This window comes from Paenibacillus sp. Mc5Re-14 (genome assembly GCF_001049835.1).
GTDB lineage: Bacteria > Bacillota > Bacilli > Paenibacillales > Paenibacillaceae > Paenibacillus > Paenibacillus polymyxa_C.
Genome location: NZ_CVPD01000001.1, coordinates 3,691,091 through 3,806,433 on the forward strand (window position 1 = coordinate 3,691,091; position 115,343 = coordinate 3,806,433).

General features: G+C 46.5%; 103 protein-coding genes, 1 tRNA gene, 1 pseudogene and 2 riboswitches (2 of these 107 running past the window's edge). Of the genes and pseudogenes, 59 read left to right on the forward strand and 46 right to left on the reverse strand.

Annotation, left to right across the window (positions count from 1 at the left end; translation table 11 throughout):
• Positions 1–518, reverse strand: partial view of a glycosyltransferase family 4 protein gene (locus tag BN1546_RS16770; protein ID WP_176702336.1) — the 5' portion only. 685 nt of this gene lie to the left of the window's left edge; 518 of the gene's 1,203 nt are visible here — the first part of the coding sequence; the start codon lies at positions 516–518; its stop codon lies beyond the left edge, outside the window.
• A gap of 362 nt (positions 519–880) precedes the next feature.
• Between BN1546_RS16770 and BN1546_RS16775 the strand changes: the two genes are divergently transcribed.
• A complete protein-coding gene (locus BN1546_RS16775) occupies positions 881–1,810 on the forward strand; it encodes an NAD-dependent epimerase/dehydratase family protein (protein WP_090738372.1) in 930 nt (309 codons plus the stop codon).
• Between the two features lie 70 nt (positions 1,811–1,880).
• On the opposite strand, the gene BN1546_RS16780 is transcribed toward BN1546_RS16775, so the two are convergent.
• From BN1546_RS16780 to BN1546_RS16800, 5 genes are all read right to left on the reverse strand, one after another.
• The gene (locus BN1546_RS16780) at positions 1,881–2,207 is read right to left on the reverse strand and encodes a PTS sugar transporter subunit IIB (RefSeq protein WP_090738373.1); all 327 of its coding nucleotides are present in this window, start codon (positions 2,205–2,207) and stop codon (positions 1,881–1,883) included.
• A gap of 30 nt (positions 2,208–2,237) precedes the next feature.
• Positions 2,238–3,674 carry a glycoside hydrolase family 1 protein gene (locus BN1546_RS16785; RefSeq protein WP_090738374.1) on the reverse strand — a complete coding sequence of 479 codons (1,437 nt, stop codon included), beginning with the start codon at positions 3,672–3,674 and terminating at the stop codon, positions 2,238–2,240.
• 72 nt (positions 3,675–3,746) lie between these two features.
• A complete protein-coding gene (locus tag BN1546_RS16790; RefSeq protein WP_025675311.1) occupies positions 3,747–5,042 on the reverse strand; it encodes a PTS sugar transporter subunit IIC in 1,296 nt (431 codons plus the stop codon).
• A 16-nt stretch (positions 5,043–5,058) separates the two neighbouring features.
• Positions 5,059–5,427 carry a PTS lactose/cellobiose transporter subunit IIA gene (locus BN1546_RS16795; RefSeq protein WP_090738375.1) on the reverse strand — a complete coding sequence of 123 codons (369 nt, stop codon included), beginning with the start codon at positions 5,425–5,427 and terminating at the stop codon, positions 5,059–5,061.
• Positions 5,428–5,627: 200 nt separating this feature from the next.
• Positions 5,628–7,553, reverse strand: coding sequence for a BglG family transcription antiterminator (locus tag BN1546_RS16800; RefSeq protein ID WP_090738376.1), 1,926 nt, complete (start codon positions 7,551–7,553; stop codon positions 5,628–5,630).
• A gap of 158 nt (positions 7,554–7,711) precedes the next feature.
• Here BN1546_RS16800 and BN1546_RS16805 point away from each other — a divergent pair, with 158 nt between their 5' ends.
• Together BN1546_RS16805 and BN1546_RS16810 are read left to right on the forward strand one after the other, a co-directional pair.
• Positions 7,712–8,110, forward strand: a complete 399-nt coding sequence (locus tag BN1546_RS16805) for an Rrf2 family transcriptional regulator (protein WP_013372810.1) — start codon at positions 7,712–7,714, stop codon at positions 8,108–8,110.
• Positions 8,111–8,220: 110 nt separating this feature from the next.
• Complete coding sequence (locus BN1546_RS16810; RefSeq protein ID WP_090738377.1) at positions 8,221–9,129, forward strand: NAD(P)/FAD-dependent oxidoreductase; 909 nt, start codon at positions 8,221–8,223, stop codon at positions 9,127–9,129.
• Positions 9,130–9,203: 74 nt separating this feature from the next.
• On the opposite strand, the gene BN1546_RS16815 is transcribed toward BN1546_RS16810, so the two are convergent.
• The gene (locus tag BN1546_RS16815) at positions 9,204–10,235 is read right to left on the reverse strand and encodes a LacI family DNA-binding transcriptional regulator (RefSeq protein WP_090739159.1); all 1,032 of its coding nucleotides are present in this window, start codon (positions 10,233–10,235) and stop codon (positions 9,204–9,206) included.
• Positions 10,236–10,450: 215 nt separating this feature from the next.
• On the opposite strand from BN1546_RS16815, the gene BN1546_RS16820 reads away from it, so the two are divergent.
• Both BN1546_RS16820 and BN1546_RS16825 read left to right on the forward strand, forming a co-directional pair.
• Positions 10,451–11,731 carry a glycoside hydrolase family 140 protein gene (locus BN1546_RS16820; protein ID WP_090738378.1) on the forward strand — a complete coding sequence of 427 codons (1,281 nt, stop codon included), beginning with the start codon at positions 10,451–10,453 and terminating at the stop codon, positions 11,729–11,731.
• 75 nt (positions 11,732–11,806) lie between these two features.
• Positions 11,807–13,659 (forward strand): annotated as a pseudogene (locus BN1546_RS16825) (beta-glucoside-specific PTS transporter subunit IIABC).
• A 123-nt stretch (positions 13,660–13,782) separates the two neighbouring features.
• Here BN1546_RS16825 and BN1546_RS16835 read toward each other — a convergent pair.
• Positions 13,783–14,877, reverse strand: a complete 1,095-nt coding sequence (locus BN1546_RS16835) for a glycosyltransferase family 4 protein (protein WP_040102980.1) — start codon at positions 14,875–14,877, stop codon at positions 13,783–13,785.
• Between the two features lie 916 nt (positions 14,878–15,793).
• Between BN1546_RS16835 and BN1546_RS16845 the strand changes: the two genes are divergently transcribed.
• The 4 genes from BN1546_RS16845 to BN1546_RS16860 are packed head-to-tail and all read left to right on the forward strand — an operon-like array spanning position 15,794 to position 19,957.
• Positions 15,794–16,906, forward strand: coding sequence for an ABC transporter ATP-binding protein (locus tag BN1546_RS16845; protein WP_090739161.1), 1,113 nt, complete (start codon positions 15,794–15,796; stop codon positions 16,904–16,906).
• Entirely contained in the window at positions 16,903–17,625 is a 723-nt protein-coding gene (locus BN1546_RS16850; RefSeq protein WP_013372800.1) for an ABC transporter permease, read from the forward strand. The genes BN1546_RS16845 and BN1546_RS16850 overlap by 4 nt, the downstream gene beginning before the upstream one ends.
• Positions 17,626–17,630: 5 nt before the next feature.
• Entirely contained in the window at positions 17,631–19,022 is a 1,392-nt protein-coding gene (locus tag BN1546_RS16855; RefSeq protein WP_090738379.1) for a GldG family protein, read from the forward strand.
• The gene (locus tag BN1546_RS16860) at positions 19,019–19,957 is read left to right on the forward strand and encodes a DUF4340 domain-containing protein (protein ID WP_090738380.1); all 939 of its coding nucleotides are present in this window, start codon (positions 19,019–19,021) and stop codon (positions 19,955–19,957) included. The genes BN1546_RS16855 and BN1546_RS16860 overlap by 4 nt, the downstream gene beginning before the upstream one ends.
• 74 nt (positions 19,958–20,031) lie before the next feature.
• On the opposite strand, the gene BN1546_RS16865 is transcribed toward BN1546_RS16860, so the two are convergent.
• Positions 20,032–20,235, reverse strand: coding sequence for a hypothetical protein (locus BN1546_RS16865; RefSeq protein ID WP_013372797.1), 204 nt, complete (start codon positions 20,233–20,235; stop codon positions 20,032–20,034).
• 187 nt (positions 20,236–20,422) lie between these two features.
• On the opposite strand from BN1546_RS16865, the gene BN1546_RS16870 reads away from it, so the two are divergent.
• The 3 genes from BN1546_RS16870 (at position 20,423) to BN1546_RS16880 (ending at position 21,686) form a co-directional block, all read left to right on the forward strand.
• On the forward strand, positions 20,423–20,785 hold the full coding sequence (locus BN1546_RS16870; protein WP_040102982.1) for a hypothetical protein: 363 nt from the start codon (positions 20,423–20,425) through the stop codon (positions 20,783–20,785).
• Between the two features lie 23 nt (positions 20,786–20,808).
• A complete protein-coding gene (locus BN1546_RS27905; protein WP_230493740.1) occupies positions 20,809–20,949 on the forward strand; it encodes a hypothetical protein in 141 nt (46 codons plus the stop codon).
• A gap of 71 nt (positions 20,950–21,020) precedes the next feature.
• Positions 21,021–21,686 carry a hypothetical protein gene (locus tag BN1546_RS16880; protein WP_090738381.1) on the forward strand — a complete coding sequence of 222 codons (666 nt, stop codon included), beginning with the start codon at positions 21,021–21,023 and terminating at the stop codon, positions 21,684–21,686.
• A 117-nt stretch (positions 21,687–21,803) separates the two neighbouring features.
• Here the strand turns inward: BN1546_RS16880 and BN1546_RS16885 are convergent, their stop codons facing one another.
• A complete protein-coding gene (locus BN1546_RS16885; protein WP_090738382.1) occupies positions 21,804–23,384 on the reverse strand; it encodes an esterase/lipase family protein in 1,581 nt (526 codons plus the stop codon).
• Between the two features lie 194 nt (positions 23,385–23,578).
• Between BN1546_RS16885 and BN1546_RS16890 the strand changes: the two genes are divergently transcribed.
• Positions 23,579–24,562 carry a YhcN/YlaJ family sporulation lipoprotein gene (locus tag BN1546_RS16890; protein WP_090738383.1) on the forward strand — a complete coding sequence of 328 codons (984 nt, stop codon included), beginning with the start codon at positions 23,579–23,581 and terminating at the stop codon, positions 24,560–24,562.
• Between the two features lie 95 nt (positions 24,563–24,657).
• Here BN1546_RS16890 and nagA read toward each other — a convergent pair whose 3' ends face one another.
• Genes nagA through BN1546_RS16905 form a run of 3 tightly spaced genes read right to left on the reverse strand, consistent with a single transcriptional unit; the run spans position 24,658 to position 27,478 of the window.
• Positions 24,658–25,884 (reverse strand): N-acetylglucosamine-6-phosphate deacetylase, encoded by a 1,227-nt coding sequence (nagA, locus tag BN1546_RS16895; RefSeq protein WP_090738384.1) that lies wholly within the window; start codon positions 25,882–25,884, stop codon positions 24,658–24,660.
• Positions 25,881–26,609: a glucosamine-6-phosphate deaminase gene (gene nagB / locus BN1546_RS16900; protein ID WP_090738385.1), complete on the reverse strand. Its 729-nt coding sequence runs from the start codon at positions 26,607–26,609 to the stop codon at positions 25,881–25,883. Before nagB ends, nagA begins: the two co-directional genes overlap by 4 nt.
• A 2-nt stretch (positions 26,610–26,611) precedes the next feature.
• Complete coding sequence (locus tag BN1546_RS16905; RefSeq protein ID WP_058712477.1) at positions 26,612–27,478, reverse strand: MurR/RpiR family transcriptional regulator; 867 nt, start codon at positions 27,476–27,478, stop codon at positions 26,612–26,614.
• A gap of 363 nt (positions 27,479–27,841) precedes the next feature.
• Between BN1546_RS16905 and BN1546_RS16910 the strand changes: the two genes are divergently transcribed.
• The 12 genes from BN1546_RS16910 (at position 27,842) to BN1546_RS16965 (ending at position 40,011) form a co-directional block, all read left to right on the forward strand.
• Positions 27,842–28,120 (forward strand): acyl carrier protein, encoded by a 279-nt coding sequence (locus BN1546_RS16910; protein ID WP_013372788.1) that lies wholly within the window; start codon positions 27,842–27,844, stop codon positions 28,118–28,120.
• A gap of 46 nt (positions 28,121–28,166) precedes the next feature.
• The gene (locus tag BN1546_RS16915) at positions 28,167–29,360 is read left to right on the forward strand and encodes a radical SAM/SPASM domain-containing protein (protein WP_013372787.1); all 1,194 of its coding nucleotides are present in this window, start codon (positions 28,167–28,169) and stop codon (positions 29,358–29,360) included.
• Between the two features lie 68 nt (positions 29,361–29,428).
• Entirely contained in the window at positions 29,429–30,805 is a 1,377-nt protein-coding gene (locus BN1546_RS16920) for a preATP grasp domain-containing protein (protein WP_090738386.1), read from the forward strand.
• Positions 30,806–30,822: 17 nt separating this feature from the next.
• Positions 30,823–31,068: an acyl carrier protein gene (locus BN1546_RS16925; RefSeq protein ID WP_090738387.1), complete on the forward strand. Its 246-nt coding sequence runs from the start codon at positions 30,823–30,825 to the stop codon at positions 31,066–31,068.
• Entirely contained in the window at positions 31,061–32,137 is a 1,077-nt protein-coding gene (locus BN1546_RS16930; protein WP_176702337.1) for a hypothetical protein, read from the forward strand. The genes BN1546_RS16925 and BN1546_RS16930 overlap by 8 nt, the downstream gene beginning before the upstream one ends.
• A 71-nt stretch (positions 32,138–32,208) precedes the next feature.
• Entirely contained in the window at positions 32,209–33,201 is a 993-nt protein-coding gene (locus tag BN1546_RS16935) for an ABC transporter ATP-binding protein (RefSeq protein WP_090738388.1), read from the forward strand.
• A complete protein-coding gene (locus tag BN1546_RS16940) occupies positions 33,191–33,997 on the forward strand; it encodes an ABC transporter permease (protein WP_025678798.1) in 807 nt (268 codons plus the stop codon). Before BN1546_RS16935 ends, BN1546_RS16940 begins: the two co-directional genes overlap by 11 nt.
• Before the next feature lies 1 nt (position 33,998).
• Positions 33,999–34,811, forward strand: a complete 813-nt coding sequence (locus tag BN1546_RS16945) for an ABC transporter permease (RefSeq protein WP_058830473.1) — start codon at positions 33,999–34,001, stop codon at positions 34,809–34,811.
• Between the two features lie 52 nt (positions 34,812–34,863).
• The gene (locus BN1546_RS16950) at positions 34,864–36,396 is read left to right on the forward strand and encodes a hypothetical protein (protein WP_090738389.1); all 1,533 of its coding nucleotides are present in this window, start codon (positions 34,864–34,866) and stop codon (positions 36,394–36,396) included.
• A 17-nt stretch (positions 36,397–36,413) separates the two neighbouring features.
• Positions 36,414–37,565, forward strand: a complete 1,152-nt coding sequence (locus tag BN1546_RS16955) for a UDP-glucuronosyltransferase (RefSeq protein ID WP_090738390.1) — start codon at positions 36,414–36,416, stop codon at positions 37,563–37,565.
• The gene (locus tag BN1546_RS16960; RefSeq protein WP_090738391.1) at positions 37,562–38,650 is read left to right on the forward strand and encodes a Gfo/Idh/MocA family protein; all 1,089 of its coding nucleotides are present in this window, start codon (positions 37,562–37,564) and stop codon (positions 38,648–38,650) included. Before BN1546_RS16955 ends, BN1546_RS16960 begins: the two co-directional genes overlap by 4 nt.
• Before the next feature lie 83 nt (positions 38,651–38,733).
• Entirely contained in the window at positions 38,734–40,011 is a 1,278-nt protein-coding gene (locus tag BN1546_RS16965) for a type III PLP-dependent enzyme (RefSeq protein ID WP_090738392.1), read from the forward strand.
• Between the two features lie 88 nt (positions 40,012–40,099).
• Here the strand turns inward: BN1546_RS16965 and BN1546_RS16970 are convergent, their stop codons facing one another.
• From BN1546_RS16970 to efeO, 3 genes are read right to left on the reverse strand one after another with little or no spacing between them, the layout of a single operon-like run.
• Positions 40,100–41,929, reverse strand: a complete 1,830-nt coding sequence (locus BN1546_RS16970; RefSeq protein WP_090738393.1) for an FTR1 family iron permease — start codon at positions 41,927–41,929, stop codon at positions 40,100–40,102.
• 24 nt (positions 41,930–41,953) lie between these two features.
• Positions 41,954–43,318: an iron uptake transporter deferrochelatase/peroxidase subunit gene (gene efeB, locus BN1546_RS16975; RefSeq protein ID WP_090738394.1), complete on the reverse strand. Its 1,365-nt coding sequence runs from the start codon at positions 43,316–43,318 to the stop codon at positions 41,954–41,956.
• A 4-nt stretch (positions 43,319–43,322) separates the two neighbouring features.
• Positions 43,323–44,201 carry an iron uptake system protein EfeO gene (efeO, locus tag BN1546_RS16980; RefSeq protein WP_090738395.1) on the reverse strand — a complete coding sequence of 293 codons (879 nt, stop codon included), beginning with the start codon at positions 44,199–44,201 and terminating at the stop codon, positions 43,323–43,325.
• A gap of 301 nt (positions 44,202–44,502) precedes the next feature.
• On the opposite strand from efeO, the gene BN1546_RS16985 reads away from it, so the two are divergent.
• The 4 genes from BN1546_RS16985 to BN1546_RS17000 all read left to right on the forward strand — a co-directional run bounded on the left by BN1546_RS16985 (position 44,503) and on the right by BN1546_RS17000 (position 46,809).
• Positions 44,503–44,736 carry a helix-turn-helix domain-containing protein gene (locus tag BN1546_RS16985; protein WP_026065448.1) on the forward strand — a complete coding sequence of 78 codons (234 nt, stop codon included), beginning with the start codon at positions 44,503–44,505 and terminating at the stop codon, positions 44,734–44,736.
• Positions 44,737–45,154: 418 nt separating this feature from the next.
• Positions 45,155–45,637: a hypothetical protein gene (locus BN1546_RS16990; protein WP_090738396.1), complete on the forward strand. Its 483-nt coding sequence runs from the start codon at positions 45,155–45,157 to the stop codon at positions 45,635–45,637.
• Positions 45,638–45,802: 165 nt separating this feature from the next.
• A complete protein-coding gene (locus BN1546_RS16995; RefSeq protein WP_013372771.1) occupies positions 45,803–46,294 on the forward strand; it encodes a hypothetical protein in 492 nt (163 codons plus the stop codon).
• A gap of 80 nt (positions 46,295–46,374) precedes the next feature.
• Positions 46,375–46,809, forward strand: a complete 435-nt coding sequence (locus BN1546_RS17000) for a hypothetical protein (RefSeq protein ID WP_176702338.1) — start codon at positions 46,375–46,377, stop codon at positions 46,807–46,809.
• A 71-nt stretch (positions 46,810–46,880) separates the two neighbouring features.
• On the opposite strand, the gene BN1546_RS17005 is transcribed toward BN1546_RS17000, so the two are convergent.
• From BN1546_RS17005 to BN1546_RS17020, 4 genes are all read right to left on the reverse strand, one after another.
• Positions 46,881–47,768 (reverse strand): putative RNA methyltransferase, encoded by an 888-nt coding sequence (locus tag BN1546_RS17005; protein ID WP_040103000.1) that lies wholly within the window; start codon positions 47,766–47,768, stop codon positions 46,881–46,883.
• A gap of 222 nt (positions 47,769–47,990) precedes the next feature.
• Positions 47,991–49,346 carry a dipeptidase gene (locus BN1546_RS17010; protein ID WP_090738397.1) on the reverse strand — a complete coding sequence of 452 codons (1,356 nt, stop codon included), beginning with the start codon at positions 49,344–49,346 and terminating at the stop codon, positions 47,991–47,993.
• 188 nt (positions 49,347–49,534) lie between these two features.
• Positions 49,535–49,711 (reverse strand): YjfB family protein, encoded by a 177-nt coding sequence (locus BN1546_RS17015; protein WP_090738398.1) that lies wholly within the window; start codon positions 49,709–49,711, stop codon positions 49,535–49,537.
• A gap of 57 nt (positions 49,712–49,768) precedes the next feature.
• Positions 49,769–51,748 carry a methyl-accepting chemotaxis protein gene (locus BN1546_RS17020; protein ID WP_013372766.1) on the reverse strand — a complete coding sequence of 660 codons (1,980 nt, stop codon included), beginning with the start codon at positions 51,746–51,748 and terminating at the stop codon, positions 49,769–49,771.
• Positions 51,749–51,912: 164 nt separating this feature from the next.
• Here BN1546_RS17020 and BN1546_RS17025 point away from each other — a divergent pair, with 164 nt between their 5' ends.
• Complete coding sequence (locus BN1546_RS17025; protein WP_090738399.1) at positions 51,913–52,329, forward strand: hypothetical protein; 417 nt, start codon at positions 51,913–51,915, stop codon at positions 52,327–52,329.
• A 222-nt stretch (positions 52,330–52,551) separates the two neighbouring features.
• Here the strand turns inward: BN1546_RS17025 and BN1546_RS17030 are convergent, their stop codons facing one another.
• Both BN1546_RS17030 and BN1546_RS17035 read right to left on the reverse strand, forming a co-directional pair.
• Positions 52,552–53,679 (reverse strand): SGNH/GDSL hydrolase family protein, encoded by a 1,128-nt coding sequence (locus BN1546_RS17030; protein ID WP_040103002.1) that lies wholly within the window; start codon positions 53,677–53,679, stop codon positions 52,552–52,554.
• Positions 53,680–53,932: 253 nt separating this feature from the next.
• The gene (locus tag BN1546_RS17035; RefSeq protein WP_090738400.1) at positions 53,933–54,646 is read right to left on the reverse strand and encodes a GT-D fold domain-containing glycosyltransferase; all 714 of its coding nucleotides are present in this window, start codon (positions 54,644–54,646) and stop codon (positions 53,933–53,935) included.
• A 215-nt stretch (positions 54,647–54,861) separates the two neighbouring features.
• On the opposite strand from BN1546_RS17035, the gene BN1546_RS17040 reads away from it, so the two are divergent.
• From BN1546_RS17040 to BN1546_RS17060, 5 genes are read left to right on the forward strand one after another with little or no spacing between them, the layout of a single operon-like run.
• Positions 54,862–55,569: a glycosyltransferase family A protein gene (locus BN1546_RS17040; RefSeq protein ID WP_090738401.1), complete on the forward strand. Its 708-nt coding sequence runs from the start codon at positions 54,862–54,864 to the stop codon at positions 55,567–55,569.
• A 19-nt stretch (positions 55,570–55,588) separates the two neighbouring features.
• Positions 55,589–56,569 carry a polysaccharide biosynthesis protein gene (locus BN1546_RS17045; RefSeq protein WP_090738402.1) on the forward strand — a complete coding sequence of 327 codons (981 nt, stop codon included), beginning with the start codon at positions 55,589–55,591 and terminating at the stop codon, positions 56,567–56,569.
• Between the two features lie 2 nt (positions 56,570–56,571).
• Positions 56,572–57,921 carry a nucleotide sugar dehydrogenase gene (locus BN1546_RS17050; RefSeq protein ID WP_090738403.1) on the forward strand — a complete coding sequence of 450 codons (1,350 nt, stop codon included), beginning with the start codon at positions 56,572–56,574 and terminating at the stop codon, positions 57,919–57,921.
• Positions 57,914–58,789, forward strand: coding sequence for a class I SAM-dependent methyltransferase (locus BN1546_RS17055; RefSeq protein ID WP_090738404.1), 876 nt, complete (start codon positions 57,914–57,916; stop codon positions 58,787–58,789). The genes BN1546_RS17050 and BN1546_RS17055 overlap by 8 nt, the downstream gene beginning before the upstream one ends.
• The gene (locus BN1546_RS17060; RefSeq protein WP_090738405.1) at positions 58,786–59,901 is read left to right on the forward strand and encodes a glycosyltransferase family 2 protein; all 1,116 of its coding nucleotides are present in this window, start codon (positions 58,786–58,788) and stop codon (positions 59,899–59,901) included. The genes BN1546_RS17055 and BN1546_RS17060 overlap by 4 nt, the downstream gene beginning before the upstream one ends.
• Here the strand turns inward: BN1546_RS17060 and BN1546_RS17065 are convergent.
• Positions 59,893–60,771 carry a DUF72 domain-containing protein gene (locus tag BN1546_RS17065; protein ID WP_090738406.1) on the reverse strand — a complete coding sequence of 293 codons (879 nt, stop codon included), beginning with the start codon at positions 60,769–60,771 and terminating at the stop codon, positions 59,893–59,895. The genes BN1546_RS17060 and BN1546_RS17065 overlap by 9 nt on opposite strands.
• 264 nt (positions 60,772–61,035) lie before the next feature.
• Between BN1546_RS17065 and BN1546_RS17070 the strand changes: the two genes are divergently transcribed.
• The 5 genes from BN1546_RS17070 to BN1546_RS17090 all read left to right on the forward strand — a co-directional run bounded on the left by BN1546_RS17070 (position 61,036) and on the right by BN1546_RS17090 (position 65,276).
• Positions 61,036–61,821: a class I SAM-dependent methyltransferase gene (locus BN1546_RS17070; protein WP_058710318.1), complete on the forward strand. Its 786-nt coding sequence runs from the start codon at positions 61,036–61,038 to the stop codon at positions 61,819–61,821.
• Positions 61,822–61,844: 23 nt separating this feature from the next.
• Positions 61,845–62,855: an MBL fold metallo-hydrolase gene (locus BN1546_RS17075; protein ID WP_090739164.1), complete on the forward strand. Its 1,011-nt coding sequence runs from the start codon at positions 61,845–61,847 to the stop codon at positions 62,853–62,855.
• A gap of 90 nt (positions 62,856–62,945) precedes the next feature.
• The gene (locus BN1546_RS17080; protein ID WP_025678762.1) at positions 62,946–63,581 is read left to right on the forward strand and encodes an NAD(P)-dependent oxidoreductase; all 636 of its coding nucleotides are present in this window, start codon (positions 62,946–62,948) and stop codon (positions 63,579–63,581) included.
• A gap of 167 nt (positions 63,582–63,748) precedes the next feature.
• Positions 63,749–64,387, forward strand: a complete 639-nt coding sequence (locus tag BN1546_RS17085) for a TetR/AcrR family transcriptional regulator (RefSeq protein ID WP_090739165.1) — start codon at positions 63,749–63,751, stop codon at positions 64,385–64,387.
• A 103-nt stretch (positions 64,388–64,490) separates the two neighbouring features.
• Positions 64,491–65,276, forward strand: coding sequence for an SDR family NAD(P)-dependent oxidoreductase (locus tag BN1546_RS17090; protein WP_013372751.1), 786 nt, complete (start codon positions 64,491–64,493; stop codon positions 65,274–65,276).
• A 156-nt stretch (positions 65,277–65,432) separates the two neighbouring features.
• Here BN1546_RS17090 and BN1546_RS17095 read toward each other — a convergent pair whose 3' ends face one another.
• Both BN1546_RS17095 and BN1546_RS17100 read right to left on the reverse strand, forming a co-directional pair.
• The gene (locus BN1546_RS17095; protein ID WP_058830485.1) at positions 65,433–65,870 is read right to left on the reverse strand and encodes a GNAT family N-acetyltransferase; all 438 of its coding nucleotides are present in this window, start codon (positions 65,868–65,870) and stop codon (positions 65,433–65,435) included.
• A gap of 75 nt (positions 65,871–65,945) precedes the next feature.
• Positions 65,946–66,503 (reverse strand): phosphatidylglycerophosphatase A family protein, encoded by a 558-nt coding sequence (locus BN1546_RS17100; RefSeq protein ID WP_013372749.1) that lies wholly within the window; start codon positions 66,501–66,503, stop codon positions 65,946–65,948.
• Positions 66,504–66,656: 153 nt separating this feature from the next.
• On the opposite strand from BN1546_RS17100, the gene BN1546_RS17105 reads away from it, so the two are divergent.
• The 3 genes from BN1546_RS17105 to BN1546_RS17115 all read left to right on the forward strand — a co-directional run bounded on the left by BN1546_RS17105 (position 66,657) and on the right by BN1546_RS17115 (position 69,202).
• A complete protein-coding gene (locus BN1546_RS17105) occupies positions 66,657–67,715 on the forward strand; it encodes a GerMN domain-containing protein (protein WP_090738407.1) in 1,059 nt (352 codons plus the stop codon).
• 93 nt (positions 67,716–67,808) lie between these two features.
• On the forward strand, positions 67,809–68,570 hold the full coding sequence (gene rph, locus BN1546_RS17110) for a ribonuclease PH (RefSeq protein WP_013372747.1): 762 nt from the start codon (positions 67,809–67,811) through the stop codon (positions 68,568–68,570).
• Positions 68,570–69,202, forward strand: coding sequence for an XTP/dITP diphosphatase (locus BN1546_RS17115; RefSeq protein ID WP_013372746.1), 633 nt, complete (start codon positions 68,570–68,572; stop codon positions 69,200–69,202). The genes rph and BN1546_RS17115 overlap by 1 nt, the downstream gene beginning before the upstream one ends.
• Positions 69,203–69,369: 167 nt before the next feature.
• Here the strand turns inward: BN1546_RS17115 and asnB are convergent, their stop codons facing one another.
• Positions 69,370–71,214 (reverse strand): asparagine synthase (glutamine-hydrolyzing), encoded by a 1,845-nt coding sequence (gene asnB / locus BN1546_RS17120; protein WP_058830487.1) that lies wholly within the window; start codon positions 71,212–71,214, stop codon positions 69,370–69,372.
• 163 nt (positions 71,215–71,377) lie between these two features.
• Here asnB and BN1546_RS17125 point away from each other — a divergent pair, with 163 nt between their 5' ends.
• A complete protein-coding gene (locus BN1546_RS17125) occupies positions 71,378–71,737 on the forward strand; it encodes a hypothetical protein (protein ID WP_058830488.1) in 360 nt (119 codons plus the stop codon).
• Positions 71,738–72,045: 308 nt separating this feature from the next.
• Here BN1546_RS17125 and BN1546_RS17130 read toward each other — a convergent pair whose 3' ends face one another.
• Entirely contained in the window at positions 72,046–72,339 is a 294-nt protein-coding gene (locus BN1546_RS17130) for a magnetosome magnetite crystal formation protein family (protein ID WP_025678745.1), read from the reverse strand.
• Positions 72,340–72,513: 174 nt separating this feature from the next.
• Between BN1546_RS17130 and BN1546_RS17135 the strand changes: the two genes are divergently transcribed.
• Positions 72,514–72,587 (forward strand) — tRNA-Arg (locus BN1546_RS17135).
• A gap of 207 nt (positions 72,588–72,794) precedes the next feature.
• Here BN1546_RS17135 and BN1546_RS17140 read toward each other — a convergent pair.
• Positions 72,795–74,138 carry a 6-phospho-beta-glucosidase gene (locus tag BN1546_RS17140; RefSeq protein WP_058830489.1) on the reverse strand — a complete coding sequence of 448 codons (1,344 nt, stop codon included), beginning with the start codon at positions 74,136–74,138 and terminating at the stop codon, positions 72,795–72,797.
• A gap of 187 nt (positions 74,139–74,325) precedes the next feature.
• Here BN1546_RS17140 and BN1546_RS17145 point away from each other — a divergent pair, with 187 nt between their 5' ends.
• Positions 74,326–75,294, forward strand: a complete 969-nt coding sequence (locus BN1546_RS17145; protein ID WP_058830490.1) for a LacI family DNA-binding transcriptional regulator — start codon at positions 74,326–74,328, stop codon at positions 75,292–75,294.
• 180 nt (positions 75,295–75,474) lie between these two features.
• Here the strand turns inward: BN1546_RS17145 and BN1546_RS17150 are convergent, their stop codons facing one another.
• Positions 75,475–76,386: an arginase family protein gene (locus BN1546_RS17150; RefSeq protein ID WP_058830491.1), complete on the reverse strand. Its 912-nt coding sequence runs from the start codon at positions 76,384–76,386 to the stop codon at positions 75,475–75,477.
• A gap of 104 nt (positions 76,387–76,490) precedes the next feature.
• Between BN1546_RS17150 and BN1546_RS17155 the strand changes: the two genes are divergently transcribed.
• Entirely contained in the window at positions 76,491–76,832 is a 342-nt protein-coding gene (locus BN1546_RS17155; RefSeq protein ID WP_013372737.1) for a winged helix-turn-helix transcriptional regulator, read from the forward strand.
• Positions 76,833–77,246: 414 nt separating this feature from the next.
• Here the strand turns inward: BN1546_RS17155 and thiE are convergent, their stop codons facing one another.
• The 5 genes from thiE to BN1546_RS17180 form a co-directional block, all read right to left on the reverse strand.
• Positions 77,247–77,936 carry a thiamine phosphate synthase gene (thiE, locus tag BN1546_RS17160; RefSeq protein ID WP_058830492.1) on the reverse strand — a complete coding sequence of 230 codons (690 nt, stop codon included), beginning with the start codon at positions 77,934–77,936 and terminating at the stop codon, positions 77,247–77,249.
• A complete protein-coding gene (gene thiD / locus BN1546_RS17165; protein WP_058830493.1) occupies positions 77,933–78,763 on the reverse strand; it encodes a bifunctional hydroxymethylpyrimidine kinase/phosphomethylpyrimidine kinase in 831 nt (276 codons plus the stop codon). The genes thiE and thiD overlap by 4 nt, the downstream gene beginning before the upstream one ends.
• On the reverse strand, positions 78,760–79,605 hold the full coding sequence (thiM, locus tag BN1546_RS17170; RefSeq protein ID WP_058712323.1) for a hydroxyethylthiazole kinase: 846 nt from the start codon (positions 79,603–79,605) through the stop codon (positions 78,760–78,762). Before thiM ends, thiD begins: the two co-directional genes overlap by 4 nt.
• Positions 79,606–79,630: 25 nt before the next feature.
• Positions 79,631–80,320 (reverse strand): thiaminase II, encoded by a 690-nt coding sequence (gene tenA, locus BN1546_RS17175; protein ID WP_058830494.1) that lies wholly within the window; start codon positions 80,318–80,320, stop codon positions 79,631–79,633.
• Positions 80,321–80,454: 134 nt separating this feature from the next.
• Positions 80,455–80,557, reverse strand: a riboswitch (TPP riboswitch).
• Positions 80,558–80,627: 70 nt separating this feature from the next.
• Complete coding sequence (locus BN1546_RS17180; protein ID WP_058830495.1) at positions 80,628–82,349, reverse strand: NAD-dependent malic enzyme; 1,722 nt, start codon at positions 82,347–82,349, stop codon at positions 80,628–80,630.
• Positions 82,350–82,746: 397 nt separating this feature from the next.
• Between BN1546_RS17180 and BN1546_RS17185 the strand changes: the two genes are divergently transcribed.
• Genes BN1546_RS17185 through BN1546_RS17200 form a run of 4 tightly spaced genes read left to right on the forward strand, consistent with a single transcriptional unit; the run spans position 82,747 to position 87,219 of the window.
• Positions 82,747–83,868 (forward strand): glycosyltransferase, encoded by a 1,122-nt coding sequence (locus BN1546_RS17185; protein ID WP_013372731.1) that lies wholly within the window; start codon positions 82,747–82,749, stop codon positions 83,866–83,868.
• A 4-nt stretch (positions 83,869–83,872) separates the two neighbouring features.
• Positions 83,873–85,138, forward strand: a complete 1,266-nt coding sequence (locus BN1546_RS17190) for a polysaccharide biosynthesis protein (protein ID WP_058830496.1) — start codon at positions 83,873–83,875, stop codon at positions 85,136–85,138.
• The gene (locus BN1546_RS17195; RefSeq protein WP_013372729.1) at positions 85,122–86,348 is read left to right on the forward strand and encodes a glycosyltransferase family 4 protein; all 1,227 of its coding nucleotides are present in this window, start codon (positions 85,122–85,124) and stop codon (positions 86,346–86,348) included. The genes BN1546_RS17190 and BN1546_RS17195 overlap by 17 nt, the downstream gene beginning before the upstream one ends.
• Entirely contained in the window at positions 86,308–87,219 is a 912-nt protein-coding gene (locus BN1546_RS17200) for a glycosyltransferase family A protein (RefSeq protein WP_013372728.1), read from the forward strand. Before BN1546_RS17195 ends, BN1546_RS17200 begins: the two co-directional genes overlap by 41 nt.
• On the opposite strand, the gene BN1546_RS17205 is transcribed toward BN1546_RS17200, so the two are convergent.
• Positions 87,187–87,891: a response regulator gene (locus BN1546_RS17205; RefSeq protein ID WP_013372727.1), complete on the reverse strand. Its 705-nt coding sequence runs from the start codon at positions 87,889–87,891 to the stop codon at positions 87,187–87,189. The two genes, BN1546_RS17200 and BN1546_RS17205, sit on opposite strands and share 33 nt — an antisense overlap.
• 45 nt (positions 87,892–87,936) lie before the next feature.
• Between BN1546_RS17205 and BN1546_RS17210 the strand changes: the two genes are divergently transcribed.
• The 3 genes from BN1546_RS17210 to BN1546_RS17220 are packed head-to-tail and all read left to right on the forward strand — an operon-like array spanning position 87,937 to position 94,591.
• Complete coding sequence (locus BN1546_RS17210) at positions 87,937–88,383, forward strand: hypothetical protein (RefSeq protein WP_013372726.1); 447 nt, start codon at positions 87,937–87,939, stop codon at positions 88,381–88,383.
• The gene (locus BN1546_RS17215; protein ID WP_090738408.1) at positions 88,380–90,113 is read left to right on the forward strand and encodes an ATP-binding protein; all 1,734 of its coding nucleotides are present in this window, start codon (positions 88,380–88,382) and stop codon (positions 90,111–90,113) included. The genes BN1546_RS17210 and BN1546_RS17215 overlap by 4 nt, the downstream gene beginning before the upstream one ends.
• Positions 90,114–90,163: 50 nt before the next feature.
• The gene (locus BN1546_RS17220; RefSeq protein ID WP_090738409.1) at positions 90,164–94,591 is read left to right on the forward strand and encodes a hypothetical protein; all 4,428 of its coding nucleotides are present in this window, start codon (positions 90,164–90,166) and stop codon (positions 94,589–94,591) included.
• Positions 94,592–94,632: 41 nt separating this feature from the next.
• Here the strand turns inward: BN1546_RS17220 and BN1546_RS17225 are convergent, their stop codons facing one another.
• Entirely contained in the window at positions 94,633–95,328 is a 696-nt protein-coding gene (locus BN1546_RS17225) for a response regulator transcription factor (RefSeq protein ID WP_013372723.1), read from the reverse strand.
• A 161-nt stretch (positions 95,329–95,489) separates the two neighbouring features.
• On the opposite strand from BN1546_RS17225, the gene BN1546_RS17230 reads away from it, so the two are divergent.
• Positions 95,490–96,845: a sugar phosphate nucleotidyltransferase gene (locus tag BN1546_RS17230; protein ID WP_013372722.1), complete on the forward strand. Its 1,356-nt coding sequence runs from the start codon at positions 95,490–95,492 to the stop codon at positions 96,843–96,845.
• Between the two features lie 196 nt (positions 96,846–97,041).
• Here BN1546_RS17230 and BN1546_RS17235 read toward each other — a convergent pair whose 3' ends face one another.
• From BN1546_RS17235 to BN1546_RS17255, 5 genes are all read right to left on the reverse strand, one after another.
• Entirely contained in the window at positions 97,042–97,557 is a 516-nt protein-coding gene (locus BN1546_RS17235) for a thioredoxin family protein (protein ID WP_090738410.1), read from the reverse strand.
• A 201-nt stretch (positions 97,558–97,758) separates the two neighbouring features.
• Positions 97,759–99,119, reverse strand: a protein-coding gene (locus tag BN1546_RS17240; protein ID WP_090737972.1) for an IS1182 family transposase whose coding sequence is annotated in 2 segments (ribosomal slippage) — positions 97,759–98,552 and positions 98,552–99,119 — 1,362 coding nt in all. Because the reading frame shifts where the segments join, the coding sequence is not laid out codon by codon here.
• 156 nt (positions 99,120–99,275) lie between these two features.
• A complete protein-coding gene (locus BN1546_RS17245) occupies positions 99,276–101,132 on the reverse strand; it encodes a beta-glucoside-specific PTS transporter subunit IIABC (protein ID WP_090738411.1) in 1,857 nt (618 codons plus the stop codon).
• Positions 101,133–101,357: 225 nt separating this feature from the next.
• On the reverse strand, positions 101,358–102,206 hold the full coding sequence (licT, locus tag BN1546_RS17250) for a BglG family transcription antiterminator LicT (RefSeq protein WP_016818607.1): 849 nt from the start codon (positions 102,204–102,206) through the stop codon (positions 101,358–101,360).
• A gap of 233 nt (positions 102,207–102,439) precedes the next feature.
• A complete protein-coding gene (locus tag BN1546_RS17255) occupies positions 102,440–103,411 on the reverse strand; it encodes a LacI family DNA-binding transcriptional regulator (RefSeq protein WP_090738412.1) in 972 nt (323 codons plus the stop codon).
• A 209-nt stretch (positions 103,412–103,620) separates the two neighbouring features.
• Here BN1546_RS17255 and BN1546_RS17260 point away from each other — a divergent pair, with 209 nt between their 5' ends.
• Both BN1546_RS17260 and BN1546_RS17265 read left to right on the forward strand, forming a co-directional pair.
• Entirely contained in the window at positions 103,621–105,078 is a 1,458-nt protein-coding gene (locus BN1546_RS17260; RefSeq protein ID WP_013372717.1) for a glycoside hydrolase family 1 protein, read from the forward strand.
• 263 nt (positions 105,079–105,341) lie between these two features.
• A riboswitch (glycine riboswitch) is annotated at positions 105,342–105,437 on the forward strand.
• A 146-nt stretch (positions 105,438–105,583) separates the two neighbouring features.
• Positions 105,584–107,002 (forward strand): alanine/glycine:cation symporter family protein, encoded by a 1,419-nt coding sequence (locus tag BN1546_RS17265; protein WP_016324662.1) that lies wholly within the window; start codon positions 105,584–105,586, stop codon positions 107,000–107,002.
• Positions 107,003–107,059: 57 nt separating this feature from the next.
• Here the strand turns inward: BN1546_RS17265 and BN1546_RS17270 are convergent, their stop codons facing one another.
• From BN1546_RS17270 to BN1546_RS17290, 5 genes are all read right to left on the reverse strand, one after another.
• Positions 107,060–108,232 (reverse strand): iron-containing alcohol dehydrogenase, encoded by a 1,173-nt coding sequence (locus BN1546_RS17270; protein ID WP_090738413.1) that lies wholly within the window; start codon positions 108,230–108,232, stop codon positions 107,060–107,062.
• A gap of 147 nt (positions 108,233–108,379) precedes the next feature.
• Entirely contained in the window at positions 108,380–109,207 is an 828-nt protein-coding gene (locus BN1546_RS17275) for a carbohydrate ABC transporter permease (protein WP_040103042.1), read from the reverse strand.
• 21 nt (positions 109,208–109,228) lie between these two features.
• Complete coding sequence (locus tag BN1546_RS17280) at positions 109,229–110,104, reverse strand: carbohydrate ABC transporter permease (RefSeq protein WP_025678484.1); 876 nt, start codon at positions 110,102–110,104, stop codon at positions 109,229–109,231.
• A gap of 32 nt (positions 110,105–110,136) precedes the next feature.
• A complete protein-coding gene (locus tag BN1546_RS17285; RefSeq protein ID WP_090738414.1) occupies positions 110,137–111,420 on the reverse strand; it encodes an ABC transporter substrate-binding protein in 1,284 nt (427 codons plus the stop codon).
• Positions 111,421–111,617: 197 nt separating this feature from the next.
• Entirely contained in the window at positions 111,618–113,099 is a 1,482-nt protein-coding gene (locus BN1546_RS17290) for a PTS transporter subunit EIIC (protein ID WP_090738415.1), read from the reverse strand.
• 316 nt (positions 113,100–113,415) lie between these two features.
• On the opposite strand from BN1546_RS17290, the gene BN1546_RS17295 reads away from it, so the two are divergent.
• Positions 113,416–114,240, forward strand: a complete 825-nt coding sequence (locus BN1546_RS17295) for an MIP/aquaporin family protein (RefSeq protein ID WP_058830506.1) — start codon at positions 113,416–113,418, stop codon at positions 114,238–114,240.
• Between the two features lie 31 nt (positions 114,241–114,271).
• Positions 114,272–115,343, forward strand: the 5' portion of a protein-coding gene (gene glpK, locus BN1546_RS17300) for a glycerol kinase GlpK (RefSeq protein ID WP_090738416.1). The gene runs 422 nt beyond the window's last position; only the first 1,072 of its 1,494 coding nucleotides appear in the window; the start codon lies at positions 114,272–114,274; its stop codon lies off the right edge, out of view.

The following is a 115,343-nucleotide window of genomic DNA, read 5'->3' on the forward strand; positions in this document are numbered from 1 at the left end:
TTATTAACTATTGAACCCTTAAAAGGTGCAAGTACTGCTTCTGATATACCGATAATCCAATCTGCATAATGATTTACCATCCGTACTGCATCAATCTGATGTGCACCTGGATACAAGATTTCGTCTATTATCCAAACAACGGGAATGCCTGCTTTTTTTGCCGCAGCCGCAGGCAATGCATTAACCGATGTGTTAACCATCACCCAATCCGGCCTGTGAACGTGCAGAAGTGTTAATAGGGATTGGTAGTAATTAGAAGATTCTTGTTTTGCAAATTCCTGATGCATAGCTGGCGATGATTCATACAAAGACCATAGCAGTGGAGAATCTTGAATGGCTATACGTATCCCCTTAGTTTCTGCTTCTATTGACAGCATGCCGCAACAGGGAACAACCAGCACAACCTCATACTGCTCGCTAAGGGTTTTAGCTAAAAAAAGTAGCCATTTCTCGGCACCCGACATTCGAGCCGGATGGCAAATATGTGAGAATAACATAACCTTAGACTTTACGCTCACGGGCTACATACCCTATGCACTTCTCGGGTATGATTGTCACCTCCTTTGGATAGGTAATTTACTATATGAGCAATGTCTATCTGTCGACACGACCATTCACCCATGTATTATTCATTGCAAGGTAGTCATATATAATAGTTTGAATTTTTATGTGAGCACTCATGCGTGTGAAATGATCGTTTTCGGTGCCTGTGTGTGCTTGCGCCTGCGCCAAGCTATGGAGCAACGCATAAAATAATGCGAAGAGGGGAGCACATATGGGCCTGTCATGCTGTCATAACAACGTGAGGGATGCATCTGTCTCCGTAGTTGCTGGTAAGGCCCAAGCGCCGACCCGTTCAGGTTTGAAAGGAGGGGCACTAGTGAAGGCTTTGGTCACCGGGGGAGCAGGGTTTATTGGTTCCCAGCTGGTACGTGCGCTTGCTGACTCGGGCATCAGAGTACATGTGCTGGATAATCTGACGACCGGGAATGCTGCAAATGTAGATCCGCGCGCGGTCATGCATATTGCAGATATTCGCAGCTCTGAAGCCAGGACGCTGCTGATTCGGGAAAGCCCGGACATTGTGTTTCATTTGGCTGCACAGGCTGATGTGCAGCATTCCATTCATCATCCTGATGAGGATGCGGATGTGAATGTGCTGGGGACGATTCATTTGTTGCAGGCTTGTCGTGAAGCGGGTGTATCGAAAATCATATTTGCCTCCACATCCGGCGTATACGGAGAGCTGCAAAAGCAATGTATTCAGGAAGACGATCCCGTGAAGCCTATTTCAGGCTACGGGCTGTCCAAGCTGACCGCAGAATCGTATATTCGGCTTTTTTATCGCTTGTATGGCTTGAACTACACGATTTTGCGTTACGGAAATGTGTATGGCCCCGGCCAGGCCGCGAAGGGAGAGGGCGGTGTAGTCGCTATTTTTATAGACCGGCTGAAAAAAGGCAGCCCCTTGCTCATTCACGGCGACGGGACGCAAACCCGTGACTTTGTGTACGTCAAGGATGTAGTCCGAGCCAATATGGCGGCTATACATGCAGCGGATCAACGCACAGTGCATGTAAGTACGGGACGAACGACGTCCATCAATCGGCTGGCCTATGATTTACTAAAGCTGCACGGTTCGTCTGTGCGGCCTGTGTATTCACCGGCGCGGACGGGAGACATTCACCATAGCTGTCTGAGCAACGCAGTCGCCAGACATTGGCTTCATTGGGAACCGCTATACGGAATCTCTGCCGGTCTAAAGGAAACGTACGTGAGCAGTATGGGCACAGACAAAGAAGGCATCTAGGGCTAACGAGCGCGAGGATCAAAAAAAGAGACTGAGGGAACTCTCAGCCTCTTTTCAGTTTGAACAGAAATTATAGGTTCTCGCCAGCCAGCTTGAAGGCTTGATCGAGGACAGCCGCACCGTTTCCTCTACCGTAAGCCAACGTGTCAATAACATCTACAGGGATGCCATAGGGATCTGCAATTTCAGTTACTGGCTTTTTACGCATTCGCACCTGAGGTCCGAGTAAAATAGCAATCACTGGCTCTGTCATGCCTTCCAGCTCTTCCTTAATAGTGCTTTCGGGGATCGCTTCGATGTTCAATTCTATGGATCTTGCTGCGGCTTCTTTTTTCATCTTGGAAACCAGAATGGATGTCGACATCCCCGCAGAGCATGCCAGAATAATTTTTTTCATATCAAAAGCGCCTCCAGAAATTTATTTTAACTACTTATACTCTTCATCCAGATTAGCAACAAACAAGCGTTCCTTGATAACACTTTGATACCAGTAGCCGGATTTCTTCAAATGGCGGCTTCGATCATTTTCCAGGTTAATTTCCACCAGTCCATAGCGATTTTTAAAAGCATTCATAGGAGAAACATTGTCTGTGAAGGCCCACAGCATATAACCTATACAGTTGGAGCCTGCTGCTACGGCTTGTAACGTGTAGTATAAATGCTCAGTTATAAAGTCAATGCGATAGTCGTCCTGAATGATGTGTTCCTCATTTTTAAAAGCAGTTTCATTTTCAATCCCCATACCATTTTCCGCAACAAACCACTCGATATTGTTATATTCGTTCTTGATACGCATTCCCATATCGCAAATAATTTTAGGATAAATTTCCCAGCCCCGTGACTTGTTCATTCTTTTACCCGGAAGTTCGAAATGCTCGTAGTAGTAAGAGGGGTGAAAAGGAATGTTTTCATTCCACGCTTTACTCTGCGCTTTGACCCGGTGGGGATAATAGAGATTGATTCCAACGTAGTCAACGGTATTTTCCTTAATCAAGGCCAGTTCCTCCGCCGTAGCTTCAAAGGCAATATCATGCTTGCTCATGAGCTCGAACAATTCTTGCGGGTATTCGCCTTTAATAAGCGGGTCCAGAAATACTCGATTGTAAAATAGATCATACACATGTGCTGCATACTGGTCATGAGGGGCGCTGGAGCGGGCATAAGTCACTTCGGGATTTAGAATTACCCCTATTTTAGCCCCGTTCTCACTATAATTTTTGACTTTGAAAAGCTGTACACACTTCGCGGTAGCCAGCGTTTTGTTATAGTTCCATTGCATCCACTTCCGCGTATTTTGTTCATAGGGATAGCGAAGGGCATCCAGATAGACGCGAGTCTGTACAACAATGGGCTCATTAAACGTAAACCAGTGTTTGACTCGATCCCCGTACCGTTCAAACACCTTTTCCGCATATTTCACAAACAGCTCTACCACATGCTTGGAAGACCAGCCCTCATATTTGTCGAGCAAATAAGCAGGTAATTCATAGTGTTCCAGACAAATCATCGGCTCGACTCCGCTTGCAATCAACTCGTCAATGACCCTGCCCATATAATCCGCATAGGTTTCATCCACCACAATATTCTCATAATCCGTTAAGAAGCGGGACCAATTAATAGAAGTGCGATAATGAGTTAGCCCAATCTGCTTCATCAGGGCAATATCCTCGGCATAACGATTATAAAAATCGGTTGCACCTGCGGGTCCATATCCATTGTGCCAGACATAGCGGTCATTTTTGTACCATAAGTCCAGATACGAGTCTTGATCTTCCTGTTTACCGCTCCAGCCCTCTGTCTGCCAGGCGGAAGCCGCTGCCCCCATAATAAAATTCGGCGGAATTTGTATTGTGTGTTTAGCCATGACATGCTTCTCCTTTTCATTCTATAAATTCCCCAAGGCGATCCTCTACGGGTGTATCTCTACAGTAGCGCATTATTCAGTCGTTCGCTTGTTGGCAATTTTGACGAACGGAAAATAGATGATAATGGCTACCATAATACAAATAATCTGCGTTACAACGGCGCCAATGCTTCCACCTGTAGACAGGTAGGCATTAATAATAGGCGGTGTAGTCCACGGAACCATAACGACAGCTTTACCTGCGAATCCAAGCAACGTCGAGAAGTAACCAATTGTTCCTGTGATGAGTGGAGTTATAATGAAAGGAATCGCCATCAATGGATTCAGCATAATCGGAAGTCCGAAAATGACAGGCTCATTAATATTAAACAGACCTGGCCCAAGTGAAAGCTTGGTAATTTCCTTCATATCCTCACGCTTGGAAGCGATCATAATACTGATCAAAAGGGCCAGCGTAACTCCTGAACCTCCAATACTCATATATACATCCCAGAAAGGCATCGTAATAATGTTCGGAATGGGGAGCCCTTGATCATATGCAGTCATGTTGACCGTAATCGCTCCAAGCAGCAGAGGTTCACGGATGGGCTTTACCATTTGGTTTCCGTGAATACCGATCACCCAGAAGGTTTGCGCAACCAGCATGAGTACCAGTATACCTGGCAGCCCTTGGACTATGGTCTCCAGAGGTTGTTGCACCACATTATAGACAGCATCGTACAGGTAGAGCCCCGTAAATTTATGGAAAAAGAATCCAAGCATCGAGAAAACAGTTACCGTAATAATGGAAGGGATGAGTGCGGAGAAAGAAACGGCTACATTGCTGGGAACACTTTCAGGCATTTTAATCTTTAGCTTATCGGACTTGCCCAGTTTGTTGTATAGCTCAACGGATAGGATACTTATGAAAATACCCAAAAATAAGCTTTTGGTGTCTGTGAATTGACGGGCGATGACGTCCGTTACTTTTTGCATTTCTCCGTTAACCATCAGCTCGATTGTGGTTGGGGTCACAGAGATAAAACAGATGAGGGCAAGTAAACCAGGAAAAAGATTTTTCTCTCCATTAATTTTTCCTAGCTCCAGGCCAATCATAAAAATAGCTAGAATGGTGAGGATATTCAAGCTGGCATAGTTAATGCTTGAGAAAATCGGTTTGTACTCTGCCAGGAATGAGAATGGCTTAAAATGGGCCAGACCATTGACTGGGTCCATGACCATATTGGAGATCAGTACAGCAAAAGCACCCACAATAATAACAGGCATTAAGGTGATAAAAGCTGATTTGATTGCTATTATATATTTAAAATTGTTAATTGCATTTGCCACCGAGGTGAGACCATCGATCAGTTTGTCTTTGAAAGCCATGGCTAGCGCCCTCCCTCTACGATTTTAATCCGAGCTGATCAATGCGTTCATACAGGTCTATAAATTCTGAGGCCATATCGTGAATGGTGATGGCATTCATCAAATGATCTTGGGCATGCACCATCATGACCGACATCTCTGTTTTTGCACCGGCTGCTTCCTTACGAATGATTCTGGTTTGAATTTTGTGGGAAGACACCAGTTCTTTTTTAGCAGAGGCCAATTCTTCTTTGGATTCCCGAAATTTGCCCGCCTTTGCAAGCTCAATCGCTTCCATCGCCGAGCTGCGCGCATTCCCAGCGTATAATATAATTTGGAATACGATCTCTGTATCATCCATGTCCTCCATGTTCACAGCGTGTTCTACTGATTCATCATTATTCATATGTTCTTGACTCCTTTCATTCATTTGCTCGTATCGCCATTATAATTTGGAATCGCTTTCAACATAACGCATATTATTTCCTCTTCTTAACGGAAATCAATCGGTCTTTCTAGTTGATATCTCTATTACTAAACATAAAAAGAGAGAAATCCCTGCCATATAGGCTTCTGATTTCTCCTTTACTTGCATCCTGCTAATTTTCAACTATTTTTATGCAGCACCTCTACGAATTCCGTGTATGTTTTGCAGCGAATAAGCTGCTGGACTAGCTTTTCATGATTTAAAATGTTAAGCAAAATATGATACATACTTTGTAAATCTTCTGATTTGGTGCGCTGTATGCAGAGCATGCAAATAAACTGTACGGGCTTGCCATCCCAGTCGATAGCTTTTTGTAATGTACAAATGGCCCAAAACGTGGAATCAGCAAAAGGTTCCAGCGGATGCGGAATCGCGACAAAGTTGCCAAATGAAGTGGGGGAAACAGCTTCACGCTCTATCACAGATTGCAACAAAGGACCTTTTACAAGACCTGCTTCTTGTATCTTTTCGGCTATGAATTCAAGTGCCTGCCGTTTGTTATCAAACTTCTGCTGAAGAAAGATCAATTTTTTTCGAATATACTGTACAGCAGGAAGTTTTGACTCTGAGATGGCTTGTTCAATTTTAGTAATATCCGAACTGCCCAAAAATGTATTCACATGGATCATGGGGATAGAAAGCGGTTCTGATATGGGGATCGTACTAATAATAAAGTCCAATGCATCCAACGGCATTTGCCTCAGCTTATAAAATTCAGTAGTTCCTACGATCTCCAGCCTGGAACCGAAAACGGATTGAAGCTTGTAGTACAGCAGCTTTGCGCTGCCGAGTCCGGAAGCACATACGATCATACATCTTTTGGGTGTGCCCTCCATTTTCTTTCTCTCCATTGCGACTCCGATATGAATGGCTAAATACCCAATTTCATTGTCCTCGATGTGTATATGAAGTCGCTGTTTGATAACTTCCGCAGCAATGATGCCTGCTTCAAAAGCAAGCGGGTAATGGGCTTTGATTTCATCCAGCATGGGGTTGCGCAAATTCATTCCGTATTGATAACGATTCAGGACTGGTTTGAGATGAAGGCAAAATGCAATCAGCAATTCTTGATCGTTTTGAATATTCATGTTCAATTGCTGATCGATTCGGTCTAATATTTCGATCGTCAGTTCGTAAATATTTTTATCAATAATTTTTTTAATCTCTACTTCATCCATATGGACCCTGACAACGGTCCTTACACCCAGCAAGTGCACAGCAATGTACGCAATTTCAACAAGTGGAAAGGAGTGTTTCATGTTCTGTTCCAGAGCAGATACGATCTCAGTCGCGACCCTAAACTCTTTTTGCGCTTCGATTTTTTTCATCTCTTGTGGATAATACGAGACATACTTCTCTTCGCGAATACGCTTACATGCTATAGCGATATGGATGACCAGATTATTCAGGGCAATGTCTGACAACTGAATATCATGATACTCAATCCGCTCCAGAATCACTTCTCTTATGAGTTCCAGCTCTTCGTTAGAGATCAAAGAAGGGTGGGGCATCTGTTGCCCGCCTATTTCATCTGTCCTGTTAAATATATAGTCGGAAATGCAATAACGCAGCTTGGCCTCATTACCCTTAATTCGAATACCATGATACGGTCTGTTCTCCAGAGATAGTCCATAAGTTGACAGTAATTTCCGCACTTCTTTGAGGTCATTCTGTAAAGTAGATCGGCTAACATACAGCATCTCAGCTAAATCATCAAGTTTGACGTATGCATGAGTAAGCAGCAGTTTTTTTATTAAAAAACGATGTCTGGCTTCAGAAGAACTCGCTAATAGATGGGGCACATTGTTTTCATAGTCCTTTAATTGCTTTAGCAGATGATGAAATGCTTGTTCGTCCTGAATCTCTAGCCTGTAGCCTGTTCCTTTAAGGGGTTTGACAGCCGCTCCATGCCGTGACAACAGTGCATTCAATTCCTTTACATCTGTTCGTATGGTTCGAGAAGATACCTTCAATGCATTCGCCAAATGTTCACCCTTGATCATCTGTTCAGCAACCAATATACGTAGAATATCAAAAATACGCAAAACGAACCCCCTTTCTGAGCTGTTCTGATGAACAGTATACAATGCTTAGAGCGTAACCAAAAGAAGAACTAACCACAGCACAAATCACCTATGATCTTGACACCCCAGTATATTCAAAGATATTATAGATACAATAAGTCTGTGATTGAGGTGTAGTTATGAAATTTACCAAAGCAACCAATTATGCTCTGCATACCATGCTTATGCTTGTTACGGATTCGTCGGTGAAGCCTATAGGTGTTCAGCAATTGGCCGAAGCGCAACAAGTCTCACCTACGTATCTTTCAAAAATTTTGACGAGGCTTGTGAAGGCGGGGATGATCGAATCGGTCTCTGGAGCCAATGGAGGCTATCGCTTATCCCGCAATAAAGACGATATTACCTTTTTGGATATCATTCATGCGATTGAAGGGACGAATTCTTTGTTTGAATGTGACTTTGTCCATGGATCAGAATGTCTGATTCAAGCTGTAATGAGGGAAGCGGAGGAGAAAATGGAGAGCCATCTTAAAAATACAAAATTGGTCGATTTGGCGCAAAAGCAAGCGCAAATATAAAGGTAACGGCTAGATATAGAAAGAGGGTGGTTGTCAGTGATATGAAGTGTTTTTTTGTTTTTATTATAGATATAAAGAGTCTTTAATATCCTTGAAAAGGAGCTGAATGTATGTTGTACGATTGCGCTATTATTGGCGGAGGGCCCGCCGGATTGAATGCAGCCCTTGTGCTTGGCAGGGCAAGGAGAAGTGTGGCTTTGATCGATAATAACCGACCCAGAAATGCGGTTACGCATGCGTCGCACGGTTTCATTACGAGAGACGGCGTAACGCCGGCCGAGTTCCGCCGTGTAGCTTATGAGGAAGTACTACGTTATCCGTCTGTCCATCATCTGCCAACCGAGGTTATTTCGGTTACGAAAAAAGAATCCATATTCGAGGTGTTTGATTCTTCAGGCCTTCGTATTCAAACGCGAAAATTGATACTGGCGACGGGCGTAAAGGAGGTATTCCCTGAGATCGAAGGTTTTTATACGTTTTACGGGAAAAGTTTGTTTAATTGCCCTTATTGCGATGGCTGGGAGCTACGGGATCAACCGCTTGTCCTCGTCTCTGAGTCGCCAGCTATATATCATACAGCCAAACTGCTCCTGAACTGGAGTAAGGATTTGCTTGTCTGCACGAACGGTCAGGCATTCTTGTCGGACGAGCAAAAAGAACGACTTCAATCTAAAGGAGTCGTGGTCATGGAGCAGCCTGTTGCAGCGTTCATCGGTCACCACGGGCAGCTGGAGTATGCGTCCTTTACGGACGGCACTCAAGTCCCGAGAGTCGGCGGCTTTGTGACCCCCCGATTTGTACAAAGTACACCGTTTGGAGGAGATTTGGGCTGTGAAAGGACAGAGTCGGGCGGGATCCAAACGGATGGAGCGGGGAGAACCTCCATACCTGGTGTATATGCTGCCGGGGATTCTTCGTACTTCATGCCTTCTCAGTTGATTTTTGCTGCGGCCGACGGCAGTCGAACTGCTGCGAGCGTAAATCTGGATTTGACAGAGGAAGATTTCAACGAGTGTTGAGCATTTGAAATGTTCGATGTGAATCGGATGCTGGAAAAGGCCGCCATATAGGCGGCCTTTTTCTATTCACTTGATTATAATTCTGCGTCTATACAAGACCTTCTTTCAATAACCTCTGTATTCACGAGAACCTGAGTATGATGCTCCTGATTGTGATTAAGTCTTTCCATCAGCAAATTTACAGCCGTTCGGGCCAAAATATCCTTTTTCACATGAATGGTTGTGAGTTCCGGGCTAATGACCTTGGCTTCATGAATATTATCAAACCCCATGACAGAAATTTGTTCAGGCACTCGAATGTTCATTTCCTGAAACGTTTTAATAGCACTGATTGCCATATAATCATTCTCACAAAATAGGGCTGAAGGCAGCTCATTCAGGTCATGAATAGCTGTTTTAAATGATTCCTGTGACATTACAAGCATCGGATGCATATCAAAGGTAAGCCCGTGACCTATGGCAAGATTGTGCTCCTCTAAAGCAGCCATGAACCCCTCTTTTCGTTTTGTAAAGTTAAGAATTCTGGTACTGGATTGTACGTATCCTATATTTCTGTGACCGGACTGGATTAAATATTGGCCTGCCTGGTACCCTCCAAGATAGTTATTAATAGATACAAAACTGGCATCAACGTGTTCAAAGCAGGTATCCAAAACTACGATATTGGAATGAATAGATTGTAAGGAATGAATAATCTCGGCAGTTAGATTGGTGCCCAGCAGAAGTATACCTGAAGAAGGCTGGTCCTTTTCCAGAGCAGACAACTCTGCCTCCAGGCTATGGCTATCAAATGATGAAAAAATCAAAGTATTTCCATGTTCTCTCACTTGATTGGTAATATGATGGATCAATTCATTGAAAAATGGAAGTGATTCATATTGCTCGGTCACGATGCCTGTATTTTTGCATGCAACAAAACGAATGACATGGTGACTCTTCGTAAATTCCTTATTTGACTTCATGGTACGTGGTCTATATCCATGCTCGTGGGCAATTCTTAAAATATGCTCTTTGGTTTCTTCGCTAACACCGGGTTTGTTATTAAATGCTAAAGAGACGGCTGATTTTGAAACACCGGCAAGCTTTGCAATATCATCTATTTTCAACATGGAACCTCCCATTGGACTAAACTATATAAATTATATCATGATTATATAATAAAGTTTAGTTTATAAATTAAACTAAACAAATGATATATAAAATGAGTTGACCTTTTCAGATACATAGTGTTAATATTCAATTGTGAACGCTTTATTTAGTTTATTTTATTCTATATCGTATAAAATTATACATTAGTTTAGTTTTGTTTATGAGCGAAAGGGTGATTTATTTGAGTTTAAGTATTGCTAAAAATCAAAGAAGTTTTGTGGAAAAGGACAAGCCTTTCTTTTACTTGGCAGATACCGTCTGGAGCGTATTTACCAACGCCACGATTGAAGAGTGGAGCGATTACCTGGACTATCGAAAGATGCAGGGATTCAACGTTTTGCAAATCAACATGCTCCGGCAATGGGATGCCAGCGAATCAGGCCTGAATCTACAACCGTTTGCATTACTGGAAAATGGAGATTTCGACTATCACACATTAAGCGTAGCCTATTTTGACCGGGCAGAAGTCATGATCCAGATGGCTGTAGAACGCGGCTTTATTCCAGCCTTGGTACTTCTGTGGTGTAATTATGTACCGGATACATGGGCTGAAATGTTCCAGAAGGGCAATAAAATGCCGCTGGATTGCGTTGAAAGCTATGTAACTTATGTTGTAAACCGCTATTCCCGCTTCGAGCCTGTTTATTTGATCAGCGGGGATACTGATTTTCCTACAGAACGTGCTAATGCATACTATTTGAAGGCGCTGGAAACGGTACAGCAATTAAGCCCGGCAAGCCTAACTGCACTGCATATCCAAGGAAGATTGAGGGAAATTCCTGAAGCTTTTGAGCAACACAAGGGTCTTGGATTTTATATGTATCAATCAGGACATAATTCTCAGTTTCAGCATGTCGCCCACGAGATTGCCCAGCATTTTTACCACAAGCCGGAGATCCGTCCCGTCATCAATGGAGAACCTTGCTATGAACAGATCAGTTACAGCCGCAATGTGTATGGTAGATACACCGCACTGGATGCTAGAAAAGCAGCATGGCAAAGTCTACTCGCAGGCGGGGGAGCGGGAATTACCTATGGAGCGCATGGCATTTGGAGCTGGCATAAAAAAGGCAAGAAGTTCGGAATTGTAGAAGGAGAGGGCTTTGATAGTCCCTATGATTGGAGAACGGCACTGCGTTTTGAGGGCGCATGGGATTATTCCTTTATTAAATATTTATTTGAAATGTACAATCTGATCGGCATAAAGCCGCTGGATATTGTTTTAAACAAGACAGAGGAGATCAGAGCTGCGGGGAACGAGAATACCATCGTCTTGTATATCCCGGTTAACACGAAGGTGCGGCTAAGTATGAATTTACAGGACTACAAGTTTATAACCATTGATTTAGCGGAGAGACGATTTGCCCAAACGGAGGTAGATGCCCAGGCTGATCAATCTGTCATTGATATGCATGGTTTTAAAAGTGATGTTGTGATCATCGGAACGAAATAAAACAGGAGAAGAATAGGAGTAAGGCAACAGGTGGAGTAGAAAAGTAGATAACGCATCCAAGTAGGAGTGATCATGATGGATTACCAAAAGACAGCCAAAGAAGTGCTTAGATCGGTGGGGGGAAACGAAAATGTGAACAGTGTCATTCACTGTGTCACTCGTTTGAGATTCAAACTGAAGGATAATCAATTGCCAGATAAAGAAAAAATCAAACAGATTGACGGTGTTATTACCGTCGTGGAAAGTGGCGGCCAATTCCAGGTGGTGATCGGGAATGAGGTTCCCAAAGTATACGAGGCTCTTTTGGATACGATGGGAGTAAAGCCTGGAGACCAGGCTGCTGAAGACGATCAAAAGAATGAAACAGCGAGCCTGTTCAGTCGATTTGTCGATGTAATCTCAGGTGTGTTTATGCCTGTTGTTGGCGTGCTCGCCGCTGTCGGGATTTTAAAAGGACTGTTGGCCTTATGCACATCTCTGGGCTGGATGACTGATCAGATGGGTACGTATAAAATTTTATATGCAACAGCAGACGCTATGTTTTATTTCTTTCCGGTTATTCTAGGGTTTTCAGCAGGTAAAAAATTCGGAGGAAACCCGTATCTGTCTGCTGTTTTAGGGGCCGCCTTGGTGTACCCAACCATGACTTCCGCCTTTACGGATAAAACGGCACTGTCGTTTTTGACCATACCTGTCGTTCTGATTAATTATACTTCTTCTGTTATACCTATCATTATTGGGGCGTTCTTGGCAGCTAAGGTTGAAAAATTTATAAGTAAGTATGCACCTGCTTCCATTAAAATGTTCATTGTGCCTTTTCTGACCTTGGTCATTATATCACCGATTGTTTTTCTGATTGTCGGGCCGATAGCAACTATAATCAGCGATGGGTTAGCCAAAGGCTCCATGTGGATTTACGAGTTAAGTCCGGCTATAGCTGGTCTCATTCTAGCCGGGTCCTGGCAGGGCATTATTATCTTCGGCTTGCATTGGGCGTTCATTCCGATTCTCCTGAATAATGTAGTTACGAACGGTTTTGATCCGATTAACGGTATGCTGTTCTGTACTACGTTTGCGCAAACAGGTGCGGCTTTTGCCATTGCTTTGAAATCACGGGACCCCAAATTAAAACCCATTGCCACTTCTGCCACAATCGCGGGTTTGATGGGGGTTACGGAACCAGCTATTTACGGAGTTACGCTACCTACCAAAAAACCGTTTATTTTAGCCTCGATCGCTGGGGGTATAGGAGGAGCTGTAGCGGGCTTACTCGGCTCAACAGCATATGGATTTGCTTCAGGCGGGATTTTGGTATACCTTTATTCATTAATCCAAAGGGGATAGATACAGGCTTCATAGGCTTTATCATATCTTTGGTTGTAGCTTTTGTAGTCGGATTTATACTGACCTATCTTTTCGGCTATAAAAATGCAAAACCTTCGCCTGATATTAAAATTGCAAATGAAAGCAAAGAGGAAGAAAAAACGGTATTCAGTCCTTTAAACGGTGAATTGATTCGTTTGACCGCAGTGAAAGATGAGGCTTTCTCCAGTGGTTCGATGGGTCAGGGAGTCGCGATTATCCCCCTAGAAGGAGTAGCTTACGCACCTTTTAACGGAACTGTTGTTACCGTTTTCAAAACAAAACATGCGATTGGACTGATCTCTGAGGATGGAGTTGAACTGCTCATTCACTTTGGAATTAATACGGTCAGCTTGAAAGGAAAACATTTCACTTCTTTTGTGTCTGAAGGAGATACGATTCAAAAAGGGGACAAGCTGGTTGAATTTGATCCAAAAGCTATAGTGAATGAAGGATATGATCTCACCACCTCTGTTATTGTAACCAATACTGCGGTGTACACAGATATCTTAGCTGAAGAATCTAAGGATATTCATGTAGGAGATCGCTTATTGAGGATCAGATAGAATCCCAATACAATAATAGAGAGATAACTCATCAAGCTGACGATAACCCTGTGTAAAAATAGGGTTGTCGTCAGCTTTTTTGAATATGGAAACAGATTTTGCAGCATGTACTACAATAACAGGTTACCATACCCCCAACGAGTTCATCATCTGTCGGAAGGAGCGCACATATTTATCCGGCGCCAACAGGTTAACGATCCGTGTACGCCCCTTCTGGCGGATAGATTCGCGATGAGGTACGTTGTTCATCAGTTCCAGTCCTTGCAGTACCGCCTGTAAAATGTCTCCCTGCTGATAAAATTTACCGGTTTCATTGTGATCAATGAATGCTCGTACCCCGTCTGAATCAGAGCTTAACACCGGACAACGACAGGCCATCGCCTCAGCTACCGCATAGCCGAATCCTTCCACCAGCGAAGTCGAGAGCAGATACCCGCCTGAGTCGCCAATCATGGAATAATACAAAGGCATTTTAGCATGAGGTACGCTTTTAAGACGCTCGATAATCGAGGACATACCAAGCTGAGCAAGCATGTCCTCGAATTGTATTTTATCCTCTGGCTGAGACAAGGTGTCATCATAGAACATCCAAATCCGAAGATCGGCACGATTTTTTAGCATCCAGTAAGAGATGTCGACAAAATGCCTCCAATTTTTATTGGGCTCCAATCGCCCAACCCATGCAATGACCGGATTAGCCGGGGGAGTGTTAGGTACATAATTAAATACGTTAGTATCCAGAACATTTGGGAATACAAAACGATTAAGCCATGGACATATGCTGGAAAATAGCTGTACGAGGTGAGTTGTTTCCGGTAGAAGTACCGCATTGGCATGGTTATGAAGATACGGAACGGCATCTGCGACAATCCTTGCTGCTTCTTCGTGAGTGCCAAAGCCCTGTGATTCATAGATTAGTATCCCTTGGTAGCCCAACATTCGCAGTCTGGGGAGCATAGGATAGTCCGAAGAGACAATAATTGCATCGTACCGATGAGATTCCACCAGATTTCGAATTTCTTCTTCAGAGGAAGTCATGAACACCGGAATATCGCCGTGCAGGTTTTGCATCCCTGTACCCTGCCGATAATAGAGAAGATGACATTCAATCCCGTCCTGAATGAGCGCTCTACAGCGTTGACGGTTCAAGGTTTCCACGCCACCGCTCGGTATATAAAAAGTAAATAGAACTTTGATATCAAAAACCTCCTTTGCCAACCACAAGCTCTTATACCAAGTTATTCAACCTACAGGACGGGGTGTGGGTTTCTACGGAAGCCTGGCTCGAATCAGCGCATAATTATGGCTGAGGCGAGAATCTTCCGGGGAGCGCTCTGTTGCTTCTTTCGCAAACTCACATGCTTTGTGCATTAGACCCAACTCGTAGCAAGCGAGGGCTCCAAGATCATATAGTGCACTGCGTTTATCGGCCCAGCGCGCCTGCGGCATGGCAAGATGCTGTTAAGCGTAGCGATGCACTCGTCCCAACGGGCATGATACAAGCGGAGCTGGTCTAATCGGATGCTGTGTTCTTCACCTTCCACAATATATTCAAGCACCTCATTAACTGGGCGTATCCAACGGTAGACGTAATGATAGTAGATGTGGCATTTTATGTTCACATTTTAGACACATTATTTTAAGCTTCTATTTAAGTGATGTTAAGCTGGAGCTATATGTGGGGGATTATCATTAGAAATTAAAAGTGTAGCATGAAGTGCGAGGAGACCGCTTCGCGAAGGGTTTGAGCTTCCGATCGCTGTTGCTGTAGGATTCTTTTTGGATTAGATGAGATATTTATAGGTAAGAATCCTACAGCAAAGGCGAACGCTATCGCTTCTCTAGCTTCAAATCCTCCGCTTCGCTACTGCCTGCTTCCCATGCAACATTTTGGGGGAGGGGAGCAGCGGGAATGAGACCGCTTCGCGAAGGGTTTGAGCTTCCGATCGCTGTTGCTGTAGGATTCTTCTTGGATTAGATGAGATATTTAAAGGTAAGAATCCTACAGCAAAGGCGAACGCTGGCGCTTCTCCAGCTTCAAATCTCTCGCTTCGCTACTGACTGCTTCTCATGCAACATTTTGGGGGAGAGGAACAGCAGGGAGAAGATTACGAACAAAGAAAGGGTGAAACATGTGCTCAAAGTGCAGCAGGTGAGCAAGTGGTATGAGGGCAACCGGGGCGTACATAAGTTGGATTTTGAAATGCAGCGCGGTGAAATTGTTGGTTTCTTGGGGCCAAATGGTGCGGGTAAAACGACCACGATGCGCATGATTACAGGATATCTTCAGCCAAACGAGGGAGTAATTACGATTGATGGTATCCCGATTCAGGATAAAGGCAGACAGGCTCGTTCCAAAATCGGTTATCTGCCGGAGACGCCCCCTTTGTATGGGGATATGTCTGTAAGATCCTACTTAAAGTTTGTAGCTAGTATTCGGGACGTGCCTGTGAGAGAGCAGAAGCTGCGTATTTCGGAGATGATTTCCCGGCTGGGTCTGAATGGACGTGAAAAACAATTGGTCCGTAGCTTGTCCAAAGGGTACAAACAGCGTCTGGGGCTGGCAGGTGCAATTATTCATAATCCGGATTTATTAGTGTTGGATGAACCGACCTCGGGTTTAGACCCCAATCAGATTTTAGAGATTCGTCAGCTCATTCAGGAGATTGGTGAAAATCATACAGTATTGCTCAGCACGCATATTTTGCCCGAGGTGGATGCTTTGTGCAATCGGGTGCTGATCATTCACGAAGGGAAACTGGTCATGGACGGGCGTCCTGACGCGCTCGGCGGTTCGATGGAAGACGGATTCAAGGTGAAACTGGAGGTCAAAGGCAAGCGTGAGCAGGTAATGGATGTTATACGAGCTTGGGGAAAAGTACAAGTTGAATCTTTGGCGCCTACTCTGCCATCAGTGAATACGAAGCTGACTGCCACAGAGCAGGATTTGACCGGATTGTTGCTTACAGGAGCTTCCGATGAGGATTTTCGCGAAGAGCTGTTTTTTGTGCTGTCGGATGCGAAGCTTCCGATTTTGGAAATGAAAAAAGAAAACCTAAGCTTGGAAAATATCTTCCAGCAGTTAACGACTCGCGAGACGGAAGAAGGTCAGGGCGGCGATCCAGCGGTTCATGATCTACATACCTCTAAGAATGAAGCAACGGTCATCACGGCGGATCATGGAGAAGCCTCGGCCAGCGATAACAAGGTTGAAGAAGACAAGGATACAGGAGGTAATCGGTCATGAGGCGTTTGTTCGCAGTCTGTCAAAAGGAGCTGCAAGCCTATCTATGGACCCCAACGACGTATTTTGCGCTTGCGGTGTACATGCTGCTGACGGGGTTACTATTTTACACGAACTTTGTGATGTATCAGCCTAGTATTTTGGACTATCGGCTGGTACTCGGTGATACATTGTCCATGCTGGTGTTTGTTGTCCCATTACTCACGATGCGGCTGGTTGCAGAGGAATTCAGGCAGGGTACGGATGAGCTGCTGCTTACCTCACCTGTGAGTGTAACGGAAATCATGATGGGTAAATTTTTGGCATCGCTAGGCATGTTGCTCATACTGGTACTGTGCAGCCTGGCGTATCCGGTCGTGATGTCCTTTTATGGGACGCTGGATTGGACGCTGGTATTTACATCCGTGATCGGCCTGTTTATGCTTGGCGCAGCCATGATGGCAATCGGCTTATTCGCATCAACGCTTTCACAGCATCAGATGATGTCAGCGGTCGTCAGTTTTATTCTTTTACTCGTGTTCTGGATGCTGGATTCGTTTGGTGGACAAACGGGCGCATCTGCGGCGCTGCAGCAGTGGCTGGAACCTTTTTCACTAACTGCACGGTTTGATAGTTTCACCAAAGGATTGCTGAATGGAGCCGATGTATTGTACTACGTGACGGTGGCTGCGCTCTTTTTGCTTTTTAGCATCCAAGTGGTTGAACGGAAACGGTGGAGGTAATGAATATGAAAAAATGGCTGGGTCATACCAATAGTATGGTACTATCAATTGCTGCTGTAGGTATTTTTATTCTATTGACGTTATTTCTGCGCTCGCTGGGAGGCTTTCAACTGGATCTGACGGCAGGCAAGCAGTATACGCTGTCTGATCAGACGTTGACGACCATTCAGGGTGTAAAGGAAGACGTACGATTAATTGCCTTTACCGTATCTACTTCGCAGAATCAGAAGCTGAACCGGGATGTTACGGATATGCTGAATGAATATGCCAAGCGTAACAAGAAGCTCAAAGTCGAGCAATACGATTTGAATCAGGAACCGATACTGGCTAAGCAGTATAGTGTTACTGCAGCCTCCATTGTGCTGGTGCAGGGAGAGAAAAAGCGGGTTATAGATATTGGAAGCCTATTTACGCAAGCCCAGGGGAGTGGTAAAGGGGCATACCAATTTACAGGGGAAGAAAAGCTGACTAGTGGACTGCTGGCATTGTCATCTACCCGTCAAGGAAAAGTGGTTTTTCTGACAGGGCATGAGGAAATTCCTTTGTCCCAAATGACCGAATTAAGCAGCTCATTGGCGCAAGATAATGTGAAAACAGAGGAAGTTCAGCTTAATCAAGCGGGTAGTGTGCCCAAAGATGCGTCTGTACTGGCTATTGTTGGACCAGAGCGGGATATTAGCGCGACGGAATTGAAAAGTATTCGTACGTATCTGAATGATGGTGGAAAGCTTTTTATGGCGTTAGGATTTCACCCGAACATGGGGGCCAACTGGAAAAATCTTGACGCATTAGCGGCTGATTATGGAGTGAAAGATACTCATGCTATCGTGGTGGATCAGGAACAGACGAATACGCTGGGCCCTCTATGGACGGTTCCTACCTTTGGCAGTCATGCGATTACTGATAAACTGGCGGCTTCTAATCTATATCCTGTTCTTTCGCTGTCTATTGCTTTGCAGGCAGGAGAGCAGAAGGATTGGAAGACGACGCTATTGATGAAATCTTCTGCAGCTAGCTATGGCGAAACGAATATCCAGGGACTGCTGAACAATGAAACGCAGAAGGACGACAAGGACCCACAGGGTCCGCTTGATCTCGGTTACGCGGTAGAAGGGAAAGACGGCAAGCCCAAAGCGGTTATTCTCGGAACGTCAGCCCTTCTAAGCGACACGGAGATCAGCACAGGAGGGAATCGAGACTTTGTGCTGAATAGCTTGAATTATGTGCAGGAACACTCGGATGGACTCACTATTCGTCCTCGTCAGGAGCAGGATTTTAAGGTAGCTTATTTAACTGCTGCACAAGCGAAAACGGTATTGGCCATATCTGTCGTCGGATTGCCACTGCTGTTCGCGGTGATCGGAATCTTATTATGGTGGAGGCGAAAAAGTGCATGAGAAAATGGATACCCACAGTGCTGCTGCTAGTTGTATTGGGAGCGGGTATAATCTATGCCAAGAGCCAAAACTTCTTTCGTGAACAAGCCCCGGCGGCTCGCCAGCTCGTTCAGCTTACGCAAGGAGATATTACGTCTTTTGCGATCACTGGAAAGGACGGCAAGTCAGTGGAACTTAATCAACGTGATGGCAAATGGAGCATGAGTAAGCCACGATCTTACCCGTTAAATCAATATACAATAGACAATTGGCTAGCTGCGATTCAAAATGTAAAGTTGGGTGATGTCGTGGAATCATCCCCCACAGACGTAGCCAAATATGGAATTAGTGCTACCAATGACCAGATTGAGATTAAGACCAAGAAGGGTGACGTTCGTACCTTTGCCTTCGGTGAAACGCTGCCTTCCGGAGATGCTGTCTATGTACTATCAGACCAAAAAGAGATAGCTTCCGTACCTATAGATACACTTTCGGGTTTGCTGTTGGGTGCTGATGATTTTACAGATACAACGCCGTTTGATTGGGATGATCCCAAGCTGAGCGGAATAGAGTGGGAAGGCCAGAATGCCTCATGGATGCTCCGATCCTCCGGTAGCAGTGGAACTGGAGATAGTGCTTCCGCATCTTGGACGCTAAACGGCAAGTCAGTAGCCGGTGATACGGCAACTTCCCTCTCACAGCAAATCAAAAACCTGGCTAGCAGTCAGGCCTTGCGCAAAGCCTCTGAGCTGATCAAGCCTGTTCACCGCTTTACGCTGAGCATATCGCTGGGCAAGGAAGATTCCCAGCTGGTCTATCAGGGCTGGACACTTAACGATGATCCAGATACCGTGTGGGTTGTACCGCCACAAAGCAACTGGGCTTATGGCCTGTCCGCTTCTGATGTGAACCGTGCTGAACAGAGTGGTCATGACCAGGCTAAGGCTAGCCAATAATCATTACATTTATAATAGCTGAACAAAGAGGCTCCAACGGCGAATAATCGTCGTGTGGAGCTTCTTTGTGTTCGTTATTCATCAGGCTTGCTGCTTTTGGAAGAAGGGCTGTTATTGTCGTTTAAATCTTGGATGACCTGAATCAGCTCATGAAGTGAGAGATCCAGCTTATCCAACTTTTCCTCCATCGTGTGCAGGATGTGCCGCAATAAAATAAAACAAAGTCCAGCCGGAAAGCCTACGTTGGTAACCAGAGAAAGAGCATCATCCATCTGCAATGTATTTCCCTCCTTTTTAGCCATATATAAAGGAAGGTAAATTAAAAGAACCATATACAACTGATTGTAAAAATAGTATAATAAATAAGAACAAGTGTTCTGTTTTGGTTGTAAAATAGGATTGCAAATTACCCTATAATATGAGGATTTAGAAAAAGTCAAATCCAAAGAGAAAGGGTGATTTATATTGGAAAAATCTCAGCTAACATTGGTCGAACAATATCGAAAGAAGTTGTACCGCATTGCTTGGAGAATCCAGTATCGTGCTCGGGTACAAACCAATCATGAATTTGTAATGGAAAAGAACGAAACTGTCATCGCTCCATCTTTTACAGAATCTGCAAACTCTAATATGTACACACTACAGCTTATCAACTCTCTATCTTCTGAGATCGGAAAAATGATCATCTTTGACCTTTACATACTAGACAAAACCGAAGCACAGATTGCAAAAGAGTTAAAGCTATCCCAACAGGCGGTGAATAAATGGAAAAAGAAAATGCTCAAAGAGTTATTTCGGATGCTGAGTTCGTCCAATGGCTCAAATTAGCACAAAGTGGGGATCAGGAGGCCATGAGCAGGATACTTTATTTGTTCGAGGAAGACATTCAGAGGACGAGTCGGTATATACGTATGTCTCGTGAAGATGCTGTTCAAAGTATCGTGGTTGATTTTATTGAAGAACTACGTCAAGAGCTGAAGACAGAGATATAGAAAAAGTGGACAATGGATGTAGCCTTGTCTATCCTTATCGGTAGGTTTAACTTATGTGACGGAGGGCTTATATGTTTATGAGTGATAGCAGGGCTTTATTCGAAAAAAATATGAAGTTGTATCCAGTTAACCGTATTCGCTCCAATGTTATCATTCTTGTTTTATTGCTGTTAGATCTGTTTTTGACTATTCCCTTAATAGGAAATCCCTACATTGCAGTTTATGTTTATGTGCTGATGCCACCGATTGTTCTGATTAATATTTGGGCGCTTGTACTGGTCATAATGCCACGCAAATTGCAGTTGAATTATGTTTTATTCCGTGGTGTATTTGGTTTGGTATGCTCTATTGGCTTCATGATTATGACACAAAAGTTTGCTTATGGTATGTTGGGTCTGGATACTCCATGGTATTTTATAAGTTCTTTTGCCGCTTATGGAATCGCTTTGTACTGCTATATCAAATATCATCTGGCGAAATTCAAAAATCCTTCAAATTATAAGGAAGAACCAAAAGTGAAGAAAAAACACAAGCGAGAAGCTGTAGTAACAATGACCACATTTACCGGGGCTGGTTATTTGATAGCCAATCTTTCCCTCGGATTTGCTACACAACAATTCGTTGCTACAGTATTGATGTGTGTATACTCCATGCTTGCATTTGTTCTTTTTCATTTTATTATGGAGCTGCACCGCTATTATTGGCTTCATAAACTGAGGAATCAGACAACGGGTTGAACACAATACATGGATTACACTGTAATTTCTCTATAAAAGATGTTTGGAATAATAAATAAGCCTGCGAACGCCTACACTATGATAGGTGTTTGCAGGCTTTTTAGGTTGTAGATTTATTTAGTCAACATACTTGTTGCCGTCAGCGTCAATATAAATGGATTGAACTGCTGTACGGCGGTAAGGATATCCTGCTGCTGTGGTGCCGTTAATTTCATAGGTTACGGAATAGATGCCTGGCTTGTCCGCTTTGGAAAGCTCAATTTGCCCAGTAGGAGTAACGGTTTTTTGCTGCAATGTCAGACCTTTGGACGCTGTAGTCATTCCTTGTTGCGGATCACCATAGTATTGAACTTGGTAAGTGACTTGTGTAACGCTGGTTGGGGAATCCTGGGACTTCAGATTTAGTCTCGGGCCCACTGCATTTAGATTGTATTTGAGCTCAGGGACCTGAGCGGCATGATAGCGTGCAATCAGTAGATATGCACCATGATCAGGAATTACGGCGTTCAACTTATAAATGCCTGGTTGGGGATTGGTAACTACTGCACTATGATGCCAGGCACCAGCAAAGATTTCTTCATCACGACCTGCTTTCACATTAAGCAATTCGCTAGTACCGTCAGGTTTGGTCAGCTCAAGCTGACTTACACGTTTATCGCTGATCCAGTCCAGATCAATGGATTGGACACCATTTTCAACCGTGAGGGTTTCGGAGGCTTTTCCATTATAATCGCCGCCTCGAATAAAATATGAATTATCGATCTCGTTATAGGTGGATTGTACAGCAGAAGCAGTCAGGGAAGACGCTGCTGAAAATGCCTCAGTTTCCTGATTCAATGCTGGAGTGTTCGCTTGGAGGTAAGGTAGGATCAGGGAGAAGACGTAAGAACCGGTACGAACCTTGGCATGATCCCAGGAACCGATTTTAACTACACGTCCGCCGGGAAGCTTAGCATTGTCGACTGTGACCACTCCATCATTTTTGCCGAAGGATGAGAGATACATTCCACCCAGTATGTAGGAAGCAGTGCCGCCAGACCAGTTATCACCAGCAAACGTGAAGAATGGAATTGTAGTCGCGTTACTGAGTGCATCAGTTTTGGTTCGGAAATACTTCATATAAGATGTTTGTAACGTAGAGGTGCCGGGATTTTGTGAGCCGACGATATCTGCCAGCCATCCGGCCCAGCTGCTGTAGGCGAGATCTGCAAGTTGTGAACCATGATGGGGACTGCTGAGGGTGATGACACGTTGTACATAAGGAGCTGCTCCGTTATACACGAGAGCGGTTTGAGTATCCACTCCACCTTTGCTGTGGGCGATGATGATGAGTTTTTTTCCGAAATGATTACTAATGACTTTGATTTTGTCGGCTAGAAGCTTGCCATTGTCCCACATATCCTGGGATGTGCCATTCGCATCGTACAAATTAATGGTGGCCGTCTGGTATCCAGCGTCACGTGCTTGCTGAAGCATATCATTATTATTCTTGGTCCACACTTCGGCGCTACTGTTCAAACCATGTACAAACAATAGTGCGGGTTTGGTAGGATCAACGCGATTAGGTGGTGGGCCTTCTGTCCAGCTTCCGGCGGGAGCTTTCGGTGCTTCAGGTGTAGTGGAGCCTGCAAAAGCACCGGCGGGGATAAGAGTGACGGATAACAAAAAAATGAGCATCAAAACGGTGAGCTTCTTCAAACTGTAAATCCTCCTTTTTGTAAAATTAAGTATTTCAAACTTATTATACATGCCATCTTGTGGTAAATCATCAATTGTATTTCATATTTACATTAAAATTTTATTTTTTCAGTCATTTTTTAGTCAGGATATCCCTAAGATTGATGGCGCATGCTAATCTCGTCACACATTTTATATGTATGGAGGATGAGTTCATGCCAGGAACTAAAAAAGTCATCAGTTTTACGATTTCAGCTGCTTTACTTGCCAGCATGGCTGCTTTAACCGGGTGTGGAAATGCTGATCATAACGTTCGTACGAACAGTACACGCTATAACGCGCAAAGCACACAGCATATGGATGGTGTGAATCGTTATGGTTTAGATGGTGTAAACCGTATGGATGGTGTGAATCGTTATGGGGTTAAATCCAACGGTATGGACGGGATGTCATTGAATGAAAATGGCAACAGAACCGGACATCCAATCCGTAATCTGCAAGTCGATCGCAACTTGTCCAAACGTATATCCGAGATGCCGGATGTAAAGTCTGCGACAGTATTGGTTGGTGAACGAAATGCCTATGTAGCCGTTTCCTTGAAAGACCAAGCTAACGGAACGGGTGTTGGTGCTCCAAGCATTGACGGTACTCCGAGTGCTAATAATACAGGGCGCAACGGGAATGTACCGAGTGTGAATGGCGTTAATGGCACCAGAGGAAATCGAACTACAGGTACTACAACGCCTGGAATGACAGACAATGGAGTTACCGGGAATGGAACACCTGCACGTCGTGATGACGGTTTGTTCGGTACGATGGGTACAGGCTCGTACGGTATGTTGCGTGGCTTGACGGACAACAACAATCGCACAGATAACGGCAATAACACCATCGAGGGAGCAAGAACTGCATATGAACCAACTGATGCAGTCAAGAGCCGTATTGCTAACAAGATTAAGCAATTTGCACCTTCCATTGAACAGGTGCATGTATCGGCTAACCCGGACTTTGTTAGACAAACCTCTGACTTTACACGCAGTGTACAAAATGGTCATCCGATCAGAGGCTTGAGCAATGAAATGGTGGATGTGATTGAACGTGTATTCCCGACTTCGGCGGCTGATACAAACCGTCCAATGGAAAATACAACACCAACACGTCCACAAAATAATACGCCCGCACCGATGAATCATCGCTAATTCAAACCCTTAATTGTGAATATCCCAAAAAGAGCTATCCCATCTCGGCGAGTTACGCTGATGGAATAGCTCTTTCTTTTGCGGGGATTATATAACTATGACGATTTGCGCACTCCTTTAATCCATACACCTTGCAGATTTAAGTCGGCATCCAGCAATAAGACGTCTGCTTGTTTACCTGCTTCAAGTGAACCTGTTCGATCAGCTATGTTCAGGGATCTAGCCGGATTCAGGCTAGCCATTTGTGATGCCTCGGGGATACTCAAGCCTACATGTTGAACTAGATAACGGAAGCCCTCAATCATCGTTAGTGTGCTTCCTGCCAAAGTGACGCCATCCTCCAGTCGTGCGACACCATCCTGTACAATCACTGGCAAATCACCGAGTTTATAATGACCATCTTCCAGCCCGGTGGCTGACATGGCATCGGTGATGAGGATGAGATTATGGTCCTGCTTTAACTTGGCAAGCAGGGAAATAGCAGCAGGATGCACATGAATGCCATCTGCGATGATTTCTGCTTCAATGCGCGGATCAGCGAGTACGGCTCCCGCAGCTCCTGGCTTGCGGTGATGCAGTGGAGTCATGGCATTAAAGGTGTGCACGGCATGGTTCAGGCCCGACGATGCTGCCTGTTCAACCTCTTCATACGTAGCATCCGTATGACCGAGTGCCGCAGTAATGCCGTGGCTACGCAGCCATGCGATGAGTTCAAGGGCACCATTTTGTTCAGGCGCAAGTGTGACCTGGCGAACAAGGCCCGGATAGCGCTGCTCCCATTCTGCCACCCAAGCGAGGTTCGGAGGCACGATATGTTTCGGGTTTTGTGCTCCTGCCCAGTTCGGACTAATGAAAGGTCCTTCCAGATGCACCCCCTCCAACTGCGCATGGGGCATGGGATATGCCATGTATGTGTGAACTTCTTTTAATACCCGTTCAATTCGTTCCTTGGGCGCGGTCATAGTAGTAGCCAGCATAGCCGTCGTTCCTTGCGAACTGTGAAAAGAGGTGATTGCATCCAGCACCCTCCGATCAGAGTCCATAAAGTCCTCACCGTTACCGCCGTGAACATGAATATCAATAAAGCCTGGCAGCAGGTACCCCTCCTCCTGACGAACAACATTCGCCGCTTGTGTGGCAACTTCTTCAGGATTGCCTAAGACCAATGAGGTCCAGTCCACGGGCATATCCTCCTCTGAACCAGCGTATACAATGGATTGCCCCTCAATGATGACAACTCCGTTGGGAATGATGTCATTCCCAACGACGACTTGACCATACAATAGCTGCGGTATGTTACTGTTCATTTCATCTGACTTCATTTAAACCATCCTCCTGCTTCCTGATCCAGTAAAATAAGCACGTTGGGGTGGCATTGCAGCAGGGAAGCCGGACACTCCGTTGTGACGGGTCCAGTTAAAGCCTGCCTTATAATGTCGGCCTTCTCTGCGCCAAAGGCCACCAGCATAATTTGCTTCGCCTTAAGAATGGTGCCAACGCCCATCGTCACTGCTTGTCTGGGCACTGCATTGATATCGTCAAAAAATCGGGCGTTCGCTGAGCGCGTTCTTTCCTTCAAATCTACAACATGTGTGGCTCCGGTCAAGATGTGACCGGGTTCGTTAAAGCCGATATGGCCGTTATGACCAATGCCAAGCAATTGGAGATCCACAGGTCCATGATCCAGAATGGCCTGCTCGTGCGCTGCACATTCTGCTGTGAGATTTAGGGCATTCCCGTTAGGGACGCGTGTATGAGATATGGGAATGTCGATATGCTGAAACAAGTGCTCATTCATAAAGCTTCGGTAGCTCTGCGGATGTTCTGGGGAGAGACCAACATATTCATCAAGATTCACGGAGTAGGCGCGAGCAAAGCTCACCTGTCCCTTGCAGTACATATCCGCAAGATGTCGGTAAATGCCAATCGGCGTACTACCGGTGGCCAAGCCCAGCATAGCTTGTGGTTTGGACAGCAGCAAGCTGGCGATCACAGTGGCAGCAGTAGCGTTCAGGTTTTCACGGCTGTTCAAAATGCGAATGTTCATCTTTAGTGCCCCCCTGGTTGTTTTTTAAGCTTACTCACTTGTTGATATGAACCTTCCAATCTCGGAATATATTTGTCAAAATTCGCGCTCACCATACCTGTAAACAGGATATCTATAATATGAAGCTGGGCGATGCGGGATGCCATGTCTCCACGTCGCATTCCTTCCTCCAATGAGGAGGAAAATAGCGCAATATCCGCAAGGCTTGCCAGCGTATTGTTTCCGAAGGAGGTCAGGGATAATGTTTTGGCACCCTGTTCCTTTGCACAGCGTAGAGCCGCAATGGTCTCCTGGGTTTCTCCTGAATAAGAGACGGCAAAGGCCACATCCTCCGCTCCGAGCGAGGAGGCAGAGGTAATCTGCATGTGAGAATCTGCGAAGGCAGTGCTATTCTTGCCAATACGGATCAGCTTCTGGTAAAAATCCTGTGCCACAATCGAGGATGTTGCCATCCCATAGAGATCAATACGGCTTGTGGCTGACAGCCATGCAATGGCCTGCTCTAGCTTGCCCAAATCCAGCAACCGGGTCGTGTCTGCAATGGAGGCCGTATGGTTTGCCTGAATAGCCTGCACGATACGGGAAAGTGAATTTCCAGCCACAATGTCCTGATAGGATTCTTCACCTGTAAGGTTGGAGTGGGACAACTCGGCGGCCAGCTTCATTTTAAAATCGGGATACCCTTTAAAATGTAGTGATTTGCAAAACCGTGTAACGGTTGCGGCACTCACACCGCAACGCTCTGACAGTTCCCGAATACCCAGATGCAGCACATCCTCCGGGGCTTGCAGGATAGATTCCGCCAGCTTACGCTCTTGTACAGGCAACTGCTCCAGTCGATGGGATAATGTATGAAGAATGGGGGACATGAGCTGTGCTCCTTTAGCTATATAATGCTTTTGTGAAAAAAAGTATCATTTAATTAAATGAAATTAAGAAAAATATTTTCGTGTATATTGTAAAATAATTACGCACTTCATACAAGAGGGGAGAGGCTGATCACTTTCAAGTGTAGCTTCTATAAATGAATAATAAATGCAGAAAAATTTGTAGAAGTTATCATACATTAATTTACATTTTGCGACTTTTACTTACAAAACAACCTATTGACTTGTCTCTTCAATGGAGGAGTATAATTGAATATAGTTCCAATCAAGGAATTTTACTAGGAGCTTTTCAAAGGGCATCGTTGGACGGAAGAGTAGGATCTCATTCACAAGGAGGAGTTTGCTATGCAAAGCCAAGTGATTGAAATGATCAGCGCGGTCAAGGAAGATCCTGAATTGGTCGCTAAGCTGAATGGACATTCGGACATTATTCATGATGCGGGACTGGATTCATTGCAGTTGGTTCATTTCATGCTGCAAGTGGAGGATGCATTTGATGTGGAGATTGATTTTGATTCCTTTGAGTTGGAACATCTCCGTTCAGTAGATGCGTTTTGCAGTTACATTCAAGGAATTAGCGATGCGGAGCAAGTGTCGCACCCGGAAGGTATGGAGACAGTCTGAACGCAGGGTAGACTTTGCCTGAAAATCCATTAAACGAGGTGTTAGCATGCAGCCCAAAAGCAATGTGCTGATTGATGAGAAGGCTTTCAAGCTCATCAAGCGTAACCTGAAAAACGCTTCCGTGTCTTATCGTAACGCAACACAGGATCCGGCTTTCAAAACGGACATGCCCCAGACGATCGGTATTAAGCTGACCAACCGTTGTAATTTAAGATGTACGCACTGCTTTGAATGGAACGAGGAAGGCTATCATCACCAAATGGATAAAGAAGAACAGAATATGGATCTTGCCCCGGATATGCTTCGGCAGATTTTGAGCGAAACGAAGGAAGTGAAGTCCAGACTGTACATGTGGGGTGGTGAACCGATGTTTCACCGGCGCTTTGATGAAATTTTGGACGTGCTGGCGGAAGATCGGCGTGAAATGACCTTTTGTACAAATGGACTACTCATTGATAAATATTTGGACCGGATTTTGGATTTGTCCGAAAATCTGGAGTTGTTAATAGCGATTGAGGGTTTTGAAAAAGAACACGATTTAATACGCGGTAAAGGCACCTTTCAGAAAACAATGCGGCAGATGGATAAGCTGATTGAACTTCGCGATCAGGGATTGTACAAGGGACGGGTAACTGTCCATGCGGTCATTAACGATAACATGATCGGACGGATGTACGAATTTCTGCAAATGCTGGAGGATAAGAGGCTGGATCTGGTGCTGCTAACGTTCCCCTGGTACATTTCCAAAGAAACCTCCTTTAAAATGGATGAATATTTTACACGTAATTTCTCCTGGCTCCGACAACTTGAAGAAAAAAATATTAGTAGCTGGCATGCTTTCAAATATAAAATCAACCCGGCTAACATCGACCCTCTGATGCAGGAATTACAGCGGATCAATGAGCGGGTATGGAACATTCGCGTGCGTTATCAGCCCGGCTTGGATTATGAGGAAATTGATAAATTTATACATGGCGAGGAAATGGTCAGCCGTTGTTCCAATCATTGTTTGGCGCTCACCTCCAGAACAGATATTTTACCAGACGGAAAGGTTATGCCTTGCAAATTTTTCAGTGAGTTCACGATTGGAAGTTTGCGTGAGCACAGTCTGAAGGAAATATGGAATTCGGATGCGTATGAAAAAACCCGTCAAAAGATTAATCATGAAGGATTGACGCCGGTGTGCTCCAAATGCAGTGTGCTGTATCTGCATGGGGCAGGCTCTCTGAAATACATTTAGTTTCCTAATGAATCTCCTATGGAATATTGTTTGCTACTAGATGGAAGAGAGAGGGATGATGACAAGACGTGACGACTAAAACGATTAACCTTGTGGAAGCACTTGCTCATGAACGGGATCATGGGGTCCTGATTTGGCTGTTTAATATCGGCGCAGAGCAAGTGTGGCATCCATCCCCCCGGAAGGGGGGCATGGTAGACCGGGATGAGCAGCAGGTCGTAAACCGGATGGAGGAAATGAATCTCCTGCTATGCCGAAGTCAGGATGTCATTGTACTCCGTGAACAGCCGGATGAGGCATTTCTGGACATGCTTCAGCGGTTAGGTTTCAGCCTGCCGCGTATTGAGGTGCCAGAGCCTTCTGATCCGCTAACGCCGATTTCAGAGTTAGTACTGGCGGATGACGCACTTTTGGCACGACTACGTGCGGTTGCGGATGCAGGCCATAGCAGCGGCGGAGCCAAAGCGTGGCTCGTACCCTATGCGGTCACACCGCAGGAGGAAGCGATTGCGGAGCGTTGTGGGCTGGAGTTGATCGGTGCTCCATCTAGGGTATGCGCCCAGGTGAATGATAAAATATTTAGCCGTCTGACCGCACAAAAGCTTGGTTTTGCTGTCAGCGAGGGCGCTGTATGTGCAGACGAAGCGGCAATTCGCAGAGAATGTGAGAGACTGGCTGGCTTATCGGACGAGCCTGTGAAGCTGATTATCAAGCAGCCACACGGGGCCTCGGGACAAGGCATGTATATGCTGGACGAGCTGTCCAAGCTGGACACACTGCTGAGTGTGATGAGACGCTTCGGCGGCTCGTCATCGTCTTCTGGCGGCTGGCTGGTGGAGCGCTGGCACAATAAGCAAATGGATCTGAACTACCAGCTCTGCATTGACGAGGGCGGTGGGGTGACGATGTTTTCGCTAAAAAGGCAAAACGTAGACGGTACAGTCTATATCGGCTCCCAGGTTCCCGCTGATATTGGCGAGACGCTGGAGGAAGAAGTGAGACGGTGTGCTTATCAGTTGGGAACGTATCTCTATTCCATCGGGTATACGGGAATGGCTTCCATTGACGGTTTTGTTGACGAAGATGGTTTGCTGATTCCGGTGATCGAGATTAATGGCAGATTTACCCTGTCTACTTACATCTCGTTCCTGTCCTCTGTCTTGGGAGAACGGCATAAGACCTTGTCCCGTTATTACCGCAACGTGACCGCTACACCTCTCACCTACAGCCGTTTGTGCGGGTTGCTGGCGGAGGAAGGCTTGCTCTATACACCCGAACGGCCTGAAGGGGTGTTTGTTTATACGGCGGGTACCTTGTCTGGCATTCCTGTAAAGCGGGGCTATGTGAACCGGATTTTCACACTTATTTTGGCAGACAGTTGGCAGGAAGCGGATGCTTATGCACACAAATTGGAAGGTATCATTGCTGGATTAGGATGCTCATAAATAGGAGGGAATCGAGAATGAAAACAGACGTATACCATGCAGTACCTTTGCTGGAAAAGGTTTTGAAGCTGGCTCCCGGCGAGTTGGAACAGTTGACTCCGGATCAGGACCTGCGAACCTTGGGCCTGAATTCCTTATCCGCTGTTGAATTAATTGTAGAATTGGAAAATGAGCTTGATATTACGATGGAGGACGACGATTTGGTGCTGGAGCATCTATCTACACTGCAAGGCATTGAGCGTCTGCTGGGCAAATATGCATAAGGGCGCTGAACAGACAAGACCTATGCTGCAGTCCGATATGGGGGCACGTCATAATTCCATTGTTGATCATAGTGCAGAGGAAATCGCAAATGCTCTCCCAGGGAAGCATTGTGTATATTCTTCCCTGCGTACTTCATTGCAGAGGTATGGGGTGAACATGGCCGAAGCCGAGCTGTTCATGCTGTGTGGGAGTATGTGCGCGGAGTATGGTGGAGATTTGAAGCGCTTCGGACCGGAGAAATATCCGGAGCAGCTTCAAGAAATGGCCGCCAGTGGCGGACCGGTTATTCGAGTAGAACCGTGGGTCGAAGGAGTCAGCAATGAAACCGATCTGTTGCGGGTGCTCACATATGGTTATGGTACGATGCTGCACACATCGAGCACCGCTTTAACCTATCACGATGTATATGTGAAAAATTACCCAAGGGGTCATGTGATTGAGTTGTACGGACTGGACTTGCAAGAACGGATGGCACAGGTGAATGATAGCTTCCTGCTCGATTCCTCGGGACATGCGATGACTTATGTGGGCTCAGCCCGGCTCGACGACCTCATGCAGGGCATTATTGAGTATGCATGGCTGGTGGAGCAGCCTGTCCCGCTTTCGCCAAGGGAAATGCATGCTGCGTGTGCTTATCATATTCGTCAGTATGTGACGGGTGAAAAAGTTACAACAGACCAGCATGTCAAGCGGGGAGATGCGGGTTACCGGGCATTTGTCGGTGACTTCCATCTGTTAGAAGACATGGAGGATCAGGAGTTTCGGGCGTACTGTCATGAAATCTATTACAATCTGCGCTTGGGTAGCGCTCTTCATTTGGCGGATTATACAGCTGATTATTGCCTGCTGCATCAAGCTACGCTGGGGCCGCAAGCACAGCATATCATTGAATTGGCACAGGCGTTGTACGCGGATTGGCACAAGCTTAATCTGCATATTTACAAAACAGGACTCCAATTGCGCAAGCATCGGATGCCTGAGATTACAGAACGGGCTCTGCATTTGATTGAAAGACAGCGGCATATGCTGGAAGAACTGATGATTTTGACAGAGCAAGCAGCCGAGTAGTCCAAAGCCTTCAGTTGTATCAGGCGCGTTCATCCAGGTGTCACGCACAGAGGAAAGAGGAGGGGGATTCATTGCCGTCCATTACATTAAACCAATTGTCGAAAACGTTTACGTACTACAAAAAAGAGCCGGGCGTGCGCAAATCGTTGCAAAATTTGTTTAAGCGTGAACAGCTGACCAAGAAGGCTGTGCAAAACGTTAGCTTTAGCATTGAGGAAGGAGAAATTGTCGGATTTCTTGGTCCCAACGGGGCGGGCAAAACAACGACGCTCAAAATGCTGTCCGGTATTCTCCATCCCACGGACGGGGAGGCATCGGTACTCGGCTTTACCCCGTGGAAGCGACAAAAGGAGTTTAAACGTCAGTTTTCCATCGTGTTGGGACAGAAAAATCAGCTCTGGTGGGATTTGCCTGCAAGCGAGTCGTTCGAGCTGAACAAGCTGATTTACGAAATCGATAATACCCGTTATAAAGAGGCGCTGGATGAGCTGGTCACGCTGCTTGGGGTGGAGGAGCAGCTTCATGTGCAGGTTCGGCGGCTATCGCTCGGCGAGCGTATGAAAATGGAACTGATCGCCGCGCTGCTGCATCGCCCACGGGTCATTTTACTGGATGAGCCGACTATTGGACTGGACCTTGTTTCTCAGCGGCGAATTCGGGAGTTTTTCAAAGCCTATAACCGCACACACCGGACGACCATTTTGCTGACAAGCCACTACATGAAGGATATTGAGGATTTATGCACCAGATCCATCATTATCAGTGGAGGCAGATTGGTGTATGACGGAGACTTGCACAAGGTGAACGAGGTCATCGGTGCTCGTAAATTGCTCAAGGTTCGATTGGAGACACCTGTATCCAGTCTGGCGTTGGCGGGGCTCGGCAAGCTTCGCTCCAACTCGGAGCTGGAGGCGGTATTTGAGCTGGATGCAGACGATACGTTAACTTGGTCCAAAAAGATTTTAGATGCACTGCCTGTCGTTGATTTTACGATTGAGGACGTCCCGCTGGAAGAGGGGATAGCCAATTTGTACGATGGGGGCAGGCTGGCCGATGCGAAATAACAAATATGTAAAGGTACTCCAGCTTGGCATGCAAAACGAAATGGAGTATCGGGCCAATTATTGGCTTCAAATGGCTGGATTTATGTTGCCGATCATGACACAAATATTTCTCTGGCTTGCGGTATTCGGTTCTTCGGGACAAGCAAGTGTCCTGGGTTACTCTCTGTCTGAAATGCTGGTGTATGTAGTTATGGCAGGTGTAACTGGAAAACTGATTGCCACGGGCTTTGAATACGAAATTGCTACAGATATCAAGGAAGGCGGACTGGCAAAATTCATGGTACAGCCTGTGCATTATTTTGCTTACCGTTTTTGCCGGTTTATTGGAGGTAAAGTCATACAGTCCGCAGTTGTGCTGCTGGCGGCTGCTATTTTGCTGTTATGTCTTAGTCTGGAAGGACAAATCAGCTTCGGGCTGTCGCATATCCTGCTTTACATATTGGCGTTGCCGGGAGCGCTTGTGCTTAATTTTGTGGTCTATTACGCGCTCAGCGGCATAGCCTTTTGGGTGACGGAATCGGCAGGACTATTTTACACGCTGTCGCTGGTCATTTATGTAGCTAGCGGTACCGTGTTTCCGCTGACGATTTTTGGAGATGCTTTGGCCCGTCTGTTCAGTTTGCTGCCGTTCAGCTACACCGTATTTTTTCCGGTGAATGCGTTGACGGGCAAACTGACTGTACTGGAAGCCGCCGAAGGCATTGGCGTGCAATGGATCTGGATTGCAGTGCTGGCGGCCGTATCACGCTGGGTGTGGCAAGCCGGAGTCAAACGCTTTGTCTCGGTGGGAGGTTAACATGAAAAATGTTTTTCGAAACGTTGGACGTTACCTCAGATTGTACTGGAAGTTCGTCCAGTTTTCCGTCATGTCGCAGATGGAATATCGCATTAATTTTATAACAGCCTTTCTAGTTGAAACGGCTTATTTGCTGATCAAACTGTTGTACGCCTCGGTTCCATACCGGGCAGGGACGGACATTAACGGCTGGTCTCCTGACGCCATACTCTTATATATTGGCGTGTTTACGATGATGAGCGGATTTTACAGTGGATTATTTTACAGTAATTTTACAAGCCTGCCTGACAAAATCCGAACTGGCTCACTGGACGTGCTCATGACTAAGCCGGTATCGCTGCAATTTATGGTGACACTGCGTCAATTTGAGCTGGGCTATACTGTACCAAATGTCGTGGGCGGTGGAATCATGACAGGCATTGGCTGGTATCGTCTTGGACTGCCATTTGATGTGGAAACTGTAGGAGGATTCGCTGTGCTGCTCGGATGCGGAGTGCTTACGGCATACTCCGTATTTTTGCTCCCCCAACTGCTGGCCTTCTGGATTATCCGCACGAATGGTGTTACAGAGCTATCCAACAGCATTTTCGAGACGAACTATGTGCCAATGGCCGTGTACAGTAGCCTGATTCAGCGTATTGGCTTGTTTGTGCTTCCGGTGTTTGTCATCTGTAATTTTCCGCCCATGTTCATTCTCGGCAAAATGGAACCCGGCTTGATGCTATGGGCATTTCTCGCACCTCTCTGGCTGCTGGCGATTATTCGCCTGATATGGCAGTTTGCTCTACGTGATTATACGAGCGCGAGCCAGTAGCGCTACCGTGTAGTAGTAGGTTCATAATGAAGCAGGAAAGGAAGCGAATCATATGAATGCGATACCGAACCAGCGTCATTTATATATGGGAACGTTCGAAGCGGAGGCTTACTGGCGAGATACCGAGCTAGCTTCCCTGCCCGCCCTGCCTGATCGGGCTTCTTCTGCCATTGTAGCGGCTATGGATGAATTGCTGTTTAGCTTTTGTCAGCCGGGAGACGCCTTGTTGACACGTTTTGCCATTTCGCCCGTACATCGTCAGTATATCGCGCAGTTGGGCTTTCATCCGGCTGTAAACGAACGGGATTTGACTGACGGAATGGAACAGGCGGGCAATGTGGCGGCCGCTTCTGTTTTTGAGCTGCTGAGCAGTCGCAAGACGGATGCCGGGGGAGGTTTTCCTCAACTGGAAGGCTGCGTGCTCAGTCCGTTTGCGGGGTTGCCGCATGTGGAGGAGGCTGCACGTGCTTGGGGAATTACATTGCATCAGCCGCCGCTGGAAACGATTCGCAAGGTAAATGCCAAAACTTATTCCTCTGAGTTGAAACGCAGTCTTGGTCTGCGCAACCCTGGTCATATTGTGACTTCGTTTGCGGATGTCGCTGAAGCAGGGCGTAAACTGCTGCGGGATGGAAGCTTTTTAATCAAGGATGATTTTGGCGTATCGGGCAAAGGCAATCTGCACATCACTTCGACACAAATGCTGGACCGGGTCGTATCGTATTTGCGTGGACAGGAGCGCAAAGGCAAACGGGTACTGTTCTTGCTGGAGCCTTTTCTGGAGAAAGAGCAGGATTTTTCATGCCAATTTACGATTGGCGATGATGGGCGTGTCGACATCGTATCTGTGCAATGGCTGGCTAATACTCAATTCGCCTATCGGGAATCCCTATCGCCGGACAGGGCTTTTATGGAGCGTCTGGAGCGTGACGGCTATTTTAGCTTAATGCAGGATGTGGGACAGCAATTGTATCGGGATGGATATTACGGCGATGTATGCATAGACTCCATGACACTTCGTGGTGGAAAGCTGGAGCCCATTATCGAAATTAATGCCAGAAAGTCGATGAGTTTGATTAAGCATCAGCTCGATACCTATCTGGCCGGGAAAAATATGCGTGGCACGTTGACGAATTATTCGCTTTCCCATGATGGCAGTCTATCTTATGAAGAACTGCTGTTAGGGCTAGAAGGCGAGGGATTGCTGTTTACAGGTGAATGTGAAGAAGGTGTCATGCCTTTGGGAGCCAATACGTTATATGTAAACACAGGTGGACGTGACGGTGAGAACAGGATTGTAGGCCATACCCCTGTGCCAAGCAGAAATGCAACCGGGCGCGGAGGCAGATCATCTGCCAAGCAGGTTCGTATAAGTGGGATTGGAGCCGGCGATGGCGGATCAGAAGGGAACGGCATGGGTCAGCCTGACTTGAGTGGTACAAAAGAAGCTGATGGAAATGAACGGGCACGAGGCAAAGGCCGGCTTTATTTGGAACTGGTTGCTGCGAGTGATGAGGAAAAAATGCGATTGACTACAAAGCTGGAGCGTTTTTTGGCAGAGCGACATTTTACAGTGCTGAATTAAACGGGAGGCGTATAAGCATGCGTAAGAGTACGGAGAAGCTTATGAAGGTAACGATTTTGTGTTCCGGTTTCGGATTGGGCTTTTATACCCCTGGCTTGCTGCTGCAAGCGGGTCTTCGCAGGCTGGGCATGGATACGGCGATCCATGTATTTGAAAATGTACTGCCGGAATCGGCCCGACTCAAGGTCGACAAAAGCCGGAAAGCTTACCATGACAATTTTGCAGTGGCCTTAATGTCGCAGAAGGTTCCGCAGGATATGCGTAATTCACTGGACCCCGCAGCGATGGAAGTACTGCTGAACCAATGGATAGAGGAGGATCGGCGGTATTTTATATGCTTATCCGGTCATTGGATGTATGTACTGGAGGAGTATCGCAAGCGCAGAGAGTCGGAGTCGGTGCATGTGGACATTGTGTATATGGATTCGACACCTTCTCCTTCCTGGAAAAATCTAGCCAAGCATAACCCGCATTTTGCTGATGGCTGTGGAGAAACGACCCTGTTTGAAAATGATAAAAATAGAGTCAGCCACTATATTGATATCCCGGCAGTGGAGCATATCCCTTTTGAAGCACGGCAAGCCCGTTTATTCGTACATGGCGGCGGTTGGGGGATGGGCACCTACCGTGAGAAGGTTGGACGGTTAGAAGAAGCGGGCTGGGAACTGGATCTGTTGTTGTATGATCAGGATCAACCAGATGAAGAGCGGGACAGTATACACTATTTTCGGATGGACCCGCAGTGGAGAACATGGCAGCGAAATGAAGCCGGGGAGCATACATTTCCACCTTTCGGAGAGGTGAAAATAGGTGATGAAACGGTGTATCAGGTCGGACCGGATTACCATTGCATGCTGGACCGAGCATGTCATGCCCAGGCCATTGTCAGCAAGCCCGGTGGCGGCAGCCTGACCGATTCGTTCGCTACAGCTACTCCGCTGATTATGCTGGAGCCGTTTGGCGTGCATGAGAAGCATAATGCGGATCTATGGGAACGTCTGGGGTTAGGCATGCGCTACGAGACATGGATAGAAACCTATGGCGGCAGTGCCCAAATCCTGGAGGAAATGCATCGGAGAATCGTAGAGCTGCGCAGTCGGACGCCACGTTATATAGAATCCTATATGAAGAGCATTCAAGTGCCATCAGGAATGGAGCAGGGATCATGAACGCTGCCGCGGCTGCGCAAGAACCTGCGATGCAAGATATTCGCTTCGGGATCATTGGTTGTTCTGCCATTGCCCCTCGTGCGTTGCTGGAACCGATCCGACATGTTGCAGGAGCACGCGTGACCGCGCTTGCGAATCGTACGGTTGCCAAGGCCCAAGAAATGGCAGAACGTTATGAAGTCAATGTCGTTTATGGTCATGCTGAGGATATGCTTAAAGACCCGGACATCGACGCTGTATATATTGCGCTCAGCAACGATTTACATGCTGAGTGGATCGGCAGAGCCTTACAAGCTCACAAGCACGTGCTGGTGGAAAAACCGTTATGCCTGAATACAGCTGATCTGGCTCCCTTGGCGGCTATCGTCGAACAGAGCAACGCTTATCTGCTGGAGGGAGTCATGGTGCAGCATCACCCTTGGCAGCGTGAACTGCGAAGAATCATAGAATCAGGTCGTTATGGTCGCTTATGCTCCATAGAAACGAGTCTATGCATTCCGGCAAAAGAAGGGCATGCGGACAATTACCGATCCAGTCCGGAGCAGGGTGGGGGATGCTTTTGGGATTTGGGTGTGTACTGGCTCCAGTTTCTTCAGGCCGTTGTTGGATTGGAGCAGGCGGAATTCCACAGTCAATCGGATTTCGCTGGCCCTCATGGTTGTGACTGGACATTTCATGCGCAAGCCCGTTACCCGAGCGGACTAGAGGCATCTGCCCTCTTCTCATTTGAGCGTCCTTATCGCTGTGCTCATGTACTGACCTTTGATTCGGCAGTAGTCACCTTAAAGGATTGCTTTCGAGCGAATTTGGGTTTCTATAAAATGACACTCAAGACGGAAATAAAGAAGGATATCGCGTTGAATATATCGGATGTGGAAGCACGGTCTGCGTTATCACAGTCATCCTTGCCTACTAAAACAGTTTTTGAGCCTATGAACTATTATGTCAATCAGTTGGATGCCTTCTGCAGCATCATCCGGGGTGAAACGGAGCCTATTCCATTTCATGAGGCTGCTGAACGCGTCAGACTGCTGGCAGCTATTCATAAAGCAGCGCGCTCAGGCGAGGCGATCTATGCAGTATAAGTATGGTCGTGGTTTTCAATCGGTGAGATTTGAATAATGCAAAATACGGAATATCCAAGCAAAGAGAGGAGGGGATTCAGCAGATGGATCAAAAGGACGAAGTTTTACTGGAGCGATTCGGCGAGCATCCGACACCCTTTTATTATTATGATGGAGACGCACTGCATGCTCACGTCAGCTCGTTGCTGGCCCGGCTACACCCGGCCGTGCGTGTACATTACGCGCTCAAGGCTAATGGTAACGTGGCCTTGGCTGGGTTGCTGCGCTCGTTAGGTTGCGGTGTCGAGATTGCTTCGGCTGGAGAAATGTTCGTCGCCATGGAGGCCGGGTATGCTGCGGAGGACGTACTGTACGCTGGACCGGGGAAAACAATAGCTGAGCTGCGTGAGGCGATAACCTGTGGGATCGGCTGCATTCATGTCGAATCGGTGAGAGAGCTGCGTCTACTGGAGGACATTGCCGCCCAAACGGGCGTGTTTGTCAGGGCTGCGGTTCGAATCAATCCCGATAATGACCTGTCAGGCGCAACCATTAAAATGGGCGGTGCTCCGCGCCCTTTTGGAGTCGATGAAGGGCAGCTGGATCACTTTTTTAAGGTGCTGGAAGATTGCCCGCACGTATATTTTCAAGGCATTCAAGTATATACAGGTACGCAAATGCTGAAAGCGGATCAGATTTTAGCTTCATTTGCGAATACCTTGCAGTTGGCAGAACGGGTACAGGCTCAGTATGGCGTGGCGATGCATACGGTCAATTTGGGCGGCGGGTTTGGTGTACCTTATTTTGCCCATGAGCAGCCGCTCGATATGGATCACGTCATTGATGGACTTAATGCACTCGCTGAGCAGATCCGTTCCCGCATGCCGGGGGTTAGGCTGATCATCGAAAGCGGTAGGTATCTGGTCGCTCAATCAGGCATGTATGTCTGCCGGGCGTTGTATACCAAGGAATCCAAGGGAGAGAAGTTTGTCGTAGCTGATGGCGGCATGAACCACTACGTCGCAGCTACCTTTCGAGGACGCCGTTTAAGGGACAATTACCCTGTGCGAATTATGCGCAGACAATCAGCAGAGGTTTCTACGGAGCTGGAGACGGTAAGCATTGTTGGTCCGCTGTGTACACCCGAGGATTGTATAGTGAAAAAAGCGGAGCTGCCCCCGATTCACGAAGGCGATTATATTGCTTTTCCGAACGCAGGAGCTTATGGATTGAGCTACAGCCCATTATATTTTTTGGGACATGCTACTCCGGCAGAATTGCTCGATTATCGCGGGAAAGTGCATATCATTCGTGAACACGGTGATCGCACGGACCTTCTGCATCATCAGCGCATGATTGCGTTGCCTGAGGATGTAATGTAAGTATGTAAAAACGCCAAAATCATGGGAGTCGATATCAATCGAACTTGTGATTTGGCGTTTTTTACATTTTGAGTATTATAGTATCGATTTAACGTGATTTGGAACTGCGTATTTCCTGACGGACAAGCTGCCATACCATAAAGGTCAGCACAAGGGCTTGTGGGATAAATGTTTCCCAGGTTGGATACATTCCCAACCAGCTAATGGATGGAAGCGAGGACGCGGTGTGTCCCGGAAGCTTGCCAGCCACCTGAAGCGAATGAATACTTTCACCCAGAAAACGAAATACGAGATAGTAAATCAGTACAGTGGCGGTCAGGAAAAAGGCGCGAATTGGTAACCGTACACTGAACTTGATGATTGCAAATGCAAGAATGACCAGTATAACCGTTGCCGAGCCAATGCCGATCAGCAATTGCGAGGTTTCGATGGCTGGAGCCATACCGATATAAAAGATAGCTGTCTCGGCCCCTTCACGTAGAATCGCGAGCGCAGAAACCGCAAAGAGCGACCATAGGCTACCCCGTGCCAGCGCATTACCTACGCTGTTTTCCACAAAGCGGTTCCACGCAGCAGCATTGGATTTGCTATGCAGCCAGTTACCGACAGTTAGCATCAGCACAACAGCCACCAGCCCGGTGACACCTTCCAGCAGCTCACGCATGCTGCCCGATGCAGCAGCTGCCACCAGCGAGGTGAACAGCACCGCCAGTATTCCGCTTAGCACCAGTCCTGTACCAGCTCCTGCCCATATCCAGCGTCCAGCCACGGCTTCGCCGCTTTTTTTGGCATACGCCAGCAGAGCTGCGAGCACGAGAATGGCCTCCAGGCCCTCACGCAGCAAAATCAGTGCGGCATCCCATGCAGTATAAGAACGTTCTTCTGTCAACGGACGGAGCCTGTCCAGCATCTGATCAAGAGTCTGCAGGGCTTTATCCGTATTCGGTGGAGAAGACAGCAGATATCCGGAAGTCTCTGTCATTTGATTTTCAATTGCAGTGTAAGACGCCGGATCGGAAATTTGTACATGCCCTTCAACGGAAGGCCATAGAGCGATAAACTGCCCTACCTTGTCTGCGGCCTGCTCTGGCTGACTAGCTACAACATCTTGGCGTGCGGATTCGAGCAGGGTGACTGCATCGCCGAGGGAAGCTGTTGAACCATTCGCCGCTCCGGCAGCGGCATTGCCTGCATCTGCTCCTTGATCTGTGTTCTTAAGTTTGCCCTGACTATAATCAGACAGCAGTGTCGTTAACTCCTGCATTTCCTTGAGAGCCTGTGCTTGACGTATGGGCTCTGCTTGCATAGAGATGCGGATGAGGCTGATTTTCGTTTCAAGCGAACTGTATACTGAAAAATGATCCAGTCGAATCGGTGTCTCCACCTGATACCATGCTTTAACGATTCGGTCGTAATCCACCCGCGCAGCAGCCCAATCGCCTTTTTGCATGGCAGCCAGACTGCCCTTCGCCATAGGAAGCAGCTTTTCCGCTGCTTTGGCTCCGGCTGGAGCCGGTTTATCTCCTTCGGCAGCAGTCACGAACTCATTGACCGAGCGCGCCAGCACGGATAACGCAGCTTTCGCTGAATCCCCGCCGCCATGGGAAAGAGCCTCTTCCGCATCGGTCAGAGCTTGATCTACGGCGGCGATATGGGCTGAATCCCCGCCATTTGCTTTGGCGGCTTCCCACAAACCACGGAATTCCTTTAGGTCCTTGGAGGCTTCCGTCCATTGGTCTTGTCCCGCCTCCACCAGTGCTCCGCCGACCACAGGCATTAGCTGATCATTAGAGACAGCTTTAGCATTTGACTGTGCGAAAGCGGCCGACCCGGAGCCGGATATGAAGGGAGTTACTGTCAGCAGCAGAGCTGCTACCAGTACAAACATCCACCCCAAGCTTTTATTGCGCCGATTCATATAAATCCCCTTCCTTGCCTGCTGCTAAAATAACGTATCCCCGATATATCCGCCTTGCGATACACCTGGGAAGCAGGCGAACACCGCACTGCCTTTGTGAACAATATATTCGTTCAGCTTGTCATTGCGTGCAAGCTTCTCCTGAATGTGGACGAACTGCTTGAACAGATCACGCTGGTAGCTGATGAACAGCAGTCCGGCATCGAGCTGTCCTGTTTGCTTGTCTAATCCGCTTGAATAGGAATAAGACCTCCGCAAAATATTAATACTCCCGTTCCCATGAGCCAATGCCACATGAGAGGTAGGGGGCGTAAGCGGCTTGCCTTCCGGACTTGTAGCCGCCAGATCCAGCTTGTCAAACTCTTTGCTTTTGCCCAGTGGGGCACCGCTGCTGCGATGGCGTCCAAAGGTATCCTCCTGGTCACCTAATGTTGAACGATCCCATACCTCTACCCGCATACGAATACGGCGTACAGCCATATAGCTACCGTTGCCCATCCATGCCGGTCCGTCATTGGTCTGTGTCCACACCAACCGGTTCATTTCGTCTGCCTTGGACGTGTCCGGGTTTCCCGTGCCGTCCTTGAAGCCAAGCAAATTGCGCGGGGTGCTTCCCGCAGGATCAGCTTGTGCCGTCCGCTGGAAGCCTTCCTGCGTCCAACGAAGTACCGCTGTTCCTCTGGCGATACGCGCCAAATTACGCAGGGCATGGAAAGCTACCTGCAAGTCATTGGCACATACCTGTACTCCGATATCACCGCCGCACCATTGCTCATCCAGGGCGTCACCTTGAAAACGAGGCAGCTCACGGAACCCGGCAGGCTTGAGACTTGCCAGGCCGTACCGTCCATCAAAAAAGGATGGACCCACACCAAAGGTGATCGTCGTCCGGGACGGAGACAATCCTGCTGCTTCGCCCGTATCGGAAGGAGGGAGGTTGAGATTTTCATTATCAGTGCCAAGCAGCACACCAGAAGTCATTGTAGCGCTTGCTTCCGTCCAGGCCTTGAAGAGATTTCGCACCTGTTCCTTGTCGCGAGTCGTTAGATCGAAAGCAGCGAAACAGATAAAATCTTGTGCTGGAGTTACAATACCCGCCTGATGTTTGCCGTAAAAAGGAACCACATCCTTGGTATCTGCCTCCGTCATCATGCTTTCGAGGCGTTGACTGGCTGACAGCACAGCGCCCACGCTACCGCCACCAAGCAGTAGACCTAATCCACCTACCCCAGCCAGCTTCAATAGATCACGACGTGATACGGATTTACTTTTTCCTGATCGCTCATCATCCGCGGACTGAGTATCCTTTTCTGTCAGATCAGACACTTCATTACGGGATTCCGCATACTGCGGCTTTTCTTGTCCTTTTTGCCGCTTAAAGCCTTTCATATCATTACACTCCTAACAATTTCCCCATTTGGGACAACGGTTCTGCCAAAGCATCGAGGTTCTGGCTCAGTTTTTTAATTTCTTCCGGTTTCAGTTTGGTATACGATACATAGCCTTCGCCGTCTTTGAAAGGAGCCAGCTCCTGCTGTAAGGCTGTAAAGCGCTCACCAATTTGTTTTTCCAACGTCGCGTCTTTTTGGTTCAGATCTGTTTTCAAAATGTCATAAATCTTTTGAGCACCTTCTACATTGGCCGCAAAGTCGTACAAGTCTGTATGAGAATAACGTTCCTCTTCACCCGTTACCTTTGAGGTAGATACTTCATTCAGCAACTCGACTGCACCTGTTACCATCAAGCTGGCATCAATGTTAACTGTTTCTACTTTGGCACGCAGCAGCTTGGCATCACTCAGCAGGCGGTCGGAATACTCGTTCAACCCTTTGGTGGTGTTTTCTTCCCATAATGTTTTCTCAATACGGTGAAAACCGCGCCAATCCGCTGCCTCCACATCACCGTCACGAGCGTCAATATTCGGATCCAGATCGCCTAGTGCTTCCGCAATCGGTTCAATTCGTTCATAGTACATACGTGCTGGAGCATACAAAGCCTTGGCTTTGTCCAGCTCGCCAGCTTTGACTGCGTTCGTGAATTCTTCTGTCTTTTTCACAAACGTATCGCACTGCTCAGTTGCATAGGTACGATAAGCCGCAACCGCTTGATCAAAATTGGGAGCAGTCGCCGCAGGAGTCGTGGTCTGTGTTGTTGCTCCTGTATCTTTGGGTGTTGCGACGGGCTGCTGATCCGCAGTTCCGGCTTGTCCGCAACCTGCAAACAGAATAGAAGAGACCAGCACTCCGGCCGGCACGGCATAACGTAGTTTCATAATCAATGAACACCCTTTCTGGCCAAACTGGCCCTGAACCATAGTCTATAGCGCGATCTCTATATCGAATTATCATTTTTTGATAATGATTATCAGTCGCATTTTTTCTTATCATAAGGCTGCCCTATATGCCTGTCAATACATATTTTAGACACAAAGTCCAACTCGTCATTAAAGCTGCAAGTAAGGTGCCTATGCCCATTTTTATCCGCACATTGAACCATACCTGAGCACATGACATAAAATGTGTTGACTGTATCCCTTAACCTTGTTACACCACACAAAACCCGAGCAAGGAGGGGTGAAATTGACGAAGGGTAACGACCAGAAAAACAAGTTTTTGTTAACTCACCGTGAACGTGAAGTATTTGAACTGCTCGTGCAGGACAAAACGACGCGTGACATCGCCGGACAACTATTTATTAGTGAGAAGACGGTGCGTAACCATATTTCCAACGTAATGCAGAAACTGAACGTAAAAGGTCGTTCACAGGCGGTCGTAGAATTAATCAGGCTTGGCGAATTAAAAATCTGACCTCTCGTTCCTTGCGGGGTACAAAGTCTTCTCAATGATCCTTCAACAATGAAGGATGGTCGGGAAGGCTTTTGTTTTGTGATAAGTTAGCTGACACAATATATCTAAACTAGCAAAGGTGAATATATAACGAAAAAAACGATTAAACCGCTGAAATATATGGGAATTTGTGTGTAAGTGGTGTACTATATAGATAAGGAAGAAAATACCATGTGTTTGCCAATAAATTATATGAATAATTGAGGTGGAAAGCTGTACCACAAAGTTATATTTAGATAGAAATGCATCTAGTGATAGTCTAAGGATATAAATCCCTACAAAAGCAGTACTCAGCATGGCGACAGGATGGAAGATGAATCAGGTTTTTGCCTAGAGCTACCTGTGGTATATTCTTGATCGGAGGTGAACAATAAGACACATGACACCCAACCAACACTTGATGACTTATACGCTGAACAGCGGTATAAAGGGGACTGTCGACCTGACCAGTAAACAGGTGCAGGAATGGATTAAAGCATATCGAATTGGCAGCAAATTTGTAACGGTTGTGGGCAAACAATATTTTGGTTTAAACCCTGAGTTGGTAGCAGATTTCAAGGTACATAATGAATACTCGGAGCAGAGAGAGCACATATCCATGATACAGCCTGTAATGGAACACAAAGCTGTAGATCTGGACCCACTGGTAGAAGCGTATAGTCAGTATAAAACATTAATTCAGGTAGAATGTAAATGTGGTGCTTCCTATTTAGAAGAATCACCTCATAAGAGAACCAAGTGGTCATGCAAGGAATGCAACAATATTGTGTTCCTGGATCGTAAAAAGGGCATGGTGGATACGAATACAGGCAAGGCCTGGTACATGACCAACAAATACTATGTAGAAAGACAAAGCAACTGACGGATTGTCAGTTGCTTTTCTAACAGACTCGCACGTGTCTTTGGTGCATTTCACGATATATTAAATCCATACCTGGAAATTCTACTATATCTTTTGCCAAATAATAAAATTGATGTTTTGTACGCTTTGTAGTACATTATCAAGTGTATTATAAGGAGGCTTCTCATGTACGGACATAGACAAGATGATACTTTATACATCATGACTTACACATTAAATAGTGGTATCAAGGGCACGGTGCCTTTGTCTAATCAACAGATACAGGAATGGCTTGAGTGTTACAGAATCGGCAAGAAATTTGTAACCGAGATTGGCAAAGAGTACTTTGGACTGCATGCGGAACTGGTGGCTGACTTTAAAGTGCACAATCAGTATTCAAGCTATCAGGAGGTCATTATCCCGATTCAACAGCCGGATACTGGCTTAAGAGAGCTGTCTCAAGCTTACAAATCAACAGAAACCTTAATTAAAGTAGATTGCAAATGTGGTACATCGTATGTAACAGAATCCCCCTTTAAGCGGACCAAGTGGTACTGTACCAAATGCCGGGAGATTGTTTTTCTCGACAACAAAAAGGGAATGGTTGATACTTCCAGAGGCAAGGCTCATTATATGACCAATAAGTATTTTGTGGAACGGGAAACAACTGGCGTATAAGCCGGTTGTTTTTTTGTTCAAAGCCGATTGCGCTATAGTGAACAAGGGGAAAGATAAACCTTATAATAAATGATAGTCAGGTGGTGAACGTCATCCGGGAAAATCATACGAATGGTGCAAGAAATCGCGTGAGCACGAACCATGTGTACATAAACGAAACGCTTCATTTGGAACAAATCATAAGTGACCTGCGTGTGATGGGCTATGTGGCTTTTCATCATCATCCACATATTGTAGGTGAGCCTCTTGAGCTGGAGAAGTTAAAAAGGCAATTACTGTCATTTTTTCAAGAGCATCATGTATTGTGGCTTGAGCTTGATCCGCTAACGCAATATGTGGTAGTCAATAACATGGGAAAGGCCACGGTGCTGAAACTCATGGGTCGAAAAATAAACCCGCTCCGTGATCAGAGAGCGAACGCTGCTTTGGCGGGACAGTCGCTGCATGAGTTGGATCGGGAGATAGAACGGTTAAATCGGCTGGTTCACCTGTTGCGCTACACTCGTTTTTCTTAAGCGACAGCATTAACGAAAAAAAGCATTCACGAAGCATGTATAATCACATGCCGTGAATGCTTTTTAGTATGTTATTTTTTACCGCATAAGATGAGCAAATCTGCTGTGACATACGGTAAATCTATTGCCTGCATTCGCTGCCAGTCTGCTTCCGTAGCTCTCCACGATAAGGGAGTCATATGGAGCAAAGGCTCCACGAGGTCGGCATTTAGCATAAAGCGATAGGTTACTCGTTCGGCGGATAGAAGATTAAATTGATCTTTAAATCGGCTTACTATATTGTCATTTGAATAAGCTGGCTTTTTCTGTTCATACAAGCATCTCAATTCCTGAAGGTAATATTGTTCGGGAATGACCTTTAGGATGCAGCCATCCTCCGAAAGAATCCTTTTAAATTCAGCATAATTAGAAGGGGACAGAATATTGAGTATACTGTCAAATTGTTGATTTGCAAATGGGCAATGAGCCAGATCGGCAACACACCAAAGAGTATGAGGATATGCTTTGGCTGCGGCCACAATACCTTCTTTAGACAAATCCATACCTACGCTTGTAAGCTCGGTGATTCCCTTCCCGATAAGCTTGTCCTGAATGTGGGTTGAATGGGAGCCTTCCCCGCAACCTGCATCCAGCAAGTACAGATGTGATTTTTGATCGAACAGTGGCTTCATCAACTTCATCATCGTGCAGCTTATGGCTTCATTTAAAGGATCGAAAAATCCGTTATTGCACATCATTCTTCTGGAGTTAAATAGTTGTTTATCATACTTGGTTTTATGGGATCGGGCGGATAAATGTAAATACCCGTGTTTTGAAAGATCATAGCAATGCTGATTCGTACATAGGAGGCTTTTGCCTTCCACCATACACATGGGTTGAGAGCATACAGGACAACTAAAAAGATGTTGATGCTTCCCGATCAGGCTGGCCTTCATCTCGTGTTTATTCCATTTGGACATAGAAAAGCACCTCGTTCATTCGTATTGGGTGAATGAAAAAAGGCACAGCCAAATAAACCCAACCCATCCTCGAAAAAAATGGTTGAGTTTTCATGAACTGTACCTCACATTACCGTAAACGAATGAACTGAATAATCATATTGTGCAGCGCTCCTCTAAAAAAAAATAGAAAGGGCTTTCGCCCTCTCTATTGTAACTTAGCTATTAGAAGTTGTCATATGCTTACACAGATTTCAAAAACTCCACAATCGTCAGCATACCCTTATCGAAATTCTCCAAATTAAAATGCTCGTTTGGTGCATGCAGGTTTTCATCGGGCAAGCCGAAGCCCATCAATACAACTGGAGCACTCAGTACACGGGAGAAGGTTTCCACGATCGGAATGGAGCCTCCATCCTTGGTAAATAGGGCACGTACACCGTATACCTTCTCAAAGGCATCCGCTGCTGCTTGTAAAAACGCATGTGACGGGTCGATGTTAAAGGCGTTCGCTTTCTCACCTTGTTGAATATCCAGGGTAGCTCCTGTCTGAACGAGGGCGCGTAAATGGCGCTCGATTTTGTCCAGAATATCTTGTGGATTCTGGTTAGCTACCAGGCGACAGGTGATCTTAGCATGAGCTTCCTTCGGAATGACGGTTTTTGTACCTTCACCCTGGAAGCCGCCATATACGCCGTTCAGCTCCAGTGTAGGACGAGCCCCAACACGCTCGACGAAGCTGAATCCTTCTTCGCCATAGAGGGAATCAAGTGCAAGATCTTGTTGCAGTTTGCTCTCATTGAAGCCTTGCTTCACGAATTCTTCTTTCATGTCTGCCGATAATGGAGCAACATCGTCGTAGAATCCTTCGACGCTAACGCGGCCTTTATCGTCATGCAGGGTTGCCAGCAGGGACACCAGAGCATGCAGGGCATTCGGCACACCGCCACCGAAGGAGCCGGAATGCAGATCCGTGTTCGCCGTGTGAATGGCGACTTCCAGTGAGCATAGTCCACGCAAACCTGTGCAAATCGCAGGCTTCCCTTTTTCGATCAGAGAGGTGTCAGACACCAGTACAGCATCGGCTGCCAGGCGTTCAGCGCCAGTGTGCAAAAACTCAAGCAGGTTCGGACTGGACACTTCCTCCTCGCCTTCAATGCAGAATTTGATGTTCAGCGGCAATTTGCCTTCCTGCTTCAAAATGGCCTCAACCGCCTTAATGTGCAAGAAAACTTGCCCCTTATCGTCTGTCGCTCCGCGCGCATACAATTTTCCATCGCGAATAGATGGCTCAAACGGTGGCGTTTCCCACAGGTGAAGCGGGTCTACAGGTTGTACATCATAGTGTCCATACACGAGGATGGTTGGCTTGCCAGGTGCATGCAAATGGTCGGCGTACACCAGCGGGTGGCCTTTGGTCGGAATAATTTCAACGTTTTCCAAGCCTGCAGCAGTCAGTTTGGCTGCTAGCCATTCGGCTGCTTGGTTAATGTCTTTTTTGTGCTCCGATAATGCGGAGATACTGGGAATGGATAGCCATTCCTGTAGTTCGCCCAGTTGTTGTTCTCTGGCTTTTTCAAAATATTCAGTATAACTCATAAACTATGTATCCTCCTTTTAAATGTAAATTGTGTTTATATTGCGCTATCCTCCGAACCGAGGTCGTGGACGATATGTCTAGTTTACTACGTTTTATGCTGAACGAAAAATAGGGAGATAAAAAAACGATTCTGCCCGGGTCTGTACAGACCTGAGTAGAATCGTCTTTCATCATGAATAGGATGTACTTATGCCCGGATGTCCAGTTGACCCCCAAGATGTGGTTGTACGCTTTTTTCCATCATCTGTACCAAAGCTTGTCCTTGTTCACTACCCTGATCCTTAGCCATACCCAATACCTTCACACTTACGGCTTGAGCCAAGCTGGCCTGACTCATACCTGTGGATAATGCTGCGATATCCATGTCCCATCCTCCTTCATTTTGATAATTCGCTTTCTCTGTATTTATCGGTAGGAATGGTTATTTTGTTTCATCCAATTGGAATTGTGTCAGCAAATCTTGAAGCTGCTCTGCCAGACGGGTCAAATCTGCGGCAGACGAGCCGATCTCTTCCATGGAGGCGAGCTGTTCCTCTGCGGCTGCGGACACAGTCTCTGTATGAGAGGCTGCTTCTTCAGCGATGCGTGTAATTTCCTCCATGCTGCTAACGACTGCATTCGTTCCATTAGCAACTCCGGCGGTAGAAGCGGCCACGTTATCGAGCTGCTTCGCTGATTTGGCTACCGCTCTACGGATGCGCGAGAAGGAGCGACCGGATAGATCAATGGAATTGATGCCTTCAGTTACACGTTCCTTGGCAGATTCCATAGCGATTAGAGCTTCAGATACACCGCTCTGTATCCCTTGAATCTGTTCGCGAATTTGCTGTGCGGAATAAGCTGAGTTTTCAGCCAGCTTGCGAACCTCTGTTGCTACGACAGCAAAACCTTTGCCATGCTCTCCTGCGCGTGCTGCTTCAATAGAAGCGTTCAGTGCGAGCAGATTAGTCTGGCTAGCAATTTCCGTAATGACGGTGACAATCGTTCCGATTCGTCCGGACCGGTCACTCAAAGCGCTGATAATCGTATCGAGCTCTTCCACGGTAGTGCGAATACCATCGATGGAGATGACACTATTGCCGATATGCTCACTGCCTGCATCCGACGCCTGAATAGCTTGTGCGGAATAAGTGGTCATTTCTGCCATGGTGTCGGTCATAGCTGTAATGTCAGCAGACATGCCGCTAACTCGTTCCTGATTATCTTTAGCACTGTCCACCTGACGTTCGCTGCCGGCAGCGACATCCTGAATGGCTATGGTCACATGCTCTATGGCACGGGTCGTTTGTTCTGCACCTGCGGCAAGCTCTTGCGAGGATGCTGACAAATTGCCTGTCATTGCCTGAATTTCTCTAATCATGTTACGCAGATTATCCACCATTTGCTGGAAGTATCTCGATAGTTCACCAATTTCATCTGTGCTGTTCGTAGCCACGTTAATCGATAGATTACCTTGGCTGATGGCATCCATAGAGTTACGCAATCTATGGATAGGTTTAAGGATGCTGCTGATTAGCCACATTGCGAGCACACCAATGATGATGGCTGCAATGACCAACACTACGATTGTCGTGAGAAGAATCGGTTGGGCGGAGGCGCGGGTTTCTGATTTGTCCATCGTTCCGGCAATTTTCCAGCCTGTCAGCTCATTGGTCTTGAAGATCAGATGTTTAGCTACGCCAGCATCATTGTGATCGAAGCTGCCTTCCTTGGAGGCAAACAATTCAGGCGTTTTTTCTCCCATTTCGGTACTCCCACTGACTTCTGTCGGGTGGGTAACGATACGTTTGGTACTATCAAATATCACAATATATCCATTTTGTCCGATTCTTAGCTTTGTGATTTCTTTTAAATTATTCAAATTCAGAGAAAGACCGAGAACACCGCTGTTGTCGGGAAGTGTACGTGAAATGTACACAACGGGGACCTTGGCCGTATTGAGCCCGACAGGGCTGATTACGGTTTGACCGGGTTTCTCCATGGCCTGTTTATACCACGGACGCTCTCGAGGATCGTTTGTGGAGCCTACGGCTTTGCCAATGATAAGTTTACCTTCGGGAGTTCCTACAAACATATCAACAACTTCCGTATGCATTTTCAAATACACTTGTAATCTTTTTAGAATGGCATCATCTGCCTCAGCGCTGTCATCACTAGCCGTCAACGTTGTAGAGTAATATTCCAGATCGGCGAGTTTGGCTTGAATCGTTTGAGTAACTGCACGATCAGATGCGGTAACGCTAGATGTCGCACTGTCCTGTAATTGGCGATCAGTCTGGTTATATGCTGCCTGATAAGAGAAAGAGCCCACAATAATACTAGGAACAAGCATGACCAGCAGGAATGCTGCTGTCAATTTCTTGCGTAGTGTTAATGTTTTCAGTCGTTTCAGTTGTTTCATCAAACCCCTGCTTTCTATCTATATATTCATTTCAAAAGCTTACACCATATGTATTTACTATCGGTTTTTTCGAGCTGAATTGATAGATTTATTGCTAATTTGTCCAATACGTCTAAGAAATTGCTTGCATAGCATGGAGTATCTTGCAATTGGAGGGATAAGATATGGGTTTTTTTCTAGATATGAGAAGCTCCACCAATTCATCAAAAACAGGGGAGGGTCCCGATATTCAATTGGGTCCTGTACCAGAGCGATTCGGTATGATTACGCTGCGAACCTTTCTTGTGCCGAATCCGATTGTGTCTTTTAGTGGTTCGATTGGTCTGATCGGTGAGCTTGGTGATACGTATGCGGTTGAAATCGTGCGTGGAGCCGACTATGATCCGAGCGAGGTAGTCTACCGCGCCGAGGGGGTGCTGGGCGTGACAGGATCAAATGAAACGCAAGCTTTTAATGCACAGGATTTGTCCGCTCCTTGGGCAATACAGACGGTATATTCTTCTTATATTTCGGGTGTATCGACCACTGTTCGTAATGGTCCTGAGGTATTAACGGGCATCGCTTCAACTCCGTTTTTGTAAAATATATCAGACAAGTATTCCCTGGTTCAGGCTTGCTACCTATTCATGGTTTTCCTGGGATTAGGCGGCTGCGCTTCAAGCCTACCAGCCACAGCCTGGGGCAGATATTTGCCGCAGGCTGTAGCTATGATCTTTAACCACAACACTCAGAACACAAATGATCTGAGTGTTGTGATTTCTCTCGAAGTGTATTCTATAAAGTTTGATTGTGTTTCCCGGCTTTTAATTCTTTAAAATTTCTTGCAAATACCCAGCCAACTCTTCTGCTGCTTTAGTATGGGCGGAAAGTCCGGGATGGCTGCGAGACCCTATCGTTTCTTCTGTCGTGTTAGGCAGTTGGAATACCGACACCTTCCGATCCTTCGTTCTTTTCTTGTACGCGTCTACCGCCCGGTAGATCGCTGGCATCATTGGAGTACCAAGCATTCCATAAGCCCACACAATATGGGCAGTAGGATTGCAGCTCCGAAGCTTGACAAGGAAACGTTCGGTAGCGTTTTCAAAAGCTTGTAAATCTTCTTCATTGAACGTGCCATCCTCATTCAAACGTTGCTTATACACTTTCCCACTTACCGGGTCTGTCCATGCTGGAGAATAAAAGGCCCCACCGTCATTAGTCGCCAAATTTACTACGACCACGTCCGGCTGCCAAGAGGTAAAATCATGATCGGCAAAGGCCCCTAATGCTTCATTTCTCTCGCCGGTGAGTACACCACATATCTGCTCATAATATGCCGGTATATTCCCATGTGGATTGTTATCCCAGCTTGTTAGCACACCCCATCCGCTTTGTGAGAACACTCGGTAATCCGCATTCAGTGCCTCGGCTGTTATGGCTGTATAATTGCGTAGGGCCGTGAACAGCATAGGAACCCAGTCTGTCTCTTCCTTTGCTCCAATTGTTCCTTCTCCTGAAGTAATGCTGTCACCGATAAATTCTATCTTAAGAGGTTTATCAGGGACCGGCAGCAATTCTCCGTCAACCTTCAGGGCATGAATTTGCAACAAGCAGCGTGAGTCCGAACTCATAGGCTGGACATCCTTGACGATACGAACATTTTTGACCGTGTCAGAGTTCAAACCTCTCAAAAGACAGATCCAATGCCGACCAGCGGTCACCATCAGGCGACTCATCGGGACACCATTGACGACAATACTGATCCAAGACTCATAGATCTGATAATCGGCTTCTATTTCAATCCATAGCTCTGAGCCTTTCATATTCAATTCAATGCCGCTGCCTGTCCAAAATAGAGTGAGAGGTGTAAGTGTTGGCGTAGTTCGGCCATGAACCTTTACATGCTTTGCTTTTGCAAGTGGATATGTCTTCAATCTCTTGTTATGCGACATACTCAACATCCTCCTCCTGATCTCGAATGAATGCTAGTTTCTGTAATATTGTAAAAGAAGTGACAGGGAATCTCAAATTCTATTTTAAGAAGTCAGGGTTTAAGGCTTTATATGAATGATTTTGAGCAAATACGAACTTTATGGCAGCAATGGATAGCAAAAAGCACCAGCAGGTTTCATTTTGCTGATGCTTTTTTGATATTCAGAGCACAGTTACCGAATTTGATTTTTTTTCAGATATTACTTTCATTCTTTAATTAGCTTTGCCGAACATGACGATATTAATCGCCTTGCCGAAGTCTATACCTACTTTGCCAGTTAATTCTGCTGTTTTTTGCGCCAATACCACTGCATTGACACCACAAGAGAACAGCGCAATATCAAAGTCATCTTTGTGTGCTGCGATCCACCCGAGTGTTTCCGGCATCTGTTCATATTGATGAAATGCGATCGTGTGCGCGATATGCAGCCCGTACGGCTCGGCTTCAAGAACAGGCTTTACTTCAGCGGCTGTCCGGGTTACCAGTAAAATGCGTCGATTTTTCAGGATGTTCCAGAAAGCGGGTGTCTCCGCCAAATATCGATTCAGGCAGGCATGGCAAGTCAGCGCGGGAGAAAGATCATAGTGAGCAAAGACCTGATCGGTCAGCTCCCGCTTCATATAGGATGGTGCTTTAATAGATTCGTCATCATAAGGCAAAATGCCAGCTATGCTGGCTTTGCTCACTGCCTCTGCCACTGCGTCTCGTAGTTCCGTATTGGGCAGAAATAGTCCCTTTTGGCCGAGATTGGCTTTGACTGCCCAGCGTTCCTGTAACACCTTTTCCATCGGCCAGACGGTATCTTGAGCCAATACCAAATTTTCGCCATCTCCAATACGTATGAGTGAGAAGGGCTGGTGCTGATCGAGTGCTAGCTTCAAACGTTTTAATACCTCGTCAATCTCCAGATATTTTGGATATGTCATATCTTGTTTCCTCCCTGTCAGTCCTGCTTGTTCGACTTTTCAAATAGAGCAAAAAACTTCGTATTCTATCATATGTCGAAAGTAAAAAGGTTTTTGTATGAACGGCTATTCTTTTTCGATTCTACCTATTTTTGCAAGAGTTGTTGCATCTGTACGTGCCGTTTCAGGAGCGTCTTCATAACTTGAGAGAAGACGGATGAAAGGGAGGAAGTTCAATGAATCGCAAGATTGTGATTGAAATTAACTTTAATAACTATGGGATGAATCCCAACCGCCTGACACGTGAGTGGATTAGCGAGCGATTGGATATATTCAGAGCCTTTACACTGCGGAGTCTGCTCAATCAGACGAATGCGGATTTTTTATCTGTCGTCAAGTTGGCGGGTGGATGCAGCGACATTGTGGAAGAGGAACTGGCCCAACGTGAACCCATTCCCGAGCACATCCGTTTTGGTACGAGCATTGAAAGTAAACGTCGTATCCATGCGTATATCGAAGGCGCGGACGAACTGCTCATTGCTAGAATTGATTCCGACGATTTGTACCACCAGTCATTTGTACAGCAGTTGCATGATTACAAGTTTCAACCGGATACAGTTGCACTGGTAAATCAAATGGGGTACTTATGGGATGCGGTTGAGGGACAGATGGCACCGGTGTTTCACCGCTCGCCTTCCTTTTATGTGTTTCGCTATCAAGTAGAGGAATTTCTGAATGATTACCGTGTCGTTATTCCTGGGAAAGGCACACACGGATATGTAACGGAGCTTCCACATGAGGTGATTCCACTTCGCAACTATGTGAATGTCATTCATGCCGCCAATACTTCGGTGAAAAAGGTGCCGGCAAAGGATCGACTCTCAGAAAATGAAATGAACGCGGTGCTGGCTGAATTTTTGGGCACAGGCATTGCCAATTCCTAACGGTCAGGAGGAGATTATATTGTTCAAAGGAAAAAAACTGCTGGTGACCGGAGGAACGGGATCTTGGGGGCAACGCCTAACGGCTGAATTGCTGAAGGAGGGACCGACGGAAATTCGTATTTTCTCACGCGGCGAATTTGCGCAGATTGCCATGCAGCGGCAATTCCAGTCTGATCCCCGGCTGAATTTCATGATTGGAGATATTCGGGACCTTCAGGCATTGCAGGAGGCTTGTCACGGGGTAGATTATGTGTTCCATTTGGCGGCATTAAAGCATGTCCCTGTGTGTGAGAAACAGCCGGAAGAGGCTTTCAAGACGAACGTACATGGTACGGAAAATGTGATTCGGGCCAGCATAGAGCAGGGAGTCGCCAAGGTCATTGATGTTTCTACAGACAAGGCGGTAGACCCGGTGAATGTATATGGGATGACGAAGGCGATTGGCGAAAGATTGATGATCCGCGCCAACGCCTTAAGTGAGCGTACTCGCTTTGTGTGTATTCGCGGCGGCAATGTGCTAGGGACAAGTGGAAGTGTCGTGCCCCTGTTCAAACGCCAGATCGTGGAAGGTCAGGATTTAACGCTGACGAGTCCAGATATGACACGTTTTTTCCTCACGCTCGGAGAGGCAATTGGCTTGCTGCTAAAGGCTTCTGTTACGGCGATTGGCGGAGAGACGCTAGTCATGAAAATGAAGGGTTGCAATATTGCGGATTTGGCAGAGGTGATGAAAGAACAGGCGGGACAGCCTAAGTTAAAAGTGAAAGAAATTGGTATACGTGGTGGGGAAAAGCTGCATGAGGTGCTGATTTCGCCCTATGAGGTGCCGCACACGTATCGCTATGATGATCGTTATTTTGTTATTCTTCCCCAGCAAGCAGACAAGCGTTTGTTGAGTCAATATGGTGGATTGGAGCGGGTGAGCTTCGAACAATACCGTTCGGACGATGAGTTAATGGATCGCGCTGGAATTGCTGAGTTACTGCAAGGTATGGAGTAACGATGAAAGAGGTGGGTATTTTGCAGCTTATGGGAAAAATCACAAAAGGAACTGTAAAGGTGGCTGTGATCGGCCTCGGTTATGTAGGGCTGCCCATGGCAGTGGAAATGGCACAGGCTGGTTATGACGTATATGGTGTGGATTCCGATCCTGTCAAAGTAGCCAAGCTGCTTCAAGGAAAGTCGTACATCATAGACATTGGCGATGATGCATTGGAAGGTCTGATCGGACAGCAATTGCATCCAGTTACGGATATCAAGGTGCTAGAGCATGCGGATATCGTCGTGATTTGTGTGCCTACGCCGCTGACGGATGGACATCAACCGGATACGTCCTATATTGAGACGGCTATTGATCAAGCCATACCTCATTTGCGTAGACAAACGCTGTTGATTCTGGAAAGCACCACCTATCCTGGAACGACCGAAGAACTGATTCGGCCAGTGATAGAGCAGCGCAGGGGATGGACAGTGGGTAAGGATTTTTATGTGTGCTTTTCACCGGAACGTGTCGATCCGGGCAGCGTCCATTTTAACATTCGCAACACCCCTAAGGTGATCGGCGGTTGCACACCGGATTGTCTGGCAGCGGGAGCAGGTTTTTACGGGTCTTTTTTGGATCAGATTGTTCCGGTTAGCTCAACAACCGTGGCTGAAGCCGCCAAGCTGTTTGAGAATACGTTTCGCAGTGTCAACATTGGAATGGTCAATGAGCTGACAGCGGCCTGTGAGAAAATTGGCATCAATATATGGGAGGTACTGGATGCAGCGGCAACCAAGCCGTTCGGCTACATGCCTTTTTATCCGGGACCAGGCATTGGAGGACACTGTATCCCGGTTGATCCGCTATACCTGTCGTGGAAATCGGAGCAGCACGGTTTTCCGCTGGAATTCGTGGATCTGGCAGACCGCATGAATCGGCGTATGCCACTGTATATTGCGGAGCGAATCGAATCCATGCTAGCTCAGGAAGGGAAAGCCATAAACAAGGCCAACATCATTCTGGTAGGTGTAGCCTACAAAAAGGACATTGATGATGTTCGGGAATCCCCGGCTCTTGTCCTGTTCGAGCATCTAACAAAAATGGGTGCTTCGGTTAGCTTCACCGACCCGTATGTATCGAGTTTTAAGCTGAACAGTGAAGAAATCCCATCTCGGACGGCAAATGCCCAGCTGTGGGAAAGTGCAGATATCGTGGTCATCACGACAGACCATTCTGTGGTGAACTACCAACAGTTGGTTGACCATGCTCGGCTGGTCTTCGATACACGTAATGCGACTGCACATTGCACAGGTGGACATGTCGTGATTTTGGGGCATCCTGGTGACGGAGGGGGCGCCGCTGTTGGCTAACCGTGATCAGGTAAACGAACGTTATTACGGGCAGATTAATTCAGAGGAATCCCATGAAGCCACCCGCAATAGAATTCACTGGATTTGTCGCCATGTACAGGGTCGTACCGTGCTGGATGTTGGATGCAGTCAGGGGATAACGTCCATTTTGCTTGCGCGGGAAGGCTTTGAGGTAACGGCCATTGATTTGGAAGAAGACAGTATTTCTTATGCAAAAAAAGAACTTCGTCAGGAATCTGCACCCGTCAGGGGAAGAGTCCATTTTCAGTTAAAGGACATTTCACAATTTGAACGTCCTCCCGGTGGTTTTGACACTATTATTTTAGGAGAGATTTTGGAACATTTTGCGCATCCCGACACCCTGCTGGCCCATGCTTACCGCTTGTTGAATAAAAAGGGGACGCTCGTCCTGTCTGTACCTTATGGATATCATCCATTTCACGATCACAAACGGACTTACTATGCCGGAAGTCTCTCCCGTGTGTTGTATCCTTACTTTAAAGAACAAGCGCTGGAGGTACATCATAAATATTTGTGCTTTGCAGGTCACAAGAAGCCAAAAGAGCTGCGTGAGGCTATGCCAGGAGCAGAGCAACTGAATGAGTGGATGAAACTGGATGAGGAGCAGTTTCGACGGGTAGAGCAGCAGCATGTTCGCAAAATGAATCAGCGAAAGGCTGCACTCGACAAGGCGGTACAGCGAATCCGGTATATGGAGCAACAACTATTTCCATTGGAGAGGGTTACGCGTGTCGAACAGATAGACAAGACGCAGGATGAGAGGAGAGGTGCATATACTGATGGCAAGTCTACCGGAAAAACAACGGAAGAATCAGCCAACGGTAAAGGGGATGACGTGAAGTCATGACTGAGCATCTAATGACCATCAGCTTGTGTATGATCGTAAAAAATGAGGAGCAGATACTGGCCCGGTGTCTGGATTCGGTCGCAGACCTGATGGATGAAATCATCATCGTGGACACGGGATCGACGGATCAGACAAAGACGATAGCAGCCCGCTATACGGATCGGATATATACATTTGAATGGATGGATGATTTTGCCGCCGCTCGTAATGAATCGTTTGACAAGGCAACGTGTTCCTATATCATGTGGCTGGATGCGGATGATGTGCTATTGGAATCCGATCGTGAACGTCTGCGTTCCTTAAAGCAGCGATTGTCTAAGCATATCGACGCAGTGGTGATGCCACTTCACTTGGCAGAGGGTGAGCAGGGTGAACTGTTGTTCACCTCACGCCGTATACGCCTTGTGAAGCGGGAGCAACAATACCGCTGGGAAGGGCGCCTGCATGAGGATCTGGTGATACCTCAGGGGCAAATCGTACATTCGGATGTGGCAGTGACACATCGCCGAATGCAAGACCATACGCTCCGTAACCAACGTATTCTCGCCCGGTGGATCAGCGAAAGCGGCAAGCTGGAAGGGCGTTTGCTGTATTTTCACGCCAATGAATGCTTTGACCGCAAGGAATATGCCGAGGCAGCAGAAGCCTTCGACCATCTGCTGGAGGAGCCGAGCGGCTACCGGGAGGATCGGATTACTGCTTGTGCGCGATCGGCTGAATGCTATATCCATCTCGGGAAGCCCGAGCAACAGCTGGATCGTCTGCTACGTTCTTTTCGATACGGGGTGCCGCAAGCAGACTTGTGCTGCATGATCGGGGACTGGTTTTTCACAAGAAACGAATGGAATACTGCCGCATATTGGTATGAAAGAGCAACGGAACAACAGCATCACCTTCCTGGTATGCGACCTGTCCCACTGCCATGCTACTCTTGGTTACCTCATGTGCGGCTCAGTCATTGCTTTGCACATATGGGTAAGCTGGAAGCTTCGTATGAGCACAACCAAGCCGCTTTACGTTATTTGCCTGATGATCCGCATTTGCTGGATAACGAACGCAAGCTCAGGAAGGTAATCCCCAATCATTCATCCACAGCCCGGTCCTCAAAATAATTCAAGCTGTTCTGGCCCGTGATCCGCATCAGGCGGCTTGCGAGGTGGAAAAGGCTTAGGCTCCATGCCCAGCATGGTCATGAGTTGCTTAGCGTTGGCAGCAGCGTCTCCACCTGAGTTGTTGTTGAATATCACGCATACCTCACGGCTTTGCTGCTCCAGTTCCAGCAATCTGTCTTTCCATTCGGCCAATTCCTGTTCATTGTACCGATACAGATAACGAACCTCCCGCCAATTAGGTGCGGAGCTTTGATTCCAGCCTGATATGTTCCGTCCGTGAAGACGTACGATGGTCAGGTTGCTGTCTGTAGCCTGCGGCACAATGGGAACTGACCCGGGTCCTGCCTGAGGCTCGTCGCATACGCTATGTATCCAGCCTTCTTCACGCATAAATGCCAGCGTTTGCTTCCGAAAATCAAGTGTGAACCAGCTTTGATGTCTAAACTCAAGTACGGATGGGACCTCTCCCATCCTATTTTTCGTGTCTCGCAGTATGGCGACATTCTCACGTGTGCAGTCAAACCAGGGCGGGTACTGAAACAGCACGGCTTTAAGCTTGCCCGCTTCGCGAAGAGGTAGTATGGATGCATGCAGTGCTTCGTACATGGCATCTATCGTTTTGAAGTAAGGCTGTTTGCCGCGGGTGTGTCCGGTCATGCCTTGATAGGCCTTGACGAGAAATGAAAAGGAATCTGGAGTTTCCGCCGCCCAGCGCGCCATACGATCCGTAGGCTGTACTGCATAAAAAGAACTATCCATCTCTACTATCGGAAAATGGCTTCCATAGACACTTAGTTTTTGGTTAGCTTTAGTGCCCGTTGGATATAAGTCATCGTGATCGCCCCAACCCGTCAGTCCAATTTGAATCATAACTTTGCCGCTCCTTTCCTGCATGAAACCTCTATAAAGGCGTTCCCATGATTCATTTTAATGATAAAATGGGGTAAATCACATGAAGTTGGTATAAAGTTCCTATGATTATTTAAGCTCAAATACGGTTATTGTAACATGCTCTCATGACAGGAAGCTTTGTGCTTTAAAAAAATGCTTATTCGTAATGTTTTTGAGTTTCCAGTTTAAAAAAGCTAATATAGTATGTAATAGAGCGAAATGAGTTCATGGAGGAGAAACGATATGGCAGAATGGTACGAGCAAAGCTTTGGGGAAGATTATTTATTGGTATACAAGCATCGCGACTTTCAGGGAGCCTATCAGGAAGTGCAAAAAATGATCTCCTGGCTCAAATTACCGCAAGGCTCCAGCGTATTGGATTTATGCTGTGGGATGGGACGTCATTCGCTTGCGCTCGCCGATGCAGGTTATAAGGTGACAGGTGTGGACCTTTCCAATGTGCTACTGAGAGAGGCTCGTGCAGCTGATTCCGAAGGGCGGGTAAGTTGGCATCAAGGGGATATGAGAGAGGTGCCGCTGGATGAAAGTTATGACGCAGTGATGAATTTGTTCACCTCCTTCGGTTATTTTGAAAAGGATGAGGAGCAGCTTAAAGTATTAAAGGAAATTTATCGTCTATTGAAACCGGGAGGCCGTTTTATTATAGATTATTTGAACCCTTCCTACGTAGCTGCTCATTTGGTACCGCATTCGTCCCGGGAGGATGAAGGAAATTGGATTGAGGAGCACCGGGTCATTGAAGATGGATTTGTGAAAAAGCAAATTGCCATTCGGTCAGCCGCATCTGTGACGACTACAGAAGCAGCCTCAGAGCTGGGTACCACTCACGCTGACGCAGAACCCGTGCGTGTGTACTATGAGCGAGTAAAGCTATATCCGTATGAAAAGTTCCGTGATTTGCTAGAACAAGCCGGGCTATCCGTAGAGCAGGTGCACGGAAGTTATGATGAAGATCAATATATAGAAGATGCTTCGCCCCGAATGATTTTTGTCGGTGTGCGGGCTTGAAACAGAAGGGCGGATGGGAAGCCATGAAATTGCCAGAGCTTACGCTCTGTGAGCGAATAGACGGAGGCTTTCAGGTCAAAATATCCATGTCTTTTCCGCTGCGCTGGGTGAATAGCTATGTGATCAAGGGACAGCATGGTTTTACAATTGTAGACCCGGGTCCGCGCAATCTGGATACAGAGGCAGAATGGGCATTTGTGTTTCAACAGCTGGGCATGTCCTTTGGGGATATTTCGGACATTGTGGTGACGCATCATCACCCCGATCATTACGGATTGGCGGGGTGGATGCAGCAGCAAGGTCAGGCTCGCGTACATATGTCAGCTCGCAGCTATAAGGAAGCGATTATGATGTGGGACGCTCCAGAATTGACGACCGCTATGGAGAAACGGCTGCCTAGCTTTTTTGTCCAGCATGGCTTTCCTTTGGAACAGGTATCAGCCTTGGAATCACATATGCAGCAGGCTTATTTGCAAGTGAATCCGCAGCCTGAGATTACCTTCATTCCTACCGGAATAGACGCTCGTCTGGAATTAGGCGGACGGTTCTGGCTGCCCGTTGAGACAGGAGGGCATGCGCCTGGGCATGTGTCCTTATATGAGCCGAATAGCGGCGTTATTCTGTGCGGTGACGCGGTGTTGCCGCAGATTTCTCCTAATATCAGTCTGCTGCCGGGCAGCGATGCCCAGCCGCTGAAGTCTTATATAGACGGCTTGCAGCGCCTAGGTGAGCTAGAGGTCGCCTGGGCATATCCCGGGCATCGCAATCCGTTTGGGTATTTTCGCGAACGGACGCAAGCATTGCTGGCGCATCATGAAGAAAGGCTGGAGAAATTCTGGCAGCTGATCCAACCGGAAGGGAGCACAGCCTATGAGCTGTGCATTGCCGTGTTCGGCGACAAGCTGGGGATTCACCAGCTAAGGTTTGCCATGTCCGAGACGCTGGCCCATCTGGTGGAGCTGGTGCGCCGTGAACGGGCCTCTATGAGCGAGGAGAATCCCATCGCGCGCTTTCATTCCTTTTGCCGTCCATAATGGCGGAAAGTTAACGAACATAGCGATATGACAAAGCAACATGACAGAACAACATGACAAAGCGGCATGCATGCCGGGGAAGAGGCTTTTATGAATTTGCTGCTGCTGGGAGCTACCGGACGTGTGGGCCGTTTTATATTAGATTATGCGTTAACGGATGGTCATACCGTAACTGCCCTAGTTCGTTCACCGGACAAGTTGGAGGATTTCGCATCCCAATGCGGGACACAGCTGCAAATCGTACAGGGTGATGCCACCAACGCGAAGGATATAGCACAAGCGCTGAAGGGCGGGCCAGCAGTTGTGATCAGTGCGCTGAATACAGATGGAACCACCACCTTATCCGTTAGTACAGGTCTGCTGATCCGACTGATGCAGGAGCAGTCCATTCACCGGCTCATAACGGTAGGAACGGCAGGGATTTTGCAAAGCCGGACCGAACCGAGCTTGTATCGGTACGAGTCCTCCGATACCCGGCGACGCAGCACCCGTGCGGCCGAGGAGCATCGGCGGGTGTACGAATTGCTGCGTGAATCGGCACTAGACTGGACAATCGTATGTCCGACCTATCTGCCAGATGGCGGGCGTAAAGGTGTATATCGCGTGGAAAAAGACTTTCTACCCGAAGGTGGCTCACAAATTACCACTGCGGATACAGCTGATTTTACCTATCGTCAATGGAAGAGTTGCGATTTTATCCGTACAAGGGTGGGCATTGCCTATTGATCGTGGAACGCAAAACATAGCTTTATTGATAAGCATCCAACCAGAGCGCAGTAAGTGTATCTACTTATGTTGCGCTCTTTTTTGTTTGACAAACATTCCGGGATTGAATACTATGATTCTATAAGGAAACAGTGTTTCTGAGATAAGCAAAGGAAGTGCATTGAATGATGTCTGAGCCATCGCAACCTTATAGAACCTATTCCGAGGTGAAGTTACAGCAGCAGCAATTGCTCCGTAAAAATATGATTGATGCCGCATGCATCCTTCTTGTAGAAGAAGGGCCCGAGGCTGTGACTGTACGGCGAGTTGCACAGAAATTAAGCTGTTCTACCAAGATCATTTACAGTATTTTTGGCAGTAAGGATGGTCTTGCCAATGAGATGTATCTGGATGGATGCCGGCTATTGGCCGAAACCTTTCGACAAGTACCTGTTACCCCAAATGTACTCGCTGATCTGGAAGCATTATGCTGGGCATATTGGGAATTTGCGCGGCTCCATTCAGCCTATTACAAAATGATGTTTGGCGGGGCATTATCTGATTTTAAGCCGGATGAACAGAGCTTGGAGGGCACCACAACGGCATTATCGCGAATCCTGCAAACCGTCGTACACGCTATGGAGCTGGGAGCACTGAAAGAGCAGGACCCGCTGCTGGTTGTCCGAATGCTATGGTCAGCTTTACACGGGGTGATACATCTACAATTTGCAGGTCATTTTTTGACTGTGGACATGGCACAAGAGGTATATGCATTTACACTGAGGAATACGCTCGATGTATGTAAACCCTCGTCATCTCCAGCGTAAATATGAAGTAGCTGAGGTCATCTTCGTGATGGCTTCAGTTCATTATATAGTAGTGGTAACAATGTTTCCAAAATAAAACGACGATACTATGGAGGTCATCATCATGTTTATGTATGCAAACAAAACAGCACTCATCACAGGGGCTTCATCCGGAATTGGCGAGGCATTTGCCTATTCGCTCGCGGCTAAGAAATGTAATCTCATTTTGGTAGCGCGCAATGAAACCAAATTAAAAGCACTGGCGAAAGAACTCTCCGCTAAATATAACGTAAAAGCTACGGTGATTGCGCTGGATTTATCCTCACCAGGAGCTCCTCAAACATTGCATCAAGAGGTTCAGTACCAACAACTCAAGGTAGATCTTCTGATTAACAACGCCGGTTTTGCCACCTACGGGTACTTTGAGCAGGTTTCAGGAGAAAGACAGCATGAGGAAGTGATGCTCAATGTGGCTGCTTTAGTCGATATCACACATGCATTTATGCCTGATTTATTGCGTAACCGAGATGGTGGACTCATCAATGTTTCATCCACCGCTGCATTTCAGCCCGATCCCTATATGGCCGTATATGGAGCAACCAAAGCATTCGTACTTTCTTTTAGCGAAGCGCTGTGGGCCGAAAATCGAAAACGGGGACTCAAAGTGCTCGCCCTCTGTCCAGGTGCAACCGAAACCTCATTTTTTGATGTAGTAGGCTCCAGTGAAGCCTCTGTGGGTTCCAGAGAAACACCCCAGACTGTCGTCCATAATGCCTTGAAAGCATTTGAAAAAGGGCGCAGTCATATGATATCTGGTCGACAAAACTATTGGGTAGCTCAAGTATCCCGATTTTTCTCTCGTCAATCCACACTTAACATTGTAGAACGTACGCTACGACCTCAAAATTGATTGAAATTCATGAATCAAGATAGCCTACCCTTAATCGTCAGAATTACCGCTCAATAAGCTGAAATTTTATACGCCGGGTCTGATTGCTTCCAGCTCAATTGAACTAGAAGAAATCAGGCTCGGCGTTTCTATTTACATAGATCAAGCGTTCAGATGCTATCCCAGATCTCGCGAATATAATAAAATCCCATCTCGCTTCTCCCAGCCGTTAGCTGACCAGAAGCGTTGACCTCCTATATTATGCTCCATCACAAACAGATGACATTTATCAATGCCTTCCTTGAGTAAAGAGGATAACGCTTTATCTACCAGTCTGGGCGCAATCCCATGACCACGATGTTCTGTGGCTACACCCAGATGATACAGAAACCCTCTGCGACTATCATGGCCTGCTAAAATCGTGCCTATGATGTTTCCAGCGTACTCACAGACAAAGCTAAGGCCTTCATTTCGCTGCAAAAATCGTGCAATCCGCTCCGGTGAGTCGGCCTCACTCAATCCTAACCCGTCTAAGCCATTCCATAGTGCAATAGCTTGATCATAATCGTCAGCCTGCATCGTACGGAATGTATATCCATCAGTTACGCTTGCCATGTCTCTAGTTCTCCTCTTACCCTTGTATATATCTATTGTACGCCAACGCATTGTTTGCAATTAGCGTGTCATTGTTTACCGTGTTGTATTCGGTGCGCTTTCTTCTCCAAGCTCCTGTTCGCGCTCTGCCTGCTTGCGATGGGCGATACGACTGCTGGCCGAGGCTGCGATTGCACCCACAATATCGTCCAGAAACGTATTAATCGGTCCAAGGCTTTTATCGTTCAGGCGTTCCAGCACACCCGGTTTGAGCTTATCGACATAACCGTAATTGGTAAATCCAATACTGCCGTATACATTAACGATGGAGAAGGCTAGAATTTCATCCACTCCGTATAATCCCTCGTCATGCTCAATCATATCCTGCAATGGGGGAAGAAGAGCACCCTGTTCCGCAAGAATATCTAGCTGGATGCCCGTAAGCACGGCATTTTGAACCTCGCGCTTCATCAACACCTTGTCCACATTCTCTAAACATTCTTCCATCGTTAGGTTCGGGTAATATTTTTTCTGTAGAAGCATAACCAGTTCTGCGATTTCAGTCATACTTACACCACGCTTGTGCAGCCACTCACGGGTGGCATCGGCTACCTTTTTACTATTCAGGCTGTAAGGTACTTTTTTCTTGTCCATAAAGTTGAAGTTACCCTCCTCGTGTAGATCCTAATTTTCTACTGCAATTATGACCAGTGTGTCCAGTCTGCTAAAAAAATAGTTATTTTTTACGCGGGGCTCGTATACATATTAGTACAATCTGTACAAAATTGTTAGGGAGGAACTTCATTTATGAACATAAAACACCCATGGCGTATGACCTCTGTAGCCGGGCTGCTATCCCTGCCCCTGTTGTTGTCCGGATGCAGCCTTTTCGGCAACGAAGCCGCGTCCATTGACCCTCCGCCGTCCACGACAGAGCAGTCCATGATTAAGGCTGTAACTGGAAAAGCACCTGCCACGACCGGGGAGTTGAGGGCTGTCTTTTTGCAAGATCATAACGGCTTGCTGGCCCCTGTATCTTTACCGATTGCTTCAGGCGATGTACAGGCAGATGCCAAGTCGGCGCTGGAAACACTGGTTGAGGGCGGGCCTTATGCTGGATTATTACCAGAAGGATTTAAAGGTGTACTGCCTCAGGGTACAGAAGTGAAAAGTGTGACAGTGGACAAGAATAACAAGCTGGCAGTTGTCGAATTTAACAAATCTTTCGCCAACTATAAGCCACAGGAAGAACGCAAATTAATGGAAAGCTTGACCTGGACCCTGACCGATCGTCCCGATATTAAGAGCGTACAGATTTGGGTGGATGGTAAAAAGCTGAACGAAATGCCTGTTGGCGGCACACCGCTCGACCATCCGCTGACGCGCGCAGTAGGGATTAATTTGGAGGTCGGTCATGGCGTGACCCCCCTGGATTCCAGTCCAGTCACCGTGTATTTCTCTTCATCTTCTCCTGCTGGGGTACAATATTATGTACCTGTAACACGACTGGTCAGTCCGGAAAAAGATCGTGTCCAGTCAGCTCTGCATCAATTAATTCAAGGGCCACAGACCAAGGATGGATTGCAGGAAGTGATGACAGGGGAGACGGCGCTGAAATCGGTAGAACGCTCCAAAGATAACGTCATTACGGTATCACTCTCGGATGATATGTTTGCCAAAGGAGAGGCCGTACCTGCTGAATTTTTGGAATCGGTCGTACTGACAGCGGCGGACAATTCGGATGATGCGGTCAAAACGAAGATTCGGATTGAACTGAATGGTGAGAAAAGCGTGATTGGACAAAATAATCAAAATTATGGAGAGCCTGTAGCCAAGCCGCAGCACATTAACGAAATTCCTCTTTAAGGACAGGGAATCGTCCTTGGGGTGCTTTTGCCTGCACACTTTGGTAAAATAAACATATAAGAACAGGTTGCATACGACGTAGGAGGAAAAAGCATGAGTAGATCTAACGGACGAAACGGTGATGAGCTGCGCCCGATGAAATTGACAGCAGGAGTAAATAAATACGCGGAGGGCTCTGTTTTTATAGAGGTTGGCGAGACGAAAGTCATCTGTACGGCTACAGTGGAAGAACGCGTTCCTCCCTTTATGAAGGGCCAAGGAAAAGGCTGGGTGACCGCCGAATATTCCATGCTTCCGCGGGCGACACATAGCCGCAATCAGCGTGAAGCTGCGCGCGGCAAGTTGACAGGCCGTACTATGGAAATTCAGCGTCTGATCGGAAGAGCGTTGCGTTCGGTTGTCAATTTGCAGGCGCTTGGTGAACGGACGATTACGTTGGACTGTGACGTCATTCAGGCGGACGGCGGGACACGTACAACCTCCATTACCGGTTCTTTCGTAGCATTGGCGATTGCAGTAAATAAAATTGCGATCCAGCACAAGTTGCCTGTTTTCCCTATTACGGATTTCCTGGCTTCTGTCAGCGTAGGGGTTGTTGGTGACAAGGCGCTGCTGGATCTGAATTATGAAGAGGATTCCAAGGCCAAGGTGGACATGAATCTCGTCATGACTGGCAGTGGAAAGTACGTTGAGCTGCAAGGTACAGGGGAAGAAAGCCCATTCGACCGTCAGGAATTGGATCAGCTGCTTAGCTTGGGCGAACAAGGGATTCTGCAAATGATTGAGCGCCAAAAAGAAGTGCTCGGACCGATTGCTGATAAGATTGGTGCTGGACGTACAGGAGCTGGGGCCTAATGCGACTGGATGGTCCGGTTGTCATTGTCGCTACGAAGAATAAAGGGAAGGTGCGGGAATTTGCACATGCTTTTGCGCCGTTTGGCAAGGAAGTCAGAAGTATGTACGATTATCCCGACATTCCTGATGTCGTTGAGGATGGCACAACCTTTGCCGAAAATGCATTAAAAAAAGCCAAAGCGGTGGGAGATGTGCTCGGATTGCCTGTGCTGGCCGATGATTCCGGTCTGTGCGTGGACTTGCTGGATGGTGCGCCGGGCGTATATTCGGCTCGTTATGCTGGAGAAGGTGCCAGCGATCACGAAAACAATATCAAGCTACTCGACGTTCTGGAATCGAAGCAGCTTGGTGATGATACCGGACAGCCTTTGCTAAGCCCGGCTCAATTTGTCTGTACCTTGATTCTGTATAATCCACAGACTGGGGAGACGTTGGAATCGACGGGCTCCGTGGAGGGCTGGATTACGACTGAAACCGCGGGCAGCGGTGGGTTTGGGTATGATCCGCTGTTCTATTTGCCAGAGTTTGAAAAGACAATGGCAGAGCTGACGTTGGAACAAAAGCAAGCTATCAGTCATCGGGGCATAGCCCTGCGTAATTTGGCAACAAAGCTAGGGAATCCGCAGGCATAGTTTGGTAGCAGGGCGAATAATATACCTGTCATATACGAAAAAAAGGCTATCCGTCAGTCATAGGCTGCGGATAGCCTTTTTGGTACTTTCTGTTCCACGTATCGTATGCATCAAGAAAGATGGGCGGTTGCCACCTCGTACTTTACGGCTTAGGCAGTTAGCACATTTTATCGAATTGCCACCTTGTAAGTGCGAAGCCAATTATCCACTTGCGTCAAGTAAGCAAATAACTGCGGACCCGACATCAGCTGGCCAAACCAAGGTAGATTGGTGGATGCCTCCGGTGAGGCGGCAATATCCCGTACCTTTTGCGCATCGATCAGCTTGAGCAGTGGGGAAGAGGAATCGTCCAGCAGTTGCAGCGCCTGCTTTTTCACAGCGGCAAGATAGGAGGGATTATGCGTTTTGGGATACGGGCTTTTTTTGCGATACAGCACATCATCCGGCAATACACCCTCCAGCGCCTTGCGTAAAATACCTTTTTCACGTCCGCCTGTCATTTTAATGCTCCACGGAATGTTCCATACATATTGCACCAGCCGATGATCGCAATACGGCACCCGTACTTCGAGTCCCACCCCCATACTCATCCGATCCTTGCGATCCAGTAGGGTAGGCATAAAGCGGGTGATGTTCAAATAAGACATGACGCGCATTTGCGCAGCTTTTCCTGTTTCACCCGGTAGCTTTGGTACTTCTCCGACTGCTTCTGAGTAGCGGTCGTTTAAATACTCCAGCGGTTTGATCCAGTCCCGCACTTCTGGGGATAGCAGACTCGCTCTCATATCGGGAGCAACTGCCCACGGGAATGTGCCTGAGTTCAGCATATCCTCCCGATGGAACCATGGATATCCGCCAAACACTTCATCTGCTGCTTCACCAGAAATAGCAACAGTAGCGCCCTTTTTAATCTCCCGGCAAAAGAGATACAGTGACGAATCCACGTCCGCCATTCCAGGTAAATCCCGGCTTAGCGTGGAGTTGTTCAGAGCTGCTACAACTTCTGGTGTATCGAATTCAATCCAGTGATGATTTGTCCCTAATTCATCGACCATTCGCTGTATCCAGGGAGCATCGGCTCCGGGCTGGAACGCATGGGCTTTAAAATGCTTGTCGTTATCCACATAATCGACCGAATACGTATGAACTTGTCCCTGCCCGGTACGTTTGTAATAATCGACGGCTAATGCGGACAGGGCGCTTGAATCCAGCCCGCCAGACAATAAGGTACATACCGGTACATCCGAAATAAGCTGCCGCTCCACGGTATCCATCAACAGCTCTCGTACCTTGAGTGCCGTTTCTTCGGTGTTATCCTCATGTGCAATGCTTTCCAGCTTCCAGTAGGCTTGGATGCGTACGCCGTCACGGCTGTAGGTTAGGGTATGTCCGGGACGCAATTCCTTCATCGATGAATAGACGCCGTGTCCGGGGGTGCGTGCAGGCCCAATGATAAAAATTTCTGCCAGTCCCTCGGCGTCTACGGCGGCCTCTACCGCTGGATGCTGGAGCAGTGCTTTGGGTTCGGAGCCAAATACGAATACATCTTCGGTTTGGCTATAAAATAACGGCTTCACTCCCAGGCGATCTCGTGCCAGAAATACCTGCTCCCGCTCACTATCCCAGACCGCAAACGCAAAAATGCCGTTCAACCGATCTACACAATCCGGGCCCCATTCGATATAGGATTCGAGCAGTACCTCTGTGTCGCATTGTGTACGGAAAAAATGCCCGCGCTGTTGCAGCTCTTTTTTCAGCTCAGGCGCGTTATATATTTCCCCGTTATATACAATCGTATAAGTGATATCCTCAAGCTGCCGGATCATGGGCTGAGCGCCGTTTTCCGGGTCCATTACGCTTAGTCTTCGGTGTCCGAAGGCACACGGGTTGGATATCCAGGTACCCGCAGCATCCGGTCCGCGATCGGAGAGCGTTTGTGTCATATTTAGCAGCAACTCAGATTGATGCATCAAGTCTCCGTTCCACTGTATGAAACCTGTAATTCCGCACATGTCTATTCATCCTCTCTTTGTCGTGTTCATCCAGTGTTGGAATGAATCAAAAACTAAATCCCCAGTTCATCAGTATATATGCCGAAAAGAAGCATAAAATGTCTGTCCGTTCCGAAAACTACAGATGGGGCAACCCGTTTACTCGTGAGGAAGGAGGGAGACAATGTACTACATCAAGGATGCCAAAATACGCCGCTTCACTGAACTTGACGGAGTGCGCTGCGCTGAGGTAGAAGTGCGTCCCGGTGCCGCAGATGACCCGGAACTGCTGGTTTATATCACAGCCTCGAATCAGAAGGATGGTCAGCCTGCCTATGACATGGTAAGGATCATCCGCAATGATGCCGATCTGGAGCTGGATTGGTATGACAATAATCTGCATTCGGCATTTGAGGAAGTGACCGACAAGGCTTTTACTGACTCTACGCACATTACCGCTGGTGAGGAACGGGAAAAATTCAAAAGGGAATTGCTTTCCTATGGGCAGCTTAGTACAGAGTTTGCCAAGGAGTTCGGGACATGAGGATATGGTGTACTATACCTCGGCTTTTGTTGATTTGGGCACCGGCGCCATCGCCGGATCAGCGTGAAAGGAGGGGGAAATCATAGACGGCAAAGCGAAGTATAAGAAAAACAAAGGCAGCAGTTATATTCATAACAATGAGTTCGCGGAAGAAGTGCTGGAGAAAAACGTAAGACATGAGGTACGAAGAAGTCCTAAACGCTTTGGGAATAAATAAGCTAACAATGAACTAAAGCAACTCATTAAAGTTGATCCCAAAGAAGCCTCCGTATTCGCAGATTTGCGAATATGGGAGGCTTCTTTTAGAATTAGGCCGCTTCACGCAGCGTCATGATCCCTTTGTAGATGTTATAGACAAAAACGCCGAGATAGACCACTACAAATAGCAGTACAAACCCGATAACTGAACCTGCATGATTGGCAGTGATAATAAAATACACTAGCGGAATCGCCGCAATAATGGGGAAAATGTGCGATAAAATGGCTTTTTTCGCGTGTCCCTGAACATATTCATCCCGGACTGCGATCCACACAATGACCGGCACCAGAAAAGGTGCGAAAAAAATGCTAAAATAACAAAGTGAAGACAAAAGGCCTTTCACGGATCACCCCTCCTTTTTGGCGTCGTTCTTTGTACATAATACCCCGTTAGCGTCCAAATGATTCCTTTTGCAGCCTGCTTTCCTGTATAATGAAAAAATGCTTTTGACAGTTGCTCAAAATATGATATAATAATCAATGCACTGAATACATAAGGTTTTATTGATTGTTATCTTGTCCCAGTAGCTCAGCTGGATAGAGCAACGGCCTTCTAAGCCGTCGGTCGGGGGTTCGAATCCCTCCTGGGACGTAGCAAAATCTTCCTAATTCAATATTAGGAAGATTTTTTGTGTTCCAGTGGGATGAGAACCCCTTGGGGGGACGTCGGAGCTAAGCATCGTTAGCATAAACTTCGCAGTCTCGACCGTAGGGAGAGTATCCCTCCTGGGACGTATAGCAAAAGCTTCCTACATGTAGGAAGCTTTTTTGTATTCCGGCAGTATGATTGATTCTGTTTTTATACTGTCGCCTTCTCCTTATGAGCAAAGAATTGCGGCAAATGTTCTTTGTGTGCTTCCAGCAATTCATCCAGCACGGTTTGGGCGATATCCCCGCTTGGAACGAGCGGATTCAGGGTGAAGGCTTGCAGTGCTGTCGCATAGTCACCAGTGACCGCCGCTTCAATGGTCAGCTCTTCCATCGCCTTCATGACTTGCAGCAGGCCCCGCTGTGCTGGTGGGAATTTGCCAAAGTTTACAGGCTCTGCACCATGCGCGCGAATGACACTGGTTACTTCGATGGCGCTATCATAAGGGACATCATCAATCGCACCATTGTTACGTGTACTAACCACCATCAATGTGCCTTTGTTGTTATAAATGGAATTAATGATTTCACAGGCAGCATCGCTGTAATGTGCACCGCCGCGTTTGGATAATTCCTCTGGTTTGTAATCCAGATTCGGGTCTTTGTACAATTCAAACAAACTTTCTTCCAGACGTTTGACGACTTGGCCCCGAGTTCCTTCGTTTTTGGCCTCCTCTAATTCTTCCTTGAGCATGTTGTCGGTCATGTAGTAATACCGATGGTAAGGACAAGGCAGCATTTTCAATTGACGAACCTGATCATACAGGAAGCGCATGTTCTTAATATTTTCAACAACCTTCTCCGGTTTTGCACCAGGTGCGTACAATCCTTCGATGACTTGCTCTGTTAATTCTTCTCCGGTTTTGTCATAAACTTTGTGCCAATGAAGGTGGTTAATTCCTGCAAATTTAAAGAACAGCTCTTCTTCCGATTTGTCCAGTACAGCCGATGCACTCTTGATCGCGCCGATTGGAACATTACATAATCCGATGACTTTATCCCACTTACCATAACGAAGTACCGCTTCGGTGACCATACCCGCAGGGTTGGTGAAGTTAATCAACCATGCATTCGGACACAGTTCTTTCATATCTTCTACGATACTGAGGATAACGGGGATGGTACGAAAAGCTTTGAACATCCCGCCAGCCCCATTAGTTTCTTGACCGATCATGCCGTGTTTTAACGGAATACTTTCGTCCTTAATCCGGGCTTCCAGCAAGCCTACCCGAAATTGTGTTGTGACAAAATCGGCATCCTTCAAGGCTTCCCGACGATCCAGTGTCAAATGTACTTCACAATCAATGCCTGCGGCCTTCACCATCCGTTGGGCCATGGCCCCCACGATCTCCAGCTTTTCGCGTCCTGCCTCAATATCTACCAGCCATAATTCCCGAATGGGAAGCTCTGCATAGCGTTTGATAAAGCCTTCTACTAATTCTGGTGTATAGCTGGAGCCTCCGCCAATGGTTGCGATCTTTATGCCTTTTTTCATGGTTAGTGCCTCCTGAGTATGTTTTTTAAAACCGCTTTCTTAAGCTCAAATTCACTGTAATCCCTGTAATGCATTACAGGTCAAGCGCTTTTAAAAAACTTATTTGGGGAAGGTGACAATTGTAGGGACGGGACCACGAACATGCTAAACACGAACATGCTAAAATAGAAAGAACGAGGTGAGAAATGTGGCAAATATTCATGAAATTGCAAAGCTGGCGGGTGTATCCTCGGCAACGGTGTCCCGTGTCATTAATAGCCATCCGTACGTAAGTGAACCGACAAGGCAGCGTGTACAGGAGGTCATAGACCGACTGGATTATGTACCTAATTTGAATGCGGTTTCATTAAAAAAGGGCATGACCAAGCTCATAGGAATTATTTCAATTTCTTTTAATGATTCATTGGGTTCATTTGTGCGTGGATTTACAACCTATGCTCAGGAGCATGGTTTTAATATGGCACTATTTATTACGAATGGAGAGAAGGAGCGGGAGCTTGAAGCACTGGAAATGCTGAGGAGAAAGCAACTGGACGCCTTGGTCTGTATGATTCGCGTCAATGAATGGAGCGTGATTGAACACTATACCAAATATGGCCCAATTGTGACGTGGCAGCGTGTAAACATTGATGCAATCCCGTCTGTATTTATGGATCAGTATCAGGGGTACATGCTTGCGCTGGAGCATCTGTATGCCAGAGGCTACCGCAGCATTGTGAATGTATACGGGAATATGAGGGGACTGAATACGAAGGAGCGCATACGGGCTTATCATGATTTTTGCAAAAAATATGATTTGAACGCTGATGCCTTCCCGCATTTTTATGATTTAAATTCAATGGAAGCGGGTGAACAAATTGCTCACTGGTGGAGCGAACAGCCCAACAAGCCTGATGCCTTCGCTTGTTCTACCGATTATTTGGCTGCAGGGCTTTTGACTGAAGCACGTAGGCTCGGTGTTTCTGTACCAAGTGAGGTTGCAGTGGTGGGCTTTGATAACATCGAAATTTCGCATTTGCTTGATTTAACCACCATTCATTACCCGATTGACAAACAAGCGGAAAATGCATTCATCATGATTCGAAATGCCCTAGAGGGGCTTCATGAAGAATTACATCCCTTGGAATTCAAGTTAGTAGAGCGAGCGACCACCTAATATCCTGGTTATTCTTTTTCGCTTATCGGTGTGCTATTCAGGGATTAGTAAATAAAAAAGGGACTCCATAATAGAATAAATTCCAGAGGAGTCCTTCTTTGCACGTACTCTAATTCATCGGTCTCTCATAATTCCATTACGAAATTAACGTCAGAATAAATGCACAGATCGTAAGTAGAATTAATTATTTAAAATAGGTATTTCTCCAAGCAGATCCTTTAAATTAATAGCATCCCACGGCATATGCTCGGTTATACCTAACCCAACTACATCGGTTTCTTCAGATAGTTCTTTAATCAGATGAAGTAGTTGAGGTATTTGCATTGTTCCCGCAGGAGAAAGATTATAGGGAGCTTCAGGGTTGGCGAATAATAAAGAACGAAATGCTTTTGGATCAAGTACATCTAAATCAAGGTGAATCGCCAGGTGCTTGATGCCGCTTTCTTTAATCCATTCTTTTATAGATGCGGTACTGGTCGTTAACTCTTGGGTCCCAGCAGTTCGAATCCCTAATCTTTGAATAACTTCTGTATCTGATTCTGTAGTAGTAACACCTAGCTTTTGAAATGCTTCTGAAAATATTTTTGTTTCTTCTTCTGTAGGAGCTGCTAATCCAGCGATAAAGGCATTTTCAGGCTTAAGAGGAACTTTCACATGTTTTGCAAACTCTTCATCTCCTTCTCCCAACAGATTCCCAAGTGGTAATGTATGTCCGTTATCATAGCCCACATATCTAACTAAATCACTGTGAGCATCGATCCAAATTAGCCCTAATTCTCCACCGTATCGTTCGTTCAAATAGGCAAACGGGGCTTGTTCGACTAAGCAGTCACCACCAAACATTACAATGCGATCTGGCTTATGAGCGTCAATGATATGTTGAGCAGCCTCTAATTGTTCAAGTAGCTGTTTTCTCCCATACATACCGTTCTCGTTGGCAAGCGGAGTTCCATCATAAGCTTGAACTGGAACATGAATAAGGGGTTGATCATTGTCTGGGGCTAGCCAAGCCAGCAGTTCAGCTCCAAAAGAGTAGTTAGGATTGTTTCCTCCTTGCCATTGCGGCATTAAGAGGCGTATTGTTTTAGTCATATTTTCTCTCCTTTACTTCAAATTACGGTTAGTATAAACTGAACGCAAATAAAAACGTAGTACGCACTAATTTGATAGGTACTACCCGAAAGGATAGTGTGAATATGAGTATGGCTGAATTTAAAGGTAAAGTTAAAAATATTGAAGATACACCTTTTGGTTATACAGTGTCAGTCATTGGTGGTAAATGGAAAATGGTTATTATTTATCTTCTGGCCGAAAACCAAGTGGTTCGCTTTAATGATCTGAAAAGACAAATCGGAGCTATTACATACAAAACATTGAGTTCACAGCTAAAGGAATTGGAAGCGGATGGATTGGTGAACCGGAAAGAGTATCCTCAAGTTCCGCCTAAAGTCGAGTACAGTCTCACAGAAAAAGCGGAAACACTATTGCCTGTTTTGGAAGGGTTATGTGAGTGGGGAACCAAAAACCAATATAATTAAATATCGTTTTCTAATTGTTCTCGAATGCTATACGAATATTAGAAAAGACGATTGACATATATTTATAGTTAATCAGGTATTCAACGAGCTCAAGTGCACTGGGGATAGGAACGCTTAAAAATCAGTATCATTTGGGGGATATGATATTTTGACTATGGCTATTATTTTATTTGTAGCGAATATTCTACTTATTCTTGTTTCAATCGTTGGTATTGTTCTGCTCATGGGAATATTGTACAGGGGGTACATTTTGCTAGGATTACTTATTGCTGAGAAAAAGAACACAAAAAATCAAGTTGTAAAAGATTAATTTTATGACAACACAGAGCCTCATTTCTACTTTATTAGTGGAAATGAGGCTCTTGCGTAAACAATAAAAGTGACATAATGGGGTGAAGGAAGGGACATAGCATTTTATAGCTTTTGGGACATCCCCGGATGTTTGATGCTTAGCACTACCTTTTTCTTTAATACCTCTGCAGCAACTCGAATCTGTTCTGCCTGCGTCACGGCCGAAATCACCGCTACACCATCGGCACCCGCACCTACTACTTCCCCCACACGGTCTACCGTAATGCCACCGATCCCGACGATGGGCAGATCAATTCCTGCTTTGCGCATCTCATGCAAAATGGCTGGACCCTGCACCGCATGAGCATCATCCTTTGAGATGGTGGGATAGATGGGGCCGACGCCGAGATAGTCCGCACCATGCAGGATGGCCCGGCGTGCTTCCTCAATCGTATGGGCGGAGACGCCAAGGATTCGGTTTCCGATTCGGGCGCGCACAGAATCAGCCGATTCATCGTCCTGACCGATGTGAACACCGTCGGCGTTGAGCTCAAGAGCCAGCTCCACATCGTCATTGACGATAAAAGGGATACCAGCGTGGTGGCACACATCTTGTAGCTGACGCGCAAGTTCGAGCATAGGAACCCCTGTTAACGCGCTACGGCCCTTTTCCCGGAACTGGATCATGGTGGTGCCGCCAGCAAGAGCCTCCTGCACGACCCGATTTGGTTCCGCGTGGCAGTTCACGCTTCCAACAACCAGATACATCTGTAAATGCCGCCGCATGATCTCAGGTAATATTCGGCCGCTCATTGGAGTATCTCCTGACGACGGCGGTAGGCCCAATGATTGGTTGGACCGTGTCCCTGGCCCAGATACAACGTATCCTCAATCGCCGCCTGAATGAAGGCTCTTCCATTCAAAATAGCTTCCGGTACAGACACGCCTTTCCCTAATTCAGCGGTAATCGCTGCTGAGAACGTACATCCTGTTCCGTGTGTGTGGACAGTTCGCACCCGCTTGCCGCCCAGCTCGGTGAAGGCTGTTCCGTCAAAGAGCAGGTCAACAACTTGGCCGCTGTTTTCGCTCTCCTCATCATGGCCGCCTTTGATCACAACGAACTTGGGTCCTAGGCTGCTAATATGTCTCGCAGCTTCGCGGCGATCCTTCATCGTACGAATGCTTATCCCGGTTAAGGCTTCCGCTTCCGGGATATTTGGTGTGACGACCAAGGCCAAGGGGAGCAGGTCGTCGTTCAAAGCCTGCACCGCTTCCGGTTGCAACAGCTTTGCGCCCCCTTTGGCAATCATTACAGGATCGACGACAACCTTTTCCCAGCCGAACTTTCGAATCTGCTCGGCCACAAGGCGGATGATGCCCGCGTCAAACAGCATGCCAGTCTTCAGGGCATCGACTCCAAGATCTGATCCTACAGCTTCGATTTGCTGCGCTGTTGCTTCCTGTGGCAACGGATATACACCGTGAACTCCCAAGGTATTTTGTACCGTAATGGCTGTAATAGCCGACATGCCGTATACGCCAAGCTCCTGGAAGGTTTTGAGATCGGCTTGAATTCCAGCTCCGCCGCCGCTGTCTGAACCGGCAATCGTCAGCGCTCTCGGTACATGCACGTCTCTCATCGCGCACCACCTGTTGTAGTTGTTCCAGCTTCACGGATCGTGACATGCCCCTCCAGCGAACCAGTATGTAGTTTGGCAAGCTCGTCGAGAAAGGCAATCTGGAAGCTGCCTGGCCCCAGTTTTGCGGTATGTGCTGCGGCTCGGGAAGCTGCTGCACCGTAAAATGCCAAACCTGCTGTACCTGCGAGCAGCAGGTTGGGTTCAATTGCTGCAAACGCACCCAACACAGAGGTCAGCAGGCAGCCTGTTCCGGTTACCTTCGTAAGCAGCGCGTCTCCGCCACTAATCAATCGTACTTCGACCCCATCGGTGATGACGTCCTCTTTTCCAGTGATGACAACCATGGTATGGAGCGTTTGTGCAGCCCGAACTGCCAGATCGACATTACTGCTGTCAGCACTGTTGCCTGCATCTACCCCTTTAATCTCTCGGACTTCTCCGATTAGATGGGCGACTTCGGCTGCATTGCCTCGCACTAGTGAGATTTTTACTTCTTTTAGGATCCGCAGTGCTGACTCGGTTCTAAAGCTCGTCGCTCCCGCACCAACCGGATCCAGCAGAACTGGAACACCATGAGCATTCGCTGATTGTCCAGCAATGATCATGGCATCTACCAGCTCGCGGTTCAGCGTACCGATATTTAACACGACGGCGCCCGCTATTTTTGCCATATCTGCTACTTCCTCGGGTGCATAAGCCATCACCGGGGAAGCGCCCAGCGCATACAGGCCGTTGGCTGTAAAGTTGGTGACCACCACATTGGTTATATTATGAACGAGGGGGTTGCTATTTTGTACCTTTGTCAGGAGATCCGAATAACTTTGTTCCCATATACTCATCATGTTTACCCTCTCTCATCTCTACTGATTATTCCAAGACCGTAGCGCGCATCTGGACGGGCCATTGTTCCTGCTTATAAGCCATATCCCAGAACATATATTCCAGCTGGCAGCTTAGCATAAAATGCTCAATCATCCGAGCTTGCTCGGCAGCCGTGGCGACATTCGCCCAAGCATCCACACGCTCGCGATATTTGGATGTTACATCTTCAATCTGGTTTCCATAGAAACAAATCCATTCATAGAATGGATGAGACTCGTCCGGTCTTACCTCATCCATTAGCCTGCGCCCAATCTCAAGATATGTCCATGGACATGGCAGCAGCACGGCCATGATTTCTCCAAGACTACCTTCATGTGCGACTGTCAGCATATGGCGGATATAATGATGAGCGGACGGAGCGAGTGCATATCCCTGCATCTCTTCATAGGTGACACCTGCGATAGCACAAAAGTTTTGATGTGGATGAACCTCGCTGTTGAGAATAAAAGAGATCTGTTCGTTAAATACAGCCATATCCTCCCGGCTTGTGCTTTTGGAGATCGCGATGCCGTAAATCCGCATGTAGGCGTTCAAATATTCAAAGTCTTGTTTTACATAGTGAATCAGCTGCTCCCTTGTTAAATTTCCTTCAGCAATACCTCTCACAAAGGGATGCTCATAAATGGCTTGAAAAATGCCATCCGCCTGCCGACGAAGTTCTTGCGAAAAACTCATTTCCCCACCTCCAATAAAAATGGAGAACAAGAAGTCCCGTAAGATACAATTCTCGGAACAACGCCAAAAAGCCGCCCCGAAAACTGGAGCGGCTTCAACATAGGTTCAATGCGCAAAAAACGCTTGAAACCTTATATACGAAGGCTCCACTTTCCTACGCTAGTACGAACTAGATCAGGTTCAAAGGGTCCAAGATTCATTCTTGTCTCAGCCATAGTGGCTCCCCTAGTGGACTTTCCTATTCTTTTGACTAATACTGTACATTCGTTCCTAGGTTATGTCAAACTGCTTTGATTCCGGTCAAGGATTAATGAGGGTGCTGGATTACACTTTCCACGGCTTTGACCCTTACATATTCCGGTTTCCACATCGCATCCCGAATGGCTTGTTCAATATCTGAAATGTGTGCCTGAGCTACCTGATCCTGAATTGCAGCCTTCGCTACCGCAACCGCAACCGCGAACGAAACATCACGTAATTTTCGGATATGGGGCAGCAGTGCACCGCCAAGTTCATTCGAATCTACGGCGTTGGCAACGGCATCAGCTGCTGCGGTAAACATAGAAGGGGTAATTCTTTTGGCCTTGACCACAATTGCGCCCAGACCTAGCCCCGGGAAGACAAAGGCATTATTCGCCTGTCCAATTTCAAACTTCGTACCGTTATAGGTGACGGGCTCAAAGGGACTTCCGGTAGCAATCAATGCTTTGCCATCAGTCCATCGTATCAAATCTTCGGGTACCGCTTCAGCAAGGTTGGTAGGATTAGACATGGGCATAATGATCGGTCGTTCCACATGCTTTGCCATTTCCTTGATAATCTCTTCAGAAAAGGCACCCGCTACACCGGAAGTTCCAATCAAGATTGTGGGTTTTACCTGACGGATGACCTCCAGCAACGGTATTTTATCATCTTCCGATCGGGCCCATGAGCTGATTTCTTCCTTTTTACGCACATATGGTTTCTGATAATCCAGTACATCTTCCATATCGTCTGTTAACAGCCCGCGATAATCATAGGCCCAAAATGCCTTGAATGAATCTTCTTCAGGAAGCCCGTCCTCGATCATTGCACCCCGTATTTGGTCGGCGTTACCGATTCCTGCTGCCCCTGGACCAAAGACAAGTATTTTTTGTTCACGTAGCGGAGTTTTAGTGACACCTACCGCCGAAACAATCGCAGCTAATGTCACTGCTCCTGTGCCCTGGATATCATCATTGAAGGTGAGAATGTTTTGACCGTACTTCCCTATAATGTGTCGTGCGTTCACGCTACCCACATCCTCCCAATGCAAAAGCGCCTTCGGGAATTGTGTTAACGTTTTGCTGATAAAGGTATCAATAAATTGATTATAGGCTTCCCCGCGAACTCGTTTGTGCCGGTTTCCGATATACAGGGGATCATTCAGCAGCTTCTCGTTATTCGTGCCGACATCCAGTACAATGGGCAGCACCCGCCCGGGGTGAATGCCTGCCGCAGCTGTATATACAGCGAGTTTGCCAATAGCAATGTTAATTCCCCCGACACCCCAGTCACCAATCCCCAAAATACTTTCCGAATCCGTCACGACGATCAGGTCAACATCCTCACTACTCAAACCGGTATTATAAAACGCCTGTCCAATACCGTTCGGATTATCTATCGATAAATATACGCCCCCAGGGCGGTTGTACTCATGGCTGTATTCTTGAATGGCGGTTCCTACAGTCGGTGTGTAGACTACGGGCAGCATTTCACTCAAATGGTCGGTTAGCAGTCGATAGTAGAGTACGATATTTCGATTGTGAAGGTCGTTAAGTGAGGCATTTTTACGCAGCATGGTGGGTTGTGCCAAGAATTGCTGATATGCCCGAACGCTCTGTTTCTCCAATGAAAGGACAGTGGGAGGAAGAATTCCTTCCAGGCCCAGTTCTTTGCGTTCTTCTTCTGTAAATGCCACTCCTTTGTTCAAAAGAGGGTTTGCTAGCACGTCCTTTCCTCGTAAGGGAGTAGATAATGACCCATCACGATTGACATGGAATGCTTCCATAAAAAGACCTTCTTTCCCTGTATTTTGATAATTATTCATGATGAAAGATGACATGTTGTCCATAGTATGGACATGCAAATTGGTTTTATTCTTCTATTTATCTATGACAAAAAGACCATATATATATCTTCTTATTAATCTTATAGAACTAATTTTAGTTTCGGATTCATCTTGTAATTCGCATGTTTATAGTCCTAATGAATCAGGTCGAAATACTCTGTCTTTATCAAATATGAAAATAGATTTTTCTTCTCTTAAATGTTTATATATCAAGGGATGTGAGCTATTTTGTTAAGAAAATATGAAGTATTTGGACATTAATTTAATCTTGCTAAGCAAACATTTTTAATTCTTTTTCAACAAAATAGAATTATTCGGAGGAAAAGGAGAGGTTTGTGTGCAGGGACCTATAGCCATTTTTAGCGATAACAACAGGGCTATTGATTATCCCAATGTGATTTGTTTTTACCAATATATACAGTGCGAGGACACGGAGACCGCTTCAGTCTACGAGGATGCATGTTGCTGCCTGATTGATTATAGGGAGCCGGGGCAAGCCGTGCGGAAAGCTAATCAGATCCGTAGCCAATTTCCGCAAATGCCATTGCTATTGGTGACGGATGTAACCTTTCCGTTCAGTGATCAGCATATGGTGCAAATTATCGGAGTAGGCCGATTGCGTCTGCTATTTTGGCAAGCCAATGATACCGAAGAAATCATTTCTGAAATACAAAGCTTGCTCTATCCCGAGTATTCGACCAAAAGCCAACATGTTGCATTCATCTTATCTGTATATAACGAAGAGAAACGTTTTGTTCATGTCAAAACCTTTGCTGAGCGACTGCAAACCTTTATCCGCAGCCATATTATAGAGGGTTCGATTTATCTCATTGATGATGGTAGTCACGATGGCACGAATGCCTTGATTAAAGCGCTGGAGGCGGCAACGGACTTGTCCGTAAACCGGATTAACCAGAACCTGAGTCCGCTGCTTCAAACAAGGGAATTGGGACGCAATACGCGCAAGGCAGGGACGTATCTCGAAGGAATGCGGACCATCGGTGCGGATTACTACGTATTTGTGGACGCGGACGATTCCTTTTTTATTGAGGACATTGCCAGAATGATTAATGTTGTTCAGCAGGGCTACTATGATGTTGTGATTGGAACCAAAGATATGACCGCCGAGAATCGCTCTTTATTGCGATCTATCGTCAGCTTTGGCAAAAGGGTCGTTTCTCGCCCCTTTTTACCAACAGGTGTGGTAGATTCCCAGACGGGTCTTAAAGTGATGAGTTCGGTTGCCGTGAAGCGGATGTTTCCACATTTGAAGGAACAACTCGGACTGGCGCTGGATCTGGAGATGATGTTTATTGCCAAGCGACTTCAGCTCCGTGTGCTGCAATTACCCGTCAAATGCATTGACCGAGATGGCTCACACATTCATGTCTGGAAAGATTCCATTCGTTTTTTGCGCTCTATCATTGAGATTTGGCGACTGGATCGGCGGGTGAGATAACCACGTGAACAACCGACTGCGTTCGTTGATGTTTCCCCTCTTTAATGTGCTGCTTAACGGATTTAATTTTTTCTTCCACATTGCAGCGAGCTGGTATCTTACCGGACAAGCCTATGGTCAGGCGAACGCGCTGCTGGCCCTCTTTGCACTGCTGTCCGTTTTGGGCTTATCCATCCAGCTATTAACCGCCAAGCTGGTATCCAAGGGTGACAAGAAGCTTCCGCTACGCAGCTTACCGCTCGGTTCTCTATTACTAAAAGCACCTCTAGTGCTAACTGTGCTTGCCATGATCATTTTACTTTCCGTTCATCCGTTGCTGCGCTCGCTATTGGGTGTTGAGTCTGGCCCGCTGTTCATGCTGTATGCCTTGATCGGATTGCATATTCTGGTGAGTTCATGCCGCGGAGATTTACAGGGTAGGGAACGCATGCTAGCGCTCAATGTGAATTATTACATTGAGGTATTAGGGAAACTAAGCCTGTTTTTTGTCCTGGCCGCACTAGGTTTAAAGCTGGAAGCGTTACTGTTGGCAAGTTGCGGAGGAATGTTGCTGTCGCTGCTTCACGGCTGGATCGTTTCGGCTCGTGGCTTATCCTTATCTACACACAGTGGAGAACGTATCCCTTCTGGGCTATGGAAGTCGCTAGGTCAGGATTTTACCGATAGCCTTATGACGAATTTATTCATTCTATTTTGTATCTCCATCGACATGTTGTATGTACAGCATTACTTTCCCGAGCAAGCCAGCAGCTATGCCATTGCGCTGAAGTACAGCCAATTGGTCTATTACGTTTCCTACAGCCTGATCGCGGCCTTTATTCCCAAGATCGGTGCGCAGGGGCATGACCGCCAGGCTTTGGGCAAGTTAATTGCCATCTATGCTGGGTTAATGGCTGTTGCTGCGCTGTGTGTATATGTGGGCACGACCTTTGTGTTCCCAACGTCTATTCCCATATTATTCGGAGCTTCTTACCAGTCAGCTGAGGTCTATATTCCATGGGGGGGTTGGGTGTACTGGCTATTTTCCATCGTGATGTTTTTTGTGCATGTGCACGTATTGGTGGGCAGACGCAAATTTATATTTAGTCTGGTAGCAGGAGCAGCTGTTTTAGTAGCAGCCTTTCATATGGCTCACACAGACCCAGTAGATTTTTTGCTGTCAGAGTCCATTGTTTATGGGGCACTGTCTCTCTATTTTGTGATAGATGCCTATATATATTTATTCAAAATAAAGATAAGGGGGGATTCACCCCATGAATACCATACTTGAACAGAACGGTAAAACCGTCGTTCTATTGCTTTCCTGGCGTGACATTCGTTCTCCGAAAAGCGGGGGAGCAGAAATTTTCACCCATGAAATGCTGAAACGCACACAGCAAGGCCGTTTTCAGTTCATTCATTTCTCACCCCAATTTGAGGGGATGCCTGAGCATGAAGTCATTGATGGTATTACGTATATTCGAAAAGGAAACATATACAGTGTTATTTATTATGCGATGCGCTATTACCGTCTTCATCGGCAGCAGATTGACTATGTAATTAATCAGGCGAATACGCATCAGTTCTTTACCCGATTTTGGGTGGAGGCCTCCAAGCGGATCTTTTTCATACACCAGCTAACAAGGGAAATATGGTATGAAAATGCTCGATTTCCGCTAAATATGATTGGATTTCATATGGAGCCCCTGATGCTTAAGCTGGCTCGGAAGGATCGGACGCTCACCGTATCCCCGTCTACCCGGTATGATCTGCTTAAGCTGGGCTTTCACCCGGATCGTGTTCACCTTTTACCGGAAGGCATTGAGTTTGATCATTGGCCGCGTGAACAATTTTTAATGAAGGAGTCTAACCCGACCTTTATGTATGCCGGACGCTTCGTTAAATATAAAGGCATTGATCTGGTCGTTGAAGCCTTTGGGCAGCTCAAGGAAAAGTTCCCCCAGGCTATGTTATGGATTGCTGGAAAAACCGATAAAACCTATGTGACAGAACAATTATTACCGATTATAGAGCGGTATGAATTGACATACGGAGAACCGGATGAACAAGGACAATCCCAAGCCGATATTACCTTTTACGGATTTGTTTCAGCAGAGCATAAGCTGGAGCTGATGAGTCGTGCCCATGCGCTTGTGTTTCCCTCCCTGCGTGAAGGCTGGGGGTTAACGATTACGGAAGCGGCAGCCGTTGGAACACCCAGTATTGTCAGCAATTCACCCGGTCTGGTGGATGCGACGGATTTCGGAAAAAGCGGATATTTATGCTTTCACGGTGATATTCGGGGATTATCTGAACAAATGGAAAGAGCAGCAAAGGGTGGCGAAGATTACATGGCCATCCGTGAGCGAGCGTATCAATATGCGCTAAGATTCCATTTTGATCATACAGCTGCCGCGTTTGAGCAGTTGATGGAGAATTGGGCAGAGGAGGCGGAACAGAGTGGACAAAGTGGTCATTCTCTTCTCCACGTACAACAATGAACGTACGATAGAGCCTTGTTTGCGAAGCTGTTTAGGGCAAAATTACAAGGATCTGCATATTGTAGTTGCTGATGATGGCTCCGATGACCGGACGGTTGAGACGATTCGTATGCTGTCAGCAGGAAGTTCGGTACCCGTAACGATACTAGAGCTTCCTCATGGAGAGCGGGGAGTTGCGAGGGTCAGGGCGGTTGAGGAAGCGAAACACTTGGGGGCTGAATACATATTTGTATTGGATTCCGATATGATTTTAGCCGAACATCTGATTCAGCAGAGCATCGACTTTTTTGACAATCATCAAGATATTGGCGCCTTGGTTGTTCCAGAGGAGGCATATTCGGAAGCAAATAATTTTTTTTCCAAAGTGAAAGTTTTCGAGCGGAATGTCATTAACAACGCGGGAGAGACCTTGGGAAAACGCTCCATTGAAGCAGCACGCTTCTGGCGAATGAGCGCTTATGAATCGACAGGCGGATTTAATGCGGAGCAGATTGCTTTTGAAGAAATACAGCCGACCTTGCGCTATATAGAGTCTGGCGGAGTCATTCGCCGGGCGGTTTTTACACGAGTATATCATGACGAAAAACAGGTATATCTGCAGGATGTATTACGTAAAAAAGCCTACTACTTCTCGGTAATGGATCGTACAATGTCATCTGAAGAGGGCGGATTGCGAAAGGCGTTGGAACGTTGGTACTTCTTCCGTCCGGTGTTGTATACATGGGGGAATGTGAAAAACTACATCCGCCATCCGCTGCTGACGGCGGGGATGTTGTGGATGTATACCTGCCTGACTGTGATTGGGGTAGCCGCCATGTTAAAGGGCGGCACCCGTCACTCAGGCGATCTCGCTAAGGCGGATAAGGCGTAACGATGAATGACCGAGGGTCAGCGTATCCAGCGAGTACAAGTCGGGATCGGAAGATTCCGGCTCCTCATACGGTATATATAATGAATGCGGAGTTAACTGAATACCTTCACCGTCAGGATGACGCAGTGAGCAGCCGACAGGATACAGCTCAGCAAGTGCAATGTGTACGGCAGTTACGATATCTTGATCATTCAGCAGTACATACGGTCGGTACGGAGCATTCAAAATGCTGTTTATAAATACCGATAGGTCAGATGCGACGTTCTGGTTTGCATACAGGCTGTTTCGATTGAGCCTAGCCTGATCAAGCGCCTCATACAGTATCTTTTTTAGCGTATCATCATCCAGCTCCAGCGGTTTCGTTAGAAAACGGAACACGCCGACTTGATTAATGGCCGATAAAATAGACTGCGTATGCAGGTGACCAGATAAAATGATGCGTACGATATGCGGATAATCCTTCTTAATCATACGAAGGAACGTAATTCCGTCCAAACCAGGCATAAGCAGATCAGAAACGACTACATCAATCGGATACTTTTCCAGCACTTGCAGGGCTTCTTTAGGCGTGTGAGCGGTATGTAAGGTGAAGGTTTCTTGCATCAATGTCCGTTCAAGCAGGGACAGAACCATTGGACTGTCGTCAACAAATAGAATGTTTTGGGGTGTCATAAGAACTGCGCAACTCCAATCAGGAAGTAAGAAATGAGGAACTACATGTATAATATCAGCGTTTTGGCATTTTTGAAAGATGTCAGTACAGAACGGGCGTTGCGTCTTTTTTGTGAACGATTTGATTCGGCTGAACATGCGCTCTGGGAAAAAGGGATGCGTCTTCTTCACGAATATCATGCTGCGCGACATACAGGGGTGACCTTGGCTGTCTCCAGCGCACTTCAGCATATGGACGACCGTCATGATATTTACGTTGTTGATTTGCGAGCATACAGCGAGGAAGATTTGGATCGCCTGTATATCGCAAAAACATGCGAGTTGATTCTGCTGACGGACGGGGCAACGGAAACCGCTGCGAGGTTTGCCGCACTCCAGCGTCGCACTCCCCGGTTGCTATGCGCGCGTCTACCGCTGGTCAGCTACGAGCTGGAATGCCTGATGCAAGCAATTTTGAGCCGTCTTGAACAAAATGGAGGGGACAGGGCATGAAGCAATGGGCTTTGTTGAGACCAAGCTGGCAAAAGCTGATCCTGTACCTGATCGTCCTGTGTGTGACCGTGTTCTTGGCCGCTGTGCTACAATGGTTTGTCATGCGGCAATTCAGCGGTCAGTTGGCGGAGATTCAGAATGAGCAGCTCCAGTACGAGGTACAGGAACTGTCTGGCAGCATAACGGAGCGTTATGCCGCATGGCAGGCTGAACTGAAAGAGCTGTCGTCCAGTCTGGGCAGAGAGATACTGAATCAGGGAACACGCCAGTATGCTGAGGGGTTTAAGCGTGAAAGCGGGTCTTTTTATGTGCTGGATGAACAGTATCATGTGATGGCCGGACGTGACAATCGTGAGATGAAGAGTGCAGTCCAGCAGATTAAGTGGCTGCAAAATGGTTGTGCGATAAGCTCTTTTGTGACTGAGGATCATCAGCCTGCCCAGTACATAGCGTGCAGGATTCAAGGGGCGCAGACGGGCGGTTTTATGGTGCGTACGGTTGACGCTGAGATGCTTAGTGGAATTATTAAAAGTAAGCCGGTGAATCAGCATGATACTTTATTTTATAACGGTCAATTCAAGATCGTAGCTTCCCGAAATACTCCGGATATCAACCGGACGGACATCACGGGTGTAACCCGTAAGCTGCTGGAGGGCAATACGGGTATCGTTGAAGATCGTGGAGAGAAATACGGAATAGGATTCAGCCGCATTGGGGAAGAGGCCCTTTACATATCGGTTAAGGATATTAGTCAGGACACTGCCCAGCGAATTAGCTCCTTTCGCAAACAGTTGTGGATGGTGATGGCTCTAATACTCATGATTCTGTGGGCCATGCTCATCCAGTTCCGCAAACGGATTGTGAAAGATGCCATCGTGAACAATCAAGTGCGTGACCAGCGGCGGGATGAAGATATGCGACAGCAGCAGGACACGTATTATTTGCCGTTAATGCAGACGATTGAGCAGCAGCTGCAAGAGCTGCAAGAACAGACTAGCCGTCTCACGGGCGGCGATGATTTAAAGCTGTTGGGATTTTACCAAGATCTAGCCAACCGCTTTGAAGTGGCTTCCAGTCAGGGAAAAGGAGCATCTCATGAGGAACTGGAGTATTTCCGCGAGCTGAATGAAAATTTCATCCAGGGCCGTCTCAGACAGGAATCCTCACTTGGAGAGTTACTGACAGGTGTCCGTAGCTTACGTGATGAGCTGGAAGAGAAAATGCATGATAATAGTGGAATTAGCTTCACGGATATGAACGAGGTATTGTCCGAATCACTGAAATGGGCGAACCGTTCGCTGAATATGAAGCACATTCAAGTGATCATGCGGCAAGAGCCAGTTCCATCCATTGCAGCACAAGCACCTATGCTGTACAAAACGATTCAGGGGTTGCTGGAAAATGCAGTAGAGGCCATGAACCGAGATGGAGAGCAGCTGGAGGAGCAGGAACGGGGCCGAACGGGCCTGCGGTCCAAACGGCAATCTCATATGCTTAAGGTTAGCTCACGCCTGGAAGAAGCTGAAATTATGATTATCATTGAAGACACTGGCGGCGGGATTGATGATAAGATGCGTTGGAGTTATTTCCAGCCGGATTATTCTCAAAATGCACAGGAGCATACGTTCAGCCTGTATCATATGGATGCATATCTGAAGACTATAGGTGGTCGCTTAAAGCTGCGTAATACCGATCAGGGATTGCAGGCCATCGTTCATTTGAGAAGATAGGTCCTAGATAACCAACAGATACACAAGAAGTTCAAGAGAGGGGGACAAGCATGAAAAAGTGGATATTTCGCTATCGCTACGATATGGCGGCAATCATATGGATGCTGGTTGCGATCGTTGCGTATCTTGCCCCCATCTATGGACCAGGCCAAATCGTGTTCAGTGACATCGCCTTTGGAGCCACCTCTCATCGGTATCTGGAGGAAATAACCGGGGTATGGAACGAACGATGGTCTACCTCGACTCTGTTCAATGCTCCACGCATTCTGTACATCTTGCCTTTCTATGGACTTTCATTATTATTTGACGAAAGCGGTCCGGTTTTGCTCAAGTCGTTTATCACAGGCTTGTTATTTGTTTCGGCTTTTTCGATGTATGCCTTTGCCAAGCGACTGGTCAGCGTGTATTATTCACCAAGCTTTACGAAAACCCGTATTTTTGCCATTGTGGTGGGTTCGTTGTTTTATGCACTGAATCCGTGGGTTATTTTTCGCATCCAGCATATTTATTTGCTTTGTGGCTATAGTTTGTTTCCGTTAATGCTGCGATTTTTTTTCAGTGCGGTGGACCCCAAGTTTCAAATTCAACAAATTAAAAACTATCATCCCCATAAATTGTATCAGCGGAACTGGATTGACCTGTTCCTGCTGGCTGCAGTATTCACCGTGAGTGCTGCGGCCATTCATTATTTTTTCTTTGGGATGATTTATTTGGGATTGTTCACCATGTTGCTCCTGCTCAAACTGACCTGGACCCATCGTAAGGCAGGGCGCGCCTATTTACAGCCCTTATACGGTAATTTTTTACGTAAAGGCATGATTTTTGGCGTGTTTTTCGGTCTGCTCAGTTTTTATTGGTTGTCCCTGTATGTAGGCAGCATGTTGATGGACGCTCAAGCGTCTCAGCATAATATCAACGTCGTGGATACGTTGTCTCTATTCAGCCGTAACAGCAGTTTATATAATGTGGGTTATTTACTGAGCTATTGGTGGCCCATGTTCTCGTTTTCCTCGCTGCCTGCGATGTTTTATGTAGGTGGGGGATTCTTGTTGCTTTTGATCGGGTACGCGATGGTGACACGTTCACATAAAAATCCGATCATTCTGATCTTTTCGCTCCTTACGCTGTTATTTATGGTTGCAGCGACTGGAACGACATTTCCGTCCATTGCCAAGTGGTTTGTCATTCTGGTTACGAAAACCCCTGTGATTGGTTCGGTTTTCCGTGATCCTAACAAATTTATTGGACTGCTCTCCCTTAATTTCGGCGTGTTGCTGACCTTTGGCGTCATTCAATGTATGGAATGGTTTGGATCATCACCGCTACAGCGTGGCTATAAAAAGCTGGCGGTTGTTATCGTCGTTTTGTGCCTGGGCGTGTATTTGGCTCCCTTGCGTACGCAGTTCATTGAGGGGTATTACAAGCCGGTACAAGTGCCGGAGGCTTATAGTCAAATGGCTGAAAAGCTGACTGACTCAGATCGTTTTGACAGCAAGGCACTGTATTTTCCAATTGCTGATAATATGATTCAAAGCTATAACGGCGTAGCGACGCCCAAATGGAATAAAGGAAAGACGGCAACCGAGAAGGCGACTGGAGATTTTCAGGTATACTCTTCTCCTAAAAATACGATCTTTCATCATGAAGGCAATGATCCCGGTATTACATACTATATGAATTTTCTGCAGTATGTTATGGACAACGGATTAAGCTCGCGATTAGGCTGGCTATTCTCTACTTTTGGGGTCAACCAGTTGGTCTACCATGACGAATATGAGGGACAGGAGAAGCGGCAGGATTTCCACCTGTCTCAGCTGGAAGGTCAGACCGGGTTGAAACGTACGTATAAGAACGACTTATTTTCCATATTCAATCTTGATCAGGCACCGCCCTATATGAATATTCTTGCAAGTAAAATTGTGACACCTTACGGATTTAGCCGGCTGGAGAGCTATAGTCATTTGCCTGGTTTTGATTTCAGCCGTTTTGGAGTGCTGTTCAGCGCGTTGAAGCCTGAGCTAAACACCATTCAGACGGTCAACAAGGGGGATTATGTGGAGGCAGCCTCCTTCAATGACTTGCTGTTGTCACAGCTCCCGGCAGAGGATTACTTGCGGCCTTTTGATGCGATTGAGGATGGCAATGCTTTTCTGAAATGGTCCAAAACTTTTGCATCAACCAACGATTGGTTGTGGTATTTATCCTCCCAAAATATACGGAACTTCCCGTTTGATATGGAGATGGATGCAGGGATTGCAGTCACCTTCGCCAGTAAGAAGCTGGATGTAGCACCGTATCAGATGAGCAGCATTGAAGGGAATACGGTGCTGGATTTTGACTCTATGCTGAGAACGGAAACCTTTTTCAAGCCTGATAATCCGCAGTTGTTCAGTGTGCAGGCTAACCCCCGAGAGGAATCAAACGATGTGCCGACTCTGCATGGCGAGATTATGAAGGGAGATCCGAGTAATATATGGCAGGTCGCCAGATCTGGATTGCTAGAAGCCAAGGAAAATAATCCATATCAGTTCCACATCACCGTTTCTGGTCGTGGGACGAACAAAATGCATGTAAAAATGAGGTTTTATGATAAGCAAATGCGTGAGCTGGGGGTCAGCTATGTTGTGGCACCTTCAGAGGGCTATAATTTTGACAGTGTAAAATTTTACGGGGAATACGTTTCACCACCTGGTAGCTATTGGATGCGAATGGATTTGTTAACCCTCCAGCGTCCGCAGCAAAAAAATTACTGGTGGATTCACGATATTCAGCTGCGTGATTTGGGGCAATACAGTAAGCCTAACACGTTTACGATGCATAAAAAGATGGACCAGCCTCAAACCTCGCATGTATATGCTAGAGTGTTCATGAATAAGGCAGGCGGGAAATTGCAAGTCACACTGCCGGATGGAGTGACTAACATCAAGACCCATGATGAGGGATTAAACCAATTCCAATGGGTCGATCTGGGAGAACATGTTTTTCCAAAAGGAGATAACCCAGTCACGGTTAATAACCTGCAAGGCTTTAATGCGGTCAATCAATTTGCGATTGTTCCTGTGGATCAACTAGATCGGTTATCCTTTCCGGTGGAGCAGGCATTGAAGCGGGGCAAGCTCTTTTTCACCTTGGAGGCAGAGAGCGATTTTAATGCCCAAGGGAATGTGCAGACGGAACGTGCGTTACCAAGACTTAGTATGGGACGGGGAATCAGTTACCAAAAAGGGGCGTTAAGCAGAGAGGTGGAAGTCGCCAAAACGGGAACCTATGCCACAGCAATTTTGGCTAATCTACCTGCCGGATACGAAGGATCATTAACAATGAAATGGAAGAATGAAGAGACTGGAGAGGTGCTGACCAGAACAATTCGTACGGGTGAGTCATATAAGCGGTTACCCGCTACCTCATTATCCGAAAAGCAGGTTATTGAAACGGTGCCCAATCAGGATGGTTTTGCCAAGAAAATCATACAAATTCCCGGTCTGCTGAACGACTATGGCCGAGTAGAGTTCAAAAATTTATTCTTAACCAAGGGAAAATATCGCTTAACCCTTGCCCTGGACAGTCAGGTGCCGTCATTGAGCCATTTTACAGATATTCATCGAATGGACGGGCAGGAAGTGACGGTAATGCCTGGGCAGGACACGAAGGAATCATTGGGCTCGGAAGTTGGATGTGTAGCAGATATTCGGCCTGGTCAGACGAATCTGTCCATCCAGGACAAAGAACTGTCTATCCGTTACGCACCCAGCTATTCCTGTGACTGGAATATTTATGCGTCCAAAAAAATGAAGGCAGAGCCGCTGCAAGAGTACGTGGTGCAGTTGGATGCGCGATCAGAACAAATTGGAAGTCGGCACATGAAGGTCATTTTCTTGAATAAAGCGTCCCAGATTCTTCAAACCTCCTATATTGATGAGGTAGAGGAGAGAGATAAGGAGCAATGGAATCATTATGATCAAATAGTGAAGGCTCCAGCAGGAACCGCCTTGATGCAGTTTCAGATATTGGCGCATGCGCACAAGAAGCAATCAGGCTTATTTCAAATGAGGCAATATTCCATCATCCCTTATCAAGCGATGATTATAGTGGATCAATTTACGCTGTTTGAGGGAACGGATATGGAAACCTTTTTTATGGCACCACACGCTTCGGAAAGCATTCAGGCTACTCGTGAAAATTCCATGGAACGCAGCTTTACACTATATAATCCAATACATCAGCAGGTGCTGATCCGGGAGACAGAATCACCCAATCCATTGTGGGAGTTCAGGCTGGGTAGCGAAAATCAGCGAGCACGTCTGTCTGTGAATGGAGTAACGACCGGATTCATAACGAATGGCAGCGGAAACGGTAAGGTTGTCATTATTCTGGCTTCAGCCTACCGTTTTGGCTGGGTATTGTTTGTCATAGGGATATTGGGTGGAGCAGCTTGTTTTCTTCCTTATCGGCGATGGACAAAGCGGAAGCTTCCATAAGAAGCAAGCTGCCCAGAGGGAACCAGACCGTTACTATACGGCTACATCTCGTATTTGTAGCCTCTGCCCCAAACGGTACGGATATGCTGAGGATTTTTAGGGTCACGTTCAATTTTTTTGCGGAGGCTGGAGATATGTACGTCGATGGTACGATCCAGATAAGCGCCATCGCCGCCTTTGACCCGATCCATCAATTCGCTACGGGTAAAAACTTTCCCTGGATTGCAGGACATCTCTTTTATAATAGAAAATTCGATGTGAGTAACTTCTATTTCCTGGTCATCGACCAACAGGCTATGACGGTAATCATTCACCCAGACTCTTACCTTTTTAAGCTTTTGGGTTATCGTTGGTGTCTCAGTGAGCATGTTGCTGCCACTGCGGCGCAGCAAGGCTTTGATGCGGGCGTTTAACTCTCTCAGACTGAAGGGCTTGCATAAAAAGTCATCCGCTCCGTCGTCTAGAGCCTTTATTCTTGTGTTCAGCAGGGTGTTATTAGAGATGACGAGCACAGGAACCGTAGTAAATTGGCGGATGTGGCTGATCAGCTCACATTCGACTTTACCGGAAAACATTAGCGCGGTCACAATAATGTCCGGCTTAAAGTGCATTAATGTAGGAATTGCGAGTTTACAATCATAGATTAGTTCGGTATGATAGCCTTCCTCTTGAAGATGAAGAGCAATCATATCAGCCAAACTTTTTTGACCTTCAATGATGAGTATTTTTGTAGGCATGACAGACATCTCCTGTACGGACAAAGATACAATTAACATTGCATAACTATGTATGTTCTACGATGTTACATACTTATGTATTCGGCAAAAGTACGAAAAGCAAACAGTCCTATAATGTAAGGAAAATATGAATTTAAAGGAAGAAGGTTGCATCTTTGCGAATGATTTTATTATCCGGAGGTTCGGGTAAACGACTATGGCCCTTATCCAATGTGAACCGCCCCAAGCAGTTTCTTTCCATCCTACGTCATGACGAGCGACCGGAAAGTATGCTGCAACGGATATGGAGACAGTTAGATGAAGCTGATTTGGCAGATCAAGCTTATTTTTCTACGAGTGGAACTCAGATCGAACTGATTCAGGGGCAAATTGGCGGAGACGCTGTGGTGATTGAGGAGCCGACTCAGCGGGATACCTTTCCGGCTATTTCCCTGGCTACGGCTTACTTGCATGATGTTGCAGGCGCATCACGCGACGAAATCGTAGGGGTCATGCCGGTGGATGGCTATGCGGGGGATGAATTTTTCGAGCATCTGCGCAGGCTTCCTTCGATATTAGAGCAATCAGGAAGCCATATCGCATTGATGGGGGCTGTTCCAACTGAGCCCTCGGACAAATATGGATATATTGTGCCTTCATCTCCTTTGTCTGACCAGGAATACTATAGAGTGAGTTCATTTGTAGAAAAGCCTGATCTGATTCGCTCCGAAGTATTGATCCGTGAAGGAGCGTTATGGAATTGCGGAGTGTTTGCTTTTAGAATCGGATTTTTATTGGATGTGCTGACGCAAATGGGTTTACCAGCCGATTATGAAACACTTTCGACAAATTACGCAGACTTGCCTAAAACCAGCTTTGATATTGCGGTAGTAGAACACACTCGTAAGCTCTCCGTGCTCCCATATCATGGAGAATGGAGAGATTTAGGAACATGGGATTCGTTGGTGCGGGAAGTGAGTTCAAAGCTGAGCGGTCCCGGATATATTTCAGAAGCATCACATGACTCGCATATCATCAATGAACTGGAGATTCCGGTCAGCATCTGGAATGTCCCAGACATTATTGTCGTTGCTGGACCGGATGGCGTGTTGGTTACGGATCGACAATCATCAACAGGAATTAAGGATATGGTGGCAGAAATTGAAATTGGGCCGCGTTTTGAGGAGCGCTTTTGGGGTAAGCAAACGGTCTTATCCCATCAACAAGCAGCAAGCGGGTTACAAACGGTCACCAAACGGGTTGTCATTTCGAAGGGGAGATTTATCAGCTATCATGAGCATCAGTTTCGAAAAGAGGTTTGGACCATCGTTTCAGGAACCGGAAGCGTCTGTATCAATGGGATGACACAGACCGTCAGCCCCGGTATGGTCATCGTTGTAGAACCTGGTACCAAGCATTTTATAGGAGCCGTAGAGGGAGATTTGGAATTCATTGAGTCACAAATCGGACATATCGTATCCGAAACGGATATTATCCGATATGAATTTCCCGATTGGATTGATGCTCGTACTGTATAAAGGTGCCTGTAATATAGGAACGAACGGGTAAGAACGAGGTTCATCTGAAGCCAGTGAAGAGCGCTAGGAACTATTTTTTAATCAAGCTTGATGGCTTGAAATGCTCAATAAAAAGGTATTCATGCGTTGTTCGCTTGAATACCTTTTTTGCATGAACAACTCGTATTGTTCTTAATGAATTGGATAGGAAAGAGGCTTATAAAATGAGTTTTTTGGAGGTTAGCCACTCTTTTACGGCATCTGTACTGAGGTCTCTTTTCGGCGTCCATTCTATTTTATCCACCAGTTTGCCGTTTCTGAATTCTGCAATCGTGGGGGTGTATTTTACGTTGTAATCTGCTTTGAATTTATTCCATTGGGCTTTGTCCTTATGAATTTTGTGAACGTTCAAAAACGTAATTTTGGAGCCCAGATCATACTGTTCGATCATCTTGTTAAAGTTAGGCTCAAATCGGTTGCAGTCGCTACAACTGGGTCTGCCAACATAAACAAATACACTTTGATCCTGCTGAATGAATTGTTTAAAACCATCAATTGTAACCGCATTCAAGTGGTCATATATTTCGGGGTAATTGCTTTTGCTCGCTTGGATCTCTTTATCTTTCTGCTGAACTACCTGCTCTAGGTCTTGAAATTTAACTACAGCTGAAATAGCGATACCAATGATAAGCAACACAATGACACTTAACCCGGCGATATATCCTTTTTTCACAGAAATCCTCCTTTTTTTACAATCTCAAACTTACAATATATGATATTTCCATTTTTCGCTGTAACACTTGTCTCATGATGTATAAAAAAGAAGCTTTCCATTAGGAAAGCTTCTCAGATTGTCGAGAAACCCTGTCTTTGGAGACGAGGGTTTCTTTTTCTTTACATAATAATGGGTCTGGCACCTGGGGAAAACGGGGGATTACCCCTGTTTCGCCAGGCGATCCAGGTGAATCGCCATCTTCTTCATGTTCTGCACGGCTGCCGTCATGAGGGCTTGTTCCCTGACGTTCGGAAGTCCGCGCAAACGGCAATAGCGAAACCCATGGAGCTCTTTAGCATCCGCGAAGCTTCGCTCAATCGTCTCTTTTCGTTTGCGGTACAGCCGTTTTCCAGATGGGCTCAGCCGGTTATTCCGTACCCATTCTTTGCTGTCTTCCCAGACATGGCGAGTCACCACTTTACGGTGATTCTGAGACTGGGTACACTGGCTCAGTAACGGGCAGTGCTGGCACTGAGCTGGATCGGACGCGTACTGTCTGTATCCCTTTCGGTCCGTCGTTCGGTAGGGCAGTTCCTGTTGGGCTGGGCATCTATACACATTGCGTTTGGCATCGTATTCAAACTTCCATTTCGGAAACAGTCCTTGTCTGGGATGGAATCTTCGGTGAGCAATCACGGCAAAAATCTTTCGGTTTTGCAAACCTCGGCAAATCGGCGTCGTTAAATAACCTGAATCTAGTGCAACAGCTTCTACTTGAAAACCAAAACGTTCTCTTTGGCGATCCAAACGGAACAAATAGGGGACGGAATCATGTACATTCCCCGGTGTCACATGCACGTCCGTAATCACATTGTACTTCGTATCCACCGTACGGTGGTCCAGATAAAAGAAGCCTTCGGGCTTGCCATCACGGATCATATAGCCGCTGTCTGGGTCTGTTTTGCTTACTTTAATCTCTTTCTCTTCGTTCACTTCCTCTCGGGATTTTAAGGCTTTTTTCCGTGGTTTTTCCGGTCCTCTTTCACCGCTTCGTTCAGCTCGTCCATATAGTCTTTGGTATTCTGTAATACTTGTTCTTTGGTGTACTGGTGTCTGTTAGCATTGGCTTTGACGTGTGTGGAATCGGTGACGAGAACACGTCCGCTCACCATTCGGTGAGAGATCGCCTGCAGCACAATTTCATCGAAGATATCTTGAAAGATCGTGGTGTTTTTAAAGCGGGTGCGACGATTCCAGCTTATGGTGGTGTGGTCCGGAACCTTATCCGTTAAGCCCAGCCCCAGGAACCAGCGATAAGCCAGGTTCGTCTGAATTTCTCGCTCGAGTTGTCGTTCCGATCGAATGCCGTAGAAATAACCGAGGAAGATCATTTTAAACAACACGGTAGGATCAATGGCAGGACGCCCGTTGTCTGTACAATACAGTGGTCGAACTTTATCATCGATAAACGAAAAATCGATATACTTATCTACTTTGCGGAGCAAGTGATCTTGAGGAACCAGATCTTCGATGGAAACAAATTCGTAGGATTGTTGTTTTTCGCGGTTGGAACGTAGCATATCAACACCATCCGTTCTACAATAGTCACCTATATTATACAACATTAACGCGGTGCCGTCTTAAACAAAATAAACATAAAATAGGCTGTCGAGACTTTCTCGACAGCCTGAGAAGCTTTCCATTAGGAAAGCTTCTTTTAGTCTGAAAGTTAAACGTTAGACTACAACAGTCAATAAGTAATCCTCACGTTTCACTTCAGTTTCCATGGTGTTCAGTACATCCAGGTATTGAGCGGAATTGGTTACGATGATCGGCGTAGTCGTTGTATAGCCTGCCGCCTTAATTTGTTCGATATCAAATTCAAGCAATAACTGCCCTTGCTTCACCACATCACCCTCTTTGACGCGCTTGTCAAAGAATTGTCCTTTCAGCTTCACCGTATTAACACCAACGTGAATCAGAATTTCTGCTCCGTCATTGGAAGTAATACCGATGGCATGTCCGGTCGGGAAGACGGTCGTAATCGTTCCGTTAACCGGAGATGTCAGCACACCCTTTGTAGGATCGATCAAGATTCCTTTCCCCATAGCGCCTGAAGCAAAAGCAACATCAGAAGATTGTTCCAATGGCAGCACTTTACCTTGCAACGGACTTACGAGGATTTCCTTTTCGATTGTTACTTCTTTTTTTACGGGTGCTGTTTCTGTTTTTGCAGCTTCTTCTTTTGGATCATCAAAGCCCAAAATCATAACCAATACAACTGCGAGTACAAAGGCAACAAGTAAGCCGAGGACAACCCACAAGAATCCAGCTCCAAAATATGTTGGAAGCGCCAGTAAACTAGGCAGGGAGAAGGATTTTGCAGTCGCTCCACCGGAAGCGATAATCGCGCCCCCAATACCACCAGAAATACAAGCATAAATGAACGGCTTTTTCAATTTCAAAGTTACACCATAAATCGTAGGTTCAGTAATCCCGAATACAGCTGCCAGTGTAGAGGAACCAGCCAAAGCCTTCATTTGAGTATTTCGTGATTTCAGGAATACCCCCAGTGTTGCACCAGCTTGAGAAAGTACGGCTGCTGTAAGCATTGGAAGCATCGTGTCATAACCCAATGTTTGAATATTGGACAGCATAATAGGAACGAAACCCCAGTGTACGCCGAAAATAACAAATACTTGCCAGAATGCCCCAGCAACAGCCCCGGCGATCAATGGGCTTAAATTGTATACCCATGTAAAACCGTTCGCCAAGCCTTGACTAATCAGGTTACCGACTGGACCAAAGGCCAAAAACGTCAATGGAACAACGACCAGCAGTGATAGCATAGGTACGATAATGTTTTTAACTGATTGATGAACAAAGGAATTAAACCAGCGTTCCACATAGGATTGTACCCATACCGCGAGAATAATTGGGATTACACTGGAACTGTATTTTATCAGAATGATTGGAATCCCGAGAAAAGCCAGTTTTGCCGGATTGTCCACCGCTGCAATAACATCCGGGTACACGAGTGCTCCAGCAACTGCGACTGATACAAAGGCATTGGTCTTAAATTTACGGGACGATGTAATAGCTAGAAATATAGGCAAGAAATAAAATACGCTGTCCGAAGCGGCGTTCAGAATGAGATACGTACCGCTTGCAGTATCAATCCAATGAAGCGACGCAATTAAGGCCATAATTCCTTTGAGCAAACCTGCTCCGGCAAGAGCACCCAAGAGAGGGGAGAAAATGCTGGAAATGATATCGACCGCTTTGCCGAGAAAATTCGTTTTTTCGGAAGATTCTTCTTTTTTCGCATATGGATTATCCGCATCCTGCAGATTTGTTTCTGCCATCATATGCTCAAAGACTTGGCCTACATTGTTACCGATGACCACTTGGAACTGTCCGCTGCTTTCCACCACTGTAATGACACCAGGCGTTGCTTCCAGTGCAGCTTTGTCCGCTTTTGTGCGATCCTTTAATTTAAATCTCAAGCGTGTAGCGCAATGGAATACCGAATTGACATTCTCTTCGCCGCCAACGAGAGTCACTATTTTTTTGGATAGCTCTTTATCACTCATGTTCAGAACTCCTTAAGTGTTATTCTTGCTACTGATAGGATTTACCGTTTACAGCTGTTGCTAAGATGCGCCGGCGTGCATCTTTATAACCTTGTAAACAAGAAAAACCTAAACTCGTGGTGAAAACGACGCACTCCTTCTATGAGGGAACGTTGATTTCACCATCAGTTTAGGTTTTGCCTGCCTTACCAGTCACAATCCATGAACGATGAGGATATGAAGTTTTTAGCCTGATATGTTATTACGCTCAGTTACCCGATGAATGTGAATCGTTAGATATACATATTCATCCTTGCTTAAATATTGATCATATGTTTTTTCTAGATATTCATTAATTTTTTGGGCACAAGCAAAAGCTTCGGTATATGTTTGCTTTACCTGGTTGTACAAAAATTCTTCACCACTGTGAATAACCTCTTTGCGAATGACTCGCATTGCAAAATATTGCAAATGGGTCAAAAATCTCGAATAGCTAAAAGAAGACTCATCCAGCACAATCCCATAATGATACGTAATAATGTTCAATATGTGTTGGACAATCTCGGTCATTTTCAGTGTAGCCTTCATCTCGTTACCGTCGATCCGTGCATTCACCATATGCAATGCAATAAATCCCGCTTCGTCTTCGCCCAATTTTACACCGAGTGTATTTTCTATTTTTTGCAGAGCATCCAGTCCAACTGCAAATTCTTTTTTGTAAAAGCGTTTAATTTCATACAGCATCGCGTTTTTGAGTGCTAATCCTTTTTCTTCCCGCTGTATGGCAAAATGAATATGGTCGGTCAATGTTAAATAAATGTTATCACTTAACTCCGTATCCAGCACTTCTGCTGCATGGGTCACGATTTCATTCACGACCTCCAGATGAGACACGGGAATATCGTTCAGCAGCTCAGTTAGTCTGGCCGTGAACTCGTTTTCATTTAACATGAAAATCTTATCTATTTTATGATCATCGACTTGGTCGCCAGCCACCTTTTTGAAGGAAATACCTCTTCCCATGACGATAACCTCTTTGCCTTTATCATTTTTAGTCAACAGGACGTTGTTATTGAGCACCTTCTCAATAATCATTGAAGTTCCCCCTCCCATCCTTTACCAATAAAAAATGCCCAAGCACAATTCAATACTATTGTTAGCAATAGCACTCAATTGAACTCAGGCATTGCCCGCATCACCGGTCACAATCCTTCGATATAGTGCTATTGTAGCACAAAAAAAAGCGATTTCAACATATTTTATTCTCTTTCGACAAAAAATATTTTATATTAAGGCCCATTTGCCTAGTTTGCGAGCCAACTGTGCTCTTAAGTGGTTGTACGCTCAATGAGGCTGTATTCCAGTGAATGAAGCTCCATTTGGCGTCCAATCAGCTGAGGAGAAAGCACGAAAAAAGCATTTTGTGCCTGAGCCATTATGGGATTTTGAACCGTTGTAATTCCCATCGTGTGCGCCAGCTCCGTGTTATCAAACCCAACAATCGCCAGATCTTCTGGTACCTTCAGCAGTTGTCTGCGCGCTTCGCAGAGAATGCCCACTGCTACATAATCGTTAGCACACAAAATAGCCTCCGGAAATTCCTCCCGATGCTGTAATAAATTGCGCACGACCTGTTCGCCGTCACGAATGTTATAAATAGAAGAATAGTTCCAGTGCTGTAACACTGGCAGATTGTGTTCACTCATGATCTGCTCATAAGCTCGTTGTCTGCTGTGAGTATTGATGCTGCTTGGACGACCAAAAGCATTGGCTATACGTGTATAACCTTTTTGTATCAAATGTTTGAGCGCTAACATATATCCTTCATACTGATCCATTGCGACGGAGCGAATATCGGTATGCTCCATTCGTTGCCATGCCACGATCGGTCCATATTTGCAATAAGTACTCAAAAAATCAGTGTCATTCACGCAGGAAATGATGACCAGCGCATCGACTCTTTTTCTTTTTAAATCCTCGAAAGCTTGAAGCTCTTTCTTTTTGTCTTCTCCCGAAGTATAAATAATGGTTTGAAATTCATATTGTCCTGCGATTTCTACAAAGCTGTCCAGAAATGCCAGAACAATTTCATTAATAGTTGATGTGATGATACCAATCTGAAGCGTTTGGCCCTTGGATAAAGAAATCGCATTCCGATTAGGAACATAATCTAATTCCTGCATGATTTTTAAAATTTTAGTTCTGGTTTCGTGGCTTACATGGGGGGACTGATTTAACACTCTGGATACCGTAGCTTTGGAAAAGCCCGCCAGTTTTGCAATTTGATCAAGATTCGACATGATGCTTCTCCTCACCTAAGAAAAAAATACTTGACATGAAACGCGTTACAACAATTAGGATGCTTATGAGGGCATTACGTCTATTTTAAAGCATCTATCGGTGCATTTCAAAGGATAACGGTCACCGTTAGTTATTGATTCGCATTGCAGCACCTGATGGGTTATTGACTAGAGTGAAAACATTAGATAAGAAAAGAGGTTTTCATACCATGACGAAGACGCTAAAAGGATTCCCGCAAAACTTCCTATGGGGCGGGGCAACTGCAGCCAACCAATTGGAAGGTGCTTTTGACGTAGATGGAAAAGGCCTGTCCAGCGCAGACATGATAGCCTATGTACCTAAGGCAGAACGTAAAAACGATCATGCTATAGAAATTTCGTCTGAACGACTGGAGGACATCTTGGCAGGGAAGGTAAACGCCCGTTTTCCAAAGCGTGAAGGAGTGGACTTCTACCACCGCTACAAAGAAGATATTGCTTTGTTTGCAGAAATGGGCTTTAAAGTATTCCGGATGTCCATCCACTGGTCGCGGATTTTCCCGAATGGATATGATGCCGAGCCGAATGAAGCAGGATTGCAATTTTACGACAATGTATTCGATGAGCTGCGCAAGTATGGTATTGAGCCGTTGGTAACATTGTCACATTATGAAACACCGCTAGGTCTGACACAGAAGTATAATGGCTGGTTGGGACGCGAAGTCGTAGATCATTACGTAAAATATGCCGAAACGGTATTTACACGCTATAAGGATAAAGTAAAATACTGGCTGACCTTTAACGAAATCAATGTCATGACTATGAGTCCGTTTACTGGCGGCGGTGTGGTTATTGACCGTGTAGAAAACAAGCAACAAGCGATATATCAAGCATTGCACCATCAATTTGTAGCAAGTGCACTGGCGACCAAACGGGGACATGAGATCATTCCGGGTGCTCAGATCGGCTGTATGCTGGCTCGCATTGAAAGCTACCCACATACGTGTAACCCAGAGGATATTCTGAAAGCACAGCATGAAAATCAAATGAATCTGTTCTTTACGGATGTGCATGCTCGTGGGGAGTATCCCAACTATATGAACCGCTATTTTGAAGAAAATAATATTGTGATCCAGACAGAACCCGGCGATGCTGAAATTTTGAAAAATAATACGGTTGATTTTATCTCATTTAGCTACTACATGACCTTGACCGTATCGGCAGGTCCAGAAGGAGAAAAGGCAGCAGGGAACCTGATTGGCGGTGTGAAAAATCCGTATTTGCAGTCCTCCGATTGGGGATGGCAGATTGATCCGATCGGCCTGCGTGTTACACTAAATACGTTTTATGACCGTTACCAAAAGCCGCTGTTCATCGTGGAAAATGGCCTGGGTGCGTACGATAAGGTAGAAGAGGACGGCTCTGTGCATGACACGTATCGCATTGATTACTTGCGTCAGCATATTGCCCAAATGAAGGAAGCCATTGCTGACGGTGTTGATCTGATTGGTTACACCAGCTGGGGTCCTATCGACCTTGTGAGCATGTCTACTTCCGAAATGTCCAAGCGCTACGGATTTATTTACGTTGATCTGGATGATGACGGTAACGGAACGCTCCAACGCTCCAAAAAGGACTCATTTAACTGGTATAAAAATGTGATAGCAACCAATGGTGAAGAATTGTAATTCTATATCGTTTTGGCGGGTACAGCAGAGAAAATCCTTAGGATGCAATCTGCTGTACCCGCTTTTTGTATAGACACCCTATTGATTCGTCAGAGGGCTTCACAAATTTTTCACTTGTAATACGCTGAAAGTTTTCTGTATAATAAATAAAAATTTCATATGTCTGGTTGATGTTTGCGGGAGATGGAACGAAAGTTCCGACCGAAGGGGCAAAACTCTCAGGTGCTTAAGCTGATTTACAGCAACAAGCAGGGACCGTAAACGGACAGAACTCTGGAGAGACCCTTAATTGGGCGCCGAAGGTGCACCGCAGATTATCATCTGCTTAAACTCTCAGGCAAAAGGACAGAGACGCGAATAACCTGTGACAGGGAATACTCTAGGCTTTTTAGAGATAAAATCCTGTACAAATTGGTTTATTTTTCGTGCCTTTAACCTCTCCAGGAGTCGAATCAACGGATTTGACTCTTTTTTGTTTTTTAATATGCTGGAGGAGCGGGTTGAAATGAATTTGGTACATTTATTAGAAACAATTGACAGTTGGATGTGGGGAGCGCCGCTTCTAATTCTCGTCATGGGCACTGGGTTGTGGCTAACGATTCGTCTGAAGATGCTTCAGATTATTCGATTGCCCTTAGCGCTCAAGCTAATTGGTAAAGCGCCGGACGAAGGCAGCGGGGATGTCAGTAGCTTTGGAGCATTGAGTACGGCACTCGCAGCTACTGTAGGTACGGGAAGTATCGTCGGTGTCGCAACAGCGATCAAACTGGGTGGGCCCGGTTCATTATTCTGGATGCTGGTTGCAGCTTTTTTCGGGATGGCAACCAAATATGCGGAAGGGTTATTATCCGTTAAATACCGTGTTAAAGACCGGAACGGACAATTTTCGGGTGGACCGATGTATTATATTGAAAACGGGCTTGGCCGCCGTTTCAAGCCGCTGGCGATGTTGTTTGCCTTTTCTGGTATTCTTGTAGCACTATTTGGAATCGGTACTTTTCCGCAAGTAAAGGCTATCGTTTCTTCTACGGAAAGTAGTTTTGGCGTGCCAACAGTAGTTACAGCAATCATTATTTCCGTGTTGACGGCTGTTGTTACGATTGGAGGACTCAAAAGTATCGCCAAGGTATCCACAAAGATTGTTCCATTCATGTCGGGGCTCTATATCGTGGTTTGTTTAATCGTACTCATTAAGTTTGCAGGAGAGCTTCCTCATGCGATCGCACTAGTATTACAAGGGGCTTTCTCGACAACATCTGCGACGGGTGGATTTGCCGGAGCCACGATTATGCTGGCGATGCGAAGCGGAGTTGCCAGAGGGATCTTTGCAAATGAAGCTGGTTTGGGAAGTGCGCCAATCGCAGCAGCAGCAGCTAAGACGAAATGGCCCGCAGAACAAGGACTAATATCCATGACGGGCGTTTTTATCGATACGATGATTATTTGTAATTTGACAGGATTTACATTGCTGGTTACGGGAATATGGAGTGGAAATGATGATGGAGGTCTGATGACTCAACATGCGTTTTCCAGTGCCTTTCCGGCTGGAGCAGAGCTCGTGACGATTAGCCTTATTTTATTTGCGTTCACAACGATACTTGGCTGGAACTACTACGGGGAACGCTGTGTTGAATATTTGCTTGGGGTCAAGTGGATTAAACCATACCGTTATCTGTTCATCATACTGGTTGCCGGAGGCGCGTTCATCAAGCTCGATGCCATCTGGCTGCTGGCAGATATTTTTAACGCAATGATGGCTTTTCCGAACCTGATTGCATTGCTCGGCTTGTCGGGAATTGTCGTTGCCGAAACTCGCACTTATATGAACTCTTTGTATCCTAATAAGAAAAAGGGCATTCTTGCAGGTGCCAATGTAGGGGCGGCTATCCAAGTAGAAGAAAAAGGACAAACGATCAATTCATAAATAATAAAAGGGAGTGCTCTCAGCCATCACAGGCTTGAGGACACTCCCTTTTAATTGTTATAACGATGCACGCAAAATAGCTAAAATATCTTCCTGTTTCAGCTTTTGATAATTACCGAAACCTCCGTACTCCATTTCACGGGCCGCAATGCTTGCGATGTTTTCCAATTCTTCATCATTAATGTTGTAATCGGCCAGGGTAGAAGGGGCACCAAGACTTGTCCAGAACGCACTTAGACGGTCAATACCTTCCAAGGCAATTTCTCTGTCAGTTTTACCTACAGTGTCCAAGTCGAACATACTGAGCATCAGCCGCTTCATGCGTGCAGCATCCTGATCCACTGTATGTCTCATCCAGTTGGGAAACAGAATCGCTAGACCGCCAGCATGAGGAATATCATATACAGCAGATAGTGCATGTTCAATGGTATGCGAAGCCCAATCCCCGAAGTAGCCCATTTGCAGCGTACCGTTCAGGGCAATCGTCCCAGCATATAATATCGTTTCGCGATGCTCATAGTTGTGCAAATCCTCCAGCAGCTTAGGTGCCGTTTCAATCACGGTTTGCAGCACGGAAAAGCACATACGATCTTGCAGCGGTGTATTTTTAACATTGTGAAAGTACTGTTCAAAGACGTGGCTCATCATATCCACCATGCCATAAACCGTCTGATCACGTGGCACAGAAAAGGTGTTTTTCGGGTCCAAGATGGAGAATTTAGGATGCGTCACCGCGCTGCCCCACACGTATTTCTCGTTCGTTTCCCAGCTGGTGATGACAGAATCCGGATTCATTTCCGAACCCGTGGCGGCGAGTGTAAGGATGGTACCGAAGGGCAAAGCCTGGGTAGGCATATGTTTTTTGTTGATAATATCCCACACATCGCCGTCATATTCAGCCCCTGCTGCGATGGCTTTGGTGCAATCAATAACGCTTCCGCCGCCAACTGCAAGCAGGAAGTCTATCTTTTCATTTCGGCAAATCTCGATGCCCCTCTTAACGGTAGACAAGCGCGGATTGGGTTCAACGCCCGACAATTCATGAATGTAGAGGTGCAGAGGCTCTAACGCGTTTAATACCTGGTCATACAAACCATTTCGCTTGACACTTCCGCCTCCATATACCAGCAAAATGTTTTTGCCGTAATTCAACAGCTCTTGCTGCAATTGTTCAATTTGATTGTCTCCAAAAATTAATTTGGTGGGATTATAATATGTGAATTTGTTCATCTGGAAGGTTCCCCTCGGTTCATAGTTCATGTTCAAATTGTAATCTCTTATCTTGACTAGCTCGTTAATATCTGACTTGGCCATGTAAGATATTTGAAATGACGATTAACAATTATATATGAAAAGAATAAGGGGAATCAAGTGAAGCTAATCTTTGATCGCTCCAGCGGCAAGATCGGAAATAAACTGGCGGCTGATAAAAAGAAACAAAATAATAAGAGGGAGTACAGCCAGCAGGGTGCCAGCAATGACCATCGCATAGTCCGTATTGTAAATCCCGTTCAACTGGGACAATGCAATCTGGAGCGTAAATTTGCGCTCATCCGTTAAAACGATTAACGGCCATAAGTAATCATTCCAAGCTCCTATAAAGGTAAATGCGCCGAGAAAAGCGAACGCAGGTCTTAAAATCGGCAGTGCTACATTCCAGTACAGCCGAAAAAAGCTGCACCCGTCCATACGCCCCGCATCCAGCAACTCTTTGGGAATGGATTCTTCTGCATACTGGCGGATCCAGAAAATGCCGAAAGCATTTACCATACCTGGGATGATGAGCGCTTTGAACGTACCTACCCATCCAAAGGAAGCCATCATGACAAAGGAGGGGACGAGCGAAAGTTGTGAAGGGACCATCATTGTAGCTAGCAGTATGACGAATAGCCCCTTTTTGCCCGGAAAATCAAACTTGGCGAATGCAAAACCAGCCAGTGAATCAAAAAACAGCACCAATAGGGTAACAGAACTGGCTACAAAAAGGGTATTAAAAAAAGCTCCAGCAAAATCAATCTGCTGCAATACTCTCGTTATGTTATCCAGGAAGTGGCTACCGAACCACAATTGTGGCGGAAAACGATAGATGTCTGAGGTTGTACGGGTCGCCATGACGATCAGCCAGTAAAACGGAAACATCGACAGGATGATCCCCACCAACAGCCCGGCATATAGAACAATGGATTTTGCACGTGTCTGCATCATGTTGTGACGCTCCTTCCATCGTTATTTTTTACCTTGAACGAGTTTCCAATTGATGATGGAGAATACGGCAATGATGAGAAACATACCCCATCCGACGGCAGCACCATATCCAAAATAGTTGTTGATGAACGACTCGCGGTACAGGTATAAAACGATGGTCATGCCACTTGCCCCGGAACCGCCGTCATTACCGACCAGAACCTGTGGCTCAGTGAAGAGCTGCATACCGCCGATGGTGGACGTAATGACCGTAAACAAAATGACTGGACGCAACATGGGAATGGTGATGCGGAAAAAAGCCTGTGCTCCGGTTGCGCCGTCTATTTTGGCGGCCTCATACAGCACATGCGGAATACTCTGGAGTCCAGCCAGATAGATGATGGCGTTGTAGCCCATCCATCTCCAGACGACCATGGAAGAAATGGCGATTTGGATACCCCACGGCACATTGAGCCATTGGATCATAGGTAGCCCCAAAAGCTGCAGAAGATAGTTGAGAAATCCAAAATTGTTGGCAAATAAGGCGCCGAAGATGATGGCAACAGCAACAATAGACGTCACATTGGGCAGGAAGAATCCAACTCGCCATAAGGTGCGCAATTTCACAAAAGGGGCATAAAGCAGAAAGGCAACAATAAGGGCTAGAAGTAGCATTGGAATCGTGGCATACACCCAGATCACAAACGTATTGCCTACAGCCTGCCAAAATTCGGTGTCTGTCACAAGGTAACGAAAGTTACCCCAACCGTTATAGGTCATGTTTCCGATCCCGTCCCATTTGTGAAACGCCAGGTACAATGAAAAACCAATCGGAAACAAGCCAAAGATGGCAAACAGCAGATAAAATGGCGAGATCGCAACATATACGGCCCGGTGCTTCCAGATTTCTCTCAGCATATTGTCCACACGCCTTTTTTGGATTTTGTTTTTTACCGCTGTAATTCCCGTTCAATTCGTTGCATCGTTTCCGACCATAATGCGTCGGGATCGGCATCTTGTTTGGCCACATTGGAAAGGCGGCGGGTCACTATGCCATGGATGACAGGATAGCGCTCGCCGAAATAGCTGCTTTTCACATGACGTGCGGAGGCGGCAAAAATGAGACCAGTGGCCTGACCACCAAAGAAAGGCTCGGGTGTCTCCATGACTGGATCGTCATAGACGCCGGGAGTGGATGGGAACAGCCCGATTTTGTGGTAGGCTTCCAGTTGGTGTTCCGGGTTTTGCAGCCAGGTCAGGACTTCAAAGGCTTCTTTGGGGTGTTGGCTGGATTTGAGGATAGAGATGAAAGAACCTCCCAGATTGCCGTCTCCTCCAGGAGCCCGAGCGACTCTCCATTTGCCTGCTGTATCCGGTGCAGCCTCTGTGAGAACTTGCTTCATCCAGATTGCCCCTACGAACGAGGCGATTTTACCGTTATTGACCGAAGCGTTCCATTCGGGAGTCCAGCCATCCGCATTGGCGAGCAGATGCTTCCTATGGAAATCCACAGCGGTTTTCCAGCCTAGGCGGATGTCAGGAGATTGATTGCCGACATAACTTCCGTCCGGCTTGAAGTATAGGTTCGTATGCTGAGCAAGCACTTGATTGTAAACGTTTACAATATTATCAGCCAAAAACGAACGACTTCCGAATTTCTGACGAAGTTGTTCTCCGGCTGCCATGTAATCATCCCATGTACGGATAGAGGAACTGACCTGTTCAGGATCACTAGGTAAGCCCGCCTGTTCAAACAGGTCGCTACGATAGAAGAGGGCGGTGGGCCCAGTATCCATAGGAAATGCAATCATTTTACCATCAGGAGTGATCCCCTGATTCCATTTCCATTCCAAATATTGATCCTTCAGGCGATCTGCTCCGAGTTCCCTTAAATCATAAAAACGATCTGCACTGGGGAACAGCTCCACCATCCAGTCGTTCAGAGCTACGATGTCTGGTTCACCGGAACGAGCTGCGAGCGTTGTCTTCAGTTTGGCTTTAAAGTCACCGCCTATTTTTTGAGTTTTTAATTCAATGTCGGGGAACTGTTTTTCCGCCTGGGCGAGCAATTCATCATCAATAGAACGATTCCAATACCACAATGTAAGCGTTATCTTTTTTCCGTTTGACAAATTAGTTTCAGATGATTGGCCTTCAGAGGACAGGGACCCACTACAACCACTAATCATAGTGAGAAAAGCAAGACATAATATCAGCCATTGTACTGTCTTCACGTCATTTCCCTCCTTGCTGTCTGAATAATCTGCCTACTGAACAAGTTGTAAAATGGTTTAGCTCCATCATATGAAGCTGTTACCCATTTATGTGCATTGCCTTAACCAAAAACAAAAAATTTGAAACGTTTATCCATAAAAAAAGCACGTGCGTCTGTTATAGGAAGATCGCACGTGTTTAAGTCAGGGGATTAGCTTCATGACATCAATCGTTGTATCTCATCTTTCAGAGTTTCGGACCGAGTACCGAAAATAACCTGCAGGGTACCGTTCCCAAGCCTGATAATTCCTGACGCTCCGAGCTGCTTAAGAGCTTGATCGTTAACCACTTTGTCGTCTTTGACGACAAGGCGTAGCCGTGTGATACAGGCATCAATGCTTTGGATGTTGTCTGAACCGCCGAGATAGGTTAGGACCTTGTCTGCATGACTGGACTGAGTGTCGGATAGGGTGCTTGCCTTTCCGTGGGGTATGGATTCGTTAGCCTCAGATAGGAGATTGTCATCTACATCGTCTTCACGCCCGGGAGTCTTTAGGTTGAATTTGAGAATGATGAAGCGGAATAGAAAATAATACACGAAGGCGAAGACAAGCCCGATCGGGATCATTCGCAAAGGGTGAGTGGAGAGTTTCATATTGACCAGATAGTCAATGAGACCTGCTGAAAAAGAAAAGCCGAGTTTGACATCTAATAGGTATACGACCAGACCGCTCAGCCCTGTCAGCAGAGCATGAACGCCGTAAAGCAATGGTGCAATGAACATAAACGAAAATTCGAGGGGCTCAGTAATCCCGGTCAGGAACGACGCTAGCGCAGAACCGATAAAAATGGAAGCGACAGCTTTACGTTTTTCCGGTTTGGCCGTATGGATGAATGCGAGAGCCGCCGCCGGCAGAGCGAACATCATAATGGGGAAGAAGCCAGACATGAACATACCTGCCGATGTATCACCTGCGAAAAAACGCGTCAGGTCACCATGAACAACTTCACCTGCAGCATTGGTATAGTCACCAATTTGAAACCATGCGATCGAGTTCAACACATGATGCAAACCGAGCGGGATCAGCAGCCGATTGGCAATCATAAACACCATTGACCCGATTCCGCCAAAGCCGACAATCCAGTTGCCGAAGGCTGCAATTCCATCTTGTATCGGACTCCAGATCATGCCGAGCAGAATGGCTAGAATCATGGTCGTGAAGGCGGTAATCATGGGGACAAAACGTTTGCCCGAAAAAAAGCCAAGCCAATCTGGAAGCTGAATATTGTGATATTTTTTGAACAGGTAAGCAGACCATCCGCCGATAAAAATACCACCCAATACGCCCATGTCCAGCTTGACGTCGTCTGGAATATACGCAAATATACCTGGTACGGCCGCCAAAATACGGGTCAGCACCAAGTAAGCAATGACTGCCGAAAGTGCGGCTACCGCGTCGCCTGCCAGGCCAATGGCAACACCGATCGAGAAAATGAGCGCCAGGTTGCCGAAGATGGCACCCGCCCCTTCGTTCAGAAAAGGAGTGACATAATGATTCAGAAATCCACCCACTCCAGGACCAAGCGGAATGTCCGTTTCATAATTAATGAGAGCTAGCCCTTGCAAAATCCCTGCGGCGGGTAAAGTAGCTACTGGAAGCATTAACGACTTGCCGATTTTTTGTAGAAATTTCAGCATAACATTCTTCCCTTCTTCATCAAGTTTGGGAGTGTCGTATTCATCCTGAAATCCTTACGTCCATCCATTTTTTTACATCATAAATCGCGCAATCTAACATGGTCAACGATTATTTTAGAATACTAAAAGACGTAAATCCGCAGTTGACATCGCTTACATGCTTATATAATATCAAATTTAAGTTAATAATCGTGACGGAGACGAGAGAGCCACGCAGACATCCCATGTACAGCACAGGGTTGGTTTGTGATGGCTTTTCTTTTTTTGCGCGATGAAAACGATCAAAATCGGAGGATCTATTGAGGAGGTTGGTTGTATGTCGCCATACGCAGCCGAATTCATAGGGACAATGATTCTTATTGCCCTAGGTGGCGGAGTGTGCGCAGGGGTGTCCCTGAAAAAGTCATTTGCTCACGCTTCCGGCTGGATTGTGATCGGAATGGGGTGGGGGCTCGCGGTAGCTATTGCGGTGTATGCGGTGGGTCAAATCAGCGGAGCGCATTTGAATCCGGCAGTTACACTCGCGTTGGCATTTCAGGGTAGTTTTCCATGGCAGGATGTTCCCGGCTATATTGTGGCCCAGCTTTTTGGGGCCATGGCGGGTGCAGTGATCGTCATTTTGCATTATTGGCCCCACTGGAAAGAGACGGAGGACGCAGCAACCAAACTCAGTGTATTTGCGACAGGACCAGCTATTGATCATCCGTTTGCCAACGTACTTAGTGAAATGATAGGTACTTTTATCTTTGTCCTTGCCTTACTGTCGTTTGGTGCCAATTCATTTACAGACGGCCTGAAACCGCTGATTGTTGGTTTTTTGGTTGTCAGTATCGGTTTATCCCTTGGAGGTACAACGGGTTATGCCATCAATCCAGTGAGGGATTTTGGACCGCGTCTGATGCATTATTTGCTACCGATTCCCGGCAAGGGAGCATCCAACTGGAAATATGCATGGGTGCCCATTGTAGGACCGCTATTGGGGGGATCTTTCGCAGGGCCATTTTATCAGGCCGTTTTTAAGGGAAGTGTGACTCCGGCTTTCTGGATTTTATTAGGGGTCATCGTGGTTGTACTCTTGATTACCTTCCGTATCAGTCGTACTTATAAAAATCATAAAATGAATCATAAGCTAACAGCGTAAAAACGATGGATTTACACGGGGAGAGATGAACATGGGAAAATATATTTTGTCACTAGACCAGGGAACGACAAGTTCAAGAGCGATTTTGTTCAATAGCGAAGGAGATGTGGTGTACTCAGCCCAGCGGGAATTTCCGCAATATTTTCCTCACCCCGGCTGGGTAGAGCAGAATGCGAATGAAATCTGGAGCTCTATTCTGGGCGTTATTGCCTCCTGTCTTTCCGAATCGGGTGTAAAAGCAAACCAAATTGCTGCCATCGGCATTACCAATCAGCGTGAATCGGTGGTCGTGTGGGACAAAAATACAGGATTACCCGTGTATAACGTACTCGTATGGCAATCACGCCAAACCGCGGATATTTGCGAAGAATTGAAGCGGCAAGGGCATGAGGAGTTGTTTCACAGCAAAACAGGGTTATTGATCGACCCGTATTTTTCAGGCACTAAAGTAAAGTGGATACTGGATCATGTAGAAGGCGCGCGGGAAAAGGCGGAACGAGGTGACTTGTTATTCGGTACGATTGACTCGTGGCTAATCTGGAAACTATCCGGCGGAAAGGCTCATGTAACAGACTACTCCAATGCGGCCAGAACGCTGATGTACAATATTTACGAGCTCAAGTGGGATGAAGAGCTGCTGGACATTCTGGGTGTTCCAAAAATCATGCTGCCTGAGGTAAGGCCCTCTTCCGAGGTATATGCGCACACCGTGGATTATCATTTTTTTGGTCAGAATGTACCGATCGCTGGTGCAGCAGGTGACCAGCAGGCAGCCTTGTTCGGTCAGGCTTGTTATGAAAAAGGAATGATCAAAAACACTTACGGCACAGGCTGCTTTATGCTGATGAATACGGGGGATCAGCCTGTTGAATCCAAGCACGGTCTGATCACGACCATCGCTTGGGGACTGGGGGAAGGCAAAGTGCAATACGCACTCGAGGGGAGTGTGTTTGTTGCGGGCTCGGCGATCCAGTGGCTGCGAGACGGGCTGCGCATGTTCCGTGAGGCGAAGGACAGTGAGCCTTATGCGGCCCGTGTTTCCTCTACAGAAGGGGTGTATCTTGTACCCGCTTTTGTCGGACTAGGCAGCCCCTACTGGGATA

What these genes read in the sequence shown, in the direction of transcription:
- BN1546_RS16780 (WP_090738373.1), bottom strand. Translation starts at nt 2,207, where the DNA reads ATGAAAAAAATTATTCTGGCATGCTCTGCGGGGATGTCGACATCCATT.
- BN1546_RS16785 (WP_090738374.1), bottom strand. Translation starts at nt 3,674, where the DNA reads ATGGCTAAACACACAATACAAATTCCGCCGAATTTTATTATGGGGGCA.
- BN1546_RS16790 (WP_025675311.1), bottom strand. Translation starts at nt 5,042, where the DNA reads ATGGCTTTCAAAGACAAACTGATCGATGGTCTCACCTCGGTGGCAAAT.
- BN1546_RS16795 (WP_090738375.1), bottom strand. Translation starts at nt 5,427, where the DNA reads ATGAATAATGATGAATCAGTAGAACACGCTGTGAACATGGAGGACATG.
- BN1546_RS16805 (WP_013372810.1), top strand. Translation starts at nt 7,712, where the DNA reads ATGAAATTTACCAAAGCAACCAATTATGCTCTGCATACCATGCTTATG.
- BN1546_RS16810 (WP_090738377.1), top strand. Translation starts at nt 8,221, where the DNA reads ATGTTGTACGATTGCGCTATTATTGGCGGAGGGCCCGCCGGATTGAAT.
- BN1546_RS16850 (WP_013372800.1), top strand. Translation starts at nt 16,903, where the DNA reads ATGAGGCGTTTGTTCGCAGTCTGTCAAAAGGAGCTGCAAGCCTATCTA.
- BN1546_RS16855 (WP_090738379.1), top strand. Translation starts at nt 17,631, where the DNA reads ATGAAAAAATGGCTGGGTCATACCAATAGTATGGTACTATCAATTGCT.
- BN1546_RS16860 (WP_090738380.1), top strand. Translation starts at nt 19,019, where the DNA reads ATGAGAAAATGGATACCCACAGTGCTGCTGCTAGTTGTATTGGGAGCG.
- BN1546_RS27905 (WP_230493740.1), top strand. Translation starts at nt 20,809, where the DNA reads ATGAGCAGGATACTTTATTTGTTCGAGGAAGACATTCAGAGGACGAGT.
- BN1546_RS16880 (WP_090738381.1), top strand. Translation starts at nt 21,021, where the DNA reads ATGTTTATGAGTGATAGCAGGGCTTTATTCGAAAAAAATATGAAGTTG.
- BN1546_RS16890 (WP_090738383.1), top strand. Translation starts at nt 23,579, where the DNA reads ATGCCAGGAACTAAAAAAGTCATCAGTTTTACGATTTCAGCTGCTTTA.
- nagA (WP_090738384.1), bottom strand. Translation starts at nt 25,884, where the DNA reads ATGAAGTCAGATGAAATGAACAGTAACATACCGCAGCTATTGTATGGT.
- nagB (WP_090738385.1), bottom strand. Translation starts at nt 26,609, where the DNA reads ATGAACATTCGCATTTTGAACAGCCGTGAAAACCTGAACGCTACTGCT.
- BN1546_RS16905 (WP_058712477.1), bottom strand. Translation starts at nt 27,478, where the DNA reads ATGTCCCCCATTCTTCATACATTATCCCATCGACTGGAGCAGTTGCCT.
- BN1546_RS16910 (WP_013372788.1), top strand. Translation starts at nt 27,842, where the DNA reads ATGCAAAGCCAAGTGATTGAAATGATCAGCGCGGTCAAGGAAGATCCT.
- BN1546_RS16915 (WP_013372787.1), top strand. Translation starts at nt 28,167, where the DNA reads ATGCAGCCCAAAAGCAATGTGCTGATTGATGAGAAGGCTTTCAAGCTC.
- BN1546_RS16925 (WP_090738387.1), top strand. Translation starts at nt 30,823, where the DNA reads ATGAAAACAGACGTATACCATGCAGTACCTTTGCTGGAAAAGGTTTTG.
- BN1546_RS16930 (WP_176702337.1), top strand. Translation starts at nt 31,061, where the DNA reads ATGCATAAGGGCGCTGAACAGACAAGACCTATGCTGCAGTCCGATATG.
- BN1546_RS16940 (WP_025678798.1), top strand. Translation starts at nt 33,191, where the DNA reads ATGCGAAATAACAAATATGTAAAGGTACTCCAGCTTGGCATGCAAAAC.
- BN1546_RS16945 (WP_058830473.1), top strand. Translation starts at nt 33,999, where the DNA reads ATGAAAAATGTTTTTCGAAACGTTGGACGTTACCTCAGATTGTACTGG.
- BN1546_RS16950 (WP_090738389.1), top strand. Translation starts at nt 34,864, where the DNA reads ATGAATGCGATACCGAACCAGCGTCATTTATATATGGGAACGTTCGAA.
- BN1546_RS16955 (WP_090738390.1), top strand. Translation starts at nt 36,414, where the DNA reads ATGCGTAAGAGTACGGAGAAGCTTATGAAGGTAACGATTTTGTGTTCC.
- BN1546_RS16960 (WP_090738391.1), top strand. Translation starts at nt 37,562, where the DNA reads ATGAACGCTGCCGCGGCTGCGCAAGAACCTGCGATGCAAGATATTCGC.
- BN1546_RS16965 (WP_090738392.1), top strand. Translation starts at nt 38,734, where the DNA reads ATGGATCAAAAGGACGAAGTTTTACTGGAGCGATTCGGCGAGCATCCG.
- BN1546_RS16970 (WP_090738393.1), bottom strand. Translation starts at nt 41,929, where the DNA reads ATGAATCGGCGCAATAAAAGCTTGGGGTGGATGTTTGTACTGGTAGCA.
- efeB (WP_090738394.1), bottom strand. Translation starts at nt 43,318, where the DNA reads ATGAAAGGCTTTAAGCGGCAAAAAGGACAAGAAAAGCCGCAGTATGCG.
- efeO (WP_090738395.1), bottom strand. Translation starts at nt 44,201, where the DNA reads ATGAAACTACGTTATGCCGTGCCGGCCGGAGTGCTGGTCTCTTCTATT.
- BN1546_RS16990 (WP_090738396.1), top strand. Translation starts at nt 45,155, where the DNA reads ATGACACCCAACCAACACTTGATGACTTATACGCTGAACAGCGGTATA.
- BN1546_RS16995 (WP_013372771.1), top strand. Translation starts at nt 45,803, where the DNA reads ATGTACGGACATAGACAAGATGATACTTTATACATCATGACTTACACA.
- BN1546_RS17005 (WP_040103000.1), bottom strand. Translation starts at nt 47,768, where the DNA reads ATGTCCAAATGGAATAAACACGAGATGAAGGCCAGCCTGATCGGGAAG.
- BN1546_RS17010 (WP_090738397.1), bottom strand. Translation starts at nt 49,346, where the DNA reads ATGAGTTATACTGAATATTTTGAAAAAGCCAGAGAACAACAACTGGGC.
- BN1546_RS17015 (WP_090738398.1), bottom strand. Translation starts at nt 49,711, where the DNA reads ATGGATATCGCAGCATTATCCACAGGTATGAGTCAGGCCAGCTTGGCT.
- BN1546_RS17020 (WP_013372766.1), bottom strand. Translation starts at nt 51,748, where the DNA reads ATGAAACAACTGAAACGACTGAAAACATTAACACTACGCAAGAAATTG.
- BN1546_RS17025 (WP_090738399.1), top strand. Translation starts at nt 51,913, where the DNA reads ATGGGTTTTTTTCTAGATATGAGAAGCTCCACCAATTCATCAAAAACA.
- BN1546_RS17030 (WP_040103002.1), bottom strand. Translation starts at nt 53,679, where the DNA reads ATGTCGCATAACAAGAGATTGAAGACATATCCACTTGCAAAAGCAAAG.
- BN1546_RS17035 (WP_090738400.1), bottom strand. Translation starts at nt 54,646, where the DNA reads ATGACATATCCAAAATATCTGGAGATTGACGAGGTATTAAAACGTTTG.
- BN1546_RS17040 (WP_090738401.1), top strand. Translation starts at nt 54,862, where the DNA reads ATGAATCGCAAGATTGTGATTGAAATTAACTTTAATAACTATGGGATG.
- BN1546_RS17050 (WP_090738403.1), top strand. Translation starts at nt 56,572, where the DNA reads ATGAAAGAGGTGGGTATTTTGCAGCTTATGGGAAAAATCACAAAAGGA.
- BN1546_RS17060 (WP_090738405.1), top strand. Translation starts at nt 58,786, where the DNA reads ATGACTGAGCATCTAATGACCATCAGCTTGTGTATGATCGTAAAAAAT.
- BN1546_RS17065 (WP_090738406.1), bottom strand. Translation starts at nt 60,771, where the DNA reads ATGATTCAAATTGGACTGACGGGTTGGGGCGATCACGATGACTTATAT.
- BN1546_RS17070 (WP_058710318.1), top strand. Translation starts at nt 61,036, where the DNA reads ATGGCAGAATGGTACGAGCAAAGCTTTGGGGAAGATTATTTATTGGTA.
- BN1546_RS17075 (WP_090739164.1), top strand. Translation starts at nt 61,845, where the DNA reads ATGAAATTGCCAGAGCTTACGCTCTGTGAGCGAATAGACGGAGGCTTT.
- BN1546_RS17080 (WP_025678762.1), top strand. Translation starts at nt 62,946, where the DNA reads ATGAATTTGCTGCTGCTGGGAGCTACCGGACGTGTGGGCCGTTTTATA.
- BN1546_RS17085 (WP_090739165.1), top strand. Translation starts at nt 63,749, where the DNA reads ATGTCTGAGCCATCGCAACCTTATAGAACCTATTCCGAGGTGAAGTTA.
- BN1546_RS17090 (WP_013372751.1), top strand. Translation starts at nt 64,491, where the DNA reads ATGTTTATGTATGCAAACAAAACAGCACTCATCACAGGGGCTTCATCC.
- BN1546_RS17095 (WP_058830485.1), bottom strand. Translation starts at nt 65,870, where the DNA reads ATGGCAAGCGTAACTGATGGATATACATTCCGTACGATGCAGGCTGAC.
- BN1546_RS17100 (WP_013372749.1), bottom strand. Translation starts at nt 66,503, where the DNA reads ATGGACAAGAAAAAAGTACCTTACAGCCTGAATAGTAAAAAGGTAGCC.
- BN1546_RS17105 (WP_090738407.1), top strand. Translation starts at nt 66,657, where the DNA reads ATGAACATAAAACACCCATGGCGTATGACCTCTGTAGCCGGGCTGCTA.
- rph (WP_013372747.1), top strand. Translation starts at nt 67,809, where the DNA reads ATGAGTAGATCTAACGGACGAAACGGTGATGAGCTGCGCCCGATGAAA.
- BN1546_RS17115 (WP_013372746.1), top strand. Translation starts at nt 68,570, where the DNA reads ATGCGACTGGATGGTCCGGTTGTCATTGTCGCTACGAAGAATAAAGGG.
- asnB (WP_058830487.1), bottom strand. Translation starts at nt 71,214, where the DNA reads ATGTGCGGAATTACAGGTTTCATACAGTGGAACGGAGACTTGATGCAT.
- BN1546_RS17125 (WP_058830488.1), top strand. Translation starts at nt 71,378, where the DNA reads ATGTACTACATCAAGGATGCCAAAATACGCCGCTTCACTGAACTTGAC.
- BN1546_RS17140 (WP_058830489.1), bottom strand. Translation starts at nt 74,138, where the DNA reads ATGAAAAAAGGCATAAAGATCGCAACCATTGGCGGAGGCTCCAGCTAT.
- BN1546_RS17150 (WP_058830491.1), bottom strand. Translation starts at nt 76,386, where the DNA reads ATGACTAAAACAATACGCCTCTTAATGCCGCAATGGCAAGGAGGAAAC.
- BN1546_RS17155 (WP_013372737.1), top strand. Translation starts at nt 76,491, where the DNA reads ATGAGTATGGCTGAATTTAAAGGTAAAGTTAAAAATATTGAAGATACA.
- thiE (WP_058830492.1), bottom strand. Translation starts at nt 77,936, where the DNA reads ATGAGCGGCCGAATATTACCTGAGATCATGCGGCGGCATTTACAGATG.
- thiD (WP_058830493.1), bottom strand. Translation starts at nt 78,763, where the DNA reads ATGAGAGACGTGCATGTACCGAGAGCGCTGACGATTGCCGGTTCAGAC.
- thiM (WP_058712323.1), bottom strand. Translation starts at nt 79,605, where the DNA reads ATGATGAGTATATGGGAACAAAGTTATTCGGATCTCCTGACAAAGGTA.
- tenA (WP_058830494.1), bottom strand. Translation starts at nt 80,320, where the DNA reads ATGAGTTTTTCGCAAGAACTTCGTCGGCAGGCGGATGGCATTTTTCAA.
- BN1546_RS17180 (WP_058830495.1), bottom strand. Translation starts at nt 82,349, where the DNA reads ATGGAAGCATTCCATGTCAATCGTGATGGGTCATTATCTACTCCCTTA.
- BN1546_RS17195 (WP_013372729.1), top strand. Translation starts at nt 85,122, where the DNA reads ATGAATACCATACTTGAACAGAACGGTAAAACCGTCGTTCTATTGCTT.
- BN1546_RS17205 (WP_013372727.1), bottom strand. Translation starts at nt 87,891, where the DNA reads ATGACACCCCAAAACATTCTATTTGTTGACGACAGTCCAATGGTTCTG.
- BN1546_RS17210 (WP_013372726.1), top strand. Translation starts at nt 87,937, where the DNA reads ATGTATAATATCAGCGTTTTGGCATTTTTGAAAGATGTCAGTACAGAA.
- BN1546_RS17215 (WP_090738408.1), top strand. Translation starts at nt 88,380, where the DNA reads ATGAAGCAATGGGCTTTGTTGAGACCAAGCTGGCAAAAGCTGATCCTG.
- BN1546_RS17220 (WP_090738409.1), top strand. Translation starts at nt 90,164, where the DNA reads ATGAAAAAGTGGATATTTCGCTATCGCTACGATATGGCGGCAATCATA.
- BN1546_RS17225 (WP_013372723.1), bottom strand. Translation starts at nt 95,328, where the DNA reads ATGCCTACAAAAATACTCATCATTGAAGGTCAAAAAAGTTTGGCTGAT.
- BN1546_RS17230 (WP_013372722.1), top strand. Translation starts at nt 95,490, where the DNA reads ATGATTTTATTATCCGGAGGTTCGGGTAAACGACTATGGCCCTTATCC.
- BN1546_RS17245 (WP_090738411.1), bottom strand. Translation starts at nt 101,132, where the DNA reads ATGAGTGATAAAGAGCTATCCAAAAAAATAGTGACTCTCGTTGGCGGC.
- licT (WP_016818607.1), bottom strand. Translation starts at nt 102,206, where the DNA reads ATGATTATTGAGAAGGTGCTCAATAACAACGTCCTGTTGACTAAAAAT.
- BN1546_RS17255 (WP_090738412.1), bottom strand. Translation starts at nt 103,411, where the DNA reads ATGTCGAATCTTGATCAAATTGCAAAACTGGCGGGCTTTTCCAAAGCT.
- BN1546_RS17260 (WP_013372717.1), top strand. Translation starts at nt 103,621, where the DNA reads ATGACGAAGACGCTAAAAGGATTCCCGCAAAACTTCCTATGGGGCGGG.
- BN1546_RS17265 (WP_016324662.1), top strand. Translation starts at nt 105,584, where the DNA reads ATGAATTTGGTACATTTATTAGAAACAATTGACAGTTGGATGTGGGGA.
- BN1546_RS17270 (WP_090738413.1), bottom strand. Translation starts at nt 108,232, where the DNA reads ATGAACAAATTCACATATTATAATCCCACCAAATTAATTTTTGGAGAC.
- BN1546_RS17275 (WP_040103042.1), bottom strand. Translation starts at nt 109,207, where the DNA reads ATGATGCAGACACGTGCAAAATCCATTGTTCTATATGCCGGGCTGTTG.
- BN1546_RS17280 (WP_025678484.1), bottom strand. Translation starts at nt 110,104, where the DNA reads ATGCTGAGAGAAATCTGGAAGCACCGGGCCGTATATGTTGCGATCTCG.
- BN1546_RS17290 (WP_090738415.1), bottom strand. Translation starts at nt 113,099, where the DNA reads ATGCTGAAATTTCTACAAAAAATCGGCAAGTCGTTAATGCTTCCAGTA.
- BN1546_RS17295 (WP_058830506.1), top strand. Translation starts at nt 113,416, where the DNA reads ATGTCGCCATACGCAGCCGAATTCATAGGGACAATGATTCTTATTGCC.